General features: G+C 39.7%; 112 protein-coding genes, 2 pseudogenes, 1 riboswitch and 1 other annotated feature (1 of these 116 running past the window's edge). Of the genes and pseudogenes, 73 read left to right on the plus strand and 41 right to left on the minus strand.

Annotation, left to right across the window (positions count from 1 at the left end):
* Nucleotides 1–1896 carry the 3' portion of a heavy metal translocating P-type ATPase gene (locus tag MUN88_RS06170; protein ID WP_244724347.1) on the plus strand. 33 nt of this gene lie to the left of the window's left edge, so only the last 1896 of its 1929 coding nucleotides appear in the window; the start codon falls outside the window, past its left edge; its stop codon occupies nt 1894–1896.
* 430 nt (nt 1897–2326) lie between these two features.
* A complete protein-coding gene (locus MUN88_RS06175) occupies nt 2327–2923 on the plus strand; it encodes a tetratricopeptide repeat protein (RefSeq protein WP_244722243.1) in 597 nt (198 codons plus the stop codon).
* Between the two features lie 281 nt (nt 2924–3204).
* Here MUN88_RS06175 and MUN88_RS06180 read toward each other — a convergent pair whose 3' ends face one another.
* A complete protein-coding gene (locus MUN88_RS06180; protein ID WP_244722245.1) occupies nt 3205–3864 on the minus strand; it encodes a hypothetical protein in 660 nt (219 codons plus the stop codon).
* Between the two features lie 89 nt (nt 3865–3953).
* Nucleotides 3954–4754, minus strand: a complete 801-nt coding sequence (locus MUN88_RS06185; protein ID WP_244722248.1) for a DUF4915 domain-containing protein — start codon at nt 4752–4754, stop codon at nt 3954–3956.
* 381 nt (nt 4755–5135) lie between these two features.
* Here MUN88_RS06185 and MUN88_RS06190 point away from each other — a divergent pair, with 381 nt between their 5' ends.
* Nucleotides 5136–5672, plus strand: a complete 537-nt coding sequence (locus tag MUN88_RS06190; RefSeq protein ID WP_244722250.1) for a hypothetical protein — start codon at nt 5136–5138, stop codon at nt 5670–5672.
* 237 nt (nt 5673–5909) lie between these two features.
* Nucleotides 5910–7193, plus strand: coding sequence for an NCS2 family permease (locus tag MUN88_RS06195; RefSeq protein ID WP_244722252.1), 1284 nt, complete (start codon nt 5910–5912; stop codon nt 7191–7193).
* Nucleotides 7194–7672: 479 nt separating this feature from the next.
* Here the strand turns inward: MUN88_RS06195 and MUN88_RS06200 are convergent, their stop codons facing one another.
* The 4 genes from MUN88_RS06200 to MUN88_RS06215 all read right to left on the minus strand — a co-directional run bounded on the left by MUN88_RS06200 (nt 7673) and on the right by MUN88_RS06215 (nt 15396).
* The gene (locus tag MUN88_RS06200; RefSeq protein ID WP_244722253.1) at nt 7673–9157 is read right to left on the minus strand and encodes a PH domain-containing protein; all 1485 of its coding nucleotides are present in this window, start codon (nt 9155–9157) and stop codon (nt 7673–7675) included.
* The gene (locus MUN88_RS06205; protein WP_244722255.1) at nt 9154–9642 is read right to left on the minus strand and encodes a PH domain-containing protein; all 489 of its coding nucleotides are present in this window, start codon (nt 9640–9642) and stop codon (nt 9154–9156) included. Before MUN88_RS06205 ends, MUN88_RS06200 begins: the two co-directional genes overlap by 4 nt.
* 156 nt (nt 9643–9798) lie before the next feature.
* Complete coding sequence (locus tag MUN88_RS06210) at nt 9799–12981, minus strand: DEAD/DEAH box helicase (RefSeq protein WP_244722256.1); 3183 nt, start codon at nt 12979–12981, stop codon at nt 9799–9801.
* 837 nt (nt 12982–13818) lie between these two features.
* The gene (locus tag MUN88_RS06215) at nt 13819–15396 is read right to left on the minus strand and encodes a cation:proton antiporter (protein ID WP_244722257.1); all 1578 of its coding nucleotides are present in this window, start codon (nt 15394–15396) and stop codon (nt 13819–13821) included.
* A 175-nt stretch (nt 15397–15571) separates the two neighbouring features.
* On the opposite strand from MUN88_RS06215, the gene MUN88_RS06220 reads away from it, so the two are divergent.
* The 3 genes from MUN88_RS06220 (at nt 15572) to MUN88_RS06230 (ending at nt 18774) form a co-directional block, all read left to right on the plus strand.
* Nucleotides 15572–16363 (plus strand): MerR family transcriptional regulator, encoded by a 792-nt coding sequence (locus tag MUN88_RS06220; RefSeq protein ID WP_244722258.1) that lies wholly within the window; start codon nt 15572–15574, stop codon nt 16361–16363.
* 14 nt (nt 16364–16377) lie between these two features.
* Complete coding sequence (locus MUN88_RS06225; RefSeq protein ID WP_244722259.1) at nt 16378–18105, plus strand: ABC transporter ATP-binding protein; 1728 nt, start codon at nt 16378–16380, stop codon at nt 18103–18105.
* Nucleotides 18106–18246: 141 nt separating this feature from the next.
* Nucleotides 18247–18774 carry a YcxB family protein gene (locus MUN88_RS06230; protein WP_244722261.1) on the plus strand — a complete coding sequence of 176 codons (528 nt, stop codon included), beginning with the start codon at nt 18247–18249 and terminating at the stop codon, nt 18772–18774.
* Nucleotides 18775–18851: 77 nt separating this feature from the next.
* Here the strand turns inward: MUN88_RS06230 and MUN88_RS06235 are convergent, their stop codons facing one another.
* On the minus strand, nt 18852–19649 hold the full coding sequence (locus MUN88_RS06235; protein ID WP_244722263.1) for a LysM peptidoglycan-binding domain-containing protein: 798 nt from the start codon (nt 19647–19649) through the stop codon (nt 18852–18854).
* A gap of 336 nt (nt 19650–19985) precedes the next feature.
* Here MUN88_RS06235 and MUN88_RS06240 point away from each other — a divergent pair, with 336 nt between their 5' ends.
* Together MUN88_RS06240 and MUN88_RS06245 are read left to right on the plus strand one after the other, a co-directional pair.
* The gene (locus MUN88_RS06240) at nt 19986–20273 is read left to right on the plus strand and encodes a hypothetical protein (RefSeq protein ID WP_244722265.1); all 288 of its coding nucleotides are present in this window, start codon (nt 19986–19988) and stop codon (nt 20271–20273) included.
* On the plus strand, nt 20273–20713 hold the full coding sequence (locus MUN88_RS06245) for a spore coat protein (RefSeq protein ID WP_244722269.1): 441 nt from the start codon (nt 20273–20275) through the stop codon (nt 20711–20713). The genes MUN88_RS06240 and MUN88_RS06245 overlap by 1 nt, the downstream gene beginning before the upstream one ends.
* Before the next feature lie 463 nt (nt 20714–21176).
* Here the strand turns inward: MUN88_RS06245 and MUN88_RS06250 are convergent, their stop codons facing one another.
* The 5 genes from MUN88_RS06250 to MUN88_RS06270 all read right to left on the minus strand — a co-directional run bounded on the left by MUN88_RS06250 (nt 21177) and on the right by MUN88_RS06270 (nt 25940).
* A complete protein-coding gene (locus MUN88_RS06250; RefSeq protein WP_244722274.1) occupies nt 21177–21905 on the minus strand; it encodes an ABC transporter permease in 729 nt (242 codons plus the stop codon).
* Nucleotides 21905–22612, minus strand: a complete 708-nt coding sequence (locus MUN88_RS06255; protein ID WP_244722275.1) for an ABC transporter permease — start codon at nt 22610–22612, stop codon at nt 21905–21907. The genes MUN88_RS06250 and MUN88_RS06255 overlap by 1 nt, the downstream gene beginning before the upstream one ends.
* Nucleotides 22609–23520: an ABC transporter ATP-binding protein gene (locus MUN88_RS06260; protein WP_244722277.1), complete on the minus strand. Its 912-nt coding sequence runs from the start codon at nt 23518–23520 to the stop codon at nt 22609–22611. The genes MUN88_RS06255 and MUN88_RS06260 overlap by 4 nt, the downstream gene beginning before the upstream one ends.
* Nucleotides 23521–23910: 390 nt before the next feature.
* Nucleotides 23911–25275, minus strand: a complete 1365-nt coding sequence (locus tag MUN88_RS06265; RefSeq protein ID WP_244722279.1) for a sensor histidine kinase — start codon at nt 25273–25275, stop codon at nt 23911–23913.
* The gene (locus tag MUN88_RS06270; RefSeq protein WP_244722282.1) at nt 25272–25940 is read right to left on the minus strand and encodes a response regulator transcription factor; all 669 of its coding nucleotides are present in this window, start codon (nt 25938–25940) and stop codon (nt 25272–25274) included. Before MUN88_RS06270 ends, MUN88_RS06265 begins: the two co-directional genes overlap by 4 nt.
* 194 nt (nt 25941–26134) lie before the next feature.
* Here MUN88_RS06270 and MUN88_RS06275 point away from each other — a divergent pair, with 194 nt between their 5' ends.
* Both MUN88_RS06275 and MUN88_RS06280 read left to right on the plus strand, forming a co-directional pair.
* The gene (locus MUN88_RS06275) at nt 26135–26560 is read left to right on the plus strand and encodes a YqfO family protein (RefSeq protein ID WP_244722285.1); all 426 of its coding nucleotides are present in this window, start codon (nt 26135–26137) and stop codon (nt 26558–26560) included.
* A 28-nt stretch (nt 26561–26588) separates the two neighbouring features.
* Entirely contained in the window at nt 26589–27827 is a 1239-nt protein-coding gene (locus MUN88_RS06280) for an IS256 family transposase (RefSeq protein ID WP_244719327.1), read from the plus strand.
* Between the two features lie 54 nt (nt 27828–27881).
* On the opposite strand, the gene MUN88_RS06285 is transcribed toward MUN88_RS06280, so the two are convergent.
* Complete coding sequence (locus tag MUN88_RS06285) at nt 27882–28157, minus strand: AbrB/MazE/SpoVT family DNA-binding domain-containing protein (protein ID WP_244722287.1); 276 nt, start codon at nt 28155–28157, stop codon at nt 27882–27884.
* A gap of 196 nt (nt 28158–28353) precedes the next feature.
* Complete coding sequence (locus tag MUN88_RS06290; protein ID WP_244722289.1) at nt 28354–29232, minus strand: LysR family transcriptional regulator; 879 nt, start codon at nt 29230–29232, stop codon at nt 28354–28356.
* A gap of 117 nt (nt 29233–29349) precedes the next feature.
* Here MUN88_RS06290 and MUN88_RS06295 point away from each other — a divergent pair.
* Nucleotides 29350–29926: pseudogene (locus tag MUN88_RS06295) on the plus strand (NAD(P)H oxidoreductase).
* 1378 nt (nt 29927–31304) lie between these two features.
* On the opposite strand, the gene MUN88_RS06300 reads toward MUN88_RS06295, so the two are convergent.
* Nucleotides 31305–33062 (minus strand): methyl-accepting chemotaxis protein, encoded by a 1758-nt coding sequence (locus tag MUN88_RS06300; protein ID WP_244722291.1) that lies wholly within the window; start codon nt 33060–33062, stop codon nt 31305–31307.
* 253 nt (nt 33063–33315) lie between these two features.
* Between MUN88_RS06300 and MUN88_RS06305 the strand changes: the two genes are divergently transcribed.
* The 9 genes from MUN88_RS06305 (at nt 33316) to MUN88_RS06345 (ending at nt 42000) form a co-directional block, all read left to right on the plus strand.
* Complete coding sequence (locus MUN88_RS06305) at nt 33316–33741, plus strand: pyridoxamine 5'-phosphate oxidase family protein (RefSeq protein WP_244722293.1); 426 nt, start codon at nt 33316–33318, stop codon at nt 33739–33741.
* A 164-nt stretch (nt 33742–33905) separates the two neighbouring features.
* Nucleotides 33906–34607, plus strand: coding sequence for an alpha/beta hydrolase (locus tag MUN88_RS06310; protein ID WP_369809946.1), 702 nt, complete (start codon nt 33906–33908; stop codon nt 34605–34607).
* A gap of 24 nt (nt 34608–34631) precedes the next feature.
* Entirely contained in the window at nt 34632–35285 is a 654-nt protein-coding gene (locus MUN88_RS06315) for a hypothetical protein (RefSeq protein WP_244722294.1), read from the plus strand.
* A 78-nt stretch (nt 35286–35363) separates the two neighbouring features.
* Complete coding sequence (locus tag MUN88_RS06320; RefSeq protein ID WP_305852494.1) at nt 35364–36665, plus strand: globin-coupled sensor protein; 1302 nt, start codon at nt 35364–35366, stop codon at nt 36663–36665.
* Nucleotides 36666–37683: 1018 nt separating this feature from the next.
* Nucleotides 37684–38763: an iron-siderophore ABC transporter substrate-binding protein gene (locus tag MUN88_RS06325; protein ID WP_244722295.1), complete on the plus strand. Its 1080-nt coding sequence runs from the start codon at nt 37684–37686 to the stop codon at nt 38761–38763.
* A complete protein-coding gene (locus MUN88_RS06330) occupies nt 38756–39796 on the plus strand; it encodes a FecCD family ABC transporter permease (RefSeq protein ID WP_244722296.1) in 1041 nt (346 codons plus the stop codon). The genes MUN88_RS06325 and MUN88_RS06330 overlap by 8 nt, the downstream gene beginning before the upstream one ends.
* Nucleotides 39793–40824, plus strand: a complete 1032-nt coding sequence (locus MUN88_RS06335; RefSeq protein ID WP_244722305.1) for a FecCD family ABC transporter permease — start codon at nt 39793–39795, stop codon at nt 40822–40824. Before MUN88_RS06330 ends, MUN88_RS06335 begins: the two co-directional genes overlap by 4 nt.
* Nucleotides 40824–41627, plus strand: a complete 804-nt coding sequence (locus MUN88_RS06340; protein ID WP_244722312.1) for an ABC transporter ATP-binding protein — start codon at nt 40824–40826, stop codon at nt 41625–41627. The genes MUN88_RS06335 and MUN88_RS06340 overlap by 1 nt, the downstream gene beginning before the upstream one ends.
* Before the next feature lie 175 nt (nt 41628–41802).
* A complete protein-coding gene (locus tag MUN88_RS06345; protein ID WP_244722314.1) occupies nt 41803–42000 on the plus strand; it encodes a hypothetical protein in 198 nt (65 codons plus the stop codon).
* 390 nt (nt 42001–42390) lie between these two features.
* Here MUN88_RS06345 and MUN88_RS06350 read toward each other — a convergent pair whose 3' ends face one another.
* On the minus strand, nt 42391–42840 hold the full coding sequence (locus MUN88_RS06350) for a MarR family winged helix-turn-helix transcriptional regulator (RefSeq protein WP_244722316.1): 450 nt from the start codon (nt 42838–42840) through the stop codon (nt 42391–42393).
* 112 nt (nt 42841–42952) lie between these two features.
* Here MUN88_RS06350 and MUN88_RS06355 point away from each other — a divergent pair, with 112 nt between their 5' ends.
* Nucleotides 42953–43375 (plus strand): organic hydroperoxide resistance protein, encoded by a 423-nt coding sequence (locus MUN88_RS06355; protein WP_244722318.1) that lies wholly within the window; start codon nt 42953–42955, stop codon nt 43373–43375.
* A 102-nt stretch (nt 43376–43477) separates the two neighbouring features.
* Here the strand turns inward: MUN88_RS06355 and MUN88_RS06360 are convergent, their stop codons facing one another.
* Nucleotides 43478–43723: a hypothetical protein gene (locus MUN88_RS06360; protein ID WP_244722320.1), complete on the minus strand. Its 246-nt coding sequence runs from the start codon at nt 43721–43723 to the stop codon at nt 43478–43480.
* Nucleotides 43724–43825: 102 nt separating this feature from the next.
* Complete coding sequence (locus tag MUN88_RS06365; protein WP_244722322.1) at nt 43826–44323, minus strand: hypothetical protein; 498 nt, start codon at nt 44321–44323, stop codon at nt 43826–43828.
* A gap of 289 nt (nt 44324–44612) precedes the next feature.
* Between MUN88_RS06365 and MUN88_RS06370 the strand changes: the two genes are divergently transcribed.
* From MUN88_RS06370 to MUN88_RS06385, 4 genes and pseudogenes are all read left to right on the plus strand, one after another.
* Nucleotides 44613–45959, plus strand: coding sequence for a phenylacetate--CoA ligase family protein (locus MUN88_RS06370; RefSeq protein ID WP_244722324.1), 1347 nt, complete (start codon nt 44613–44615; stop codon nt 45957–45959).
* Between the two features lie 31 nt (nt 45960–45990).
* Nucleotides 45991–47223, plus strand: coding sequence for a phenylacetate--CoA ligase family protein (locus MUN88_RS06375; RefSeq protein ID WP_244722327.1), 1233 nt, complete (start codon nt 45991–45993; stop codon nt 47221–47223).
* Nucleotides 47220–48047 (plus strand): annotated as a pseudogene (locus tag MUN88_RS06380) (bifunctional 3-deoxy-7-phosphoheptulonate synthase/chorismate mutase); the annotation flags it as partial. The gene MUN88_RS06375 and the pseudogene MUN88_RS06380, both read left to right, overlap by 4 nt.
* 46 nt (nt 48048–48093) lie before the next feature.
* Nucleotides 48094–48648, plus strand: coding sequence for a 4-hydroxybenzoate synthetase (locus tag MUN88_RS06385; protein ID WP_244722329.1), 555 nt, complete (start codon nt 48094–48096; stop codon nt 48646–48648).
* 56 nt (nt 48649–48704) lie between these two features.
* Here MUN88_RS06385 and MUN88_RS06390 read toward each other — a convergent pair whose 3' ends face one another.
* Nucleotides 48705–48983, minus strand: a complete 279-nt coding sequence (locus MUN88_RS06390) for a hypothetical protein (RefSeq protein WP_244722331.1) — start codon at nt 48981–48983, stop codon at nt 48705–48707.
* Nucleotides 48984–49118, minus strand: coding sequence for a hypothetical protein (locus tag MUN88_RS21645; RefSeq protein ID WP_256463980.1), 135 nt, complete (start codon nt 49116–49118; stop codon nt 48984–48986).
* A 165-nt stretch (nt 49119–49283) separates the two neighbouring features.
* Here MUN88_RS21645 and MUN88_RS06395 point away from each other — a divergent pair, with 165 nt between their 5' ends.
* The 4 genes from MUN88_RS06395 (at nt 49284) to MUN88_RS06410 (ending at nt 52166) form a co-directional block, all read left to right on the plus strand.
* Complete coding sequence (locus MUN88_RS06395) at nt 49284–49535, plus strand: hypothetical protein (RefSeq protein WP_244722333.1); 252 nt, start codon at nt 49284–49286, stop codon at nt 49533–49535.
* Nucleotides 49536–49547: 12 nt separating this feature from the next.
* Nucleotides 49548–50327 (plus strand): CPBP family intramembrane glutamic endopeptidase, encoded by a 780-nt coding sequence (locus MUN88_RS06400; protein WP_244722335.1) that lies wholly within the window; start codon nt 49548–49550, stop codon nt 50325–50327.
* Between the two features lie 291 nt (nt 50328–50618).
* Nucleotides 50619–50780 (plus strand): hypothetical protein, encoded by a 162-nt coding sequence (locus tag MUN88_RS06405; RefSeq protein WP_244722343.1) that lies wholly within the window; start codon nt 50619–50621, stop codon nt 50778–50780.
* Between the two features lie 468 nt (nt 50781–51248).
* Nucleotides 51249–52166 carry a nuclease-related domain-containing protein gene (locus MUN88_RS06410; RefSeq protein ID WP_244722344.1) on the plus strand — a complete coding sequence of 306 codons (918 nt, stop codon included), beginning with the start codon at nt 51249–51251 and terminating at the stop codon, nt 52164–52166.
* A gap of 24 nt (nt 52167–52190) precedes the next feature.
* On the opposite strand, the gene MUN88_RS06415 is transcribed toward MUN88_RS06410, so the two are convergent.
* From MUN88_RS06415 to MUN88_RS06425, 3 genes are all read right to left on the minus strand, one after another.
* Nucleotides 52191–52949 (minus strand): YibE/F family protein, encoded by a 759-nt coding sequence (locus tag MUN88_RS06415; RefSeq protein WP_244722345.1) that lies wholly within the window; start codon nt 52947–52949, stop codon nt 52191–52193.
* Nucleotides 52946–54022 (minus strand): YibE/F family protein, encoded by a 1077-nt coding sequence (locus MUN88_RS06420; RefSeq protein ID WP_244722347.1) that lies wholly within the window; start codon nt 54020–54022, stop codon nt 52946–52948. Before MUN88_RS06420 ends, MUN88_RS06415 begins: the two co-directional genes overlap by 4 nt.
* A gap of 131 nt (nt 54023–54153) precedes the next feature.
* Nucleotides 54154–54342, minus strand: a complete 189-nt coding sequence (locus tag MUN88_RS06425; RefSeq protein WP_244724350.1) for a YjzC family protein — start codon at nt 54340–54342, stop codon at nt 54154–54156.
* Between the two features lie 143 nt (nt 54343–54485).
* A riboswitch (PreQ1 riboswitch) is annotated at nt 54486–54532 on the plus strand.
* Nucleotides 54533–54610: 78 nt separating this feature from the next.
* Here MUN88_RS06425 and MUN88_RS06430 point away from each other — a divergent pair.
* Nucleotides 54611–55153 (plus strand): VUT family protein, encoded by a 543-nt coding sequence (locus MUN88_RS06430; protein ID WP_244722349.1) that lies wholly within the window; start codon nt 54611–54613, stop codon nt 55151–55153.
* Between the two features lie 488 nt (nt 55154–55641).
* On the opposite strand, the gene MUN88_RS06435 is transcribed toward MUN88_RS06430, so the two are convergent.
* Genes MUN88_RS06435 through MUN88_RS06450 form a run of 4 tightly spaced genes read right to left on the minus strand, consistent with a single transcriptional unit; the run spans nt 55642 to nt 57860 of the window.
* On the minus strand, nt 55642–56559 hold the full coding sequence (locus MUN88_RS06435; protein ID WP_244722352.1) for an ABC transporter ATP-binding protein: 918 nt from the start codon (nt 56557–56559) through the stop codon (nt 55642–55644).
* A complete protein-coding gene (locus MUN88_RS06440; protein ID WP_244722355.1) occupies nt 56560–57258 on the minus strand; it encodes an ABC transporter permease in 699 nt (232 codons plus the stop codon). It lies immediately after the preceding gene.
* 16 nt (nt 57259–57274) lie between these two features.
* Nucleotides 57275–57559 (minus strand): hypothetical protein, encoded by a 285-nt coding sequence (locus MUN88_RS06445; RefSeq protein WP_244722358.1) that lies wholly within the window; start codon nt 57557–57559, stop codon nt 57275–57277.
* The gene (locus tag MUN88_RS06450) at nt 57552–57860 is read right to left on the minus strand and encodes a DUF2089 family protein (protein WP_244722361.1); all 309 of its coding nucleotides are present in this window, start codon (nt 57858–57860) and stop codon (nt 57552–57554) included. The genes MUN88_RS06445 and MUN88_RS06450 overlap by 8 nt, the downstream gene beginning before the upstream one ends.
* Nucleotides 57861–58082: 222 nt before the next feature.
* On the opposite strand from MUN88_RS06450, the gene MUN88_RS06455 reads away from it, so the two are divergent.
* The 25 genes from MUN88_RS06455 to MUN88_RS06575 all read left to right on the plus strand — a co-directional run bounded on the left by MUN88_RS06455 (nt 58083) and on the right by MUN88_RS06575 (nt 81591).
* Nucleotides 58083–60035 (plus strand): BglG family transcription antiterminator, encoded by a 1953-nt coding sequence (locus tag MUN88_RS06455; protein ID WP_244722364.1) that lies wholly within the window; start codon nt 58083–58085, stop codon nt 60033–60035.
* On the plus strand, nt 60032–60475 hold the full coding sequence (locus tag MUN88_RS06460; protein ID WP_244722366.1) for a PTS sugar transporter subunit IIA: 444 nt from the start codon (nt 60032–60034) through the stop codon (nt 60473–60475). The genes MUN88_RS06455 and MUN88_RS06460 overlap by 4 nt, the downstream gene beginning before the upstream one ends.
* A complete protein-coding gene (locus MUN88_RS06465) occupies nt 60472–61464 on the plus strand; it encodes a 6-phosphofructokinase (protein ID WP_244722369.1) in 993 nt (330 codons plus the stop codon). Before MUN88_RS06460 ends, MUN88_RS06465 begins: the two co-directional genes overlap by 4 nt.
* 13 nt (nt 61465–61477) lie before the next feature.
* Nucleotides 61478–61768, plus strand: a complete 291-nt coding sequence (locus tag MUN88_RS06470; protein ID WP_244722372.1) for a PTS sugar transporter subunit IIB — start codon at nt 61478–61480, stop codon at nt 61766–61768.
* 18 nt (nt 61769–61786) lie between these two features.
* Nucleotides 61787–63070 (plus strand): PTS sugar transporter subunit IIC, encoded by a 1284-nt coding sequence (locus MUN88_RS06475; protein WP_244722375.1) that lies wholly within the window; start codon nt 61787–61789, stop codon nt 63068–63070.
* Between the two features lie 12 nt (nt 63071–63082).
* A complete protein-coding gene (locus tag MUN88_RS06480; protein ID WP_244722378.1) occupies nt 63083–63469 on the plus strand; it encodes a tetratricopeptide repeat protein in 387 nt (128 codons plus the stop codon).
* 14 nt (nt 63470–63483) lie between these two features.
* Nucleotides 63484–64326 (plus strand): class II fructose-bisphosphate aldolase, encoded by an 843-nt coding sequence (locus MUN88_RS06485; RefSeq protein ID WP_244722381.1) that lies wholly within the window; start codon nt 63484–63486, stop codon nt 64324–64326.
* Nucleotides 64327–65029: 703 nt separating this feature from the next.
* A complete protein-coding gene (cpaB, locus tag MUN88_RS06490) occupies nt 65030–65698 on the plus strand; it encodes a Flp pilus assembly protein CpaB (RefSeq protein WP_244722384.1) in 669 nt (222 codons plus the stop codon).
* 38 nt (nt 65699–65736) lie between these two features.
* Nucleotides 65737–66891 carry a CpaE/TadZ family protein gene (locus tag MUN88_RS06495; RefSeq protein WP_244722387.1) on the plus strand — a complete coding sequence of 385 codons (1155 nt, stop codon included), beginning with the start codon at nt 65737–65739 and terminating at the stop codon, nt 66889–66891.
* Nucleotides 66892–66903: 12 nt separating this feature from the next.
* Nucleotides 66904–68250 (plus strand): TadA family conjugal transfer-associated ATPase, encoded by a 1347-nt coding sequence (locus MUN88_RS06500; RefSeq protein WP_244722390.1) that lies wholly within the window; start codon nt 66904–66906, stop codon nt 68248–68250.
* On the plus strand, nt 68247–69173 hold the full coding sequence (locus tag MUN88_RS06505; protein ID WP_244722393.1) for a type II secretion system F family protein: 927 nt from the start codon (nt 68247–68249) through the stop codon (nt 69171–69173). Before MUN88_RS06500 ends, MUN88_RS06505 begins: the two co-directional genes overlap by 4 nt.
* Before the next feature lie 4 nt (nt 69174–69177).
* On the plus strand, nt 69178–70110 hold the full coding sequence (locus MUN88_RS06510; protein WP_244722396.1) for a type II secretion system F family protein: 933 nt from the start codon (nt 69178–69180) through the stop codon (nt 70108–70110).
* Nucleotides 70111–70178: 68 nt separating this feature from the next.
* Nucleotides 70179–70382, plus strand: coding sequence for a hypothetical protein (locus MUN88_RS06515; RefSeq protein WP_244722398.1), 204 nt, complete (start codon nt 70179–70181; stop codon nt 70380–70382).
* A gap of 39 nt (nt 70383–70421) precedes the next feature.
* Entirely contained in the window at nt 70422–71864 is a 1443-nt protein-coding gene (locus MUN88_RS06520; RefSeq protein WP_244722401.1) for a VWA domain-containing protein, read from the plus strand.
* 45 nt (nt 71865–71909) lie between these two features.
* Entirely contained in the window at nt 71910–73358 is a 1449-nt protein-coding gene (locus MUN88_RS06525; RefSeq protein ID WP_244722411.1) for a vWA domain-containing protein, read from the plus strand.
* Nucleotides 73359–73414: 56 nt separating this feature from the next.
* Entirely contained in the window at nt 73415–75250 is a 1836-nt protein-coding gene (locus MUN88_RS06530) for a hypothetical protein (RefSeq protein ID WP_244722414.1), read from the plus strand.
* Nucleotides 75251–75322: 72 nt separating this feature from the next.
* Nucleotides 75323–75916: a hypothetical protein gene (locus MUN88_RS06535; RefSeq protein WP_244722417.1), complete on the plus strand. Its 594-nt coding sequence runs from the start codon at nt 75323–75325 to the stop codon at nt 75914–75916.
* Between the two features lie 143 nt (nt 75917–76059).
* Entirely contained in the window at nt 76060–76641 is a 582-nt protein-coding gene (locus tag MUN88_RS06540) for a hypothetical protein (RefSeq protein WP_244722420.1), read from the plus strand.
* A gap of 100 nt (nt 76642–76741) precedes the next feature.
* Complete coding sequence (locus MUN88_RS06545; RefSeq protein ID WP_244722423.1) at nt 76742–78430, plus strand: hypothetical protein; 1689 nt, start codon at nt 76742–76744, stop codon at nt 78428–78430.
* Between the two features lie 83 nt (nt 78431–78513).
* Entirely contained in the window at nt 78514–79092 is a 579-nt protein-coding gene (locus tag MUN88_RS06550; protein ID WP_244722426.1) for a hypothetical protein, read from the plus strand.
* A 21-nt stretch (nt 79093–79113) separates the two neighbouring features.
* Nucleotides 79114–79491 (plus strand): hypothetical protein, encoded by a 378-nt coding sequence (locus tag MUN88_RS06555; RefSeq protein ID WP_244722428.1) that lies wholly within the window; start codon nt 79114–79116, stop codon nt 79489–79491.
* Nucleotides 79484–80131 carry a hypothetical protein gene (locus MUN88_RS06560; RefSeq protein WP_244722431.1) on the plus strand — a complete coding sequence of 216 codons (648 nt, stop codon included), beginning with the start codon at nt 79484–79486 and terminating at the stop codon, nt 80129–80131. Before MUN88_RS06555 ends, MUN88_RS06560 begins: the two co-directional genes overlap by 8 nt.
* Before the next feature lie 14 nt (nt 80132–80145).
* Nucleotides 80146–80583 (plus strand): hypothetical protein, encoded by a 438-nt coding sequence (locus MUN88_RS06565; RefSeq protein ID WP_244722434.1) that lies wholly within the window; start codon nt 80146–80148, stop codon nt 80581–80583.
* The gene (locus MUN88_RS06570; RefSeq protein ID WP_244722437.1) at nt 80567–80953 is read left to right on the plus strand and encodes a pilus assembly protein; all 387 of its coding nucleotides are present in this window, start codon (nt 80567–80569) and stop codon (nt 80951–80953) included. Before MUN88_RS06565 ends, MUN88_RS06570 begins: the two co-directional genes overlap by 17 nt.
* A complete protein-coding gene (locus tag MUN88_RS06575; RefSeq protein WP_244722440.1) occupies nt 80950–81591 on the plus strand; it encodes a pilus assembly protein TadG-related protein in 642 nt (213 codons plus the stop codon). Before MUN88_RS06570 ends, MUN88_RS06575 begins: the two co-directional genes overlap by 4 nt.
* Before the next feature lie 120 nt (nt 81592–81711).
* Here the strand turns inward: MUN88_RS06575 and MUN88_RS06580 are convergent, their stop codons facing one another.
* Entirely contained in the window at nt 81712–82815 is a 1104-nt protein-coding gene (locus MUN88_RS06580) for a threonine synthase (protein WP_244722456.1), read from the minus strand.
* Between the two features lie 331 nt (nt 82816–83146).
* Between MUN88_RS06580 and bioB the strand changes: the two genes are divergently transcribed.
* Complete coding sequence (gene bioB / locus MUN88_RS06585) at nt 83147–84118, plus strand: biotin synthase BioB (RefSeq protein ID WP_244722459.1); 972 nt, start codon at nt 83147–83149, stop codon at nt 84116–84118.
* Between the two features lie 114 nt (nt 84119–84232).
* Here the strand turns inward: bioB and MUN88_RS06590 are convergent, their stop codons facing one another.
* Nucleotides 84233–84967, minus strand: a complete 735-nt coding sequence (locus tag MUN88_RS06590) for a polysaccharide deacetylase family protein (protein ID WP_244722462.1) — start codon at nt 84965–84967, stop codon at nt 84233–84235.
* A gap of 210 nt (nt 84968–85177) precedes the next feature.
* Nucleotides 85178–85927 carry a metallophosphoesterase family protein gene (locus tag MUN88_RS06595; protein WP_244722465.1) on the minus strand — a complete coding sequence of 250 codons (750 nt, stop codon included), beginning with the start codon at nt 85925–85927 and terminating at the stop codon, nt 85178–85180.
* 384 nt (nt 85928–86311) lie between these two features.
* Between MUN88_RS06595 and MUN88_RS06600 the strand changes: the two genes are divergently transcribed.
* Together MUN88_RS06600 and nagZ are read left to right on the plus strand one after the other, a co-directional pair.
* A complete protein-coding gene (locus MUN88_RS06600) occupies nt 86312–86716 on the plus strand; it encodes a carboxymuconolactone decarboxylase family protein (protein ID WP_244722468.1) in 405 nt (134 codons plus the stop codon).
* A 497-nt stretch (nt 86717–87213) separates the two neighbouring features.
* Nucleotides 87214–88923 carry a beta-N-acetylhexosaminidase gene (gene nagZ / locus MUN88_RS06605; RefSeq protein WP_244722471.1) on the plus strand — a complete coding sequence of 570 codons (1710 nt, stop codon included), beginning with the start codon at nt 87214–87216 and terminating at the stop codon, nt 88921–88923.
* A gap of 270 nt (nt 88924–89193) precedes the next feature.
* Here nagZ and MUN88_RS06610 read toward each other — a convergent pair whose 3' ends face one another.
* From MUN88_RS06610 to MUN88_RS06620, 3 genes are all read right to left on the minus strand, one after another.
* Nucleotides 89194–89565, minus strand: coding sequence for a hypothetical protein (locus MUN88_RS06610; RefSeq protein WP_244722474.1), 372 nt, complete (start codon nt 89563–89565; stop codon nt 89194–89196).
* A gap of 16 nt (nt 89566–89581) precedes the next feature.
* Nucleotides 89582–90097 carry an acyl-CoA thioesterase gene (locus MUN88_RS06615; protein ID WP_244724351.1) on the minus strand — a complete coding sequence of 172 codons (516 nt, stop codon included), beginning with the start codon at nt 90095–90097 and terminating at the stop codon, nt 89582–89584.
* Between the two features lie 314 nt (nt 90098–90411).
* Entirely contained in the window at nt 90412–91221 is an 810-nt protein-coding gene (locus tag MUN88_RS06620) for a LysR family transcriptional regulator (RefSeq protein WP_244722476.1), read from the minus strand.
* Nucleotides 91222–91544: 323 nt separating this feature from the next.
* Between MUN88_RS06620 and thpD the strand changes: the two genes are divergently transcribed.
* Complete coding sequence (gene thpD, locus MUN88_RS06625; protein ID WP_244722479.1) at nt 91545–92474, plus strand: ectoine hydroxylase; 930 nt, start codon at nt 91545–91547, stop codon at nt 92472–92474.
* A 159-nt stretch (nt 92475–92633) separates the two neighbouring features.
* On the opposite strand, the gene MUN88_RS21960 is transcribed toward thpD, so the two are convergent.
* Nucleotides 92634–92846, minus strand: a complete 213-nt coding sequence (locus MUN88_RS21960) for a DUF2651 family protein (protein WP_501993626.1) — start codon at nt 92844–92846, stop codon at nt 92634–92636.
* 486 nt (nt 92847–93332) lie between these two features.
* Between MUN88_RS21960 and MUN88_RS06630 the strand changes: the two genes are divergently transcribed.
* The 11 genes from MUN88_RS06630 (at nt 93333) to MUN88_RS06675 (ending at nt 105372) form a co-directional block, all read left to right on the plus strand.
* Nucleotides 93333–96713: a LamG-like jellyroll fold domain-containing protein gene (locus MUN88_RS06630; protein ID WP_244722482.1), complete on the plus strand. Its 3381-nt coding sequence runs from the start codon at nt 93333–93335 to the stop codon at nt 96711–96713.
* A 621-nt stretch (nt 96714–97334) separates the two neighbouring features.
* Entirely contained in the window at nt 97335–97397 is a 63-nt protein-coding gene (locus MUN88_RS21800; protein WP_369809979.1) for a hypothetical protein, read from the plus strand.
* Nucleotides 97398–98058: 661 nt separating this feature from the next.
* Entirely contained in the window at nt 98059–98538 is a 480-nt protein-coding gene (locus tag MUN88_RS06635; RefSeq protein ID WP_244722485.1) for a hypothetical protein, read from the plus strand.
* Nucleotides 98539–98552: 14 nt separating this feature from the next.
* Nucleotides 98553–98747 carry a hypothetical protein gene (locus MUN88_RS06640; protein ID WP_244722488.1) on the plus strand — a complete coding sequence of 65 codons (195 nt, stop codon included), beginning with the start codon at nt 98553–98555 and terminating at the stop codon, nt 98745–98747.
* A gap of 843 nt (nt 98748–99590) precedes the next feature.
* Nucleotides 99591–99827 carry a hypothetical protein gene (locus MUN88_RS06645; RefSeq protein ID WP_244722491.1) on the plus strand — a complete coding sequence of 79 codons (237 nt, stop codon included), beginning with the start codon at nt 99591–99593 and terminating at the stop codon, nt 99825–99827.
* Between the two features lie 100 nt (nt 99828–99927).
* Entirely contained in the window at nt 99928–100158 is a 231-nt protein-coding gene (locus tag MUN88_RS06650; protein WP_244722494.1) for a hypothetical protein, read from the plus strand.
* 222 nt (nt 100159–100380) lie between these two features.
* Nucleotides 100381–100643 (plus strand) — a binding site (T-box leader).
* Between the two features lie 183 nt (nt 100644–100826).
* A complete protein-coding gene (locus MUN88_RS06655; protein WP_244722497.1) occupies nt 100827–102488 on the plus strand; it encodes a 2-isopropylmalate synthase in 1662 nt (553 codons plus the stop codon).
* Between the two features lie 43 nt (nt 102489–102531).
* Nucleotides 102532–102888, plus strand: a complete 357-nt coding sequence (locus MUN88_RS06660) for a DUF488 domain-containing protein (protein ID WP_244722500.1) — start codon at nt 102532–102534, stop codon at nt 102886–102888.
* A gap of 92 nt (nt 102889–102980) precedes the next feature.
* Nucleotides 102981–103682, plus strand: coding sequence for an aspartate/glutamate racemase family protein (locus MUN88_RS06665; RefSeq protein ID WP_244722502.1), 702 nt, complete (start codon nt 102981–102983; stop codon nt 103680–103682).
* A gap of 745 nt (nt 103683–104427) precedes the next feature.
* A complete protein-coding gene (locus MUN88_RS06670; protein WP_244722504.1) occupies nt 104428–104844 on the plus strand; it encodes a helix-turn-helix transcriptional regulator in 417 nt (138 codons plus the stop codon).
* A gap of 39 nt (nt 104845–104883) precedes the next feature.
* Nucleotides 104884–105372 (plus strand): WYL domain-containing protein, encoded by a 489-nt coding sequence (locus MUN88_RS06675; RefSeq protein WP_244722506.1) that lies wholly within the window; start codon nt 104884–104886, stop codon nt 105370–105372.
* A gap of 682 nt (nt 105373–106054) precedes the next feature.
* On the opposite strand, the gene MUN88_RS06680 is transcribed toward MUN88_RS06675, so the two are convergent.
* The 6 genes from MUN88_RS06680 to MUN88_RS06700 all read right to left on the minus strand — a co-directional run bounded on the left by MUN88_RS06680 (nt 106055) and on the right by MUN88_RS06700 (nt 110436).
* On the minus strand, nt 106055–106456 hold the full coding sequence (locus MUN88_RS06680; protein ID WP_244722507.1) for a DUF5391 family protein: 402 nt from the start codon (nt 106454–106456) through the stop codon (nt 106055–106057).
* 152 nt (nt 106457–106608) lie between these two features.
* A complete protein-coding gene (locus tag MUN88_RS21805; protein WP_369809947.1) occupies nt 106609–106728 on the minus strand; it encodes a class III lanthipeptide in 120 nt (39 codons plus the stop codon).
* Nucleotides 106691–109312, minus strand: a complete 2622-nt coding sequence (lanKC, locus tag MUN88_RS06685) for a class III lanthionine synthetase LanKC (RefSeq protein WP_244722508.1) — start codon at nt 109310–109312, stop codon at nt 106691–106693. The genes MUN88_RS21805 and lanKC overlap by 38 nt, the downstream gene beginning before the upstream one ends.
* A gap of 37 nt (nt 109313–109349) precedes the next feature.
* Entirely contained in the window at nt 109350–109505 is a 156-nt protein-coding gene (locus tag MUN88_RS06690; RefSeq protein ID WP_244722509.1) for a hypothetical protein, read from the minus strand.
* A gap of 74 nt (nt 109506–109579) precedes the next feature.
* Entirely contained in the window at nt 109580–109729 is a 150-nt protein-coding gene (locus MUN88_RS06695) for a class III lanthipeptide (protein WP_244722510.1), read from the minus strand.
* A gap of 17 nt (nt 109730–109746) precedes the next feature.
* Nucleotides 109747–110436, minus strand: coding sequence for a trypsin-like serine peptidase (locus MUN88_RS06700; protein WP_244722511.1), 690 nt, complete (start codon nt 110434–110436; stop codon nt 109747–109749).
* A gap of 337 nt (nt 110437–110773) precedes the next feature.
* Between MUN88_RS06700 and MUN88_RS06705 the strand changes: the two genes are divergently transcribed.
* Both MUN88_RS06705 and MUN88_RS06710 read left to right on the plus strand, forming a co-directional pair.
* The gene (locus MUN88_RS06705; RefSeq protein WP_369809948.1) at nt 110774–112540 is read left to right on the plus strand and encodes an ABC transporter ATP-binding protein; all 1767 of its coding nucleotides are present in this window, start codon (nt 110774–110776) and stop codon (nt 112538–112540) included.
* A gap of 138 nt (nt 112541–112678) precedes the next feature.
* Nucleotides 112679–113131 (plus strand): hypothetical protein, encoded by a 453-nt coding sequence (locus tag MUN88_RS06710; RefSeq protein WP_244722512.1) that lies wholly within the window; start codon nt 112679–112681, stop codon nt 113129–113131.
* A gap of 719 nt (nt 113132–113850) precedes the next feature.
* Here the strand turns inward: MUN88_RS06710 and MUN88_RS06715 are convergent.
* A complete protein-coding gene (locus MUN88_RS06715) occupies nt 113851–114822 on the minus strand; it encodes an aromatic acid exporter family protein (RefSeq protein ID WP_244722513.1) in 972 nt (323 codons plus the stop codon).
* Nucleotides 114823–115343 lie beyond the last annotated feature (521 nt).

A 115343-nucleotide genomic window follows, 5' to 3' on the forward strand; every position in this document is an offset into this window, starting at 1 on the left:
TCCTTAATCGTAACCATACCTATATTGTTTTTGTCTCCAATGATTCAAGATTTTATTGGTCTGGACATTTCTTTTCCGTTTGATCAATATGTTTTATTTGGATTGGCAACCTTTGTCTTTTTTTATGGCGGATGGCCATTTTTGACAGGGGCACTAGATGAACTCAAGCAAAAAAATCCGGGCATGATGACGCTGATCGGTTTAGCAATTGTTGTCGCATATGTGTATAGTTCTCTTGTCGTCTTTGGCTGGTCAGGTAGAAATTTCTTTTGGGAACTGGCAACGCTAATTGATATTATGTTACTTGGGCACTGGATTGAAATGAAATCGGTGATGGGAGCTTCGAATGCTTTACAGGAATTAGTGAAACTAATGCCAAATGAAGCTCACCGATTAAAAGAAAATGGTGAAACAGAAGATGTTGCTTTAAATGAACTTTATTCAGACGATTTTGTCCTAGTAAAACCAGGAGAGAAAATCCCCGTTGATGGGATTATTACAGAGGGTAAATCGGCTATTGATGAATCCATGCTGACAGGTGAGTCTGTTCCAGTAGACAAGGAAACGGATGATGAAGTTATCGGAGGTTCCATTAATAAAGAAGGCAGTCTCACCATTCAAGTAAAAAAAACGGGTGCCGATACGTATTTATCTCAAGTTATAGAATTAGTAGAAGAAGCGCAGAATTCCAAATCGCGTGCCCAAGATTTTGCTAATCGGGCAGCTAAGTGGCTCTTTTATTTAGCACTGGGATCGGGTATAACTACCTTTATCGTGTGGATGGTATTAGGGTATTCGTTTGATGTTGCTTTAGAACGAATGGTAACGGTTATGGTTATAACCTGCCCTCACGCGTTAGGTCTTGCCGCTCCACTTGTGGTTGCCGTTTCTACTTCACTGTCTGCTAAAAAAGGACTTTTAATAAGAAATCGTACCCAGTTTGAAAATGCAAGGAACATTGATGCAGTTATTTTTGATAAGACTGGTACTTTAACCAAAGGAGCATTTGGTGTTACCAATATCATACCAAATGAACAAACGGAAATGGATGTATTGTATTGGGCGGCAAGTATTGAGCAAAATTCTGAACATCCTTTGGCTAGAGGTATTGTAGACAAAGCTCGCGAACAGGAGTTAACTCTTGGAAAAGTAGAGGACTTTAATTCCATTACAGGTAAAGGGTTAGTGGGAAATGTGGATGAAAAAGAAGTGAAAGTCATGAGTCCTGGTTATATGGATGCAGAAGGATATACGTATCCTGCAACATCCTTTAATGAGCTCTCAGAAGAGGGAAAAACAGTTGTCTTTGTTTTGCTCGATGATCAATTTATAGGAATGATTGCACTAGCCGACATGGTCCGTGAATCTGCAAAAGAAGCTATAGCAACCCTCAAAACAAATAATATTGACTCCGTCATGCTTACAGGAGATAACCAAAAAGTGGCGAATTGGGTAGCTAAACAGCTGGATATTACAGAAGTATTTGCTGAAGTATTACCTGACCATAAGTCAGATAAGGTAAAGGAAGTCCAGTCCAAAGGAAGAAAAGTCGCGATGACTGGCGATGGAATTAACGATGCCCCGGCTCTCGCTACCGCAGATGTTGGTATTGCTATCGGAAGTGGAACAGATGTAGCGGTAGAAACAGCTGATATAGTGCTTGTGAAAAGCAATCCGAAAGACATTGTTTCGATTGTAAGTCTATCTAAAAACACATATAAGAAAATGGTGCAAAACCTTTGGTGGGCTGCAGGTTATAATATCTTCGCTATTCCTTTGGCGGCTGGGGTTCTAGCTCCAATAGGTATTGTGTTAAGTCCAGCAGTTGGTGCAGTGTTAATGAGCTTAAGTACGGTGGTAGTGGCTATTAACGCTAAGTTATTAAAAGCTGATTAAAATATAGCAGGCAACGCTATTTTTTCTCATTTTTATAACGGTAGAGGTAAAGACCATACGTTTGTTTACCAACAAGCACGCCCTCAGAAAATCATACATGACGTACGCTGTGCCTTATAGTATTTGGTTAGGATAATCCCTCTGATTTTTTACATGGATTATCCTTTTGCTTTGACAGCTGTCGGATCGATAATTGGCATAAGCCGAGGCATCTTAGAAAAAACAACATATAATGATTATATATTTCATTGATGATAGGGATGCCTGGTGAAAATATCGAAACAAAATAGCCATTTATTTCTGAGTTCAACCATCCCTTATGTAGTAAGTACCTAGCATTCATGCCTCACGTTGCTAGAGGATCATGATAAAGGACAAACCACTATGCATGGCCATGGATTGAAGATCATCCGAAGGGAGAGTGTTACACATGTCTGAGAACTATCACAATCAAGATATCGTGTCAAATAAACCAGTAAATGAGGGCAATCATGAAGATGCTGATATAATCCAATCAATTCCACTGCAAGAGTTGCTACATCAAGGGTATACTGCATTTAACAACAATAATTATGGGAATGCACAACAATGGTTCGAAAAAGCAATTAAACAGGAGCCTCACAGTGCGGAAGCTCATGCATGGCTTGCTGCTGTTTACGGTCGTCAAATTGATGCAGCTTGGAGTTTAACAGACAAAATAGAGCTTTTTTCCAAATTAGAAAAAGAGATCACGCTTGCGCTTGAAATAGACGATACGTTGCCACTTGCGAGAAGAATGAATGGTTCTAAATTGTTGAATTCACCGGATATGCTAGGAGGAGACCCTGCTGAAGCGGTCAAGGAGTTCTGTTATTGCATTGAGCAAGGGATGGATGATATCGAAATATGGGTATCCTTGGCTAAATGTTATGTAAAAACAGCTGAACATGCTAAAGCAAAAGAAGCACTAAACAAAGCCTATGCTTTAGATCCAAAGAATGAAGAAGTCCTCCAATTGTGGCAAGATGCTAATAAAGAGGAGATATAGCAAAGAAACCATAGCCGGAGCAGCTATGGTTTTATTGTTGTTTAGGAAATCATAAAATGTTGGACTGTGGATGATTTGAAATCCTGCATCGAGCGACGTCCAGCTCCGAGCGCCAAAAACTAGGCGACTTCACGAATCGCCCTTATGCCCTTGGGCGAAAGTCATCATCGACATCACTTGCTCACCGTGATTCCTTTATCTCAGTTGATTCGTTCCAGTCGCTACGTTTTTTAACGGCGCTCTGCGCTTTTGTTCTTTATCGCATAATTTTGTACGGTCCTTCACATTTTGTTGTTCATTTCACTTTCCACAGCATCAATCACTCTTCTCTTCAAATTTGATAATAGGCGCTCATGTTCAACATCAGGTTTGTCTTCTAACTCTTCTAATTTTATCTCGAGAAGATGTAGAAGATTAGGATCATTGGATTTATTCTTAAGCGTTAGCCAGCATTTACGGGCATTGCCATTTTGACCGATGCGACTGTATAATTCACCTAATTCATAGATCAACTGAAAGTACCTTCTATTGTCAAGAAACCCTTCACCATCTATTTGTCGTTCTATTAGAAAAGTGTAATCTTCAATTGCCGATTGTGAACGTTGAAAATAATCTTCAGGTAATTGATATCCTGCCTTACCCCGTAATAACCGGATCATTCTATGTTGAGGTTCAGCGCTTACCGCCTTATCCAGAAGCTTTAACCCTGATTTTGACCATTTCAATTTATCTAACGGAATGGTCGCATCTCTAGCCACTAAAATCATGGTGCTTCCATGATATGCATCAAAAGGCGGATTGTCTGGGTAGTTAGATCGAACCTGTTCGAGCAGATGGTGTAAATCTTGAACGGCCTTTTTGTTACCAGCTACAGCCTTTTTGTGTAATGAGCTAATTTGCTCTTGTAAAAGTTTGATATTTCCTTCGTTTGTATTTACCAAATGTGTATCCCTCCCTTTTGTTTTTTTAAATACTCCCATTTCATTGGTGTCTGTAAAGCGTTACTGACTTCGTTGCAAGTTCCCTTCTTCTAAACAAAATGAGAATCAAGAATTTGGATTTGGTATACCTGATGTGCTGGCAATGGGATAAAACGCGATATTCTATAGTGAGAATCGTAGACATAGATGCCGCCATCCAGGCAGCAATTTGAGAATTGGTGAGGAATTCGCAAAACATGCCTCATCCTGCTTTGACCGATAAAGATGGTATTGTCTGTTATGGCAAGCCCGCGTGTAAAACCCGGTAATTGAATCGGTTTGTTCTTACCAGTGGAGACACGAAAAGACATAGAGTCACAATAAGCTAGTTCATTTTGATGCATGGAGATCGAATGCGGCATATATAAATCCTTAACCACGACATGTTCCTCAGGATCGACATGGAGTTGTTGGGTCGGATGAAAATCGGTCAAATCAATGGCTGCAACTGCACCGCTTTTGTGCATTGGATCCATATACCATTTGCCATAGGGAGAAAACATAGAAACATATAAAGTATGATCATCCAACCAAATGTCATTAATGTGATGGACGTCTTTGTCCTCTGCATTAAATCGGATCTCGCCTATTCGTGTCAAAGTTTTGGTATCATAGCACCCGATCGCATTTATCGCTGTCTCTACAACCAGCACAACTTGATCATTGAACTTCACGATATCGTGAAAGTCGAGTTTCGGATATTGTTTTTTTTCGACGACTTGAAACTTCTGATCGAAGGTAATGATTTCATTATCGTCGGATGCGATGAATAATCGATCATTAACGATCGTCATACCAGAGCAACTGCCGGTATATAGTTTCTCGAAAGCATTATTTTTAAAATCTAACAAAAATAGGCCACCTCTATCTGTATCACTTGATGGACAACTGATTAATAGACGTGTATGGATATGTTTAAAATCTGGATCATTCTCCAGTCCATATAACAAGGTGGACCCGCCCCTTCCTTAAAATAAAAGTTTTGTGTTAGTACAATATGTGTGATGCTAGGGAATCGCTTGGATGAAATGCCTCATTTTCATCAAATTATATGATTGTCTAAGTGAAGTGGAACAGTATTATCTATCATTATCTTTCATGTAAATAGGTAGCAATCTATTATTCGTTAACATCCACTTCAGTCCAAGCGAAAAATACTATTATTCATAAATATATGGAGAGCCATCGAATAAATAAGTGTAGTAAACGTATATAAGGAGGTTTCCTATTACATGGATGAGGAGCAAAAAACAAGTTCTAATTCACCAGCTGAAGAGGCAAAACTTATGACTGTTACCAATCAGACAAATGATGAGGAATGGAATCAATTTATACGACAAGAGTTAGAGAAGGTCAACAAAAAGGATGGAAAAGAAAAGTCATCTTCGTTGATAAGTAAGGAAGAAATACTTGGTGCGGTTATCGAGAGGATACCTATAGAAGATATGGTCAACTCATCAGTGAAAATGATAAAGGAAAAAGTAGAAACAGAAATAAAAAGAAGAAAGAAAAAGAAACAAACGTCAGAACAAACACAAAAGCAAAGCAAGGGTGAAAATAATCAATCAGCTGAAGAAATAACAAAAGAACAAGGTGAGGATAAATATAATCAATTAGCAGAAGAAACAATAAAAGTCCAAAATAATAATAAAAATAATCAGCTAGCCGAAAAAACGAAAAAGAGCCGAAATAGTAAGTATTTAGACAGGAAAAAACAGCGCCGAAAAGAATTATATAAATTTATTTACGATTACCATAAAATAAGGTAATCGACAAATTAAGAAGACGACCGATATAATTATATTTCATTAACGGTGGTGACTGTTTTAACACACGATATTAACAACAGCTCCTGGATGATCATGCCAAGAGCTGTCTATTTATTTAACAAAATATTACATTTTATTGAATGGCAGTTGACAAGTTCTCTGAATAGCATACAATATAAGTTGGCTCATTTTTTTAGAGCGGGTAGGGAGAGGGACAATTAAATAGAAGGTATTACATTGAGAAAAGATATTTTTCAATTAAAACAACATGGGACAAGTGTAAAACAAGAACTGTCTGCCGGATTAATCGGATTTTTCACGATTGCATACATCATTGCCGTGAACTCCCTGATTTTAGCGGAAGCAGGTGTTCCCCTCGAAGGAGCTGTGTTAGGGACAATCCTGATCTCCTTTGTCAGCTGTCTGATTATGGGATTGTGGGCCAATGCGCCGATCTTAATTGTTCCAGGCATGGGGATTAACGCGATGTTCGCGTACACCCTTGTCCAATCGATGGAGTTGACGTGGCAGCAGGCACTAGGTGTCACCACTGTGTCTGGTCTTATTTTCACCTTGGTTGCCTTTTCATCGTTAACTACTGTCATCAAAGATGCGATTCCTGAATCGTTAAAGCTGGCGATTAATATTGGAATCGGTCTGTTTCTGATGCTGATTGGCCTTGAAAATGGACACCTGGTAACCCGTGGCGATCAATCGATCATCGCACTAGGGGATTTCAGTGATCCCGCTGTCTTAGCGACGGTATTGACATTTATTATTGCGTTGATTTTGTTTATTCGCAATGTGAAGGGTAACTTTTTATGGACGATTCTAATCGGAACGGTGATTGCCTTTGTGCTAGGGGTATTACCATCCAAAACGAATGAGGCTGTCTCGTTACACGAATACAGCGAAGTATTTGGCGCCTTGTCATTTGCGAACGGGATGTCTTTTCCTTATTTAGTGGCAGTGTTTTCGATTACGATGGTAGTGTTGTTCGAGAATATAGGGTTAACATATAACCATCTCGCTGCAACGAATCGACCGGAAAAATTCAAAAAAGCTTTTCAAGCCAACGGTATCTCGGTGATGCTCTCTGGTATCTTTGGGTCCAGTCCAACCGTATCAACAGCAGAAACCACAGCCGCGATTACGGCGGGAGGACGCACAGGATTAACCACGATTACCACGGGCTTCTTGTTTTTAGCTGTTACTTTTTTTATTCCATATATCCAAATCATTCCTTCTAATGCAATCGCACCGGTGTTAATGATCATCGGAGGACTCATGGTCCAAGATATAAAGAAAATGGATTTGCTTGATCTAAGTGAGTCTTTCCCTGCGATATTTATTATCGTGATGATCCCATTCACGTACAGCATTGCAGATGGAATTGCAATTGGATTTATTCTTTATGTGATATTGAAATTGAGTACAGGCAATGCAAGGAAGGTATCGTTCACGCTATACGTGATTGCCAGTCTGTTTTTACTTCATTTCATTATTTATTATGCAGTTTGAGCCTTTGATTCTGGAAGGCTCTTTTTTTGTGTGTTTGGAAAAATTTAGCGATGAACTAGTGTGGGGTAGCGGAAGTATGCTTAATATGAGGTGTGGATTCTTATAATATAAATTATGTAAAGTAGAACTGTGTGACGATGTGGTTATTTTATATATTGTGTATGCGTAGCAAAGATCCGGAAATATGCCCCACGGGAGTATCCGCATATTTCCTACACATAAGGAAGTGTTACAACGTTATTGACAGTTAATGGCAGCAGTGCTAAGCATTATATTTTTGCAATTCCCAATGCTATTATTGATTGGCATTTATCGATAATAACTAAATGCTAAGTCTTACATTAGTTGTAGAACCCTTACATTAGCGCAGGCCAACCACGGATACTTCTGCCGGAGCGATATTCTTGCACTAGCAACATTTCAAATTTACCGCTATGCTAGTTAAATTATAGCCAGTTTTAGATCCTTGAATTTGGTGGTTAAGCCCTTTTATTCATTTGTGTATCGTGCGCTGCATACCATGCTGTTAATTTTTTGAGAAAATCCAGCGGTACATCATCAATGACTTCAACCCTGGGTGTACTGGAGCGGTTCATAGTGGATACAGAAGCTACGTTCCATATCTTTTGTAACAGGGTCTGGGAACAGCAGATTTCGATTACTTTTCTTTTTTTCGTTACAAACAATTGATTGGTGAAGCCGCCATGCCACCATTGTATTTGATCGTTGGCAATCGTGTATTGCGTATTTACATAATCCAATACACGACTGACCACTACCAGAATGAACAGAAGCAATGAGACGATCCACCAGGTGGACTGTATTTGCAAAAAGGCTGGTTTAAAATAGGCGAGACAAGCGGTAGCAATCAGCCATATCCAGCTAGGTCTAAATAGCTTACTATACAGAGAGGCAAGAGGTAATCGCTCCATTTCTTTCTCCAATGAATATTCAGGTAATAAAGTTTCCACTAAATGATAAGCTCGCTGCATAGATAAAAAGGGGTATAGAGAATTTACACTCACGGAATCTTCCGCTATTTTCCCAGCACTTATCAGACGTACTTCGACTAACCCGAAAATACGTTTCATCATACTTTGCTGAAACTCTAATCCTTGCACTTTGCTTTTTTCGATCGTAAAGTGACTTTCGTTCATCATGCCCTTTTTTATAAAAATGTGCGTGTCTGTTGCCGAGATTTTATACTTGCCGTACCGGGTGAAGGTTTTAATCAACCCTAATATAACAGCAATTAGAACCGCTGCAACAATGATAATAAACAACAGTAACTTATTTTCCACCAGTTGATAAAATAGCCCATTATACTGTTCCGGATTTGGTAACAGTTGCGCTGCATACTCATATAACTTTGTAATTATGGGGATGATAATGAGAAAGCTTAACGAAGTAAAACTAGCTCTCACTAACTCTCGTTTACTAGGTGTAAAGTAAATGACTCCCTTTTGTTCGGGTTCTTTGGCTGGAGTGGGCGTAGATTCTTTTTCTTCCACATCGTTAACAGTTGATTTTTTCGAATGGTTTTGCGCTAATTCCTTTAGAAAGGTAGCGTGCTGCTTCGAAACGAAATCGAATGTAATAGAATCATCGATGCCATCCATTGCCGTTTCAAAAGTGATCGAGGTATAGCCAAATAATTTATGAAATATTGTAGTATGACTGGTTACATTCTGAATTTTAGAAAAAGCAATCGTTGTTGTCTGTTTAACGAATACATTTTTCCTCAGGTGAAAACTATGGTCATCCCATTGGTAAGTCTCCGTAAACCAACTTGAAAAAATATAAATGATTCGCCAAATGATCACTGCGATCAGCGCATAACGACCATATTCAAACAGCCAGAATTCCGACTGCCCTTTGATCACAAATAAAAATAAAACCAATACAAAGGAGTTTCTTACTAATTGATAGATTCGAAATAGTATGGTTAAGGGATGATATCTCATTCCTCCACGTCCTTTAACTTCGCATATTCGGCAAGTCTCTCCCGTAATTCCAGTGCAACCTGTTCATCCAGAGCCGGAATGGAATGCGAGGATCCCATCGTTTCAACCTTGATTCCCCGTAATTGATAGGCTTTCATAATCGGTCCTTGACTGGTCGTAACGGACTGAACTTTTGTCATTGGTACTGTCACCCATTCCTTCTTCAAGACGCCATGACTTATTTGAAGGAATTCACGATCAAGCTGATAGCCCCAGCTTTGATAAAGAAACTTAGGCTCGATAAAAGACCAGAACGTGCCTATACAATGAATAACGAATGCACCGATGACCAGCCAATCCGCCCACTCTGGCCAATTAAAATAACCTTTCATCCAAAATAGTCCGATGAGAATAATGAATCCAATGACATTTCCAATTGATTCAGATATGAGACGAGCCTTAAAAAAAGCGGGTGATAATTTATTTTCTAAGGCTAAATGCTCCATTTTTATCATCTCCCATAATATCCATTTTCTTCTATATTATAACTGGGTGTAGGGAGTGTCAAGGGCAGAAGTAATAACGGATAAATCTCACCAGACAGGAAAAGATTTATCCGTTATAATCGTAAACTTTTATTCAATTATAAAACAAAAATTCACCTACACCATCAATATCTCCCGAATATCCTCATCCGTAAGACTGGTTGTTGCGTCTTGTTGTCCAGATTCAATAATCTCAGCAATTAAATCCCGCTTCTTCTCTTGCAGTTCATTGATTTTTTCTTCAATGGTCCCGCGGGCAATCAGCTTAATGACCTGTACATCCTTTGTCTGTCCGATTCGGTGGGCGCGATCGGCTGCTTGCTCCTCTACGGCAGGGTTCCACCAGATATCATACAGGATTACGGTATCAGCTCCTGTTAAATTGAGCCCGGTTCCACCTGCTTTTAACGAAATCAGAAAGAGGTCTCGTTCGCCTGCATTAAACAGATTACAAATCTCCACTCGTTCCTCTGCAGGAGTTTGTCCATCCAGATAAAAGAAAGGTCTTCCCTGATAGGCTAATTCCTTGGCGATCAGCTTCAGCATACTGGTAAACTGTGAAAAAATTAATACCCTTCTGCCAGAAAGTCTCGCTTCTTCTACAATCCGCAGTAACTGCTCAAATTTCGCGGAGCTTCCTTTATAACCATCCACAAACAAGGAGGGGTGACAGCAGATTTGCCGTAATCGAGTTAAGCCGGCAAGTATTTTGATGCGGTTCTTGCGAAGCGTATCCTTATCCAGGTGCTTGAACGTTTCTTCTCTTAGTTTTGCCAGGTAGGCTGCATAGAGCTGCTTCTGATCAGGAAGTAATTCGATCGCTTCTGTCATTTCCATTTTTTCTGGGAGCTCTTCTAGCACATCTTCTTTCAGCCTTCGAAGCAAAAAGGGCTGGATCCTGCGCGAAATCTTTTTCCTTGTCAGTTTACTGAATTCCTTGAGGCCAAGTAGAAGCTCTGGAAAAACAACATGGAAGATCGACCAAAGTTCTTCCAACGCATTCTCTACAGGTGTGCCAGTAAGAGCGAATCGGTGATCGGCTTGTATTTTTTTCACCGTTCTAGCGGTCTGAGTAAAAGGATTTTTAAATGCCTGTGCCTCATCAAAAAATGCCGTGTGAAAAGACTGCTTCTCATACCACTGTATGTCCTTCAGTAAAAGCGGATAGGAAGTAATCAGCACATCATGGTCCATGGCGCTTTTCTGTAAAGTGATTCGGTCTGCTTTTTTACCATCTACAATTACGGCTTGTAATCCGGGGCTGAATTTATTCAATTCGTTCAACCAATTGTATGTCAATGATGATGGGCAAACGACCAGAATTGGCTGATTCTGCTTCCGGATAGTTTGCAGTTCGGATACCATATAAGCAATGCTTTGCAAGGTTTTCCCTAATCCCATATCATCGGCCAAAATGCCACCGAATCCGTAGCTGGCGATTGTTTTCATCCAGCGGTAGCCATGCTTCTGGTAGTCTCGCAATATGGGAGACAGTTCTTCTGGCACAGCAAAATCCTCTTCAGCAGGCTGTTCGATTTTTTGTAAAAATTGCCGGAAAGATTCCTCTATCGTGAACGTATTGCTATCCGTCAAGCTATCCATTAGTCGGAGCCCCTGGAGAAAAGGGACTTGTAAGCCGCTCTCGAGATCTTCCTCCTGGACCGGCTCTGCCTCCAGAAAACGTTTGATTTCTTCAAACTCGCGGGTTTCCAATGAAAGAAGGGTGCCATTACGCAAACGGTAGTACTTCCGTTTTTCCTCTAGCGCTTGGAGCACCTCGCGAACCTGATTTTCATACAAGCCTTCCATTTCGAATTTGAATTCCAGCCAGTTGGTCCGTTCCTTCTTGAATGCGACCCTTATCTTCGGTCGGGTATTCTCTTTGAAAATCCGGTTGCGAACAGCTGTCGTTGCGTATAATTGAACGAGCGGTTCCAGTTTCGGAATAACATGCTGCAGGAACTCATACTCCAGCTCTTCATTATGTAAGAAATAGCCACCCTCTGTTTTTGCAAAAGAACTGTCTTCCATTAGCTGCAGTATGTCGCTCTCTTTCTTCCGATCCCTTATTAGTGTTGGATGCTGATCCATTTCGCGATCCTCCAAGGGATTAATCATGATTGATTCATAATGAAATTCCAATCCGGCAAGCAGGCGATTTTTCACTCGATCCAAGTAAAGCTTGGCAACTAATGGTGTTTTGTCGAATTGTTCTTTTAACTCGCTTGATAATTGGACCGTACCTAATTTTCTTAAACCGGGTACGATCTGCTCCATGAAATAATCAATTTGATCTTGAGGAATCGGAATTTGATTGGTTCCAGAAGCATCTAACAGCTGAACAAGATTCGAGAGTTGTTCGTTTTGCTCGACTGCCATTTGAATCAGTTTTCCTTCATACATAACTATTCGATAGGCATTCATGATGATTAAGCGCTGGAGACCGTAAATTTGTAACAAATAGTCTCCACCAGTCGCATCCTCAAAATCAAACCGGAGCGGCAGCCTTTGTTCAGACCAGTGAATCGCTTCATAGGTATTCCCGTCATATTCTAACTTCACCAACGGCGCTCTTGTCAGGGAAGCAATCAGCCGATCAAAAGAGGATGGAGGAATCAGCAATTGCTGAGACTTATTAGGACCTGGCAAAAAGGTTTGCTCATCCTCGTTTATTTGCAGAAGCTGTTGAAGCACCGCGTCTGTCTCGACTGGAAAACAATGAAGCTCCGGGTCATATGTAAAGGATTTGGATAACGGGATCGGAGTCCGTTCCTGCACCTTTTGCAGAAACTGTCTGATATCATCCACTTTAATCGGACCGATGTTGATTTCGATCCCGAGCATATATTGTCCCTTATCGATGAAAACAGGCTTACAAGTGAAAATTAAATGGAGTACTTGGCGATTCTCAAAGTGATACTGATGACCGCTCGATCGTACCGGGTTCGTATTGAAAATAGACTTCAGCCCTTCGGTGAGCGCTGAAGCATCTGTCTCCACTATCGGTGTTGTTCCATGTTGCTGATGCTCCATTATCGCTAACAAGACCGCTGCAATATGCTGACAATCATGCTTAAAAGAAGGCAAAGTGATACAGGTACAGGCTGTCAGAAACGTACCCTTTTCTTCTTTCTGAATCGTGACATGAAAATTCTCTGTCCCTTTCACAATTGCTTCGCAACGGTCTTCTGTATAGGTTTGAAACGTCACTTTGTCCGTCTTCCAAAAAGTCGATCCTTTCTTGAAGGAGATAGAGCCACACATTTCTTTGATGATTTTTTCTTTTAATTTTATCTGCATGTGCTGTATCCTCCATTCAACCAGTTATCATCATTATAGAGGATGTTCAACAAGTCACCAAATGATAAGTGGCGAACCTTTTCGTTATCTTTTAGTTTGGTATACGAGTGTTTCAGGATTATTTGTAGGGCCTTCCGGCTGAAGATGAGTCCGGTTCAAGTGTGAGGCCGTGATTCGAGTCAGCTTTTGGCTGAAGATGAGCCGAGTTTAAGCGTTAGGCCATGATTCGAGTTAGCTTTTGGCTGAAGATGAGCTGAGTTCAAGCGATAGGTCACGATTCAAGGCAGCTTTCGCCTAAAGATGAGTCCGGTTCAAGTGTTAGGTCACGATTCGAGTCAGCTTTCGCCTGAAGAAGAGCCGATTTCAAGCGATAGGTCACGATTCAAGGGAGCTCCCGCCTGAAGAAGTGCCAAGTTCAAGCGATAGTTCACGATTCGAGTCAGCTTTCGCCTGAAGAAGAGCCGATTTCAAGCGTTATATCACAATTCGAGTTAGCTCCCGCCTGAAGATGCACCGATTTCAAGCGATAGGTCACGATTCAAGGGAGCTCCCGCCTGAAGAAGTGCCAAGTTCAAGTGTTAGGTCACGATTCGAGTCAGCTTTCGCCTGAAGAAGAGCCGATTTCAAGCGTTATGTCACAATTCGAGTTAGCTCCCGCCTGAAGATGCACCGACTTCAAGCGTTTGAGCATAAATCAAGTTGCCATCCACCTGAAACTCCGCGCCCTTCATGCGTGTGGCCATCATTCAAACTACATTCCACCTGAAAACCCCTCCATGCAACGGCACAGTCCTCTACTCAAATCTCCGCCGCCGCGACATTCTTGCTATTTACAAATTAATGCTTATCTTCTAATTCTACAATTTTGTTCGTGATCAAGTCCCGCTCTTTTTCCGCGACTTCACTGGAAATGATCTCTTCCCGTAACAAATGGCCAATGGCTTCATGCTGGGCATAGAGCGAATGCTTTAATAAGGCGACTTCTTGTTTTTTCCGAAGTTCCGGGTGCTTCTCAAAAAGCTCGTCAATTTCCTCTTGCAAGGCGGTCCGTTGCTGCTCGTATTCCTCAATAATACTTTTCGCTACCATCTCCGTAACGAACAGGTTCTTTTTAACTTTAATGATTTCCTGAATACCTGTTTCAAGCTGGTGGGCACGTGCAATCAATGATTCATATTCCTGATAGCCTTTGTCTTTTTTGTTGACACCTAACCAGGAAATAAGCGGTTTGATTGAAAGTCCTTGTACGACAAGGGAGAATAATACGACACTAAAAGCGAGCAGTAAAATTTCTTCACGACCTTCAAAATCCCTCGGAAGACTAAGCACGAGCGCAATCGATAAAGAACCTTTCAAGCCACCCCAGTTGAGAATATGTTTCCAGGAAAGCGGGATGTTTCGGATAAAGAAAAGACTGCTGTAAACCGCAAGACTTCGAGCAACCAGCACGATCAAAATCGCGACGAAAATTAATCCCCAGTTTTCTGCAACGTTGATTCTGGTGATTTCTAGCCCGACCATTAAAAAGACGAGGGAATTGGCAAGCAATGTCGCCACATCCCAAAAGTTACTAATATTCAATTTGGTTGCTGGACTCATGCCAATTTTGGAACCATAATTTCCGAAGATCAGCGCAGCAACTACAACCGCAATAACCCCTGAAGCATGAACGCTTTCCGCGAGTAAGAAAGCACCGTAAAAGAGAATAATACTGAAGATGATCTCCAACGGATAATCATCAAAATATTTTGTCAGACGGGAAAATCCATAGCCTAATAGAGCCCCGATCATCAGACCTAATGCGACCACTTTAACAAATTCCCAAATGCCGTAACCTGCACCTAAAAGGCCAAGATCAAGATAGGAAATTAATGAAAAAGCGGATATATTAAATAAGACGACTGCCAACCCGTCATTAAATAAACTTTCCCCTTCAATAACAGTAGCCAGCCTCTTTTTCACTCCTACGCTTTTAAAAATGGACAAGACGCTGACCGGATCTGTCGCACTCATCAATGCCGCGAATACAAAGGCTGCAGGAATGGAAAATTGTAAAAACCACATTGATGAGAAACCGATGATAATAAATGATAAAAAGGTCCCGCCAAATGCCAAGGCGAGAATCGGCTTCTTATTATCGTTCAGATGGGAAATCGGCAGTTTTAACGCTGCTTCCCCTAATAAAGCAGGCAAGAACAACGTAATAATCACAAAATTAAAGACTTCCCCTTCGGTAATAAAATCCTTTAATGGTTCTAATACAGGAATGTTAATCAGCCCAATAATAGCTCCTACGATCACAAGCGCAATCGGGTAAGGCTGTTTAAATTTTTTGGCGATCGCTGTTATACCAGCGGCAATCATCACTAATATAAGTCCAAGTTGAAAAATATGATGTAGATCTAAATCGTGCATGTTTCGTTCCTCCCAAATATCCAGTTTCCTTTACAATACTATTCATCATTCCCAATTTAAAGAAAAACATTTCCTTTTGATACCAAAAATTAAATCGTTTTTTACCACATTTCCTTGCGCCTCACGTAACGTTAGGTGATATGATGATGATAACCATTGGAAAGGGGCAGGAGTGATGGAGACAGAATCCTTTACTGTTAGTGAATTTGCGGCATATACCGGCGTTTCGATTCGGACCTTGCATTATTATGAGGAAAAGGGGCTCATGAATCCCAGGCGTGATCGAACGACGGGTCACCGTACTTTTGATAAGAACGATGCCATTCGATTACATCACATTGTTACCATGAAATTTCTCGGTCTTCCATTAAAGGAAATCAAATCGTATATACAAGCAGATAATTTAGATATACGTTTTAAGGATACGTTACAGCTTCAAGAGGCTAAGCTAAAAGAGGAAAGAGAAAGGATCGACATCGCATTGGAAGCCATTCAACGAACTACCTATCTGATGGAGCAGGAGCAGGAAATTAACAGTCATCTGTTATTTAGTTTAATATCAGGGATGCAATCAGAGAAACAGCAGAAAGAAATGGCTAAGCCGATTATGAAGGATGACATATTGTCGAAGCTTTTTGATGCTACGATAACGGAGAAGATGGAATGGGAGCGGAAGCTGCTTCAATTTTTCAAAGAGGTGAAGTGTTTGTCTGGTAAGCCTGCTGACGATCCTGAAGTAGAGGCGATGCTCGAGTATTTTATTAACTACCTGCTGGAAAAGTTAGATCTGCAAAGCTATCAGGAATTAGAACAAATCTTTAAGATGGATCTTGGGCAAAAAGAGAATCAAGCGAAAATCGATCAATACCTAGACGAGATGGATAAACTGTTCTATATTCCATTAACGAAGAAAGAAGAAGCCTGGTTAGGAAATGTCATAGAACAATATAATAATAGAGAATCATAAGGAGATATTCATTTATGAAAAATCAATCGGTCAAAGCTTTTCTACAGCTAATGTTTTCATTAAAGTTACCAAAGTTTATTTTAATTCTCGGTTTAGCAGGCAGTGTGCTAACCACCCTGGTCGGTTTAACGATTCCCTTGCTGACAAGAGAATTAGTCGATGGCTTCTCGTTTGCCTCGATCAGTATCGGCTTTATTGCCATCATTGTCGGCATATTTATTTTACATGCATTGGTGGATGGCTTATCTGCCTATGCGCTCGCTTATGTAGGGCAGAAGGTAGTAGCTGGCTTGCGTGAAGTGATTTGGACGAAGCTGATTCGTTTACCTGTCCGGTATTTTGACCAGCAGCCGAGCGGCGAGTCCGTCAGTCGTGTTATAAATGATACCGGTATTGTCAAAAACCTTGTGTCACAGCATTTTCCACAGTTTATATCTGGCTTGATTTCGATTATAGGTGCGGTCATAATTTTGTTTATTATGGATTGGCGCATGACATTAATCATGTTAGTAGCCGTTCCGATAACCGTACTGGTAATGGTGCCTCTAGGTTCCAGTATGTCTAAGGTATCCCGAAAACTGCAGGATCAGACAGCAACTTTTCAAGGGAAAATCCAGCAGACTGTCAGTGAAATTAAACTGATGAAGTCTTCAACGGCGGAAGGGATAGAGCTGGAAAAAGGGAATAAAGGTATCCTTGCTTTACTGCAAACAGGCTTGAAGGAAGCGCGCATATTTGCCGTTGTTGGACCATTTATGTACATGATTGTCATGTTTGTTATTGTGGTGATCATAGCATATGGCGGAATTCGAGTAGAGGAAGGATCGATGTCAACTGGTTCATTGGTAGCATTCCTGCTTTATTTATTCCAAATTGTTTTTCCGATCACGACGTTCGCGATGTTCTTTACTGAACTTCAAAAAGCAAAAGGGGCGACAGGTCGCATTATCGAAATTCTCGAAGAAGATGTGGAAGAAAGTCAGCAGGGAGTGGATCGTTCTATTGAGGGTTTGCCTGTAACCTTTGAGAACGTCGATTTCTCTTATCAGGAAGGTGAACAAGTGATAAAAGGTGTTTCTTTTTCCGCTGCTTCGGGAGAAATGATTGCCTTTGCAGGGCCTAGTGGTGGAGGAAAAACAACCGTCTTCGGCTTAATTGAGCGTTACTATAACCCTACGAAAGGTCAGATAGTAGTTGGAGATCAGTCGATCGCTTCCTTATCGATGCGCTCCTGGCGTTCACAGCTCGGTTATGTATCTCAAGAGAGTTCGATGATGTCTGGGACGGTGCGTGAGAACTTAACCTATGGCTTGGAGAATGCAGATAAGGTAACCAATGAAGCGCTTTGGCAAGTTGCTAAAATGGCATATGCCGAGCAATTTATTAAAGGGCTCCCGAAAGGATTAGATACTGAGGTGGGCGAAAGAGGGACAAAGCTGTCAGGTGGACAACGCCAGAGAATTAATATCGCACGCGCCTTCTTGCGTAATCCGAAGCTGTTATTACTGGACGAGGCAACAGCAAGCTTGGACAGCCAATCAGAACAAGTGGTACAAAAAGCTCTGCATCGTCTGATGGAAGGGAGAACAACCTTCGTTATTGCCCATCGTTTATCCACCATTGTGCATGCTGATCAAATTATTTTTATTGAGAATGGTGAGATTACCGGGAAAGGAACACATCAGGAGCTGTTGGCGAATCACGCTTTGTATCGATCGTTTGCGGAGCAGCAGTTGACATAAGGAACAGTGATTTACTTTACGAATGCATGGGAACTGTATTTTTGGAAGTTTTTATCATGAATTTGTATATGTCACTTATAAGCTTTTACAATTACTAGTGCAGGATTATTTTTAATAGATACTTTAAAGGGGATAAAAAAAGTGGAGGCAAAGGATGAGATTACGGTTGCTGGAACGTTAACGTATGAAGATTTCAAAAGACATAATAGTTATCATAGGAGAAAATTTCTGTTCATTTATTTTGCTTTGGTCTTTTTATTTTTTGTTTTTTACTGGGCTAGTGCTATTTCAGGTAGTTGGATAATGGTGTACCCGATTGCTATGATCTTATCGCTCGTAACATTAGGTGTAATAATGCTGATGGCTATTCCTTTATTGAATAGGAAGGTTCGTAAAGAGTTCAAAACGGACCAGTTAATTCAGATAGAAAGCAGTTATGTCATAAATAATGAAGGAATACACCAGAAAGTAAGAAGATCCAATACTTTATATGAGTGGAGTGATATATATGTAGTAAAAGAAAATTATGATATGTTTCGATTGTATATTTCTAAAAACAAGGCAATCATCTTACCCAATAGTTTCTTTACTTCAATGGATGAAATAGACATGTTAAGAACGCTAATTAAAGAAAATCTAGACTCAAAAAAAGTTAAAATAAAATCGTGAAATCAACTAAAACTAAAGCTTACTATTTAATAACCAAAAGACAGGTAACTCCACCTGTCTTTTATATATGCTAATTCTTAAAGCCCAATCCGTATCTGCACTAAATCTTGCATACTTCCATCCCGTGGACTACGAGTATAAACCCACAACTCTCCAGCTTCGGCAGTCGGTTGCAGATCAAAGGCAATGGCAGTGGAGAATGTTCCGTATGCTGGTGCACCTGCTGACGTTTGTATGGCTGTCTCCCTTTTTACCAGTTGGCCATTTTGATCGACTATTTGATAGAGAATGGTTCCTTCAAATGCACGCGCAATACCTTCAAGCATCTGTCCTTCCTGAACAACGGTTCCTGGGAGCGGTTGAAATACAGCGATGTTATTGGAAGTAGGGAGAGGGATGATTAGCTGGTAGCCAGGATAAATCACGTCAGGTGAGATGCCCGGACGTTGACGATTGGCTTCAAGCAGTGTGGATAATGAAACACCAAAGCGATAAGCAATTGTATTTAACGTATCCCCGTGTTCTATGACATAAATAAGAGCGGGAACTTGAAGAACCTGATTAGGATAAATAAGATCTGGATTCTCGACCTGATGATTGATTCCTTGGATTAAGTCAACACTTGTTGCATACCGCCTGCTAATTTGATTTAATGTTTCTCCATTGCTAACAATGTGATTCACCTGTCTGTTGCCAGGTGTTGAGGTAACTAATAATTGACCGGGGTAAATCAGATAAGGATCTGTCACTGGTGGGTAGATCGCATTTGCTTCCACGAGTAAAGGAACAGTTCCACCTATACTGGTGGCGATGGAATATAACGTATCCCCTTGTTGAACTGTATAAATAAATGACGTCCCATTAACAATCGGCATTACTATCACTCCTCCGTTCACTTTTTTAACCATAATCATCGTATTCGCCTAATGAGGGAGTGGTGATTAATACGCTTATCATAGCTCTATTATCATATAGCTCAGCACGTTCGCTATTAACCCCCTAATCTATTCCAGGCTACAAATACACTAGATAGCAAGCTTTCTTACCCGTGTTTAGTTATTTGCTCTTTATCTAAGGAACAGCTGTCATCCAATAGAGACAAATATATCAAGACATCTACCTTTTTTTAAATAGATTGGGAGCAAGTCCAATCCGAATGCTTATTTTTTAATATAGTAAGTAGTGAAAGGTAGTGGAAAGGGGGAAAAAGCTTGGAAAGTATGAATAAAGAGCTGAATCAGTTATCAAAAAGCATAGCAGGATTTACTGTAAGAAATGTGTTTCAGAAGCACAATATAACAAATGATGAGTCTGTTATAAATAAACTTTCAGACGAGCAAAGAGACGAATTAAAAAATATCGCCAAAAACTTAGACTCACTTGTTAATGATTTTGTTTCTAATAATAAACAAGAATCAGTGAAAAAAGGTGCGGAGTCTGTAGAAAGCCCTATCCGTGAATTGATGAAAAAAATCAATAAAAAGGAGAGTGGTAGATAATGAGTAAAAAAAGAAAGCGAGAAAGAGTAATCAATGAATTTTATGGTTGTGGGGGTTCCAATAATTCCGCTGCCATCGAGAACACTGCTGAACAAAACTTCCAAAATCTCCAAGGTTCATTTGAGGTAATTGAAGTTAGAGATTCATGTGATGTGAATATCACCTCTACTGATACGCAAGTAGCTGTATCTATTCAAGCCGCCTTACAAGTTGCAATTGCCCTTGTGGTAAACATTACAATCGCTGATAATGATCGTGCGGAACTAGTTACACAAGAATTATTGCAACAAGCAGAAATTAATCAAGTCAATCAGCAAAAAATCTTAATTGAAGGCTCTAAGAACGTTGAAATTAGCACGCTGGATACAGATGTAGCTATTTCCCTACAAGTACTGTTGCAAATTCTATTGGCCCTTCTGATTCAACTAGATATCTTTTAGAATACGGAAGCTAATTTTAAAGACATTCCTTCAGATTTGGCCAACTCTGTGGCAGGGTTGGCTTTTTAATTGTTTAGGAAATTATAAAATGTTGGACTGTGGATGATTTGAAATCCTGCATCGAGCGACGTCCAGCTCCGAGCGCCAAAAACTAGGCGACTTCACGAATCGCCCTACGATAAAGAAGACTTGCCGATTGGTGATAACCAGAGGCCTAGTCGCCCTTATGCCCTTGGGCGAAAGTCATCATCGACATCACTTGCTCACCGTGATTCCTTTATCTCAGTTGATTCGTTCCAGTCGCTACGTTTTTTAACGGCGCTCTGCGCTTTTGTTCCTTACATAAGGAATCTGATACGCGCAAGCAATTATATGCTCGCCAATTGACTACCAGCTATCATTTTTACCAGATAAATCCTCAGAATGAGCCGAGGATTTATCCGTGATGAATAGACTAAATATTTTATACAGCTTTTCGATTAAAATAAACATAGCCTCCAATGAAAAATAACAAAAAGCTTCCACCGACAACCGTTAATAATTGATCCCATGGAACAAAAAATATATCCTTCGTACTGCCACCTACATACATCATCGAAAATGGCTGTGCCCATGGATAGAACGGGCCGAATCGTTCTGAATTAACCGCCAGAATTGCTGGCAGTGTAAATACAACATTGACGGCAAAAGGTGCAGCGAAGCTCTTGAACCAGATTGACATCCATAATTGTAAGGCGACAAGAGGTAACGTTGCCACCCATCCGCCAAGAATACTTTTCCATAAAATATCCAGTGGAAAGGGATCGGTAAAGCCTTGGATCACTCCAACTGCATACAACGAGCCAAGATACAGCAGCTGTATGATCATAACGAGCAGCATAAGCAGAAGATATTTTGCCACGAACACTCTTCCTCTTGTTACCGGTAAGGCTAATAGTTGCTTCCAGCCTCCAGCCTGGTGCTCGTAACGGCAAATAACGCTGGCTAGTACCCCTAAAATTAATGGTAAAAATAATAAGGCATACGTCAGGTTCATCATCATGAAAGTCAGATGCCATTCATTTGGCACCCCTGCTATCTCCATATTTGCTGTTAATCCAATAAGCAATCCTACAAGCGGACCAACTAACAATATCGATAATATGTTTGATTTTCGCAGTTTAAACCATTCCGTCTGTAACAGTGGAAGCATTATTTCACGTCCCTTCTGGCAAAGTCAAGCATGCCAATCAGATATAATAAACACCCTACACCAATGCCAAGTCCTACATTAATAAGGGGCTGATCCCACTGATTTGTTAAGGAAGGCCATTTCCATATCATCCAGTCTGGCAGTGTGAAGGAGGAATAGGCAAAAATCACTCCTAAAATACCGGTTGTGATCGGAATCCCCTGATTTTGACTCACCGTTGCTATCCAAAGCTGTAACGCCAATACAGGTAAAACAGCAAAAAATGGATAGATACTATGTTTCCATATATCAACAAAAGGAATATCGCCTAAATCTAAAAACATCCCATAGGAAAGTGTGAATGCCATTAATAGTATAGATGATACGAATAACAAGCTTGATAATACAGTGAATTTTGCTAAATAGACGCTTAGCTTCGAAATGGGGAGAGCAATCAGCTGCTTCCAGGCATTTGTCTCATTTTCAATGCTTGTCATAAACGATGTCAGGATGGCAACCCCTAATACGAGCGCAAGCGGTATAAATACCGAAGTATTCATCAGAAAGTATTGCCAATCGTCTTCACTTTGCTGTAATAAATAATCTTTTCGCACACCGTAATTCACCATTTGCAGTGCTATGACACCAAATGGACCTAAAAAAGTTAAAAACCAAAAGCCTTTCCGTTTGATTTTCAAAAACTCTACGCTTAATAATTTTTTTATCATCCCGCTTGCTCCTCCCTTGTCATTTGCAGGAAGATCTCTTCGAGTGATCGTTTTTCTTCCTCTACTCGATAAATCGAGATATCCTTATGAACGAGAAAGCGTATCGCCTCCGCAACGTGTTCATCGGAGTATTCCGATAAGAAAATAAGATCATCTTGATAGTCTGCTTTGATGCCTTTCGCAAGTAAATAGCGGCAAGCGTCCTTACTATTACTAACCTTGATGGAGATTTTTTGTTTGGCAAGCTTGCGCATTACCTCGATTGAATCCTGAAAAATCATCTTACCTTTTGTTACGATTCCAACAGTTGTTGCCATTTGGTCTATTTCGGATAATAAGTGACTGGAAATTAACACGGTCATCCCATGCTCAGCAGGTAATTGTTTAATTAATTGACGGATTTCAATAATCCCGGATGGATCAAGCCCATTCGTCGGTTCGTCCAAGATTAGCAGCTCTGGATTATTAAGTAGGGCAGCAGCTATTCCTAAGCGTTGCTTCATTCCTAGTGAAAATCCTTTTACCTTTTTATTAGCCACATCGGATAAACGAACAATCGCTAACACTTCTTTGATTCTCGATTTAGGTGCACCTAGAATTTTTCGCCAGGATTCTAAGTTCTCATATGCCGTTAAATGTGGATAATAGGACGGATTTTCTACTAATGATCCTACTCGTGATAAGATACTGATGCGTTCTTTTCTCAGGTCCTTTTGAAAAATTTGAACCGATCCGGATGTTGGTTTCATCAACCCAAGGAGCATACGGATGGTCGTCGTTTTTCCTGCTCCATTTGGTCCTAGAAACCCATAAATTTCACCCTTTGGTATTTTCATATCCAAGCCTTCCACCGCTTTTTCTTTACCAAATTTCTTTGTTAAATTAGTTGTGTTTACTATATATTCCATTATCCTCACCTCCCTATCTATCTTATATAAGGAAGGTTAAAAGCAAGTTAGGCGGAAGTTTAAATTTTGTTTAAAAAAAAGCGCTGGATAAATAATTTTAGGTAAAATATAAGCCGAACGTAACATGGAGTGTCAGAGAACATTCTGTTACGTTCGGCTTTCTTATGCTGTATGTATAAACTGCGAAGTAACAGGATGTGTGCTCCTAAACCTTGAGACCATTTTGAAATGTTCTTAGTGTTATGATACCGCTCCGGCCAACCACTCCGCGTCCTGTGGGGCACGGCTGAAGCTAACTTTGTAAAGAAGAACGCTTCACAAAGTGGATCTTCAGCACCTGCACGTCCCACGTGAGTCTCCGCATTGAGTGTAGCTTTGTTATACCTCAGCTTATTTGTAACGCTTGATTTTAATGGTTGTTCCTTGTTCATTTGAATCAATGTCCCATTCCAGATCCATGCCTTTCACCATCTTATCTACGATGGATAAACCGATGCCGGCACCTTGCTGCTCGGAGTCTTCTATCATCCCTTTTCCGTGGTCTGAAATAACGATGGCATCATAATTATCCGCTGATTCCAAGCGAATGGCTACGTATTTTCCATGTTTGGCATGTCGTAACACATTCTGAAAGAGATTATCATAGATTCGGTTTAACCAAATCGGATCTACCAGCCATCTGTTATTCTCAAAATCCTGGATGTCAGCCTCTATGTCAAAGTCTTCCTTTTCAAAAACGGGATACCAGGAAGCGATGCACTCCCGTGTAAACCGAACAATGTCTATTTCTTGCAGGTCGAGCTTATACTTACTCGCCATTAACAAAGTATAGGACATTAAATTTTCTATTAACCGATCTATATTGGCTACCGAAGATTTCAGTGTTTTCAACGACTCGACAGCATCCTTTGGTAAGTCTTTCTTTGCTAGCTTGAACGTTTGTGCATTTATTTTGGTTAATGGAGTTCTCAGATCGTGAGATAAATTAGCAATTAACTCCTGGCGCAATCGTTCCTCTTCTTGTTCACGTTCTCTGCTGTCTCGTAGTTCGTCCACCATTTGATTAAAGGTTTGTTCCAGCTGGCCAATTTCATCCTTCTTTTTTACATCAATTTGTATCGGGAGACCATCGACATCTCGTATTTCCATTGCTTCTTGTAATTGTAATAATCTTTTTCTAATGCCTCTGAAGAAAAGAAAGGAGATACAGATAAATAAAAGGATTAATAAAGCTATGCCTGCAAGTAAATAGACACCATATCGATCATTAGCTAGTTGTGCAGGGGGTTGTAAAACGGCCCTATTGATCTCAAAAACGATAAAACCGTTGGACTGATCATTGCCAATGAATGCAATGACGGTGAACGGATCGTCATCATATCTTTCTTTAATAAATTTTGCTGTATAAGAGGAGTTCCATTGATTTGGCAGATCTTCACTTACGTCCAATTGCTCACGGAGTTTTCCTTGTCCATCTACCCAGAACATGGCAGCATCAGGGTATTGATCTTTCCATTTAGCAAAATGTGCGGCGATATTATTGCTGGAAATATCATTTAAATGGCTCGCTTCCTGATGCCAAGCCTCCTCTAATTTTTCCAAATCTGTTTCTTCCTCTGTATAGGGGGAATCCATCGTATTCGATACACCTGTGATAAAAAGCGCAATAAATAGATAGCCGATTTGTACGAGCGAGATGGCCAGAATAATAATCATCATATACTTAGCTAGTAAAGATCGGAAAAATGTTTTCATCGTTTCACCCGATAGCCAATGCCACGTATTGTTTCAATAATGGTTGGATGAGCAGGATTTACTTCTAATTTTTCACGCAGATAGCGTATATGGACCATTAATGTTTTATCACCTTCTAGATATGGCTCACCCCAAACGCCTTCATAGAGCTGTTCTTTTGTAAGAATTTGATTAAGGTGGCGAATGAAAAAGTGAAACAAATGGAATTGTTTGCCCGTCAATTTTATTTCTTTATCATTATTCTGATTCATAATCATCATCGATTTTGTATCAATGTGTAAGTGTCCAATGTATAAGGTATCCTCATTCTTTTGAAATCTTCTGAGCAAAACTTCCACACGTGCAGATAATTCCTCCGGATGGAAAGGTTTCGTTAAATAATCATCAGCAAAACTGAGTCCTTCTATTTTATCCTCTACTGCAGAACGCGCCGAAAGCATCAAAATTGGTAAGTCCTGTGCTTTCTGTTTAATCCGCTTGCCAATCGAAAAGCCGTCTAATCCAGGTAGCATAATATCTAAAATAGCAATATCACTATCTTCTATGTATGATTCCAGCTGATCGCCTGACTCCAGCCAAGTCACATCATAGCCTCTTTCCGTCAAGTCCTCCGTTACCCAGCTGCCTATCTCTTTTTCATCTTCTATGTATAAAATTCGAACCAATTTTAGCCCTCCTTTTAGCAGGTTTTCATTCCATTATTTTACACGTTTTGTTTGTAAGATACTATATTCTCTATGAAAAATTTAAAAAAGAATGGTAGGTATTGCAGAAAGATATCGATCAAGTTTTCAAAGAAAGTAATAATGGGCATAATGAAGGTAGTGGATAGCTAACATATATAATACGGAGGTCTGTCATGAAGTTAGTAGAAGTTTATCGCGTCAAAACATATGTCGTACCAGCATATGTTGATCGAGTGGTGGAGGGCATTCTGTCTGTCAATGAGTTGACAGTCGGAAATTACAGAAATGTTATGTGGCAGTCGAGAGATGGTATGGAGCAGTTTGTTCCATCAGAGGGGTCTGTTCCTGCTAAAGGAGCAGCGGGGGAGAAAACGACGCTTACTTCCATTCGTATTGAATTTTCTATTCCAAGAGACGAAGCATTGTTGAGGAAGGTCATCGAAGAGGGGATTTACCCGAATCACCCGTGGGATGAACCGGTAGTGCAAGCCTCTGAGGAAAAAGAGGCTAGAAAACATCAGTGGGAGTGTAATATAAACTGTGTAAGTAAGAAATGCGTACGGTTTCTTACTCACACAGTTTTTTGTTTGTTAGAATAATAAGTATAAAGCTAAAGGGGGGTTTTACATGGGGAAACCGAAAAGAGATCCTAACTCCGTAGAATTAGCTAACAAGATCATTGAACAGTATCAACCTGAAACAGTAGAAGATATGCAACATGCACTAAAAGACATATTTGGACCTATGTTTGAGACGATGTTAAAAGGTGAAATGGACCATCACTTAGGATATTCCTCCAATGAAAAAGGGCAAAAAAGCACGGTAAACAGACGGAATGGATATGGAAAGAAAACCATCAAAACATCCACTGGAGAAGTAGAATTAGAAGTGCCAAGAGATCGAGACGGCTCATTCGAACCACAAGTCATTCCCAAACGTCAGCGAGATGTCTCCGCCATTGAAAACAAAGTCATTGCCATGTACGCCCGTGGTATGTCTCAGAGGGATATATCCTCTACTATTGAAGATATTTATGGATTTTCTGTGTCTCATGAAATGGTATCTAACATGACGGACCATGTACTGACAGAATTAGAAGAATGGCAAACAAGACCCTTACAGCCTTGTTATCCTTTTGTCTTTGTGGACTGCCTTTACGCGACTGTTCGTAATGATTATGAAACGAAGAAATACGCAGTCTATACCATGCTTGGATACACCATCGAAGGCAAGAAAGAGATACTAGGTTTATGGCTTAATGAAACGGAAAGTAAGCATAAATGGATGCAAATCTTTGATGAGATTAAATCGAGAGGAGTAGAAGATATTTTCTTTCTCTCTATCGATGGCGTAACTGGTCTAGAAGAAGGTGCTCGTGTCATATTCCCATCCGTAACGGTCCAACGATGTATCGTTCACCTTATTCGAAATTCCCTTAAATATGTACCAAGTAAGGATTACAAACCCTTCACAGCTGCTTTACGAAAAGTATATGCCGCATCCAGCCTAAAAGCTTGTCGCAGCGCCTTTGAAAACTTTCAACAACAATGGTCTTCTTACCCTGGAGCCATTGATGTCTGGAAGCGCCATTTCTCTCATGTAGAACAGCTTTTTGATTACGGTAGTGCGATTCGTAAAATCATGTATACAACAAATGCCGTAGAAAGTGTTCACTCAAGCTATCGTAAAGTTACCCAAAAAGGAGCATTCCCAGACGAGAATGCCCTATTAAAAGTACTATATTTACGAACGAAAGAATTAGAAGATAAATGGAAAGGTGGCCATATTCAGCAATGGGCCATGGTGATGAACCAGTTGTTAATTCATGACCATCTAAAGGATCGTGTATTAAAGTATTTAGAATAACTTACACACTTTTCTTGACAAGCCCACTCCTGTTACATGTGTACATGCTATACACTACTTATTCACTTGTTGTAATTCTTCAACGATCTGTTTGGCACCTTCTGGACTAAGCGTGACTTTCCCATCAAAGAGAGTGAAATTATCATCCGTGACCTCACCTGTAACCATACATGCTGATGCCGATGAATACTTTCGCAAGATAATTCTTTCCTGATCCACAAAGATCTCAATCGGATCCTTTTCTTGAATGTTCAATGATTTTCTTAATTCTTTTGGCAGTACGACTCTTCCCAATTCATCAATCTTTCTCACAATTCCAGTGCTTTTCATTTTATTACCTCCCTAGATTTTTTCTGTCTCTTTTCTATTAAACTGTTATCACTGTTGGTATATAGTTGTTATCTACTTCTAACTATCTATTGTAAAGAAAAACACCGTCAAAAATCCAGTGAAAATGTTTAATAAAGGTAAACTTAGATGTTTATTACCAATCGTGATTACTTAAATGACTACTTTCGAATTAATATCAAGGAGATACTGTGTCAAAAGATCCATTATCATTAACTTCTTGCAAAAACACTTTTAAATTTGGTGAAATCCATTTATCTTTATGCATCACAGCGTAAAGACTTAATGATTGAGCGTTTACATTTAGCCGCTTTTCTTCTACTAAACCATTTTCTATTTCATCTTTGATCACAAAATGAGGCAGCATCGATTGCCCCATTCCGCATAAGATGCATTTTTTAATTGCCTCGATACTAGGTAATTCAATCACAGGCATAGCGTTATTCCCGATCCCATGTAGATATTCATCTATTGCTGGACGCCAGCTGCAAGCTAATTCTGTAACTAGCATCCTGTTAGCATGAGGATTATTTCCTCTATTTGTACTTTGTACCAATGATAGTTTTTCGTCTCTTATTTTAGCTATATTCAAATCATCTCTATTCCAATTGGATAATTCCACTAAAATAGCAACATCTATGTCACCATTCTTTAATTGCGTGAACAAGTTATCATAATCTATAGACTTTAAGATTAATTCTACTTTCGGATATTGTTCCATAAGCTCCATCATGATAGCTGGCAGCCAATGAATCATAACCGATTCACTTGCACCAATGATTAGTTGACCTGATGGCTCATTGGATGCATGGATCACCTCTTTAGACTGTGCATACAATTTAATGATTTCCAATGCGTAAGGGAAAAAACTCCTTCCAGCTTGTGTTAATGATATACTTCGACCTAACCGATCAAATAAAGGGTGTCCTAACTCTTCTTCTAATTCCCTGATATGACCGGTAACAGATGATTGCGCATAACCTAACGCATCTGCTGCTTTTTTAAAGCCACCTTTTTCCACGATTGTTCTAAACGTTATCAGATGCCGCAGTTCCATTTCGAACCTCCTTATTATCATTTTTATCGAACTAATATATCTAAAATATCAATTTTACTGAACGGTATATGTATTATAAACTAAAGGTACGCTACAACAAAAGGAAGGAGCTTCAATATGAAAGTATTAACCATCGTTACTCATCCCAGGGAAGATTCGCTAACCTTCAAGGTAGCTTATCAGTTTATCGAAGGCCTGCGTAATGCAGGTCATGAAACAGAGATCGTTGATTTGTACCGCAGCGATTTCAATCCCATTCTATACGAAGCAGATGAACCGGTGTGGTCCGCTAATCAACAGGCCTTTACTCCTGAAGTGGAGAAAGAGATGGAAAGACTGAAAAATTATGATGCGCTTGCCTTCATTTTTCCGCTTTGGTGGTGGAGTATGCCAGCGATGTTAAAGGGATATATTGATCGTGTATGGAACTATGGATTCGCCTATGGACCCAATAAACTTCATCATCAGCATGTGTTATGGTTCAGTTTGGCAGGGGCACCGATAGAGCGTTTTACGAAAAGGAAATACGATCAAATGATGGAACATTACTTTAATGTCGCGTTAGCTGATTACTGCGGCATTCCTAGTTCGAGGTTTGAACTTCTTTATGAAACAATTGATGTTAAGCCAGGATATGTAAGAGAGTTGGTTGGAACAGGCTTATGAATTAGGGATAACCTATGCCAAAAACTAAACAAAAACTCGCTTATCGCTCCCAGGTACTGAAAAATACCTTCTGTGATAAAATTTTATGTTTTCATAGGATGTTAGAAAAACCGGGCATAACCAGCCCGGTCTTAACTAACAAAATAATATACAACTACCTGTAATATGGATTATGTTAAGTGGCACATATCGGTCATTTTGAAATGATTCATATGCCGGGACACCTTTACCAGCCACTTTTTGCCCTGTAGGAGTCTATGTGCCGGGCTGCGTTATGGTACAGACTTTTTAAGGAAACAAAAACAGTCGGGAAACACCAGTATTTGTCTTCTTTCTTTTTGAGCACTACAAATTTTGTTGCGCTGCATCCCACTTTTGGTTCCTTTCTCGCTAAACGATACAAATCTCTGATGACTGCTACCCACTTTTGGTCCCTTTCTCGCTAAACGATACAAATCTCTGGTGACTGCTACCCACTTTTGGTCCCTTTCTCGCTAAACGATACAAATCTCTGATGACTGCTACCCACTTTTGGTCCCTTTCTCGCTAAACGATACAAATCTCTGATGACTGCTACCCACTTTTGGTCCCTTTCTCGCCAAACGATACAAATCTCTGATGACTGCTACCCACCTTTGGTTCCTTTCTCGCTAAACGATACAAATCTCTGGTGTCTGCTACCCACTTTTGGTCCCTTTCTCGCTAAACGATACAGGGCGTTTTTGATCGAATGCTCCCCTCTTTCGACCATTAACCGCATCTCACATACAGCCATGAAATAATTTACACATTTTACCACAATCCGTACTATAGTCTGTTTTATTCCAAATAATTCCACAATAAAAATATGCCTTCTTGACGTAGATGCCTAACATACTCTATCAATAGCTTCGTTTCTTCTTTTCTATAAAAAAGTAGACACTTCACTCCAACAACTATTGACGTACGCCCACTGGAAACGAAGCAATTTTTAGGAGCTTTAGGGGAGTGCTACAGCATTTGTAACAGCTAAAAGTAAGGATTTTAAGCAATGTTACAGTGAATGATGAAATCGGTGGAGACTGCCCAAAATGCTACCTCTTGCGTCAGTTGTAGAACCAATACTAGGACGTAGACCAACCACGGATACTCCCGCGGGACATGCAGGACGCGGAGTGGTTGGCCGGATCGGTCTCCCAGCATATGAAACATTTCAAAGTTACCACTGTGTTAGTTGACATAATCCATATTATAAGCACCCATCAATCATGTTTAGCATGTTTACTTCTATGACTTTACTTTTATATTTTCTTATACTTGGTACATTCTAAATTTTCACTGCGTCGTGCATCTTCATTGCTAAAATTTTATGCTTTCCTACCGTACAAAAAAAGCTCGTACCCTTATGATAGGAACGAGCTTTCTCCTTATTTCTTTAATTGAAAACGGTGAACGATATTTTTTAATTCTGTCGATAAGCCGTCCAGTTTTCTTGCTTGATTTGACACTTCTTCCATTGAACTGCTTGATTGCTCTGCTGAAGCTGAGGTTTCTTCAATACCAGCCGCGGACTCTTCAGCAGTAGATGCTATTTCTTGAATTGACTCATTCATTTCCTCGGTTCGATTCGAAACATCCGCTAAATTATTTGATATATTTTCCATACGATCTGCCATATCTTTTACAGAATCATTAATTTCAGTAAAAGTGTCTTGTGTCATAAGAATTTGGGAGGTCCCTTTTTCTACTTCCTGGTACCCTTCTTCAAGTGAATCGGAAACCCCGGTTGATTCCGATTGAATTCTCGATACAATGCCAGTGATATCTGACACAGATTCCGAAACTTGCTCCGCTAACTTGCGAACTTCATCTGCTACCACGGCGAACCCTTTTCCTTGCTCTCCAGCTCTTGCTGCCTCAATTGCAGCGTTTAATGCTAATAAATTGGTTTGTTCCGCAATATCATGAATCACTGCTACTAACCTGCCAATTTCTTGTGATTGTGCATCTAAACTTCTTACTTTTTCTACGGCACCTTTTACAATGTCATCTATTTTCTTCATCTGATTAGCAGATGATTGCATTAAGCCGCTTCCTGATTCAGCTTGATCTAATACTTCCCTAGATGCATTGCCAACATTCAGTCCTTCTTGGTTCGTTTCTACTACAATATCTTTGAAGCTTTCCATCATTTCTGACAACGTACTTACATGATCTGCCTGCACTTCCGCACCTGATGCTAATTCCTGCATAGTGGTTGTTACCTGCTCAGAACCTTCTTTTACCTCATTGGAAGAGTTAGTTAATGCATTGCTTTGATCGCTTAATGAAACAGAAGCTTGCGATATATTTGTAATCATACTGTGTATATTGTCCTGCATATGATTCATCTCTGTCGCTAATGTCTTTAATTCATCCTTTGTTTTTACGTGAACCGGATCGTTAGATAAATTTCCGTCTGACAATTCACGCATCCGTTTGGTAACCAATGTTAAAGGTTTGGTAATACTGTTGGAGAAAAGCCAAGTTAGGATAATGCCAATAATAATAAATAATACCGTAACAAAAATGATTTGATAGAGTAATGTATTCGCTGGTGCATTAAAATCCATTAAATAAGTACTCGAACTTACAACCCATCCCCAATTTTCGTCATAAGCGGAATAAACTACTTTCTCCTCCAGCTGGTTTTCATCATTCGGCAGTGGCCATTCATAATACGTATACCCACCACCATTTAACGCCTTTTCCGTATATTCCTGTGTAAAGAAATTACCGGTCGAATCCTGTGACTCCCAAAAATTTTGCCCTTCCAAACTTGGATGGGCAAGCATAGTGGCCTCTTCATCCGTTATAAATATATAGCCATTTTCTCCCAGGTCAATATCCGTGTTAATCGGTCTGGTTCCATCCCCCTGCATTTCACCTAAAATAGATTCTTTCACTTGTTCCTGTGCCTCTTCAAGCTCTAAATTTCCTTGTTCGACTTCTTTATTTAGCGATTCTATCATCTCCAACGTTAACACAACACTATTCTTTAAGTTGGTTTCACCAAGCTCATTTAATGCTTGCTGGCTTTGATTGAAGGTTAGATACCCTAATATCACCAATGGCAGAATCAATAACAATAATGAGGTTGTCATCAATTTTTTTCTAACGGTTTGCTTTTTTAGTAGTTTTAACATAATTTCCCCTTCCAAATATAAATTATTGCCTTTAATATATATTTCGACATATTTTTTATATATTGAATAGGAAGTTAGTGGAAATACAGCGGCTCTTTTTCCTTGGTATTATTGTTCTATTATTTTAGCGAAGATTTCAATATATTAATTAAATTTAAATGTTAAAGGCTGATACTCTATAAGCAAAATGAATAATTATAGTATTGTTTTTTCTTCTGCTTTTAAGGGAATACTCCTTAAAGAGGTGATAGGTATGAGTAAAGAAAAAGCAATAAAAACAATCAAGGATGTCCTGAATGTTTCGAAAGTGGGGGTTCTTTCCACATCATATAACAACTTGCCAAACAGTCGTTATATGATGTTCTATAATGATGAAGAGGTATTATATACCAAGACAAGTAAAGATTCTTTCAAAGTGGATGAAATCGAAAGCAATCCACATGTGCATATTCTGTTAGGATACGAAGAAACGAAAAATCATCGTTTTGTGGAATACACAGGAAAAGCAGAGATCGTGGAAGACCAGGAAACGATCGACTGGCTCTGGGAAAAGCAGGATAAGAGTTTTTTTAAATCGAAAGATGATCCGGAGCTAATCGTACTGAAGATGACACCAAGTGAAATCAGATTATTAAATGACGATGAGCTGGATACGCCCAAGACCGTATACTTTAAGTAAACAACTCCGTATAAGTAACGCGATATCATACCGAAAGTGCCAATGATATCGCGTTTTTCTTTTCTTTTGCTTCTTTTAGTCATAATATAATAGTAGATAAACTCATACAATGAAAATGAAGAGAGAGATTTTATATAAAAAAATGGTTAAAAATAATTCTAATTTTGCTAGCCTTATTAGTTATTGCAGGTATGTCCGTTTTTTATTATTGGTCCCAGCAAACCTATTCACCTTCTGAAACACTTGATGAACTCGTGGACACCGCTTCCTTGCAATATGATGGAGATTGGCTGGTTTTTGAACCCATCTCTCAGGAAGCAAGTAAAGGGATCATTATATACCCTGGTGCAAAGGTAGAACCGGAAGCATACAGTTACTATGGTGAAACACTATCGAATAAGGGCTATTTCGTTGCCATACCTAAAGTACGACTAAATTTCCCGATCCTAGAAACAAATAAAGCTACAGATGTCGTTGAGCAATACCCCGCTATTGATGATTGGTTTATAGGCGGCCATTCATTGGGTGGTGTTGCAGCGGCGAAGTTTGCAGATGAAAATCCGGATATCATTACTGGTATCTTTTTTCTCGGATCGTATCCTGCAAATAGTACTGATTTCTCGGATACATCAGTACCCATGTTATCTATTTATGCAGAAAACGATGGCTTAACCACCTTAGAACAAATCAATGAAACAAGGGATTTATTATCGAAAGAAACAAAAATGGTTGAGATAGAAGGTGGTAATCATGCTCAATTTGGCATTTATGGCCCCCAAAAAGGGGATGAACAAGCCTCTATTACAGTATCCAAGCAGCAAGATATCATCTCCGAAGTACTATTAAATTGGTTAGATGACCAATAATACTTTCTAGCAAGGAGAGATAATATGGATAGTTACGTCTATCTTTTATATACCGTTATATATGCCGCCTTATTCATCTACGGTTTGCTATATACACCCACTGCCCGTATTTGGTCATGGTGCTCTTTTTTATTCCTGGTTATGGTTGGTCTTGTGTTCGATAATGCCGTCATAGCGCTTGGGAAATTTATTGGAGAAGGACCTATATTAGAAAACTTAAACCTCCTGCGCTATTGGAGTCATGCATTGTTTACGCCAACACTGGTGCTATACTGTTTTGGCATTTTGCAAATAAAGGGAAGGCTCAGGACAATTTTGTTTGTTGCCTTCCTTGCTGTTACGATCTGTTTAATACTGTTTGAGATTCGATTTGAAGTGCTCCATCTATCCTTACAGCCGCAATGGGAGTATGGGGTATTACGTTATGCACCAATAGAGGACTCCAATGGTCCACCCCTTATGATTTTAATCGTTACAATGGTTCTATTGATTACCGGTTTGGTCATATGGATGCGCCGACATTGGCCATGGATGTTTGCTGGTGTATTGCTCATGGCCATGGGGAGCATAGTAAAGATCCCCATCAATAGTTCGGCCATTACTAATGGTTTTGAGTTAATACTTATTATCACTCTATTTCTAACGAAGACGACACTAGAGAATAAATCCAAATATTAGAAAAATTTACATGACTATTTAGAAATACTCCTTTTTTCCGATAATCATATATAGAAGATTATGTAATTGAAGGAGTTTATGATGAGTATTTTTACCAAAAAACAAAAAACAACCACATTATTAGAAACAGCAGAAAAAGAAAGACCGCACGTAAAAATAGACATTCAAAGGGATAATCATTTGCTCGAACAAATGGAGATTATTGACCTGACGCTAGAAGATCTAGCAGTAGCAAGAACACTTCAACCACTGATCCAGGAGCATATCGAGGAAATCTATAATCCTATTTATTATCATGCTTCGGAAGGAATTCGAAAAGTAGTGGATATGACAACAATCGGCATTGACTTAGATGGCTGTTATAACTATGTGATCAGCTTTTTCGATGGTATTATTAATGACGCATTTGCTGAGAAACGATATAAAATTAGCAGCTATTATTTAAAGGTTGGTGTGGAAGTCAGATGGTATACATGTACGAACCAAATCATGACCAATCATATCTATGATATTTTAAAAGAGGTATATAAAGAAGATGTAGAAAGTTTATCTCTCGCAACGAAAGTAGTAAGCAAAATTCTCAATCTGGAATTACAGCTATGTCTCTCTGCTTTGCAAGAACTGCAGCAAGAAGCAGCTGCTGATAAAGAAAACCAGGCAAAGCAAGGTGTTAAGCACTCGATAGGCTCTATTACAGAAGAATTAGCCGGCATGTCGGAAGAAGTCGGCGCGTCAGTAGAAGATGCCGTTGACCGATCCGGAAGTATCCAGCAAGACTTAAATAAAGGTCTTGCATCGTCAAATGCCACACAAGAGACCTCTGAAAAAGGTAGAAAGCAACTTGATCAGGTCATGGAAGAAACAAATTCCTTAACTTCTAGTGTCAACGAGATCAAAACTAAATTCAGTTCCTTAGAAGCGAACTCCAGAGAGATTGGTGACATTGTGGCAGTCATTACGGAGATTGCTGAACAAACCAACCTCCTTGCGCTAAATGCAGCGATTGAAGCAGCAAGAGCAGGCGAACACGGTAAGGGTTTTTCTGTAGTAGCTTCTGAGGTACGAAAGCTCGCTGAACAAACGAAAGCATCGTCCAGCAATATTACCACTATGATCCATTCGACGACAGACCATATTGAAGATTTGGTAGGACGTATCAATGCGATTAACGCTAAATCGCTGACTGTAAATGAATATGTACAAGAAACGATCCAGAATTTCGAAGATATTCTGGCATCGAGCTTAACCAATAAAGAACAGAACGAACGTAACAACCAGGAAATGCTGAACTTCATTCAAATTCTCCAGGAAATTGGTGAGGTTGGCTCGAAGGTTGCGGAATTAGCGGATGAATTGAATCAGACGATGCAGGGTTACTAAAGCAGTAGAGAGACCGGGACGGAAACGAACAATCCAGATATACATGGTACTGTTTTATTGTTGATGAGACCTACAGGGATTCTGAGTTTTAATGGTGTGCATGTAAAAGATTGAATTGGCTCAAGAAGGCTATTTCGATCAATACGCGCTTGATTTGAGGGGCTTTTGGCCGATTGGGGCACTCTATCGCTTAAAGCATACGTAGTGTTGTAGTTCTCAACTGATGTTCACAGCATAAGAAAAAAGCCGAAGCTAGCACGAATCTTGTTTGCTGAGATTACGTGTTAGCTTCGGCTTTTAATTGGGCTAAAAATCTTTTACTGCAGCCTCTATTGGGTTACCATAGCTTGATGTTTAATTCCCCTGCTGGATAAATTGATTAAAATCTGCAATAGACGGTTCCATTCATCTAGATCCATGTTGACAACATCTAAGTCTTTTTGCAGATTTGTTAATCCAACGTTATTAAAAAGCACATTTATTTTTCCATATGTTTTAACGGTATATTCCAATGTTTCTTTAATAGAGGCACCGGGTAAAATCGTGGATGCACGGCCGCTGTTTTCTTCGATCTTTTTCGCATCTGCCTCGGCGCCCTCCAGTAATAATTTCCGATGACAACACTCGCTCCGTTTTTGTCATAAAACACGCACTAAAAAGACCGATTCCAGATGCCCCACCGGTTACTAATGCTACCTTACCTTCTAGTCTACTCATTCTATAAAACTTCCTTTTTCTCAATCATTTTCTTTCGTTTACCGTTAAATGGATTAACAGGAAATTATTAATGTTAGATTTTGATCAAAAAATCGAAATAGGCTCTATTTACTATTTTTAGGGCTGTTTTGGCAATATTTATCATTGACAAATGTAAAGCGCTCGCATACCACTAATAATGATAATCATTATCAAATAATTCAAAATTACTATCAAGGAGGAAATGCATAGTATTTATTTCGTTGTGACGTTCGTACTATCTTCCTCATAAAACTAAACTACATAAAAGGTTGGGATGTAAATGAAAAGAAAACTCGCACTAAGTTCTTTATTACTTTTTACGTTGATGATGTTCTTGCTAATTGGCTGTTCATCTGATAATGAGGAGACTGCTAATTCTGATGACAATACAGCAAATGCAGATGAAACGGAAACAGAATCTAATGATACCGAAGAAGCAGCTTCTGAATACCCTATCGTAATCGAGCATGCTTTTGGTGAAACAGTTATTGAAGAAAAGCCTGAACGTGTCGCTACTATTCAATGGGCGAACCACGATGTAGCACTTGCACTTGGAGTAGTACCTGTAGGTTTCTCAGCAGCTAACTATGGTGTTCAGGACGATAGTGGCCTTTTACCTTGGACAAAGGAGAAACTGGATGAATTAGGTGCAGAAGATCCTAATGTATTCCAAGATACAGATGGACTTGATTTTGAAGCGATTGCCGATACTAACCCGGATGTAATCCTTGCTGCTTACTCAGGTATTACACAAGAAGACTACTATATTCTAAGTGAAATCGCTCCTGTAGTTGCCTATGAGTCTGGTCCGTGGGTAACAACTTGGCGTGAACAAGTGCTGTTAAATGCAAAAGGTCTGGGCATGGAAGAAGAAGGAGAGCAACTTATCGCTGATACCGAACAATTAATCCAGGAAAAAGCAAGCGAATATCCTAAAACCGACGGTAAGAAAGTGGTCTGGGTGAACTTCTCAGCGGATGACATGTCACAGCTGCATCTTTATACACCAACAGATCCACGTGGTGGTTTCCTAATTGAGTTAGGAATGGAGTATCCTGAAAGTGTCACAAATCAGATTGAAGATGAATCTAGCTATTCGTTAAAATTAAGCGCAGAAAATGCGGATGTGCTAAACGATGCCGATATTATTATTGGATATGGTGGCGAAGACTTATATGAAGCAATAAAAGCTGACCCGCTACTTGGCAAAATTCTAGCAATTGAACGCGGCTCTGTTGTATTTATTGGTAACGGTACTCCTTTAGCAGCGTCTGGAAACCCGAATCCACTTTCCATCGAGTACACGATTGACCAATATCTTGAATTAATTGGAGAAGCTATCAGCAAAATCGATGAATAATTTAGTAGAAACAAAAGGGAAAGAGCTGAATCGATATATTCCGAAACACTTCACAAAGGTTCTCGTTTTATGCTTTGTTTTGCTCGGTTTCTGCATCTTATTATCACTGGCTTTTGGCTCGCGATTGGTGGGAATTAATGAACTGATGGATGGATTGTTTCGTCCAGAAGTAGACACCTATGATGCCAATGTGGTGCGCCAACGCATTACGCGTACTATTTTCAGTTTGTTCTGCGGTGCAGCGCTTGGTGTTTCTGGAGCGCTGATGCAGGCAGTCACTCGTAATCCGATTGCAGACCCGAGTATACTTGGTATAAACACAGGTGCGTCTTTGTTCGTTGTGTGCGGTATTGCCTTTTTTAACATCTCTACGGCAAATCAATATATTTGGTTTGCTTTAGCTGGTGCAGTCATTACGGCAATTTTTGTATTCGGAATTGGTTCGATGGGGCGTGGCGGTGCTACGCCTCTTAAACTTGTTTTAGCAGGTGCTGCTACAAGTGCCGCCCTCTCCTCACTCGTCGTTGCGATTATGATTCCGCGCTCTTATGTCATGGATCAATTCCGGTTCTGGCAAGTCGGAAGTGTTGGTTCGTCGAGTTGGAGCAACATTTCCACCTTCATTCCTTTTCTCGTCATTGGCATTACCATAGGGATAGTATCTGCTGCCGCTCTTAACGCATTGGCACTGGGGGATGAGGTTGCAACTGGATTGGGTGTCAGAACGGGAGTGCTTAGACTAGTCGCTGCATTTGCCGGGGTAGTCTTATGTGGGGCAACAACGGCACTGGCAGGACCGATTGGATTCATCGGACTGTTATCGACACATGTCATCCGATTGATACTCGGCAGTGATCAACGTTATATTATACCATTGTCTGCTTTCACAGGGGCGATTATTTTAACTATATCAGATGTATGTGGCAGGCTGCTAGGCAGTCCGGGAGAACTTGAAGTCGGCGTAGTGACTGCCTTTATCGGCGCGCCCATACTGATAATATTAGCTATGAAAGCGAAAGTGCGTGCAATATGAAGAATGAATCTATTACATTTATTATGACAGGCATACGTCAAAGACGACGACGCTGGATACTGGTTACCAGTTTCCTGGTGGTACTTGCATGTGCACTTGCATGTGCCATGCTTTTACTTGGAAATACAATTTATCCGATTCAGGATGTGATCCGCGTCTTATCAGGTGAGGACATTCAGGGTGCTTCTTTTGCGGTTAATACGATACGTCTGCCACGAATGCTGGCAGGGCTTTTCGCTGGTTTTGCCTTCGGGATTGCCGGGAACACCTTCCAAACGATGTTACGTAATCCTCTGGCAAATCCGAATGTCATCGGAATCACTGCCGGTTCGAGTGCGGCAGCGGTTTTTTGTATCGTTGTCTTGCATACAAGCAATGCGGTCGTATCGATTGCATCGGTTGTGGCTGGGCTGATTACCGTACTGATTATTTATATGTTATCTAAGGAAAAATCCTTTTCGATTGGTAGGTTAATCTTAGTCGGAATAGGGATTCAGGCCATGCTTAACGCCTTCATTTCTTATGTTTTATTAATCGGTGATCAACAGGATATTCCTGCTGCACTCCGATGGCTGAATGGCAGTTTAAATGGATCGCAAATGGATGAGCTTCCGCCACTTATGTTAACCGTCTTGATTTTTTCACCGATCATTATTCTGCTCGGAAAACATCTAAGCATGCTGGAGCTTGGGGAACAAACAGCTGCTTCTCTTGGCGTCCATACCGACAAGACAAGGATTGCGCTGATTCTGAGTTCTGTCTGTATGATTGCTTTGGCCACATCGATCACGGGGCCGATCGCTTTTGTTGCTTTCCTTTCCGGACCAATTGCCAAAAGACTGGTTGGTGTAGGCTTCTCTAATATAATTCCAGCGGGGCTTGTTGGGGTGAATCTGGTGCTGGCGTCAGATCTGATTGGCCAATTTGCATTTGAAGTCAGGTATCCTGTAGGAATCATAACCGGGTTACTCGGAGCTCCCTACCTGATCTACTTGCTAATCCGAATGAATCGAAAGGGAGATTTATAATGAAACAAACACATACTTTCAAGGCAGACCAAATCGTTGCCGGCTATGACAAAAAAGCGATCATTCATGATATCAGCCTTGAAATCCCCAGCAATAAAATTAGTGTGATTATCGGAGCAAATGGCTGTGATAAGTCTACCTTGCTGAAAACACTGGCACGACTTATTAAGCCGATATCTGGTGACATTACCCTTGATGACAAGCAACTTAACAAAATTCCAACCAAACAGCTGGCGCGTGTCTTAGGACTATTACCACAATCCCCAATTGTTCCGGAGGGCATATCTGTTGCCGATTTGGTCGGACGAGGAAGGTTCCCTCACCAATCTTTAATGACTGGATGGACAAAAAAAGACTATGAAGCTGTAGCAGAAGCGATGGATCTGATGGATATCACCCGCTTTGCCAATCATAATATTGACGAGCTTTCTGGTGGTCAACGTCAGCGAGTCTGGATTGCCATGGCACTGGCACAGCAAACCGATATCTTGTTTCTTGATGAACCGACGACCTTCCTGGATATTACCTATCAAGTCGACATTCTTGATCTATTAACCGATCTTAATCGAAAACTCGGAACCACGATCGTCATGGTCCTTCATGATATCAATTTATCGGCACGCTATGCGGATCATATTTATGCGCTTCATGAAGGAAAGCTGGTAGCAGAGGGATCGCCTTCCGAGGTGATCACACATACTATGATTAAAGATATTTTCGGACTGCATTGTACGGTAATCGATGACCCTGTATCAGGCTCTCCGTCTGTCGTACCAATTGGGCGATATCATGTGAATAACTAAACCGTTCGGGTCTCACTAACGTTCGTATGTATACAACTTATTCAAGTGAGTAATCAAGATAAAAGCTCATTCAACACTCACAAACAACAAATAAAGGTTTGTAATTTTTATCCAAACTTGTTACTATTATAATAACTTCATATACAGCGCTTAGAGTATATAAAGGAGCGTAATAATGAGCATTAAAGCTAGTGTAAAAGGACAAATTCCTTATTGGATCGTTTTTTCTGTTATTATCATTTCAGATTTACTATTTAAAGTGAATTGGATAAATGCCTATTATGTTTTCATCTTTGCCTTGGGTTATTGTACATTAATGTTGTTTGATGATTATAGAAAAGCCACTAAAAAGAATAACAGTACCAGAGATTAGTATATTTTAAAGACCGGAATTAAATTATATACAACTACCTATAATATGGATTATGTCAACTGCTTCGTGTTTATTTTGAAATGATTCGTTTGTTGGAATACCGCTCCAGCCAACCACTTCGCGTCCTGCGGGGCATATTTCCGGAGCTTTGCTAAGCAGATAAACTATATCAAAACGACCATTTTGCAATACAGCCTTTGTTAACATAATCCATATTATATGAACTCAACTTCATCTTCTTTATCGTAGGGCGATGCAGGAAGTTTCCTAGTTTCTGGGCGCCCGCGTGGACTTGGCTGTTCATGTTAGAAAACAGGACGAAAACTTAAAATTTTATGCAATCATACCGTACTAAAAAAGCAGGCCATCTCGTATCCTGCTTTTTCTGCATCACAACCCTTTTTCATTCAACTCATGCAAGGACTCCAACATCTTCATTAACGTTTGCTTCAATTGCTCAATCTCAGCTGGGTCTCCGTCGACATTTTCTAATAAGCGAGCAGGTATGCAGACTGCCTTGGCTTTTGCCTCGTGCCCTTTATCTGTTAATGTGACCACTACCTTCCGCTCATCTGTGGCAGATCGTTTACGGGCGAGTAACTGACTCTCCTCCATCCGCTTCAGCATCGGAGTAAGGGTGCCTGAATCTAAATAAAGCCGCTTCCCTAATTCTTTTACGGAAATACCATCTGTTTCCCACAGCACTAATAGAACCAAATATTGTGGATACGTGATTTGCAGTTCCTCTAGTAATGGCCGGTATCGCTTCGTCATTTCTCGTGTTGTAGCATATAGCGAAAAGCATAATTGATCTTCTAATTTTATAATCTGATCTGTCATCGTTCATCACTCCTATCGTCATTATAGCAAAAATTATTTCTTTTGACTCCTTTATTTTAATTGTGTACAATTTAATCGCGCACAATTAAAATAGTAATAGGAGGTTGTTTAAATGGGAAACGCACTTTATACGGCAAAATCAACTGCTGAAGGTGGACGTCAAGGGAAGGTTACTTCTTCAGATGGAACATTAGATCTTTCTCTTTCTATGCCAAAGGGACTTGGAGGAACTGAGGCAGAAGGCACTACCAATCCAGAGCAATTATTCTCTGCTGGTTATGCTGCTTGCTTTGACAGCGCCTTACAAATGGTCGCAATGCAACAGAAGAAAAAAATTACGTCTAAAGTAACTGCTGAAGTGAGCATTGGTAAGGACGCTGGAGGTTTTGGTTTATCTGCTAAGCTTCATGCAGAAATTGAAGGAGTGTCTCAAGAAGAGGCATCAGACTTAGTAGAGGCTGCTCACAAGGTTTGCCCATATTCTAGAGCAACTAATGGCAATATGGACGTGGAAATCAGCGCGAAAGCTGTTTAAATTTACACTTAAAAAAGATATGATCCCTCTCAAGGATCATATCTTTTTTACTGATGTGTGCCTGTCATTGCCGAACGGAATCGGCTTTGACAGGCACTTTTTCTACTTTTTCTTTTCTAACTGCTCGATTCCTTTCGTTAACAATTCTCTTCCAGCTTCGATGGCACCTTTTTTAAGAGTTGCGGACGTTTCTATTAAGAACTCTTTTGGCGATTGACTGTTAACCTGTACCACTTTCCTGATTTCTTGACTAAAATGATTGGTGCCAGTGTTTAAAGCGGATTCAACAAGGGGAGTGACCTGATCTCTAAATTCCTTCACCACACCATTTATCACATCTTTTGACATATGTGTCACCTCCCTTCAGGTCATAGCTACAATGATGGAATGTCCTTTCCAAAGTTTGTTGGACCATACCGGATTGTTAAGCGATTCCCTCTATAGCCTCTCTTACTTTGTTACCAATTCTGTTAATCGCTTTAGTACACGTTTGGCTTGATCGGACTGTTCGATTTGATGAAAAGCGTCGTGTAATTCGTTATACATATCTTGCACCTGTTGTTCAGATAAGTAGTTCGGGTTCTTCTTGTAATGATCGAGTAAATAGGCATAGTCCTCGATTGCGATAGAAGAGCATTGAAAGAAAGAGTCTGGTAAATGCAAACAAACATTAGATCGTAGTAATCGAATTTCCTTATGATCTGGATTCATTGAAACAGCCTGATTCAATGAATCCAACCCTTCCTGTGCGTTATCTGCTTTTTCAATAGGTTTTGTCGCATCTCGTCCCAATAGTGCCAGTGTGCTGCCATAATAGGCTTCAATCAGTGCGTCGCTAGCCCCATTTCCGCGAAGCGACGAAAAAATTTCATAGGCACGTTTTACAGCTTTTTTATCACCATCTACGCCTTTCAATAAATACGTTCTTCCCTCTTCTAACTTTGTCATGGAGATTCTCCTTTCAAGCTGTTTATAAGTCTATTAAATATAGTCAAATATATTGCTTTCCTTGTTCCACTATCCTCGGATGCTACTTACAATATGAGCGTTAATAGAAATCGCATGGATTAAACACCTTATTTTCAAAAAAATACATCTTTGTCCGAGTCAAATTCTGCTTTTTTGCATTTCATAAAACATAAAGGAAGGAGGATAGCTGATAACTAGGTATGATTGTCTAATAGAGAAAGAGCCTAGCAGTGATAGATCCACTAGAAAAATGGAATGGAGGGTAATAATGAAGAAGTTTCAAACCCATAAGATGACTGTTTCCGTTGATGAGCATTCATCTCATCTTGAACAATTTAAAGCTTTTTATCAGCAATTAGATAATGAAGGAAAAACAATTGAAAAACTTCCTCGTGAATTAATTGACGACTACCAGCTTAAAGCTGTTAATGCCACACTCGCCCATGTGTGGGAAAATAATGCCTATTACCGTTCGATGATGGAAGATAAAGATTTCACAACCCCGGAATTGGAGAACCTTGATCAATTAGCATCCGTACCCATGCTGCAAAAAGACGTGATCAGAGGCGATAAAGAAAAAATTTTGAGTGTTGATCCAAAAGAAATCGGTCAAGTTCACCTCACCAGTGGAACGTCAGGAAAGCCGATTTATACGGCGTATACGTTGGCAGATCAATATGTATACGATTTAATGCCGAAGTATTTGGAGCTGTTTAAAGAAAAAGCCGATGATGTTGCTGCCGTTGCCTTACCTTACGAGTTCGCACTTCCTGGTCTTGGTTTTCAACGGTTATTCCAGTTCGCCTTCGGTACAGCGATATTATCCCTTGGAAAAGGAGGTTACATGGCGCCCGTAGATAAATCGCTGGAATTAATGAAGGAATATCAGGCAACAGTGCTTGCCACTACTCCTTCCTATGCTGCACTCCTAGCAGAAGAGAGCGAAAAGTACGGTATTAAAATTGGGGAAGATATCCCGATGAAGAAAATTTGGCTGACAGGTGAAGGATGCTCGGCAACCTTCCGCGAACGATTAGAAAAATGGTGGGGATGTGAAGTTTCCTTTTTCTACGGTTCGACGGAATGTGGTGTTATCGGGGTAGAATGCAGTCAGCACAATGGTTATCACATCATGGAAGGCCACGTAAAGGTCGAAATCATTGATCCAGATACCGGGGGTGTCATGCCATACGGTCGTACCGGCGAAATTGTTGTCACCACACTATTACGTGAAGGTATGCCGATGGTACGCTATCGAACCGGAGATCTTGGTGTCTTGCAAAAGTCACGATGCAGCTGTGGCTTGGTGATGGATGTACTCCAATTGCGCGGAAGAATGGAGCACATGCTTCACATTGATGGAGAAGCTTATTCACCATTTATGATCGAGCATTTTCTAATGGAATTGCCAGAGGTAGGGTTATGGTATCATTTCCTGTTGGATCAGGGATCGTTAACGATCGAAGCGGAGAAATTCCGTACGGATCTGAGTGAAGCAGAATTGGCAGCCAAAATTAAACAGCATATGGCGGATCGTATTGGTATTGCGTGTGATGTTGTGATCAGGGATGACATTCCACGAACATTCGGAAAAGCACAACGAGTTTTCACGTAACGATGAAGCAGAAGAGAGAGGAGGTGCCATCATGAGTGACATGGACAGAGAAAAGTCGGAAAAGTTTGCAAAGATGTATACACGCATACAACAGTCTCCATTATATAGAAAAAAGTTATCCACTTACGCCAGCCAAGGGATAGGAATCGAGCAGCTTTCCACACTGCCATTAACAACGAAACAGGATCTGCGGGATGCCGGGATTTTTGGTCACCTTGCTGTCGATAACAAAGAAGTAGCTCAATACCATGAGTCAACCGGAACAACAGGGAAACCCGCTGCCTCCTGGTTTACCCAGGAAGATTTAATAACAGGAGGAAGACAGCTGAAGGATTGTGGCGTTCAATTGACGTCAGAAGATCTTATACTAATCCGTTTTCCTTATGCATTAGCTTTACCAGCATTTTTAATGCAGCAGGCAGCATGGCAGACTGGCGCAGGTGTTGTCCCTGCTAGTGGACGTACGGTCGTCACACCTTATCCACGCGTCATCAGTCTGATCAGGAAGCTTTCTGTCACCGTTTTAGCTGGATTACCACGGGAGATGGAGCTGTTAGCGGAGGCAGCGCGATTAGAAGGTGCAGATCCAAGTATAGACTTACCATCCTTGCGTGCCATCTGTGTGGCAGGCGAATTGATGAGCGAGAAGCGCAGGCAGCATATCGAAAAACTGTGGGGTGTGCCTGTATTTAATATGTACGGCTCAACAGAAACAGCTAATATTGCGACAATGTGTGAGCATGGCATCATGCATATTGTCGAAGAAGATTTCCTTGTAGAAGTATTATCAGAAGAAGGCACAGAGCCCGTTCCACAAGGAGAAAAAGGTTTTGCGGCCATCACCACGCTAACACATCAGGCCTCACCGCTTTTACGTTATTTTAACGAAGATATCATTACGGTGGAACCTGTCAGCTGTCCCTGTGGTAGAACCGGGGCGAAGCTGACGCACTATGGCCGAAGCCGGGAACGAATCGATTGTCGTGAGCACGTGTTAGAGGCAAGTGACCTGCAGGAAGCAATCTATTCGCTGTCACCTGTTCCAACAGGATGGAAAGTAATAGAACAGGAAGGTGCATTACACGTATTACTTGATTCACACCAGGCAGATCAATGGACAGAGAACGATGTGCAGTCTCAGCTCTCTTCGCATCTGCAGGTACCGGTCACCGTGGAGATCACGCGCCTGCTCGATCGAGCCAGCCTGATCGATAATACACCATCGACAAAACCGGTCTATATTCAAAAAAGAAAGGATGGTTAGCTTTGAGTGACAAACAAAAGAAATCAGCATTGCTCGTGAGCCGTGACCATAAGAGTGAAGATACCGTGATTAAGGTGAAACAGACCGAAATTGGAGGCAAAAGCCATACGCTGATTGCGGGGCCATGCTCGATTGAATCCAAAGAGCAGCTCGAAAAGGTAGCATCCACATTAAAACAAGCGGGCGTATCGGTCATGCGTGGCGGAGCATTCAAACCAAGATCTTCTCCTTACAGTTTTCAAGGATTAGGAGAAGATGGTCTAAAATTAATGAAAGAGGTAGCGGACGATCATGAATTAGTAACGATTAGCGAAATCATGACACCGAGCCAAATCGAGATTGCAGCGCCTTATATTGATATCTTCCAAATTGGCGCACGTAATATGCAAAACTTCGATTTATTAAAAGCGATCGGGGAATCCGGTAAGCCAGTCTTACTAAAGCGCGGACTCTCTGCAACAATTAAAGAATTTATTTATGCAGCTGAATATCTGTTGCATCATGGCAATGACCAGGTCATGTTAATCGAACGTGGCATTCGCACGTTTGAAACAGCAACGCGTAATACGCTGGATATATCAGCTGTCCCGATTTTGAAACAAGAGACGCATCTTCCGGTGTTCGTGGATGTCAGTCACGCCACGGGCAGAAAGGATATTCTCTTACCATGTGCGAAAGCAGCTCTGGCAGCTGGTGCAGATGGGGTGATGGTCGAAATTCATCCAGACCCTGCACATGCACTTTCTGATAAGGAACAACAATTGAACATGGAGGAGTTTCAAGCATTTTGGGATGACCTTACCGACTCAGGATTGTACCAATAGTTCGCCACATTGAGCCTGGCAAAATTGGATTAATGGAGGTGAGAGTATGATAGATTCCCCATTTGATCAGGAAGCACGCCAATTATTACAGGCCTTATTACTCGATTTACTGTTAGTAACAGACGGGCGTACTACCGATTTATTGGAAGTACTTCTAAACGAGAAGGTAGTCGTCGAGGTGATCCGGCAGGAAAAGGTGGAAAGAACGTATTATATAAGGGAATCGGTATTGATGGGGGAGAAAAGTGGTTTTATCGTCTCACACAACATTGCGCTGGTTCATGCGGAGCATGTGCCTGCTGATTTATTTGAGAGTATGGCCAATCGACAGGAAGGCATCGGTAAAGCGATGAATTCCCTCGGTTTGCGATCCTTTCGTAAGGTAGAAGATGGAGGGTTTCTCAATAAAGCGGATGCACGAGATGTTTTCCAGAAGCCGGTTTCACTCCGTTTCAAGGACACCGAGGATAAGGTACCATACAAAAGGTACAACATGTATTTTGGTAGTGAACCAGGCATCGAAATGATTGAATATTATCATCCGAATTTGATTGAGCATCGTTTAGAGCAAGAAATAAATAAAGAGAAATTAAATGACTAAGCAATGACTGGCTCAAAGTATACCTTCGAGTCAGTCAGAGGCTGGTTTTTTACATATTATGATTTATTCTTATGCTTCGAGTCTTCGATCAGCGCGATTCCGAATTGTATCATTTGCTCTGCTGCATGGAGTACACCAAGCATGATGGCGCCGAATAATTTTTTTGCCATGGATTCAACCGGTTGTTCCCGATCTTTTGCAATAGCCAGAACTTCTTTTTCCGCAACTGTTGCACCATTTTTGACCGCTCGTATATACTCTTCTGCAAAAATCCTGGCACCATGATGGAATTTCTTCAACATTTTCGAAAACGCCGGATTTTTCTTTCTAGTCAATTAATTCTCCCCCTCCCAGAATGCCAATAATGCCACGCCAACCCCGGCAGTAAGCACAAACAATAGTACACCGCACAACGTCATACCAAGAATAAATAAGATCCGTTCGGGAATATCCATGTGATTGTGTTTCATCTATTATTCACTCCTACTTTTGTAGACTAATTCAGTATATGACGAGCGTTCCGAGATTCTATAGGTCATAGACTTGCATTCTATAAAATCCACTACAGTCTACACGGATAATGAGCGATGACATATATATAGGAATAAAATGAATTTTGTAAGGAGGTTCGAGTCATGGACGACACAATCAGGAAAGTAGATTCAAATCAGATGGCATCTTCTCTTGGAACCTTTGTTGAGAGGATGCCGGTTGAAGATAGGATTAGTTCAACAGTGGAAATATTGAAGAGAAGAGCGGATATTGCTGACTATCGGAAAGAACAAAAGAAAAACGATCAACGAAAAAGCGTAAGGAAAGAACCTAACATATATAAGACGATGAAAAAAGAACGGCGAAAAGCGTTATACCAGAATATTTACCGATAGGGATGAATACAGATGGCAGATACCTTATGGCGAAAACTGATCGCGTTACTAATATTTTCGACCTTTTTCCTCGTTCTTGTTGTGGATTATGGATGGCTGATCGGTTTGTGGGCGTTAGCTGCAGGTGCGTGCTTTTTTGATAAAGTGATGAGGGGATTTGCCATAATGGTGGTAAGCTTCGGACTGGCATTTTATCTGTATCACGCTATACATGTTCACTTGCTTGCTGACATCTCCATCGCTGAAGTGCGAATTCTGCTGCAACGATTATCTTTAATTGTTGTCATACTGGTTATGGTTGTGGTAACTCGTCCATTGATGAATTTTTGGAAGAGACCACAATGGCAAGCGTCGGTGCGTGTTCCTTTAATCTGGGCAGGATTCCGTGATACGAGTGTACGCAGCTATCTCTTTATTGCCTTGCTGATAAGTGGGCTTGCTTTTTTGCTGCCTTTTATTCTGCAGCAAAACGGTTCTTTTTCCTGGGAAATAGTAGGATTTATGCTGATCTTCTCTGTCATGAATGCGGTGTTGGAAGAAATCATCTGGAGGGGGTTCCTGCTGAGTCACTTCGTGGTGAGCTTCGGTACACGTTGGGCAGTGCTGCTGACAAGCATCGGATTCGGACTGCAACATGCCTTGCTCGGTATGTCCTGGCTGAGCTGCTTAGCCTTCAGCATAGGTGGCTTCTTCTTCGGCGCCATCACCATTAACGCCAAAAGCATCCTGCCAGCAGTAATCTGGCATGGGTTTTTTAATGTTTTGATGGTGTTGGGTGGGGGGATTTTGTAGGGAGAGCTTGTTTAGGTGGAAGAGGGGTTATGGAGTGGAGCAGAGCAAACACTTGAAGAAGGAGCAAGTTCAGGAGGAAGAGGATGTTAGAAGAAAGCAAACTCCCGAAGAAGGTGGAAGTTCAGGAGGAAGAGGATGTTAGAAGAGAGCAAACACTTGAAGAAGGTGGAAGTTCAGGAGGAAGAGGATGTTAGAAGAAAGCAAACACTTGAAGAAGGTGGAAGTTCAGGAGGAAGAGGATGTTAGAAGAAAGCAAACTCCCGAAGAAGGTGGAAGTTCAGGAGGAAGAGGATGTTAGAAGAGAGCAAACACTTGAAGAAGGTGGAAGTTCAGGAGGAAGAGGATGTTAGAAGAGAAAAACACTTGAAGAAGGAGCAAGTTCAGGAGGAAGAGGATGTTAGAAGAAAGCAAACACTTGAAGAAGGTGGAAGTTCAGGAGGAAGAGGATGTTAGAAGAAAGCAAACACTTGAAGAAGGTGGAAGTTCAGGAGGAAGAGGATGTTAGAAGAGAGCAAACACTTGAAGAAGGTGGAAGTTCAGGAGGAAGAGGATGTTAGAAGAGAGCAAACACTTGAAGAAGGTGGAAGTTCAGGAGGAAGAGGATGTTAGAAGAAAGCAAACTCCCGAAGAAGGTGGAAGTTCAGGAGGAAGAAGATCCTAGAAAAAAACATACGCCCGAAGATGATCCAAGTTCAATCATAAGAAAAACCAGTAGCAGAACAAACCACTAAACACACGGTCATCAGAGCTAAAGAGAGTAGCTTCACTCGATGTCCCATCTCTGTAGCAGTCAGTTCATACCAAACGAAGCAGTTTTTTAATTCTGTATCTTCCATTTCTAATTAATCGTAGCATATATCCCTATGCTTCCATTGGAAAATATAGTATGTTATTATATGTGAAAAAGAATTGGAGGAATAAATGATGATTGTCAAGGAGCGGCAAAAGCCCAATGAATTAGTAATGTTAGAACTGCTTTCAAGGCGCAAGAGGTTGAGTTCAGAGGAGTTCAAACGGTCCCAAAATTTATCGCGTGGGTTTGAAGGTGAATTACAATTTGATTCGATTATCAGAAATTATGGAAATAACTTAACGGTGATAAATGATCTGCGTCTGAAAAATAATAATAACAACTTTCAAATTGACTCCACTGTAATAACAAACGATACTATTTACCTTTTCGAAATAAAAAATTTCCTTGGCCAATATTATTTTGATAATGATATCCTCTTTAAACTTCCTAACATTGAGATGGAAAATCCAATTTACCAGCGCGATCGTGCAACCTCATTGTTTCGTAGATATCTTCACTTAAAAGGTTTTGAAATACCCATCAAGTCATATATTGTCTTTATTCACCCCGAATGCATCGTTTACCAAACACCTCTTTCACAAAAAATTTTATTCCATGCAAACATTCGAACATTAATTTCTCGGTTAAATGAAAATTCGCATAGCAGTAAAAAAGGACAAAGTGTAGTTAATACACTTCTAACTTCACATTCGCAAGAGTTGCCTGTAAGTACTACATATACCTTTGACGAATTAGAAAAAGGTATACCATGTTGCCAATGCGGTTCGATGTCCACATACGTAAAGGGTCGAACCATCATTTGTAACGAGTGCCGTGTACATGAAAAAGCAGATGAATCGATAATCAGAAATATTGAAGCGTTCCATCTTTTATTCCCAAACGAAAAATTAACAACAAAAAGGATTGCAGAATGGTGCGGGAAAGATATTTCTGAAGATAGATGTAAACGCCAGTTACTGAAGCATTTCGTCAAGCAAGGAGTGACGAGCAACACGTATTTCACCAACAAAAAAGAAGTAAAATAAACATTTTACTCCTCTAAAAAAACGTTATTCCGTTCCTCTCACCAAATAATAAGCCGTAACCGATGCGGCAATCGGAATTACCAGTGCAACCCCCATTCCAGCGGTCAAAATGGTGATCATTTCACCACTGAATACTTTGGAATTTACAATCTCTCCCATTGAATAGGACAAGTCCTTGAACCAGATAATCAGTCCCATATAGCCGCCGAAAAAGGCAAAAAACAGTGTGTTACTACTGGTACCGAGGATATCCCGCCCAATACGCATGCCTGACATGAATAGATCTTTTCTTGATATATCAGGGTTTTGTTCGCGAATTTCTTGCATCGGTGACGTGATCGAAATCGCCGCATCGACAATGGCCCCGATCGTACTCATAATGATCACGGAAGTAGCCACTTTGATAAAATCAATGCCGATATAGACCGAGAACGTCACCAGGCTGTCGGATTCCTCTTCACTGAAGCCTTGAATCATCGACTTTTCGGTGATGATGAAGATAAAGAACAACAGTGCCAATGTCGTCAAGATTGTCGCCAGGAAAGCCATCTTTGTTTTGCTGTTGATTTCATTGATATAGAAAAGACTGACAGCGCTGATGATGCCACAAGCCACCAGTGTGAGCACAATTGGATTGGCATTTGGGTCGTTCATCATCAGGACCGTTCCAATAACGACAACAAAATTGATCAGAATCGCGATAAATGATTTGATTCCCTTTTTTCCACCGACAACGGCCATCAGTATAAAAAGAATTGCTGCTAATAAAACTAATGCATTCATTGTCTCGCCTGCTTTCTTTTAATAAAGAAAATAGAGATGTAGAGTGTGATCGGAATGGTTATCACAATCCCAATTCCTCCCGCCAATGCCCTTGCTAATTCAAGCGAAAGATTCATCGATAGCGTAAATCCAAGTGGCATGGCATTCATGAAATATAATAATAATGCTGGGATGGTGCCACTTACGTAAGCAAAAAACAAGATATTCGTCATCGTACCCATAATATCTTTTCCAATCTCCAGCCCTGATTGCCTTAACGTACTTATTTTAATCTTATTGTTTTTATCAAATAATTCGAACATAGATGACGCCATCGTGATCGCGACATCCATCACAGCACCAAGCGATCCGATCAGTAATCCGCCCATGAAAATGAGATGAGGATTTCTGGTCAAAAAGGACATTTCTTCATAGCGAAGTCCCTGCTCGTCAGTGACCAGAAGCGCCAAATAGGCAATCAGTAACGATGCGAACGTGGCAATCAGCGTCGCGATAATCGCGGTCAGTGTTTTCTCGTTCCAGCCACTCGCCATAATTAACGACAATATCGTAAAAAGAATGATGCTGATGCCACAAATGATCAGTAAGCTGTTATCAGAATTTCGTATGTAAATGTCCAATGCTACAGACAATATCACAGCATTAACAGCAAGACTGACAACAGACCAGGCCCCTTGCTTGCGCCCAACCCATAGCAAAACAAGCACAAATAACCATGCTACAAAAAGCAAGTATTTGTCCCGTTTAATCGTTCCCACACTTTCTCCGTCATTAGCAAGAAAGAATTCGGTTCCCTCTTTCAAGCGAAAATGGATTGACTGTGATCCCGAATATTGATTTTCAATTTCCATGGTCTCGCCCTTGTCCGCCCCATTCAAAATGCGGGCAGTAATTTGCTGCGTCACCATATAATCTTCGTTATCGTTCTGGTCTTTTACTTCTGATTTATCGGATTCGGTAACATCCGTTACTTGGACGATCGTGCGGTCATAGAGCTCGTGATTGTTGTTGACGAAGATAATCGAAGCAACAAAACTGACGAGCACGAGCAAATAGATTAGATATTTTTTCATATGTTTCACTCCAGAAATTCATTGCGGTATCTGTTGTAAAGTATAGAAGAGGAAAAGGCGATTGTCTATTAAAGGGCTGTGAAGAAAAACGCGCAACTGTCACATAAAAGAGTTGCGCGCTTGCGTTAGAGCTATTCTTGTGGAACTCGAACCCACCAGGCACTTTCATCCTCGGCAGGTGCAGGAGGAAATGTTTCTCCTTCTGCTAATTCGATCGTTGTATCGTTAAAGTAATCCTCACTTTGATAGTCACTTGTTAGTTTTTCGACCTTGTAAATGCCTGCTTCTGGTGCTTTTTCTCCTGTTTTAAAACGTTGCACGTCAGTCAATGGTAGTCCTCCTGTAGTTAAGATTATATTTTCTATATTCTCTCAAATGGTAAAATTAAAACATACGATTTAAAAAAAATGCAATTGACAACGGAGAGCTTCTCCATTATGATAAGAAAGAAATAAATACCTGTGCGGAAGAGGTTCATAGCTGATACCCTCTATAAAAAACTATGGATCAACCATGTCCATTGGATGTGGTTTTTTTTCGTTGCTATGACACCTCTTCCGTGAACAACTATAGAAGAGGTGTCATCTTATGTTAAGAGTATTTTTATATTTAATTTCCATTGTCACTGCCAATGTTGTCACAGCGGCTTTTATGCCATTACAAATAGGGATTTTCCTTATTCCGATGGGGACGCTTTTTATTGGGGCAACCTTCATTTTTCGTGATTTGGTACAAAATAAATATGGACGTGGCAAAACCTATGCCTTCATTCTGACAGCACTGATTTTATCAGCATTCGTTTCCTTTTTACTCGGGGATACCTTGATGATCGTGGCAGCATCCGCACTTTCCTTCATCCTGTCCGAGTCCGCTGATACCGAAATTTATACCCGTTTAAAACTGCCAATCGCGTGGCGTGTTTTTTATAGTGGATTAGCAGGAGGATTTCTCGACTCTGTTGTTTTTGTGATTGTCGGCTTAAGCCCGATTGGAGCAGGCATGTTACCGTGGGAAGCCGTGCCTGCCGCGATAATAGGGCAGATTATAGCAAAAACCATTATCCAGCTGCTTGGTGCATTGGTGTTGAATCAGGTTTATCTGGTGAAACAAAAACGAGTAGCGGTGGAATAAGAAGAAGGAAGCTATTTTCTTGGGAGGATAGCTTCTTTTTTATTGGTTGGGGAGGAGGATTGCGATTCAAACGGACAAAATCCTGGAGGAGAAGCGTTCAAATGACCGATAGAAGCGCCCAATCGGACAAAAAGCAGTCAGAGAGGTGATCGAATGTCCGATAGAAGTGCCCAATCGGACAAAAAGCAGTCGGAGAGGGGATGGAATGTCCAATAGAAGTGCCCAATCGGACAAAAAGCAGTCAGAGAGGTGATCGAATGTCCGATAGAAGTGCCCAATCGGACAAAAAGCAGTCGAAGAGAGGATCTAATGTCCGATAGAAGCGGACATTCGGACAAAAAACAGTCGGAGAAGCGATCGAATGTCCAATAGAAGCGCCCAATTGGACAAAAAGTAGTCGAAGAGAGGATCTAATGTCCGGTAGCCCCTAATCTCCCAACACAAAAGAACTGTGGCAAAATCATCTGCCACAGCCCACTCGCACTAATCTACTTACTATTAATAAATACTTCCTCAAGTGACTGTTGTTCCATGCTGATTTCATATAATTGAAAGCCTGATTGCATCAATTGCTGCGATAACCGTGGCAGGTCATCCTCACTGCTAATATTGACGATGGTGTAAGGCTTTTTCGCTGCAACAAACGCCACATTGAAATCCCACGCTGCCGATAGCTCTGTTATTTTCTCAGGTGTTAAGGCAGGCGTTGTCCGTATTGCGACACTGATTTCATTCACCGCGTTCACTTTCAACTCTGCAGGCGTGCCAAGCTTTGTTATCTTTCCGTTACTGATGATGCCAACACGGTCACTGATTTTATCAATCTCATCCAAATTATGAGAGGTGAGCAGAATCGTTTTTCCTTGTTGCTGTAAATCGGTAATCAGCTTACGAATGTTAATCGCTGATTCGGGGTCTAACCCTGAGGTTGGTTCATCAAGAATAATGAAGCTTGGATTCCCTAAAATAGCCTGGGCAATACTAATTTTCTTTTTCATCCCAAATGAATAGGATTTTATTTTTTTCTTTTCGGCGCCTTCTAATCCGACATCCTTCATTAGAGCTGCGTATTCCTGCTTGCTTCGGCTATCTCCAGCCAGTTTTCCCATATAACTTAAAAACTGGATTCCACGCATTTGATCATATAAATTCGAAATATCCGGCATAACGCCAATCTTCGTTTTCACCTGATCGAGATCTCTGTCAGAAGCACCTAACATCTCGAAGGAACCACCGCTTTTATTAATGATTCCGGTTAGAGTATTGATGAAAGTGGATTTACCAGCCCCGTTATGACCGATGAAGCCGAATACTTCCCTTTCATAAATCGTTAAATCTATGCCACTCAGCACTTCTGTTGAGCCGAAACGCTTGGTCAGATTGGTTACATTGATCACTTCATTCATTTACAGATCCCTCCGTCTCATAATGAGAATACTCACAAATAGAAAGACAATGCCGAACAGCAGTGGCACAGGCAAAAGGGCTGAGCCGTTCTCTACATAATAATAAGGTAACAGATACTTGAACGGTATCATGTACCATTTTTCGACTGTAAGACTGACCAGCCCCATAATTGGAAGGAAAAGTCCTAACAGAATTCCCAGAAACATCGTCAGCTTAGTCTTAGGAATGATGGTGGAAATAAACAAAACAAAGCTAATAACATAGAACAAAAAAAGTAAAGTGGTGAGGTAATCCAGAAAGCTCCATTCACCTGATATGGCTGTCAGGATTGCATAGGAAATAAATATCGTCACGACCCAAAACAGCAAGATACCGAAAAATTTCCCGATCACGATTTGCCATCGGGGAATTTTGTTGACGAGTAAACGAATCGTCCTCATTTCGATTTCTTTGTTGATGACATCATGAGAAATTGCAAATGCAAACAAGAAACCAAACATTAATACAATAAAGGAAATTGCCAGTGTGTAAACGGAACCCTGTGTCTCCCCAATAGCAAGTATTTCTTCTACTATTACTGGATTGTTTTCCAAAAAAACAGCAGATTGATAGGAAATAAACGTCAAAAACAAGATAATGAGAATCGATCGAATGCTCTTAAAGGAATCTGTGAATTCCCGCCATAGAATATGTACCATGTAATAATTTCCTCCTCTAATTCAAATCATGCATTTTCATTTTTGCTAATTCTTTTTCCGTTTTCTCTTCTAAATACTTGCGCCCACTCTTCCATTCGGCGTACAGGATCAGCCATCCTATCGGCACAATAATGATGCAGGTCACGATGCTTTCCATGTCATTGATTGTAAACCGCCAGATTATCCACCCTAAAAACAATACGGGAGCAATGATGCCTAAATACGGATTATCCCTTGTGGCAACATAATATTGCAACGCCAGTAGTGCTACAATAATGAATACATGATAGATATCATTCAACTTTATCCCCCCTTTCCATTGTTTTGTATTTATCAATGATCAATTTGGCATCTTCCACACTGATTCGATCATCGATGGATAAGGTTTTGATGAAAGAAATGAATGCTTCCTTTTCTTCTGCGTCATTTGCTTTTATTTTTTCAATTAACCGATTCAATTTAATTCTGACGGTTGGATAAGATACATCATATATGTTCGATATCTCTTTCAGGGAGCCTGAATTGACTACAAAATTTTTAATAAATTCCAAATCTTCTTTTTCCAATGCTAACAGCCAATTTGGAAATTCTTTCGCATCCATATATTACCTCCTTTGCTTTGTCTTGTTATAATTTAACATATTATTTAAGAAAGTTAAAGTATTTCTTAACAAAATTAAATAAAACAACAAATGATTGGTTAAATGTTCATTTACACATAGCTTATAATGGGAATAAGAAAGGTTTCCGCTAAAGAGGAAAAAGTATAACTTAATAAAATGTAAGCACTTACTTATACTAAAAGCAGAAAGGAGCAAATGAAAATGAAGCTACTAAGTAAAAGAGAGGTAGAAATTCTTCATTTGTTACGCAGCAGTAAGGGGGTGCAGACGGGTAAGAGTCTTTCCCTGCTGTTAGAGGTTACCACACGAACTATCAGAAATGACATTAAAAAAATGAATGCAATCTTATCGAAGCATGGTGCAGAGATTGTGTCACACAAAGGAAAAGGATATGAGCTGGAGATAAGCGAGGAGGAAGCTTTTCAAAAGTTATATGCCAATCACATCACAATCATTCAAAACCAAGCAACGGTAAACATGCACAGATCAGAAGGGAATGATGTGGAGGAACAAATGATTAGAAACATCTTAATGAATTGTCTGACAGATACAAGTATTTATCAGGAAGAATTAGCTGAAGAGTTGTTTATCAGTCTTTCTGCATTAAAAAGTTATCTTTCATCAGTCAAAGAGAAAATCTCCCGATATGGATTAGAGCTTGTTACGGATAGATTTAATGGAATAAAAGTTACAGGTAATGAGGATAAAATAAGGTTTTGCATTTCTCAATATCTGTTCAATCATCAAAGCATCGGCGTTTATAATGATCTATTTCCCGATAATGAAATAAAGCGATTAAAAGATATTATCTTACAAGTATTGTTGAAAAATCAATTGAAATTAACGGATGTTGCGCTCGAAAACTTAATTATTCATATCGAAATAACGATAAGGCGGTACCTAAACAATAGGCTATTAGATTATCAGATGAAGATCACAGAAAATTTAAAAGCTACCAAAGAATACAAGGTTGCCCATGACATTATACAAGAAATAAGGGTGACATTAGGCATCAATATCGAGCCGGAAATCTTCTATATTACACAACATCTTCTTGCAAGCAGCAGGTTCTATAGCAAAGACATTGATGATCAAGAATATAGAAGAATGGAAGGCATGTTAGCAGCGGTGCTAGAGGAAATTAAAAAGAAAACATCCATTCAATTTAGTGGGGATCAAAAGCTGGTAGAAGGGTTAGTTATCCATCTAAGTACTTCTTTAAAAAGAATTGAGTATCAAATGAATATCCGAAATGAAGTGCTGAACAGTATCAAGAATAACTATCCGCTTGCATTTCAGCTTGCCGCTATAGCAAGCAATAAAATCAGTGAACTGACCAATTTAATAATAGATGAAAATGAAATAGGGTTTCTAGCTATTCATTTTGGGGTGGCTTTGGAGAAAAAAGGTTTAAACAATCAAGAGGTCAAAAAAATCATGATCGTTTGTGGTTCTGGCGTTGCTACTGCTTCCTTAATTAGAGAAAAATTACTAAATAACTACGGAAATCAAGTAAGTGTGGTGGAAACGATCAGTCTATCAGAATTTGAGCCATACTTATTGGATTGTGTAGATATAGTCGTCTCCACTGTTCCAATTGACATAGAATCGGATAAAATCTTTACCGTTAGTCCTATTCTAAGTTATACCGATCTATCTATGATTAAACGCAAAGTAATGGAAGATAAGCTCGAATCAGATGTTACGGAGTTTAGTAATATATTCAAAAAAGATCTATTTGTTAAAAATTTAGAGCTGCAAACGAAAGAAGATGTCTTGGACTATATTACAGATCTTATGTACACAAAAGAATACATCGATGAATCTACCAAACAATCCGTATATGAAAGGGAAAGAATGGCATCGACAGAACTGAGTAATCTGCTTGCAATTCCACACCCATTAGAAAATAATATGTCCGAAACAAGCATTGCTGTCTGTATTTTAAATAAACCAATTGTTTGGGATCGAGAAAAAGTACAGGTCATCATCGTATTAAGCGTACCGAAGGAAAAACAAAAGACATGGGAAGTCATCTTTAAGCAGCTATACCATTTCTTAATAGAAGAATTTGGCATCACTAAATTAATATCTAACTATAATTACGAGGATTTTATTAGAAATTTAAGCAAATACAAGGAGAAAAGCTTATGACAGAAACTTATTTCACCGAGGATAATGTTCAATTTAATGTGGAGGTAAAGGATTGGAAGGATGCGATATACAAAAGTGTTGCATTGTTAAGAAAGAATGGCTTTGTAACGGAGCATTATGCAGCAGAAGTCATTAATAATGTAAAAGAATTCGGACCATATATTGTCATATCTCCCGGTATTGCCATCCCTCATACCAGACCAGAAAACGGAGCATTAAAGGTGGGGATGAGTTTAATAACGTTGAAAACGCCAGTATATTTTAAGGACACGGCAGCGCCTGTCAAAATCATGATTAGCTTCTCAGCAACAGACAATGAGCAGCATTTAGAGATTATTAAAATAATTGTCAAGATCGTAGAAAATGGCTTGATCGATACAATATCCACGATGAATTCACTAGCCGACTTAAATGATTTGATAGGAGATGGTGTCTCATGAAAAAAGTCGCCCTTATTACAAGTGGTGGGGATGGGGCTGGTATCAATGCAACAATTGAGATGATGGCAAACCATCCACACATCGATTTATATGGCTTTTCCGGTGGATATAATGGTATTTCCACCAATGAACCTATTCATTTAACACCACAGTATGTAGAGAATAAATCACTTGCTGGTATTCATTATGTGCAAACGGGTAGAAGCGATCTTCCCTATACGCAAGAGGGAAGAGACAAACTGCACCGAAAATTGAAGTCAGAAGGTTTTGAATGTTTGATCGTATGTGGTGGCAATGGTTCACAAAGAGCAGCACAACTACTTCATAAAGAAGGGACGAATACGATCTTTATACCAATGACGGTAGATAATGACGTAATTGGTAGCGATTACAGCATTGGCTTTGACACGGCGCTAAATAAATTAATGGATCTTTTATATGGACTGCATGATACAGCTGCTAACATGCCAGGAAGGATATTTATGGTCGAAGTGTTAGGTGGTAATTCAGGCAACCTTGCCTTGGAAAGTACCGTCGCAGGTGCAGGTGATCTAGCAATCGTACCAGAATATGTAACCCAAAAGCGTGCAATCACCAAAGTGGTAAAGGAAAAATTAAAACAAAAGCAATCGTTAGTCATTGTATGTTCAGAATCTGCCTATGAAGATAAAAACTATCAATCTGGCAATCAAGGGGTATCTTTTGAAATTGCAGCAGCTATCGAGGAAGGGACGGGAATCAGAGTGAGAAAATCAATTGCAGGTTTTTATATTAGAGCAGGCCGACCAACATTTAAGGATGCATCGATTGCCGCAAAAATCGGAGCAAAAGTGGCACAATGTGTGAGCGATAACCAATTTGGTGTAATGGTCGGTGTAGGCAATGACCGAATTCAAGCATTTCCCTTTCAGCAATTAAGAAAACAATTTAATAGTCTGCATCCCCAAACACTGGAAATAGCTAAACAATATAACAAAGTAATCTATTAAAGGAGGTGAGCACATGTTACAAATATTAGTCGTATGTGGAGCAGGATTAGGCAGCAGTTTTGCTTGCCAGATGAGTGTGGAGAGTGTCCTGCAGGATATTGGAGTGAAGGCATCAGTGGACCATTCCGATATTTCATCTGCTGCCGGGACAAGAGCTGACATTATTATTTCAGGTAAAAATTTCGAATCACAATTTCAAAGATACGATCTACCGATGGACCTGATTTTCTTAGATCGTCTAGTAGACAAAAAGGAAATTGAGGAAAAACTAGTTCCCGTTTTAAAGGCAAAAGGAGCGTTATAAATAAAGGGGGTTATCATAATGGCAGTCATTGATTTCATTATCAACAGTATCTTAACACAAGCTTCCATCACCATCGCATTAATTGCATTTGCTGGACTTTTATTACAGCGTAAGCCTTTTGGTGAAGTGATGTCAGGCAGTTTCAAAACCATGCTAGGCTTTCTGGTTTTATCTGCGGGATCCTCGATCATTGTTGGCTCGTTACTATATTTTGGTGATATCTTCTCTGAAGGCTTTGGAATGGAAGGAATTGTTCCATCTATTGAAGCCATAAATGGGCAAGCAATGAATGATTTAGGCTTAGCAAATCAAATTGCATTAACTTTCCTGGCCATATTTATTTTTAACATTCTATTAGCTAGATTAACAAGATGGAAATACATTTTTCTAACAGGTCAGGCGTTATTGTGGATGGCTACGATGACCACGGTATTTGGAAGTGCAGCAGGCTTTAGTGGAATAGGATTAATTCTTGCCGGAGGTTTAGTAGGTGGTATCTTTGCCGTAGCGATGCCCGCTATTGCCCAACCGATTGTGAAGAAAATTACGGGAACAGATGATATTGCGCTTGGTCACTTTTGTACGATTGGCTATATGTTCGCAGCAGGCATTGCCAAAATTACCGGGAAAAATTCAGACTCTACTGAAAATATTAAATTTCCAAAAGGGTTAGGATTCCTATCTGATACGTATCTTTCTGTAGCGATTGTGATGGTCCCGTTATACGTTGTTACCTCCATCTTTGCCGGAGCTGAATTCGGAACAGAGTTATCTGGGGACGTCAATTATATCGTGTATGCCTTCTTACAAGCGGTTCAATTTGTTGTCGGTGTTTACGTATTACTTTCTGGTGTTCGCTTATTATTAGCTGAAATTGTACCAGCATTTAGAGGGATCGCATTAAAAGTCGTACCAGATGCAAAGCCGGCATTAGATTGTCCCGTATTGTTCCCATATGCCCCAAATGCAGTAACTGCAGGGTTCATTACGACAACGATAGGTACGGTCATCGCGATGTTTGTGCTTCCATGGTTCGGGTTGGCTATGATCTTACCTGGCATGCTGACCAATTTCTTTGCTGGTGGAACAGCAGGAATCTTTATGAATGCCGTCGGAGGAAAAAGAGGCGTATTAATCGGTGGTATTGCGCATGGATTCTTTATTACGTTACTGCCAGCACTACTCGTACCTCATTTTAATAGTTTGGGGTTTGTCAATACAACGGCAACCGATGTGGATACCGTAACAGCTGGTCTATTATTTGAATGGTTGATTCATCCGATCATGAATTTATTTGCATAAAGGAGGGACACGATGCCATTTTTTAAAAGGAAAAAGAAAGAAAACGATGCAAAGTCAGAAATGCAGCAGGAAGTGAAAAAGGAGCATCTCTCAGAACAAATAGAAGAATATTTATCGAAGCTGGAGAATGCCGAAAGGGAAGACGAGATTCCTATTTTAAATATGTTAGGCAGTTTATATTTTGAAATGGAAGATTACGATCATGCAATTACGTATTATGAGAAAAGTATTGATCAAAATAAAGCCTTAGGAAAAGCTTTTACCGATTTAGTGAAACTTTACAACATTAAACGAAAAGAAGCTTCTAAAGCTGGAGATAGGGAAACTGTTCAAGTATATTTGCAAAAATCTGATGATCTGATGAAGCTTACAAAAGATACCATAAGGGGAAACATGTAGAGAGGGGAATAACTATGTTAAAAAGTTTGGATCAATTATTTGAAAAATACGAAGGTAAACGAGCAATAGGCTCCTTTAATGTTCATTGTCTGGAAATGCTGCCAGCCATGTTAGAAGGTGCAAAGGAACTAAATGCACCGATTATTATTCAGACATCACCTGGAACTGCTGAATATATTGGATTTGATTTATTAGTATCAAGTATGGAGACTTTATCCGACAGGTTGGAGGTAGATGTCTGCCTGCACATGGATCATTGTAAGTCTATCGAGGTTCTAAAAAAAGCGATCGATGCAGGATATACATCGGTGATGTATGATGGTTCCAGTTTAGACCTTGAGGAGAATATTAACAACACAAAAATAATAACCGATTATGCCAGATCTAAAAATGTTTCAGTCGAAGGTGAAGTGGGAACCATAGGTGGGGCAGAAGATGGTTTGGTGGTAGCAGAAGAAGACGCTATCTATACCCACCCTGAGGATGCGTATCAATTCGTAAGAGAGACCGGTGTGGATGCCATCGCGGTGGCGATAGGAACAACGCATGGTCAGTATAAATCAAAGGCAAAATTAAATTTTGAATTACTAGCAGAGCTTTCCACTAATATGAAAGATGTTGGGTTAGTACTTCATGGAGGAACAGGTGTATCGGATGAAGACATGAGAAAATGTGTGTCTCAAGGAATGAAAAAAGTAAATGTTGGAACAGAATTGAACAAATCTTATATTGAAGAAGTTAATAAAACATTCTCTCAGGCAACGCCATTGACTTCTTTGCGAAAACTTCTATTACCTGCCAATAATAGAATAAAAGATATTGTGATGGAGAAATCAAAACTGTTCCAACTGATGTAAAGGTTAGTATACCATGAAATTCAAATTATTTACAGTAGGAAAAGCAACCTATTTACAATAAGTAGGTTGCTTTTTTCTGATTCGAAAGTAATAAAACCGTTCTATTATATTAGTAAAATCCAACCATTTTTATGCAAATCCTCCATTTTTACTGGATTAATTTTCAATATTTTCTTTATAATGAGTAGTTGAATGAGCTTTACAGGGAGGAATTAAATGAACACAGCCCAGATGATGAATATCAATACATTAGAGGAGTTGTTTTAATATTTTTCTAAGAAATCAAATGTTTCAGAAGAAGCTGTAAACGGTCATCCTTTTTTGTGACATAAGTGCTAATACGAATAAGACTTTTGATTTGCACGAAATGATGCACAATTATGTCTTACTATTTGCTTCTGCGGGCATGAAGAAAAAAGGTAGGGCGTCTATTGGAAAGACAGAAAGATCACAGTTATTTCAAGTCTCACCGTAACATCCATAATTACACACATACACTCTCGATTGCTTCCATTACTTCAATTCATAACCAGCTTAGAGGAAGAGAAAAAAATGAATAAAAACAGGATGAACGCGTTATATCCCACTAAGTATTTTGTAGTACGCAACATACATCTTAAGGAAATGTTTTACAAGGAAAGTAATGGGTATAACATAATAAGCCGAAAAACCTAAACTCTTTGTAGGATAAGGAGAAACACGCATGATAGATTCAAAGAAAAGAGCCGGAATATTTTTTATTTTAGCATTTATTTTAGCATTGATTGCAGGATACCTAGTTTACGAGAAAGTGAAAGAATTAAATGCAGAATTAGGAGGAATGACTGAGATATACGTTGCAAAAGGAGAGATTCCTTCACGTACGCTGTTACGGGAGAATCAATTAACGGTAATGGAGATTCCGAACAAATTTGTTACAGAGTCACACATAACAGATGTATCGGAAATTGAAAATCGTGTCTCCGTTGTTCCCTTAAGTGAAGGGGACGTTATTACGTCCAATATGATAAAACCGGTTTCCAACTTAAAAGATGAGGATCATCGATTAGTATCCATTCATCGACAGGAAAATATTCAGTTTGATCAAGTGATTGAGGCGTTGGACCGTGTTGATATCATCGTTTCATCCGAGGAAGAAACAACTACTTTTCTTACAGATGTACCGGTAGTCTATGCACAAGGAACGAATGAAAATTTTTCAGGTATTGCCGTAGAACTATCGAAAGAAGAGGCGGAAAGATTAATTCATGAACAAAATTATGCCGAATACATTCGTATATTGAAGGCTAATGTTGGAAAAGGTGACGCAATGATGACAGAAGAAGAAGCTGCCAGTGAGAAATCAGAAGAGGCTTCAGAAGAGGAAGAATAAAAAATCTTCGATATGGGAGAAGGTAGTCAAGGAGAGAAATGATGAGTGAACCATTTGATATTTTAATAGTTAGTGAAGAAGACTCGATTACGACGCAAGTACTAAATGCCATTGATCGAGATGAGAATAACGTAACCGTAATCGGATCGAATGACGTATCGCGTGAAATTAATCGTCAAACAAGAGACTTTGTGATTTTTATCCAGGCCAATACCGATTATGTGGTGGAACAGGTTCAGTATGTGAAATCGATACACTCCCCTACATATATCATATTTCTCGCAACGGATTCTGATATCGGTTTACTACGTAATATTATGCGAGCAGGTGCAGAGGAATTCTTTATCCTGCCTGATGAGCTGAGTTTATTCTTTAGTCGTTTCCCTACTATGCAAAAAAATTATAAATTACGTATGGAAACGGATAAAGATAATGCAGTCGTATTTGGACGGGGAAGAGGTCAAATACATGCATTTTACAGTGGGAAAGGTGGTACGGGTAAAACCGTTATCTCTTCTACATATGCTCAGACGATCAAATTGGAATCAGCAGCAGAAGTGATATTAATTGATTTAAATGTTCAATTCGGTGGGATCGAAACGATCATGTCACTGGAGACGAATCGTTCCCTCATTGATCTGCAGCCTGTTATAAATGAACTAAATGAAAGTCACATTCGTAACGTCTCGCAAACAGAGCAGCATTCGAAATTGGAAGTATTAATAAGTCCGACCGATGCTGGTGTCGCGGAAACGATAGATGGTGAGTTTATTAGCCGTTTACTACGTGCCTGCAGACGTTCGTTTGACTTTTGTATCATTGATTTACCATCGTTTGTCAATGAGAACACCGTAACAGCTATTGAAGAAGCAGACAAAATTTATTATGTCTTACAACCCGATACCCCTTCTTTGAAAGTATTAAAACATTTTGAAGAAATAAGTGAACGATTAGGTATTGATTTGAAAACCAGTATGCAAATCATCCTTAATAACATGTCGAAGGAAATGGAATTAAAAGAAAAAGATGTGAAGGATTTAGTGCGATATCCCATTGCAGCCACGGTAAGAAGGGATTATAAGAAGCTGCAGACCTTTATTAATAAGGGAGATCCCATAAGAAAGGCCCAAAAGGAAAAGCTGATTCCTTTTTCAAAAGATATACGCAAATTTGCGAAGTCGGTATTGAGTTAGGAGGTGGTGCAGGTGGCTTCATTATTTGACCGGCGCGTTAATCAGGCATCAAAGGCAAATGCAGTAAGTAACGAACATAATCAGTATATCGAAGGGTTAGTAGAGCATTACAAAAGTCGGTTGTTGCGTGATACAAATCTGGAAGCATTGACCAGCTTGAGTCAAGGTGAGATGAGACTAAAGATCGAGCAATTAGTCTCACAGTTTATGTCAGAAGAAAAAGTAATCATCCCAAGACAGGAGAAAGATTTATTAATCAGTCGAATCCTGGATGAATCGGTTGGTTTTGGACCATTAGAGCCACTCATTTCTGATGAATCGATTACAGAAATATTGATTAATGGCCATGATGAAGTGTATATCGAGCGCTTTGGGAAGCTGGAGCTTAGCAGTATTTCTTTTCGTGATGATGATCATGTAAGACATGTGGTCGACCGAATTGTGGCACCTATTGGCCGGAGAATTGATGAGAGTTCGCCAATGGTTGATGCCAGATTGCCAGATGGAAGCCGTGTGAATGCGGTAATCCCGCCTGTCAGTCTCAATGGTACGCTTGTATCGATCCGTAAGTTCCGCAAAGACCCATTTCAAATGGATGATATGCTGCAATTCCAGACGTTAGATGAAAAAATGGCAACCTTTTTACAGGCTGTGACCAAATCGAAATTAAATACTTTAATATCCGGAGGTACAGGTTCCGGTAAAACCACATTACTGAATGTGTTAGCTGCAGACATCCCTCATGGTGAACGAGTCATCACGATTGAAGATTCAGCAGAGCTTCGGTTAGACCGTCCCAATGTGATTGGCATGGAAGCAAGATCGGAAAACGTAGAAGGACAAGGTGAAATAACGATTCGACAGCTTGTCCGAAATGCGTTGCGGATGCGTCCTGATAGAATCATAGTTGGTGAGGTTCGTAGTGGGGAAGCATTTGATATGCTGCAAGCGATGAATACAGGTCACGAAGGCTCGATTACAACGGTACACGCTAACTCCACGGATGATGCATTAAGACGTGTGGAAGCGATGGTTGTCATGGCAGGCCTGGAACTGCCAGCAAGAATTATACGTGAATATATCGTAGGGGCCCTTGATATCATTATTCAAGTGACACGTCTTACAGATGGTACAAGAAAAATTGTAGCTATTTCAGAAGTAGTGCAAGATGATGATGGTGAACATCAGATCAAGGAAATATTTAAATTTAAGCGGACGAATATGACAGACAAAGGCGATGTCGAAGGGTATTATACGCCAACCGGCTATGTGCCTAGATGTTTAAACAGATTGAACACCTTTGGTCATCATATCTCTGACTCCCTCTTTATACCAGCAGAAGAGGAGGTGCATTTATGATTGCGACGATTATGACGATCTTGGCGACACTTTGCTTTATCCTCTTTCTGGCCTACTGGTTAGATTACCGTAGAGCTAAGCGTAATTGGCGTAAGAGTACAGAAGACTTCTATAAACCGGATCAGGAACGAAAAAGCTTTATTGTTTTAATAGGCGATCGCTATGACCACTCTGAAACGGCACAACCGATGTTTGAAAAGCTAAAGCAAGCCAACATTCCGTTCACTCCTTCAGAATTTATTGCAGCACAGTTTGTAGCATTCATGGGTATTATTTTATTGCTGGTCAATATGTTTAATCTGAAATTATTGATAAGTGCGTTTCTTGCATTGCTTTTACTTGAAGGTGGGAAGCGGATTATGTTTGCTGTTCGTAAGAATAAGATGCATGAAAGGTTAGTCGATCAGCTTCCTGAAATATGCAGGATTTTAGCGAATTCTACTCGGTCAGGTATGACTTTAAATCAAGGGATTCAGATGGTTGCACAGGAAATCGCTGCACCTGCCAAGACAGAGTTTAAACAATTAGCACACGAATTATCATTAGGGATTCCTTTTGACATAGCCATTAAGAAGATGGAATCACGTATTGATAACAAGGAGTTCAAACTATTTGTTGCCACCGTGTTAATTCAAAAGAAGGCCGGTGGGAATATTTCATCTATTCTGGATGAAATGAGCCAGACATTAGAAGATCGCAAACTATTAAAGCAGGAAATCAAGACGATGACAGCGGAGCAGCGTTATGTAGCGATTCTGGTTCCGATTATACCGATATTCCTTGTTTTAATGATGAATAATATTATTGATGGTTTTTTGGATCCTTTATTCACAGGGATCGGGTTACTGTTACTGTTGTTTTTTATTCTTGGAACCGGCCTGACGTTCTGGTTAGTGCGTAAGGTTACCAATATAAGGGTGTGAGCAAATGGATGGATTAATTGTATTATTTTTATTACTCACTCTCTTTTTCACAGGATTAGCTCTTCGATATACCTATGTATATGTTGTGTACAAGAGCGAATTGAAGAAACAAGCGAAAGAGGATCATTATATAGAGGATATCTTCGAGAAGAAGCAAACACGTAAAGAAAAGGTGTTATCGAAAGTATTCCACTATGCAGATGATTTTTCAACAATCGGTCAACGAATCAATTTTTATAGTGAAGATCACGATGTAGAGAAATGGTTAACAGAGGCAGGTCATCCTTACCGTCTGACAACGGCGAGGTTACAGGGGCTGAAAATATTCTTTATGATCGTCGGTTTGATTATTGGCGGTATTTCCATGATACTCAGACTTCCTTTCAGTGAGCTTACTGTCATTATCTATCCGATTGTTGGCTATCTGGCTGTTGTTTTTTGGATCAAATCCAAAGCAAAAAAGCGTCAGGAAGAATTGACTTATCAATTGCCGGATTTCCTCGATACGATGAGTGTGACGTTAAAAGCAGGTGTCAGCTTAGATCAGGCATTACGAGATATCGTCCCTTATTTTGAAGGTCCTGTTCAAGAAGAGTTTGGTCGCTTTATCCAGGAAATCCAGGTTGGGGTACCAAGATCTTCTGCGTATGAAATGCTGCTGAAGAGAAATACGAGTAAAGAATTTCAGCTTTTGATTAAGGCCCTTATTCAAGGGGAAAAACTGGGGATTCCCATTTCAAAAACGTTCCACCAGCAATCATTAGAAATGCGCAAAATTAAGAAAGAACTAATTAAAGAACAAGCAGCAAAGGCATCTCCAAAGGTTACCTTGATCACGACTTTCGTAGTATTGCCCTCTGCATTAGTGTTAATTGGTGGCTTGATGGTAATGAATATGTTCAGTCAGAACAGTAATATATTTGAATTGTTTCAATAGAGATTAAAACAGTGGCTAAACAGCCGTTTTAATAAAATAATTTAAAAAATAAAAGGAGAGATTTCAATATGAAAAAGTTAACAGAATTTTATGTGAAGGCTACTCAGCAGTTGAATAACGAGAGAGGTGCACAGTCATTAGAATGGTTAGGTATAGCGGCGTTGTTGATTTTGGTGTTGGGGATTGTTTCTTCGGCGATAAGTGATCAGAGTGATGGGATTGGTAAAATTATATCGGATATTATTACTAAAATTTCTAATATGGTAGGGTAAGTAAGTTAATACAAGCACGGCTAACAAGGGGGGTTCTGGTTGAGGAAATTATTAGTCATGGGTTTACTGCTTTGTACTCTTTTAGTAGCATGTTCAGAGCAACCAAATAACGAGAATGAATCAGATGAATCGATGGAGGCAGGAACTGTTATAACACCAAGTGATGAAGGAGACCATCAGGAATCGGAGAAAACAGAAAATACAGAAGAGGAAAAAAGCCAACCAACAAATGACGAGAATGCTACGCAACAGTTTGAAACAGATCCATTGCCCAAAACGGTAGAAGAACTAACAGCTATAGAGCAAGGGAAATTTGCGAGAGAAATATTTACTAGAAAAGATGGGGCAGAACGTGAAGGTGCTGAATTACTTAATTTCCTTGGAGATGACTTGCCTGAATTAAGTGATAACCCCAGCGAAGCAGAGCTCCATTATTTTTATCGAGAAACTTTAAAATTGGTTCAGGATGATTATGTAGGTGAAGAAGAAATCTTGAAAGAATTAAAGTTTCAGTTATTAGGCTCTCCTGAAATAGAGGATCCTAGATACCAATTTAAGGAACAATTAAACATAGCAATTCTATTAGATGCATCTGGTAGTATGGCGCAACAAATAGATGGTAAATCCAAAATGGCTGCTGCAAAAGAGTCAATTACTACCTTTATGGAAGAATTACCAGAAGAAACCAATGTTGCACTAAGGGTCTATGGTCATAAAGGTACAGGGGCAGACAGTGATAAAGAATTATCCTGTAGCAGTTCTGAGATAATTTACGGATATAGTCCCTATGAAGAAGCAGCGTTTTCTGATGCTTTGAATTCCGTTCAACCAGCAGGCTGGACTCCGAATGGATTAGCTTTATCAAAAGCACAAGAAGATTTGGCTGAATTTAAAGGGGAGGAAAACACAAATATTGTTTACTTGGTGAGTGATGGTATAGAAACGTGTGAAACAGAGCCTGTGAAGGTAGCTAAACAATTTTATGATTCCAATATTCAGCCTATCATCAATGTGATTGGTTTTGATGTAGATAGTGAGGGACAGAATCATCTAAAAGAGATTGCAAATGCCGCAGAAGGACTTTATCAAACGGTGCAAGATGAAAATGAACTGGCAAATGAGTTTGATAAAATCAGAGAGATGGCAGAAGCTTGGGAAAAATGGAAGGTACAAGGGGAACAAGCAATTGATTTGAAAGAATCGCAAAATAATGTCGATATTTTTGTTTATACAACTACTAACCTAGAACGTCTTTCTGAAGAAGATGCATCTATAGACTATATTATTGAAGCATTAGAATCAACCGGGAAAATCAGCAAGGAAACATACTTACAATTAGATGCGTTAAATTCTGAATACCATAATGATATGAATGCTGAAGTTGAAAAGCTTGAGGATAAGCTTGATGATTGGAACGAAAACTCTTATAAAGAAGCCTTACAAAAGCTAGAAGACAAATACCAAGAAAACCAAACAAATTAAATTCATCAATATTTTAAATCATTGAAGTACTGGCGAGGGGATGGCATGGGAAGAAGACAATACACTTGGCGTTGTATAGCGTTATTTGGCTGGATTCTGTTTCTTCTTCTTTTATTAGCAGCATGTTCTGGAGAAACAAAAGAAGAAGAATCTCTGGAAGCGGGAAAGGTGATCACACCTAGTGAGGAAGAAGAGCCACCAGAAGAACAACCAGAACCGACAGATGAAAAAGAGGAAAGCGTAAGCGAAACAAACTATTCTGAAGAGTTCGACACGGATCCGTTACCAACAACAGTGGAAGAATTAGCAGCATTGGAAAAAGGGAAATATGCACGGAAAATATTTAATAATAAAGATGGTGCAGAACGAGAGGGATCTGAATTATTAGACCACCTCGGTGAAGATATGCCGGAAATTAGTAATAATCCTAGTGAAGCAGAGCTTGATTATTTTTTTAGAGAAACCTTGAAACTGGTGCAAGATGATTATTCTGGAGAAGAGGAAATCCTTAAAGCGTTAAAGTTTCAATTATTAGGAAGTCCTGAAGTAGAGGATCCTAGATATCAATTCAAGGAACATTTGAACATCGCAGTATTACTTGACGCATCAGGCAGTATGGCACAAGAAATCAATGGCAAAACCAAAATGGAAGCAGCTAAAGAAACCATTACAGCCTTTTTAGAAGAATTACCGGAAGAAACCAATGTTGCCCTTCGTGTCTATGGTCAGGAAGGAACAAGTGCTGATTCAGATAAAGAACTATCCTGCAGTAGCTCAGAGATCATTTATGGATACAGTCCCTATGAGGAAGCAACATTCTCAGAGGCTTTGAATTCCGTTCAACCAGCAGGCTGGACACCTAATGGATTAGCTTTATCCAAAGCCCAAGAAGATTTAGCTGAATTTAAAGGGGAGGAAAATACAAATATTGTATATCTTGTGAGTGACGGTATTGAGACATGTGATACAAAACCAGTGGAGGTAGCGAAACAATTTTATGACTCCAATATACAGCCCATTATCAATGTGATTGGTTTTGATGTCGATAGTGAAGGTCAGAATCATTTGAAAGAAATTGCGAATGCGGCTGAAGGTCTTTATCAAACAGTGCAGGATGAAGATGAATTAGCGAATGAATTAAATAAAATTAATGAGATGGCAGAAGCGTGGAATGAGTGGAAAGAAAAAGGAGAGCAGGCATTTGATTTAAAAGAAACGCAAAATAGTATAGATATTTTTGTTTATACAACACAAAATCTAGCTAAATTATCTGAGGAGAAAGAATCAGTAGAATATATTTTAGAAGCATTGCTTGCAACTGATAAAGTTTCAGACGATATATTCTATCAACTTAAAGAAATAAATTCTAACTATCATACAGAAATGAGAACTCTAGTTGAGCAGCAAAAGGATAGATTAGAAGAATGGAACGAAAACTCTTATAAAGAAGCCTTACAAATGCTAGAAGACAAATACCAAGAAAACAAAGAGTAATAAAAGAAGATTTAACACCATGTCCGTTTTCATCTAATATATGGAGAGGATAAGTAATGAAAAGAATCAAATGGAATCGGCGGATCTCTATTGCGTTAATCGGTATTATTCTTTTCTGGAATATACTACCTGTAGCGGCTGTGGCGGCGAATTTCATTACTCCTGGTCAGGCAATCACTCCGGGAGAGTCGATAACTCCTGGAGACCCGATTACAGGTGGCGAGTTTATTGCTCCCGGGGAGGTATACGACTACGGAGAAGCCTATAATGATGGAACTGCTGCCGAATCTGGTGACAGTTTAAATTCAGGTGAACCTATTATCGAAGGGGATCCCGTAACAAATGGTCAATTTATCGCTCCAAATGCACCTCCATCTTTTTCGATCATAATTACTGGGGATGCAATTCATCCAGGGGAGAATATTCAAAGTGGTAATCAAATCGATGCAGGCAATGCAGGATCCGCTGGTAATGCAGTGGAAGGTGGATCAGCCGGCAACAGTGGAAATAATCCTTCCAATGGTTCTACTATTAATGGTGGCAATACAAATGCCAACGGATCTCCAATAGAATCTGGTCAGTCCGGTTCAAATGGATCTAATGTAGTCGGCGGTCAAGCAATTAATGACGGAGATGGTGCCAATGCAGGTAATGTCGATGCCAATGGTAATCCCGTAGTTGGTGGAAATAGTAACGCTAACGGAAATGCGGCAAATGGTAACAATTCAAATGCCAGTGGAAATACAATTAATGGTGGCGATGGTGCCAACACAGGCAACGTCGATGCTAATGGAAACCCCGTAAATGGTGGAAGTAATAATACCAATGGAAATGCAGCAGAAGGTAACAACCCCAATGCTAGCGGTAACGGTTTTAACAATGGATACGGATTCGGTAACAACCTTTTTGGTGGTAATACCTTGCTTGGCGAAGGATCAGCTAATGGCGGTGCAAGTTTTGGCAATGGTTCTCCGGGAGGAGGTAATGGATCCTCAGGAAATGATTTACAACCTGGGGAGAGTGGTCAGGGAAATTCTTCCGGTGAAAATACTAATACGATTGATAGAGTTATTGGTGCTGTGAATGAATTTAAAAAATATGGATTAGGTTTAGGAGATAAATTAGCTCAATCTGCGGCAGCAGCATATGCAGGTTTTGATTTTGATAATGTTAAAAATGTTGACTTTTGGCACACTGGGGAAAGAAGACTTAAAAATCCAATTGGTAACTGGTTCTATGAACGATACAAACAATATGATCTTGATGGCAAAAAAGTTACATTAACCTCGGGAGTGTTTGATAAACAAAATTATAATGCTTTTATGCAATCAAAAGGATTGGGTGGAAGCGGAAATGTATTTCAAAATGCATGGAAATCAACTAAATCTGCTTTATCTAGTTCTTGGGACGCTTCTTCGAAAAGTTTCTGGAAGCCATCCACATTAGGAAAATTGAGTGGTCCTATTGGTCTAGGGCTAACCTTTACTAGTTCCATTTCCAAGCACTCTGATGGTTATGAAGACTTAAGTGGTTTAAAATCTACTGCTTTTGCTGCTGATTTAACTACGGATGTTGCGGTTGGAGCAGCTACAACGGCAGTTGGAAGCTTTGCTGGTAGTATGGCAGTTGGTGCTACTATTGGTACTGCTACTGTCCCTGTAGTGGGTACAGTTGCAGGTGCAGTTTTAGGTCTAACAATCGGATATTTAATTAACAACACAACATGGGGGAAAAAAGGTAAAAGAGTTATTTCAAGAGGGATTAAAAAGGTTTATGATGCAGGGGTAAAAGGCTGGAAGGCGGTTAGTGATGGAGTTATAAAAGGTGGAAAGGCAACGATCAATGGTATAAAATCAGGGATTTCAAAAATAGGAAATCTATTTAGTGGATAAATTCTATTGTATCTTTATCTGAAACGCCTGTGATGCAGTATTTTAAAATCTTAACAAAGGTTTGATAGTTATATGACAAAAGAAGTAACTTCTAAAGATAATCGAATTATCGCAACGACATTGTTGTTAATATTTATAGGATTCTTAACTGGATCTATGCCTACGATAAATATGGAATTAGTAATATCAAACATTTTATTAGCTATCATATCTTGTTGTTTGTTTTACGTTATTTGGAAAAAAACAAAACATGATAGTAAGCGGTATTTCTCCTTATTTTCATATGTTATGTTTAATTGTATTGCTATTCAATTATCCACCCCATTTTTGAGGTTGAATTTTTTAACCATATCATTTTGGGTTGGAATTATCATCTTGTTGTTAATGGTGACCTTACCTTACATCTTTTCTCGAGAAATCGTGTTTGGTATAAAAAATGCGAATAAATCTAAATTGGGAAAAATTTATTTAATATTCTCAATTTTGATGATTGCCCTAGGAACAGTGTTATATTCAGATTCAATCTATTCCGATGACATTAATGCAACAGGAGCGAGTATATACTCATTCTTAGCTGCCCTTCTTTTTTTATTCAGTGCTCCTATTATGCTAATAAAACCGAAAGAAGTAAAACAAATTTCTAATAGAGATAAATATCAAAATTGAAGTGTAAAAAATACTAAATTGGAGCTTGGGTTTGGATTGTATCACCTATAGAGTGTTTGGCGGCGAATTTTAATATTCCATATATGTTCAGTTAATTAAAAAAGTTAAATTGTCAAATTTCTTAATGAAGGCTTGATTGATACATGACAAAAGAAGTAACCTCTAAAGAAAATCGAATTATTGGAACAACTATAATGTTATTTATTATTGGCTTTTTCACAGGATCAATGCCTGAAATTAGTATTTTGTTAATAATATTCAATTGTTCATTGGCTATCTTATCTGGTTTAGTTTTTCTTAATATATGGAAGAAAACTAAACATGATAGTAAGCGATATTTCTCCTTATTTTCATATGTAATGTTCAATTGTATAGCTATATATTTCGCTATTCCATTTCTGAGACTAAATTTTTTAACCATCTCTTTCTGGTTAGGAATTATTATGTTGTTGTTAATGGTGACATTACCTTATATCTATTCAAGGGAAATTTTATTTGGTGTAAAAAAACCAAATAGATCTAAATTAGGGAAGATATATTTAATTTTTTCCATTTTAGTAGTTGTTTTTGGCTCTTCATTGTTTCGGGATTCTATGTATTCCGATGGTAATCCAATGGGGGTTAGTATATATACATTTATGGCAGCTTGTATTCTTTTATTTCTCGCTCCTATTATGCTAATTAATCCAAATGAAGAGAAAGAGAGAAAAAGAGTCAGGAATTAAAATGTAATTAACATGATTTTGACAGAAGTACGTATCAAATAACAATCAACGATACACGCCCTACACACCAAGATCAAAGCGTGTATAGAGAGGAGATGGCATGAAAAAAAGAAAATACAATCGGCGGATATCCATTGTATTGATTGCTGTTATCTTGTTTTGGAATGTACTGCCTGTAGTTGGAGTGGCTGCGAATTTTATCACTCCTGGCCAGGCTATTACGCCAGGTGAGTCGATCACTCCTGGAGACCCGATCTCTGGTGGTGAGTTTATTGCACCAGGAGAGGTCTATGATTATGGGGAAGCTTATAATGATGGAACTCCAGCGGAAGCAGGTGACGGATTAAGTTCCGGTGAACCTATTATCGAAGGGGATTCTTCTTCAAATGGACAATTTATTGCTCCGAATGCGCCACCCTCTTTTTCCATAATTGTTGCGGGGGATGCTATTCAACCTGGCGAGAGTATCCAAAGTGGTAACCAGAATGGTGCGGGTAATGCGGGATCTAATGGCAATGCAGTGGAAGGTGGCTCGGGCAGCGACAGTGGAGAAGCTGGATCCAATGGGTCTGGTATCAATGGCGGCGACGGAAATTCCACTGGTTCTGCAATAGAATCGGGTCAATCCGGTTCAAACGGATCTAATACAGAAGGCGGCCAAGCAATTAATGGTGGCGATGGTACCAGCTCTGGCAGTGGTGATGCCAATGGCAATGCAGTCGATGGTAACAATTCAAACTCCAACGGAAATGGTATTATTGGTGGAAATGGTAATGGATCCGGAGACGCCCTGAACGGTGGCAATGCTGCTAATGGTAATGCCGTTGATGGCAACAGCTCATCTGGTGGCGATGCAGTTTCAGGAAATGGTACACAGGGTGGTAATGGAACGAATGGTAATGCAACAGAGGACGGTGAACCGCCGTCTGTGTTAAATTTATTATTTGGATCTACAAAAGACAGTGACAGTATCATTGATACGGTTTCCAATGTTGCAGGTGACGTGAAGAAATACGTGCTTAGTTTTGGCGATAGTGTGGCACAGGGATTGATTGCAACGGGTGCCGGATTCAAATTTAAAGAATTGGCAGATGGAAAGTATGCTGTCTATGGAAAAAATAGTTTGAACAGTTCGATCGGAAATTGGTTCTATGAACGGTATAAATCCTATAATTTTAATGGAAGCAATGCGGAGTTTGGGCCGAACGCTCGTCGAGTAGGTGAGGCCAGATACAATGCATTTATGCAATCGAAAAATTTAAGAGGAACTGGTGGATTATTAGGAACAGTAGGCAGTGCCACCAAATCTTCTCTAAATAGTTCATGGAACGCATTTTCCAAAAGCTTTTATAAACCTTCTAATATGTTGAAATTAGGAGGACCAGTCGGAGTCGCACTAACGTCTGTTAGCTCGGTTTCTAAATTCTCTGATGGTTTTACTGATTTTAGCGGATTGGCATCTACAGATTTTGCCGCCTCGTTAACAACTGATGTGGGAATCGGTGTAGCCTCTACTGCGATAGGTAGTGTAGCTTCTAGTGCTGCAGCAGGTGCTTTGGCAGGTTCTGTTGTTCCTGGACTGGGTACAGTAATTGGTGCAGGTGTAGGTTTGTTTGCCGGATTTGCTACAACTTATCTGATCAACGGTACAGCAACCGGCAGGAAAATCAAATCAGCCGTTACAAATACCATTAAGAAAGGGTATGACGGAATCGTGAAAGGTGCCAATGCGATCAAAGATGGCATTTCCTCTGGTATTTCAAAATTAGGGAGTCTTTTTGGAGGATAAATTGATCCTCCTCTCCTCTTGTTCTTTGAATAAATTAGGGATGTCTTGATATTCCCAAAAAAATGATGAAGGGGAGATACTTTATGAATAAAGAAGTAACATTTAAAGAAAGTCGAATCATCGGGACAACTATTTTATTATTAGGGATCGGGTTCTTAGCAAGTGTGATTCCTGAAGGTAACATCCCGCTATTGTTGTTCAATATAGTATTAGCATTCATTTCTAGTGCACTATTTTATTATTTCTGGAAAACGACTAAACATCAAAGTAAACGGTATTTTTCATTGCTATCATTTGTCATGGTAAATGTATTAGCGATTTATTTATCTATCCCGCTATTAAGAATGTACTTTTTAACAGTGACTTTTTGGATTGGGATTGTCATGTTACTTATTATGGTAACCTTACCTTACTTCTATTCCAGAGAGATTGCCCTTGGTGTCCAGAAGCCTGCTAAATCAAAGTTAGGAAAAATTTATTCCGTTTACACAGTATTAGTAATCGGGTTTGGTGCGACTGCATTTATGGGTTCTTTAGCTACTTCAAATCCGGATGCGATTGTTTTAGCTGTTTTAGCATTTCTTTTAGCCATCTTGTTTTTCTTCGTAGCTCCCGTTTTGTTAATTAAACCAGCCGAAATGGATGAAATAACGAATGGCTGACAGATAATAATGGAGGTTCATATGTTTAGTTTTAGAGGTTTTATTCAAACAATTGGTGTAAGTCTTCTTATTATCATTGCTTATACCTTTATAATAGGTTTCTTTAATGTCTTGTCAGTTGAGTGGGTCATCTTTACGACATTCATTGTTTCGTATGGAAGTGTTGGTATTTTGGCTCCATTATGGAATAAACAAACACCGTATTCTGCTGCATTTCTGTCGGCTATCGTGATGTCTGTGATTAATATAATGTTTTCGATGATCGTTTTGCAGATTCCGGTACTGATTGAACCAAATACGATAAACGAGAATTTATTTTCCAGTACGGTCTTCTCATTAATGACTGCATTTTTGTTTTTGCAAATAAATAAAAGAATTGGGCGAGAAAAAGATGATTAAAAATAGTTTTGAAATTTACAACAGACACCTTTTGAAGATCATGACGATTAGCCTGGTGATCGTGATACCCATATCTTTATTCCTGTATTTTGCAACGTTCTATGTCTATGACTCTTTAGAAACAAATCAATATCCCAACTTATATATGCTGTTTTTCATCATAATGAATTTTGTCTGCATTATACCGATGTATCGTAAATTAGCACAAAGTGATGTCGAGGACGAAGAAGAACCAACCATTTGGGAGTTAATGAAAGAGTTTATCAAACACTTTGGAATGGTCCTTGTTATTAGTCTGCCACTCTATGTTATTGCATTATTTGGAGCGCCTTTGGCATTTATCCCGACAGCTATATGTGGTGCAATTATGCTGGTATTTCCTTTTTGTGTGCATAATGTCGACTTAAAAAAAGTCATGGCAAAAACAGGCGGCATATTGAAAAGAGAAAATATATTTATCTTGTTCGATCTAATCGTAGTGGTATCATCACAAATTTTAATTTACAGTGTGCTCATGCAAGCCTTTGTCAATTTTGACAATAATTTTTATGTATACAGCATTACTAGGGCGATTGTGAATGCTGCTATATTTCCCTTTTTGATTTTTTACCTGACACAACGTTATATAATTGATGAATAAAGGACGGAGAACAGATGACAGAAGTATTAAAAAAGAAGAAGTTATGGATAGTGGTATTGCTCTCTATTGTCACGTTGGGCATTTATGTTGGTTATTGGTTTCTATCTGCAAAGTCTTCGTTTCAATTGATAAATAAGAAAAACTATATACCGTTTAAATGGTGGATCGTCGCAACAATTTATTTGTCCCTTTCGCTAATTATCAGTGTTATTGGTGAGTTTGTATTAACCATTTACGGGTTGTATATGCTTGATTCGATGGATCTGATTCTTACTTACTTCTATCTTGCTTTACTATATTACTCTATTTATCGAGTGAAAGAATTGCTCGAAGAATACGATGATGAAATAGAATTGAATAAATATTTGTTGTTTTTCTTTCATATCTGGTACATCCAATACAAAATGAACCAGGCGGTAAACAGGGGGTTGGCAAATGAAAAAACAGCTTAAAAATGAAAAAGGTGCGCTAAGCATTGAATTTTTAGGTATTTTGCCATTCTTCTTTATGTTCTTCCTCTTATTATGGCAGGTAGTCGCTTCCGGATATGCCTTACATACAGTGAAAATGGCTTCCAATGCAGGCGCGAAAACCTATGCAGCAACGACGGATATTGATGAAGCAAAAGATACCATTACAGAAGCGATCGGAAGTTCCTCGGTTATCGATTATCAGAGTATGAATGTGGTGCCGCTTAATAACGGTAAGTTTGAACTGAATCTGGAGGTAAGTCATTCATTAATTTTTGTTCCGGATGAGTGGAAACCGAGTACTTCGATTACTTTAGATGAGAAAGTAGTGAGTCAGGTGTTAGTAGAATGAGAGAGCAATTTACTAATGAACGAGGCAATGCAGCATTATACTTGGTATGGTTGTTAAGTATCATTGCAATTATATTTTTAATTGTCATTAATATATCGAATGTTTTTGTCACCGGCGCCCAGTCTTCCAATGCAGCAGAACAAGCCGCCATTGCAGGTACATCCGTCGTCGTTAATGAGACCAAAGAAGCGATAAGGCAATATGACAATGATCCTTTGTCAATTACAGAAAGACTACACCATGACATGAAGACAATGACAGAAGTAATTGAAGATAAGCAACATGATTATCAGGCAGGCGGCGATTCGGCAGATCAAGCTTATATTAAAGCCCTGAATCAAGTGTTACCAAGCGAACTTCAAGCACACCCATTATTAAAGTCAACGATTCAGGATCATTTTAGTAGCATAGGTTTAACGAATAAAATTAATGCGGCAGCTAGATCTATTATCGAAGAAAATCACGGGAATGGAGCAGATACGATCGTGAGTTTTTCCTATGACTGGCAAATCGAGGTGAAATCCACTGTCGATTTTAATAGTATATCAGATAATAAGTATATCCCTGAGTTTACAGAAAAAATGGATGGAGAAGGCTTTGGACCAGCGCTTGAATATTTGAGCTCTATTGATTATTAATGTGTATTTTGAACGAAAGCAGCTCGCATAGAAGGGTGCAAAACGGACAAAAAGGAGTCGGGGAATCGCTCAAGTGTCCGATAGATAGAACTTTCGTCAGCACCAGCAGAGCATCCTCGCTCACACTGACTTAATCCCCGCTCCACACAACGGTATAATAACCTTTTCCCCAGGTGCTTTCATATACTTCAAGTGGCCAGCATAGTTTACAGCTGAGGTCATTTCCACATAATAGCCTTTCGCGCTAAGTTGAGCACGCGCGCTGAGAATCTCTTCTTCGTCAATCTCCATAAACGTACCATTGGTATGGCGGACGGCTTCTAAAATTTGTTGCGAACGTGCTGGTGCCGCAATCGCTATTCCTTCTGCTAAAGTACCGCTATTCGTAACAGGCTGTGCCGATTCCTTCCCGGTTCGGTAAGCATGCACAAGAGGCGCACAGTTCTTGGCTTGAATGGCAACGATTTTCGGAATGTTAGTAATTAATCCATTTTCAACTAATTCTTTAAAGCCATAATACACACCCAGAAGAAGCGTCCCATTGCCAACTGGCACAATGACAGTATCTGGCGCAGCCTTTAATTGTTCATATATTTCATAGGCATATGTTTTCGTTCCTTCATAAAAATAAGGATTGTACACATGACTTGCGTAAAAAACGTGTTCCTCGTTCACTGCTTTTTGTGCTGCAGCTGCAATGTCCTCTCGTGTTCCTCGAATCTCTTTTATCGTTGCGCCATGTGCTTTTATTTGTGCAATCTTTTTTGGTGACGTTTGATCACTTAAATAGATATCACAGGCAATATGACAACGTGCTGCATAAGCCGCAATCGCGGTTCCTGCATTACCACTGCTATCCGCAATCACTTTCGATACGCCTAATTCTTTTGCCTTTGTCATTAAAACAGCGGCTCCCCGGTCTTTAAAGGATAACGTCGGCATCATATAATCCACTTTTACATACGTAGTTGGCTCGGCAGGATCCAGCACGATCAGAGCGGATTGACCTTCTCCCATTGTCACCGATTCCCATGTTTTAGAACCTTTAGCAAAAGGCATCGCCTCCACATAACGCCATATGGAGTTTGGATAGTTATTCCATGCTGTAACATCGATTGTTGGTGTATCTTTTACTATATTCAATACCCCGTCACATTCACATCTCCATCTCGTTGGTGTCATATCATATGTTTTGCCACAACTGTTACAAATAAATTGATTCATCCTCCCACCCCTTTGACGCATTTTTAAGAATACTACTTAAAGTTTAGCATAACTCCTAACTAGGAAAAATTAGATAGACTTATGTCTCATCCAAAATTGCCAATGTGCCCAGGATACATTTTGCTTTACAATTCCGAATGTTGGACATGACCGCTAAATAACATCAGCCAAAAGATATTTCAAATTTAATAGTGTATGTGGTATTCTATTATTGTTAACCTATAAAAACACTAGTTAACAATAAGGTATGAAGTTCGATTAAGCTATCGTGTAAGCAAATGTAAATAAGGTTTGCTCACTTGCAGCGTAAGTTTAGGAAGGAGAAACGAATATGGATTACAGTAAATTGGCAACAGACGTGTTAAATGGTTATGAACTGACAGATGAAGAAGCACTAAGCATATTGGAGTCGCCGGATGAGAGTCTTTTGCTGCTGTTGAACGGTGCCTATCAGATTCGTAAACACTACTATGGCAACAAGGTAAAGCTGAACATGATCATCAATACCAAATCAGGCAACTGCTCGGAAAATTGTGGCTACTGTGCCCAGTCACGGGATTCGAGTGCCCCTATTGACACGTACCGGATGCTGGACAAGAAAGCCATTGTTGCTGGTGCGGAGAAAGCACAGCAGATGCGTTCTGGTACATATTGTATCGTAGCCAGCGGCAGAGGTCCGACAAATCGAGAACTAGATCACGTGATCGAAGCAGTAAAGGAAATCCGATCAACATATGACGTCAAGATTTGTGCATGCCTTGGCATTTTGAAGGATGGACAGGCGGAGCGGCTGAAGGAGGCAGGTGTGCACCGTTATAATCACAATATCAATACGTCTGAAAATCATCATGATACGATTACCACAAGTCATTCCTATCTGGACCGCGTACGAACGGTAAACGAAGCCAAGAGGGCTGGGATTTCACCGTGCTCAGGTGTTATTGTGGGCATGAAGGAAACGAGACAGGATGTGGTACAAATGGCAAAAGCGTTAAAAGAATTAGATGCGGACTCCATTCCGGTCAATTTTCTGCATGCCATCGATGGAACCATGCTGGAAGGCACCGATGAGCTCAACCCGTTATATTGCCTGAAGGTGCTCGCGATGTTCCGCTACGTTAACCCGACAAAAGAAATACGCATCTCAGGCGGTCGTGAAGTAAATCTGAAGAGTCTGCAGCCGCTTGGACTGTATCCTGCCAATTCGATCTTCATCGGCGATTATTTAACAACGCTAGGTCAGGAGGATACAGAAGATCATCAAATGCTGCGTGATCTCGGTTTTGAAGCGGATGTGATGTAAATGTTACATGGAAGGACCTGTAGATTATGTCATAGGGCTGAAAAGATATTCCATCACGTAGAAGGTATAATGGAAAAAGCCCCGAAACTTTGGGGCTTTCGCATGTGAATCTTTTTACTTATGTTGACTAAGCTCCCACAAATCCGGGATTGTAACAAATTGATACCCGTGTTTTTTCAGCGTGGGAATAAGTTTACTTACTGAATCAACCGTGCCACTTAAATCTTGTGTCCAATGGCCCGCACTATGCATTAAGATGATTGCTCCGGGATGAACATGATTAATGACTTGATTCGTTATCGCACTTTCTCCTGGGCTCCTCCAATCCTCCGTATCAAGTGACCAGCCAATGCCTTTGTACCCGAGGTTTCCAAGCGTTAATACCTGTTTTTCGTTTAATGCGCCATATGGAGCTCTAAACCATGACGTTTCTTGACCGGTCGCATGTAATATTTGTGTGCTGGTTTTACGAATTTCCCATTGCATTTTCTGTATATCTGATTCCGCTAAGTTAGGGTGCCAGAAGGTATGATTTCCAATAGCATGTCCTTCCGATACAATCCGTTTGGCTATCTCTACATGTTTTTCTACCCGCGTTCCCACTAAGAAAAAAGTAGCTTTCACTTGGTTTTTCTTTAAAATATCCAAAATTTCTGGTGTGTATCGCTGGTCTGGGCCGTCATCGAATGTGAGAGCAATGATCTTCTCATCTACTTCACCTTCATACAACATGAGATTAGGGAATTTAGCTTGTAACGGATACTTGGTTGATTGGGCATGAGAGGTTATAGGGAAATTACATGTTAGAAGTAGTGAAATTCCTAAGAAGAGAAAAACTCGAGGCAACATGGACAGCACTCCTTCCTTTTTTCATCCTTATATATTTCATCTATTTCCAATAAAATATGCAGAGTTTCCTATGCTTAGCGCTTTGCACAAGATCAAAGGCATTCATCATGAAATATCCTGTCTGCTCTGCATTGCTCAATAGCACATGGCTATAGTAGAGGTCATTGAGCAAAAATAACATGCCCTCCTATTTTGCCAACATGTTTTGCCTCATTTAAGCCACTTTACATGCTGTTCCCCATAAAAATTTTTCAATATATACGCACTCGCAGGCACGCGTAAGGTCTGAAAGGCTAGTAAAAAATCTTTGTTGTCATAGGCTACTTCCTTGAAGGAAATGTCCAATTGCCCTTCATTCCCGATCTGTATTTTTGCATAGGGCGCAAAGGGTTGGTGGTTGCAGCCTAAAGCACCAGGATTCAGGTAGAGCTTTTTATTGGATTTGAAGTGATGAATAATATGATGGTGTCCGAAACAAATCACATCAGCCTTTGAGTGCTGATAGAGCATATCAAGCTTCTCGGCGGAAGGATGCCAATCAATCGGAGAGAATTGGTCCTTCTCCTGTAAGTGATAATGCAGGAATAAAAAACGCTTTCCGTTAATGGTTTGCGTTCTGGTCATCGGCATATGTACTAAAGCGGGAACGAATGCTTTGTCTAAGCGCTCGGCAATCCAATAATGATGTTTTCTTTCCTCCCCTGTACTGAGCGGCTCCTTGCCATCGAGGATTCGTAATACAGACTCTTCATGATTGCCTCTGATAAAAGAAATATCTGTACGTGACAGTAACAAATCCAATACCTCATTGGTTTGATGACCAATCCCGATTAAATCACCGAGACAATAAATATGTGCGACTTGTTTATCCTGATCAATATCATCCAAAACAGCTCGTAACGCTGCAGCATTACCGTGGATATCGGTGATTATTGCTATTTTGCTTGTTAAGAAAATCACATCCTCATGTTAAAAGTCATCAAGCACAAACATCGAAATGCAGATAAACATAACGATCAGAGAAATTATGCTGATCAAATTTGCTGTATTTTAGTATACTGGTTTCATCTCTTCAAAATACCAGAATCATGATGATAAACGAGACTAGCATTAATATGCCGCTAATACCTAAAAATAAATAATAATCGACGCTTGTGGTGTGTAAAAACTCAAAATACCAGAACAGCAAAAACAAAAAAACAGAAAATAACGTTAGGATAAAGGTTAAAGTTATGAAGTGTATTAAAGCTTAAGTATCCATCTATAAGTTGAAATCATGCATGTTTATCAACCTTCTGTGTTATAGTACTCAAGTATAATACATACAACAGGAGGTTTTTTCACATGGAAAAAAGCAAGTACCAGCAAGGCATGGATAAATTAATGGAATACACACTAGAAGGTAATGATGAGGTGTCCACGCACCTGAAAATTTCAGAGGATTTGGCTGATATCGCACCGGATGTCGGAAAATATATCATCGAGTTTGCATACGGTGACATCTATTCCCGTGATGGACTGGAGAACAAACAACGTGCGCTTGTGACGCTCGCATCCCTTGTTACACAAGGAACCGAGCCACAAATCGAACTACATATTAACACAGGACTTTCAGCAGGACTAACGAAAAAGGAAATTGTCGAGAGCATTATTCAGCTGATTCCATACACAGGTTTTCCTCGTGTCTTAAATGCCCTAACTATTGCGAAAAAGGTGTTCGCGGTAAGAGAGGAAGAAAGTGCTGAATAAGCTGAACCGTGTCTGGAAAAAGATGTATCATATGGCTGGTGCATCTTTTTTTGATGTGAAAAGAAGTAGATGATTGTAGATGATGTAAAGCGGAACTGTATAACATTGTGGTAATTTGTGTGATAAGCACAAATATGCTCCGTGTCCTGCTAGGCTGATAAATGAATTAACTTCCTTGCTGCTTTCGCCGAAGAATCCTTGGAGTAAGGGCAGAGTGATCATTAAGATAGGTTCTTATGGACAGTTCAATATGTTAATTCAAATTTTTGTCCGTAAGAATCAGTCTTATGACCATTTTAAAAGGAAAATTGAAAAAAGTGTTCATAAGAATCATCTTTTGGACCATTATAGGTAGCTATTCGCTTTACAACAACGTTTACAACACGAATACATACGGTGTGTTGAGACGGAATGCCGATACTACTCTATAGGCCTCCTCATAATCATTACTCTTTTTGAATAAAATCATCTAAGACAGTAAGCAAAGGATGATGTACATGCCTCGAGCCAGAAGAAAAAAATCAAAAAATAAAGGAATCGTTTACCTTTTATTAATCATAATGGTCGCTGTGGTTGCGCTCTTTATTCTCTTCACACAACAGCCAACAAAGGACGATCAAAAGCAGGAAGACACGACTGAATCCGAAACGGAAAAACCAGCAGAAAATACTGATCAAATCGCTAACACGATCGAACAAATCCATTCTGCAGCTGCAAAAGGAACCGTTCCTGATATCCCTTTTGTTGCAGGAGAAACAAGCTATCAGCAAGTGCAGGACGAATGGGGAGATCCTGATCAATCATCGCAAGTAAATGGTGCAATCTATGCAGTGTTTGCAGACAAAACAATTGGCTATCAGCAGGAGATGGTCTTTGACATTCGCTCTGCGGCAGGGTCCATCCAAACCATTACGTATCAAGCGATTACCAAAACATTAGGAGAACCGACCGATACGCGTTATTTTCAGGATGATACCCATAATCAAGTTATCTTAGTCTCCCACACAGAATCCGGATACGAGCTGAAATGGATTTTACCTCAACCATCTGAATCAAACGAAAATCCGACCGTTGATCATATATCCGTTTATACAGAGCCATCAGCACCCAGTAATGAGAAAGCGAGTATTTCGAGTGTAGTTGCGGAGATGAGCCTGCGTGAAAAAATAGGACAAATGATTCTCGCGGGTGTTTCTGGAACAACACTTGATGCAGATACCCAGAACCTGATCACAGAACATCAAATCGGCGGCTTTATTTTTTACGCGAACAATTTAAAAACACCAAAGCAAACGGTGCAGTTGTTCAATCAGATAAAAAGGAAAAATGAAGGCAATCGACTTCCGCTATTTCTAAGTGTCGATCAGGAGGGCGGGGAGGTTGAGCGATTGCCAGGAGATTTAATCTCTTTTCCTACTAATCAGGAGATTGGCGAGAGAAATAATGCACAGTTTTCCTATCAAGTCGGTGTTCTGTTAGGGCAGGAGTTAAACGCATTCGGATTCAATCTCGATTTCGCCCCGGTCATGGACGTCAACAGTAACCCGGACAATCCGATTATCGGCAACAGATCGTTCGGTGATAATCCAGAAGTCGTCAGTAAGCTCGGGGTGGAGACGATGAAAGGGATTCTGTCGCAGGATATTATCTCTGTGATCAAACATTTCCCGGGACATGGTGATACCTCTGTCGATTCCCATTTGCAGCTTCCAACCGTTAATAAAGAGGTGGCCGAATTAGAACAATTGGAGTTAGTGCCTTTTGAACGGGCAATTGCGAACGGGGCAGACGTAGTGATGGTGGCACACATTTTATTACCTGCGATCGATCCGGAATATCCTTCATCGATGTCACGAGCGGTAATCACAGACATTTTGCGGGGAAAATTGGAATTCGACGGTGTAATCATGACAGATGATATGACGATGAAGGCGATCACCAACAATTATTCGATTGGATCCGCAGCGGTTCAATCAGTGAAAGCGGGCAATGATATTCTGTTGATCGCACACGGCTATAACAATGTCGCAGAAGCCATTGAGCAGGTAACGAAAGCTGTTCAACAAGGTGAAATATCCGAGCAAAGAATAAATGAAAGTGTAACAAGAGTGATCCAATTAAAAAGAAAATATGAGCTGACGAATGAAAACGTGGATGCAGTAGATATCGATAAGTTGAATCAATCGATCAAAAACGTGGTAAATTAAACCACAAGGATGAATTAGCGCACGAAAAAGTGAGGGATTAGCCGATAGCTGTTGTCTATCGGACAATATGTGTTTGAAGAGGAGAGGAGATGTCCGATAGCCCCCTCTGTCACCAAAAATAATCGAGAAAAGGTGATACACCCAAGAAGAGCAAAGCGTGTCAGAAATCTCGCTCTCTTCCTCCATATCCACCTTTTACGCAAACAAACATGACGAAGAGCAACACTATCTAAAAGCATTTCTCTCCGCCCGGCTTTTACCATCATTATATTAATTCACTAAAACAGGTCCAACCAGGAATTCTGGTTTATTCCCGAGTGCGAGCTTGCATATGTTGTCATAACTGATTTGTTTATGATTCCATAGCAGCTGGCGTACTTCGGAAAAATCGACGTCTTTTTTCAGCTTTTCCATTTCGCGTTCGTAAATGGAAAGGACGTAACTGGTTTGTGCTTGTGGCAAGAAACGGTGTGCGTCTTCTCCCATGATTAAGCATCCCATATATTGAAAGCCATATTGCAGCTGTCTCGTTAATTTGATGGCATTGATAAACTTCGTAAACTGATTTGGATAATCACCTTGCAGCTTGGCTAAATCGGTCTTGACTACATGCAGATCCTGAAAACTTGATGTAACAATCATTTATTTATTCCTCCTATTAGTCCCAAGGTTTTTCCAGCGACATCTTCTGAATTAAAGCAATGTTCTGCTCGCGTTTGGCGTTTCGAATCTGGACGCGTTCACTGCTTGTCTCGTGCAAATATTGTTCTTCCGGTGTGACTGGTATGACGGGAGGAACGCTTGTCGGCTTGCGATTAGTATCTAATGCAACAAAAGTGAAAAAAGCTGTTGCAGCAAAGCGGCGTTCACCTGTTTCTAAATTCTCCGCGATGACCTTACAGAAGATTTCCATCGAGCTTTTTCCTGTGTTGGTCACAAACGATTCGATACAAACCGAATCAGATTGCAGAATCGGTTCGATGAAGTTGACCGTATCGGTGGATGCCGTCACACATTCCTTCACTCTGGAATGTCTTCTCGCCGACAACGTGGCACATGCATCCATTTTCTTCATTAAAACGCCACCGAAAAGGGAATTATAATTATTTAAATCATTTATGAGAACTTGATCTGTTTGCACAACTCGAGTATCTTTCATTTTCATTGCTTCCACCATCATTCATCTCCTGCTTTTTATGTTAGACAAGATAGTCTATACGAGCGTCCAGAAACCAGGGGGTCCCTTTGGATCGTCGCATAACTCTTCAACGGACGCTCTGTACCTTTTTTGCTTCGACTAAATTATAACGCCAGCTTTCAGCATAAGTACAATGCCAATCTTTCATGGTGTATATAACAAAAATGTATGGAAGCGAACACAAAAAAATCTGCTATCGATGCGGACGATCGATAGCAGATTTACACTAATTTATCTTTGGCGTAAGAGATAAATGTTTTATTCGTTTGCGATACATAGGTGTCTTTTTTTCAGATGAACGCTAAATTCCATTCCACGACAGGCTGTGAGATCGAGAGGCTTTGGACATTGCCAGACAATTCTTTGCTAGTGCTTTCCGGCAATAAGGTAATGCCAAGTTCAGAAGCGACCATTTCTTCAATGAAATCCAATTGCGATGTTTCGGACGTGATTTTTGGCTGGAATCCTACTTGATTGCATGCATCGAGTATAATATTGCGTAATTCAAAATCCTGATTAAACATGATGAAGGCATCGTCTTTCAATTCATCCAAGTGTATATGCTCGCGGTCTGCCAGAGGATGGGAAGGATGCACAACCGCGGACAAAGGTTCGGCGACAAAGGATACACAATCGATCGCATGATTTTTCTGACTCAGTACGATGACGCCGCAATCTAATTGTCCGTTCATGACCTTGTTTTCGATAATTTTTGAGCCATTCTCTTCCAGTTGAAAAGTAATCGCAGGATATTCGAGATGAAAAGCACCGATTAATTTCGAGAAGAAAAAAGAATGAATGAAAGTCGGAAGTCCGATTCGGATATGCCCGGTATGAACGGTGTGGAGAGAATGGAGATCCTCCTCTAATTTGTCCATTTTCTCTACAATGGAAACCGCGTGGTTATGTAATAATTCTCCGGCATCGGTTAACAGAATCTTCTTCCTTGTTCGAATAAACAGGGAGTTCTGCAATTCTGCTTCCAGTGATTTAATAGCACGACTGAGAGCTGGCTGTGTGATGTACAGGTTCTCGGCAGCCTGTGTGAAGCTTCTCGTCTTCGCTATTTCTAAAAAATATGTAAGATGTTTAATATCCATTGGATAACCTCCCTTTCAGATGGCGATTTGTTATAACCATCATAGTCATTTTAGATAGCTTGTACAAGTAAACTTTTTGAAAAAATCATACAACGTTCCACGTGAATCATCAAATGATGAGGTGTTTTGACAAAAATATGGCAATATAACATGATAAAAGACGCAAGAAACGGCAAGATACCGAAAGCAGTATGTATTTGAGATGGATCAGAGCTCAGTTTCGCACATCCGTTCACACCGATTGTTATCCGAATTGTGTAAACCCGTACATAGAAATTATACTGTATGTGAAAAATCTAATAGCGGAAAAGGAGTGTCGAAAGATGAAAGATTTCTATCATTCCAGAATTAAAGGCATGCCTTCTATTGTGGAGAGAAAGGAACCCATCATTCACGGCTCAACAGCGGAGGACGGTCCTTTAGCGCAAAAGGAATTGGATTTTTATGAGAAAAATGGTTATTTATTTAAGCAAAACTTCTTCTCAGAGGAAGAGGTAAAGGCCTTGCAGAAGGAGTTACAGCGCAACATGCATGACAACCAAACCTCTGATGAGCCATATGTCGTTCGCGAATCGGAAGGCGATGAGATTCGTTCCGTCTTTGATGTCCATCACAATGATGCATTCTTTGAGGATTTATCGTCACATGAACGGATCGTCAACATTGCCCAGCAATTACTCGGAAGTCAGGTTTACATAAACCAGTCGCGGATTAATTTTAAACCTGGCTTTAAAGGAAAGGGATTTTATTGGCATTCCGATTTTGAAACATGGCACATGGAAGATGGCATGCCTAACATGCGTGCGGTTAGCTGCAGTATTATTCTAACCGATAACTATTCCTATAATGGCCCGTTATTATTAATCCCTGGTTCCCACAACTATTTCGTCCAATGTGTTGGGGAAACACCGGAAGATCATTTCAAGCAGTCGTTAAAAATGCAAAGTCTTGGTGTACCAGATCATGATAGTATTAACTGGTTATTAGAAAAAGGCGGCAGAATCGACAGCGCGACAGGACCAGCCGGCTCAGTATTGTTCTTCGAATCGAATACGATGCATGGTTCGAACGGCAATATTTCGCCGTTACCGCGTAGTAATGTCTTCTTCGTTTTTAACAGTATCGAAAATAAGTTAGTTGAACCATTCGCGAATGTGCCGGCAAGACCGGATTTTGTCGCGAATCGAACGAATATAAAACCGATTGAACCGAAAGCATTTGATCTTGGGAAGAAGAGCGCTTCGGTGTATTGATGGAGATAATCCCGCTAGCTGGTCTAGCGGGATTAATTTTACGTTAGGAAAGTATAAAATTCTAGCGAAGAAGCAGTTCGACGTAGTAAAAATGTAAAGTGTACCAAGTATAAGAAAAACTCAGCACTCGCTATAAGAGGAGGCGAATGCTGAGTTTTTTTAATGCTTCCGCATTCCTACGATAATCCAGCAAATCCCCAATGACCATGCTGTGAAAATGAAATTCCACGATGTTAAATGAACCCCTGAATCTGGATAATAGTAAAGACTATACCATATCTCATATAAAACATTTAATAGTAATGTTACCGCTGGTCCGAGTAATAGCTTATTCGTAAATACAGTGACCAAGACCCCTGCGCCGATGACCACAGCGGCACAATGATGAGCTGCATAACAAAAGGATCGATACGATGTCGCCCCTTCCAATTATTAACACAGATATGTAGTTATCGTACAAGCGTGTACCTTAAGAGAGTACCCCCCCATTTCTATTATTTTTTAGTTTCGCAAGGTAAACAATAAAGGTAATCAAAATGATGATAATTCTGTTACTTATTAATCATTTTATTTTTTTAATAGATAATATGTTGAGTAAATTATATATTTATAGTAATCTTATTCTAGAAAGCTTTGTAAGCGATTTACTAACTTGTCGCAGTAAAAAGGGGGGCTTGTATGTAGAGTGAACAAAAAGCATAACAAACAGGCTTATCTTTAGAAGAGTGAGCTATACTCTTCTACATAAGCATGCTGTTCAGCTGCACATTTCCGTATACATCAAGACATACTTCCGATAGAACAAGAAAAATGAACACGCTCTCATAAAGAAGGATGAGCGAAAGGAGAAGGAATGGAATGATTACAAGTTGGAAAAAAGTATCTATTATTGGTCTTTTATTAATCTTAACACTCCCGATAACCGTACTTGGAGACGAGCAAGAGGGACCAATCAATTTTGACCGTGCTTCTGTACATGATCCATCTATTATTAAAGCGAAGGATGGCACGTATTACGTGTTCGGTTCCCACATCGCCGTTGCGGAATCCAATGATTTAAGCAACTGGAATTCGATCGTGGATCAGGAATACCAAACGCCTGAAAATAACCCAATCTATGGCAACTTATCTGAAAATCTCGCAGAATCATTCGAATGGGCAGGGGAAGATGATGCCGATAGTACAGGCGGTTATGCTGTCTGGGCACCAGATATTTTCTGGAACAAAGACTATGTTTGGGAAGATGGTTCCACAGGTGCTTATATGCTGTATTACAGTGTTTCTTCCACTTATATCCGCTCAGCTATTGGTATCGCGGTATCTAAGAATGTGGAAGGTCCATTTGAATACACGGACACGATTATGTACTCCGGGTTTACCAATAAAGAAAGCTATGATGCGAATAGTGATGTGAATAAACATTGGGAAAATACGAATATTTCTGAACTGATCGAGGATGGTACGATCAAGGAGGCCAATCCGGACTGGTTTACCGAAGAAGGCAACTTCAACAACGCGCTTTATACGAATGCGATCGATGCCAATATTCTCTATGATGAGAATGGGGACCTGTATATGACATACGGCTCCTGGTCAGGCGGTACGTATATTTTAGAATTGGATAAAGAAACAGGTACACCGATCTATCCAGGCGAAGATGGCACAACGGAAGACGGCAGAATGATTGATCGCTACTTTGGTACGAAAATTGCTGGTGGCTACGGACGATCTGGTGAGGGAACGTATGCCGTTTACGATGAAGAAACCGGTTATTATTACCTTTACATTACGTATGGTGGACTAGCTTCTGATGGCGGCTATCAAATGCGCCAGTTCCGGTCAGAAAGTATTGATGGTCCGTATGTAGATGCTGCTGGAAACGAAGCTGTTTTTCCTGAAAGCTTCGATAATGGTGTAGGTAATTTCCCAGGGAATGATGATCATAAAAATATTGGGAATAAGATGATGGGGAACTTCCTGTTTAAACGAGACTATGGTGAAGAAGGTACAGGAATTGGTACCGGATATATGGCGCCTGGTCACAACTCGTATTTAATTGATGAAGAGCTTGGAAAAGAATTCATTGTGACACATACACGTTTTCCACAGGAAGGGGAAATGCATCAGGTTCGTGTGCACCAAACGTTTAAAAATAGTGATGAATGGCCAGTGCCAACGCCGTATCACTATGCAGGAGAAGAAATCGAAGCAGTTTCCGAAGCAGACGTTACCGGGGACTACAAATATATCAACCATGGCAAAGAAATTACCGGTGAGCTAACCGAATCGACATGGGTGCAATTAAATGAAGACCATACACTTTCTGGTGCTGTTACAGGAACATGGGAGCTGTATGATGATTACCGTGTGGCGATCACTGTCGACGATAAAACATACGATGGTGTGTTCATCCGCCAATATGATCCGACATCCGAGGAATGGGTCATGACGTTTAGCGCGATGTCTGATGAAGGTGTGGTGATCTGGGGGAGTCATACCGAAAGTAAAGACGATCAAGAAGTAGTAGATGGCGTGAAACAGGAATTAAGCGAAAGTCTTCCCGAACGCGCTATTTCTGACCTGAACCTACCAACAATGGCAACGCAGGGAACGGAAATCACATGGGAGTCCTCTCATCCAGAATTGATCTCAACGGAAGGTGTTGTCCATCGACCGTCATCTGATTCGGAGGATGCCAATGTAGAATTGACAGCGACGATTTCGTTAGGAGAGGTGACGGAAACATTCACGGTAACAGTAACCGTTCCGGCAAGAGAAGAAGGTGGATTGTCCGCCTATTATGACTTCAGTGATGGTTTCTCAGATCGTTCAGGTAATCAGGAGGATGCAACTGTCACAGGGGATCGGATCAATAACACTGGCGGAGAGATTACCTTTGCAGAAGGTATCGCCGGTCAGGCAGCGAAATTTGATGGTACATCAGGATTAAAGCTGGCGAATGGGTTAATTGCCAGTGATCAGTATTCGATCTCACTATGGATGAAGCCAGAGGAAATCACGGAATTCACGACCGCCTTTTTCGGTGCAAGAACGGAAAATAACTGGATAAGCGTTGTGCCGAATGCACAGAGTGTTACCAAGGTATGGGCTCATAATGGGGATGACTGGTATGATGCAGCATCCGATTCGATTATTCCTGCAGGAGAGTGGTCACATTTCGCTTTTACCGTTGATGAAGGCAAAGCAACCGTCTATATCAATGGCGAAGAAAAGTTCTCGGATGGAAATTTTCCTGATGTCTTTACAACAGAAAATGCCCAATTCAGTTTAGGTGTCAACTTCTGGGATACACCATTTAAAGGGTTGATGGATGAGGTTCGTGTCTATGATGGTTTAGTCCTTCCGGCAGAAGAAGTACAGGCATTATATGACAATCCTGGAGCAGAAGAAGAGGATGATTCAGAAGACAAGGAAGACGAAGATAAAGATGAAGATGAAGAAGACGTGCAGGAAGATAAGGAAACGGTAATCGGGAATCTGGATGATTTAGCAAAAGATCAGAATACCTACCAAGCGGAAGTCGACAAGAAGAAGACGATTATCAAAAAAGAAGTAGTGGATCAGCTGAAGGATACCGATTATATTGTCTTACAAATGGAGAACGTCCATGTGAAAATCCCGGTATCTATCTTAAAAGGTAAAGATGATATTGCATTCGAATTAGGTGAGGTATCAGATACGCTTCAAGCGAAATATGATAATGCTGTCAGTGACTTCTATGACTTCACGCTAACATCTAATGGCGAAGCGATCAGTCTGGATTCACCAGTAACGCTAACATTCAACGTCGATAAAGAAAAAATCTCAAATTGGGAATCTCTCAAAGTAGCGTATATTGACGAGAATGGCGAACAAAAAGAGGAAATCGTGCCAACCAGCGTGAATAAAGAAACCGCTGAGGTAGTGGCAGATGTCGAGCACTTCAGTATTTATGGCGTATTGCAAGTAGCGGATGAAGGTACAAATGGTGGAGGTTCCACAGACGACGGAGCTGAAAGTGGAACAGATGATCCAGGGTCTGACGGAGACGAAACAGATGGTAATGGTGCCACAGAAAATGGTGGTGACGCAGGCGATGACGGTCAATCCACCGGAGGAGAAACACTGCCAGAGACGGCGACCAACCAATACAATTTGCTGGTAATGGGTGTCCTGTTCATTGTAGCAGGTGCTGGTGTGTTTTTCATAGTAAGAAAGAGAAAACATATGGCAAATTAATGCAGCATAAGCCCCTTCTTGGATGAGGGGGCTTTTTTCATTAGTCGTCTAAAAGTTAGCAGATGAGAGAATAAAACATCCCATTTCGTGACAAACTAATAGTAGTAAGTAAATTCGCTTAGGGAATCGTACAATTTGAATGATATACAACAAAAGAAGAGACTCATACTCCCACTTATTTTCTACTAAGGACTAATCATTATATTTGAAATGAATGAGCTTCTACAAGTTGGATCATTGTGAAAGGGCTAACAACCACGTATGGACTAATAGATGAAATCTCCTATTCTTGTAACAGGGATACAACCACCACCACGTGCGAAAGGATTACTTACAAAAATAGATAGTAATATGGAGACGAGAGGATAAAGAAGGAAGTTAGCCTATCCAAACTGATTGCAGGGGAACAATTGGGAACTATCATTCCTGTGTAACTGCATGTTTAAAAAAATCCAACTACTTATGAAGCAGGTAAAATACTTTTTATGACGCCAAAAGACGAAAATGGAATAGCAACGGTTACTTAGGGATACGTTAGCTGATCGACTGGATAGGCCAGCACTGTTAAAACGTTCAAAGGAAGGAGAGCTGGCAAATATGATGACAACGTATGAGGCTCTAATGTTAACGATATCTTTTGGAGCTTTAATTGTGGCGATTTTGTCTTTTACGCATCGAAAGTAGTCGCAGCCTATTCCTTCAGTAACTGTTAAGAAAGAGAGAACACATATGGTGGCAAATTGATTCTGATTATGAAACCAATTTGCCGGCCATGTGTGTTTTTTGTCATAAAGAGAGAAGCAGGCTTTGTACCATGAACATGCTGTAGCAATGATGACAAATAATAGTTTGAATAGAAAATAAACACAAGTCACTCGACCACAAAAGGGAAATGCGAGAGGCGTAGTGAACGAAAGCGGGCCCTATTCGGTCACAAGCGAGGGAAAAGGGAGACGTAGTGAACGAAAATGGGCCCTATTCGACCACAAGCAAGGAAAAAAGGGGACGTAATGAACGAAAGCGAGCACTATTCGATCAAAAGTAAAAAATTCGAGAAGCGTAATAAACGAAAGAAAGGCTGTTTCCTACAAAGCGTCTTTTATTAAATTTCGCTATTAATACCCATCACAGATAATCGATAAAATTTAGCTAACTTATGATTTGATTTATTGGTCAGGCGAATGCCGAGTTATTCTACTAATTGTTTGGAAGCGCAGTGGATTGTGGGTGGACTCTTCATCCAATTAATGGTAATCTGTTTTGGTAGTATCATTTATAGTATCTGAAACCGACAATGTGGCAATACTTACTATTCTTTAAAGGTATAGATAAGGAGACTAGAAAAATGAAAAAGTACTTTTTTCTATTGTTATTTTCATTACTTGTATTATTATCAGCCTGTACACAACAAGGTGAAGCAGAGCCTGTTAATGATTCGGGTGTTATTAATGATGGAAAAGTGTTAGGCTATGCGTACACCATAACACTAGAACAAGGTGAATTTACTTGGAAGATTGGTAATAAAAAGAATACGACTACTATTATAGAAGGCGCGGAGAATGAACAGAATTTAGCCAATTTTAAGAAAGCGGTTGATGATAGCTACGTAGAATTGGTCGATTTCATTATCACGATAGCCTATTTATTGATTGTTGCGGTGACCACACTTATCTTATATAAGAAGAAAAGTAATATGCTGAAAGGTGGCGGTGTTATTATCGCTCTCATCACCATTTTTTCACTGTGCCATGCGGTGGTTACTGCAGTCGATATAAGCCATGCCTTCCAAGAAGCAGAATACTTTTATTTGCTGTTAACGAATTAATAATGGGGGATAACATGGGGAAGACAGAATGGGATATGCAAGAAGTGAAGTATTTGAAGAAGATTAATTTGGTTCAAACGAATGTTATCTTGCTGGTTTGTTTCGTTCTGTATAGTAGTTTTGTGGCATATGCAGGGGACACACTCGTTATTTTTACAACAGTTTGTGCGTTTTGCTGGATATTAACAGTTCTTGATGTAACACCTTAAAAACCGGGAAGGCGATCGGTACAAAGGTTAGTAAGCGAGTAGCGGATTTTGATAAAGCATATAAAGGAGAAAAATGCTGGAAGCAACTAAGAATAACTAGAAGCATCGTTATCGGCAGTGTGAGTCTAACTTTATCGGTGGCTTTATTGTTCGGTGGTTCTAACGAGAAAAATGTCGGGTTTATACTTATATTCAGTTATGTTGTAGGATGGGCTGTTCATAATATTGGGGAGATTATGCGGATTCGTGATTTTTGAACAAGTCGGAGCAGATGCGATTTTACTGTCCCGTTTCCCCAGATATACTCTGGCACAGGGGGAAACGAACTTCTCCCAATGTCATATTCGAACACAAGAGAGAGGCGCAATGAATTAAATTCTTTGCTAGTATTCTATTTATAATAGGATCACTTATAGCATGATAAATGAATGGATTTGACGCTCTTGGTAAAAGTAAAATCATAATTATACTTGATACTAAAAGCTAAGAGTCTGTCATTATCGCGTTACTAATCGTTATTTTATTATATAATGCGGGGGTCACTCTATTCGATTTAAGTCGTGCTTTACAAGATACAGTATTATGGATTCTTAACTTATTCATAAAAAGGGAGGATAAAATGTCTGTGTCAGGCTGGGATATACGAGAGGTTAAGCGTTTGAAAAAAATAAAATTAGTCCAAACTAACCTGTTCCTGCTGTTTTGGTTCGCATTCTATATAAGTATTGTAGAAATGGGAGGGAATTCTTATTTCCTTTTTGGATTTTTATGTGTATGTAGCTGGGTCTTAACAGCAATGGTGTTATATACCTTAAAACGGGAAAGACAATCGGAACCAAGGTGGTGAAGCGTGTAGCGGCCTTTGACAGAGATTTTCGCGGCGAGGAGCGCTGGAAGCGACGAACAATGATAGAGGCAGTCATAGTAGGGGTAATGAGTGCTGGCTTTACCGTTTGCTTGTTTGTTCTGGATCTGGATTTCGGCGATTTAGAATTAGACTATCCTATCGATATTTTGCCCTTGATTGGGGGCTGGGTTGGCCATAATATTGGTGAGATATTTCGATTGCTTGATTTGTGAAAAATGAGTAAGTGTGGGAACTATTTAATGAAAATTTTATTATGATTGGTGGTAGGGAATAGGAATTGTAGCTATTGTTCAAAAAAGGGGAGGATAAAAAATGAATCGTACCCTTGTCGGAATCTCATTACTATTCATTGCTGCCTTTATATATGCGAGTAAGTTAATCAGCACCGCAATATTGGTTGCAAGCTACGACATCATAAACTCAGCAAATTGGGCAGCTATGCTGGATATGGCTCCAGCAGCAATTGACATCGTTATCTGGATTTCTCTTATATTGGGCTCTTTATTAATTATCTTAGAAGAGTGTCTCAAACTAAAAAATTAAGAAAGCATCTTTACAAGAAGATGCTTTCTTAGATTACATACGATTCTATAACAATAGCTCCTGTTCTTATTACTGTCACCTTCCAGAGGTCCAATGCAATTATATTCATTGCGAACAACACATTGTATACCAATTCAACCAAGAGACAAAAATCAATTCAAAAAGTTACCTTCATCACTAGCCGATTTTTAATTAGCTTGCTATAATGAGAATAATAAAAATGGAAATGCGTGGATAAGGAATAGTACGTGCTAACTTGTTCTCAGAAAGTTGCTGGCTGATGAGAAGCAATAACAGGGAAGCAGGGAACTCGCCTTAGAGCAGACTTAGTGAAATCTGAATTCATGTAGAAATTAGCTAAGGACGGAACCTAGCCGTTACACGGGAAGGATATAAGACAAATCTGTCTGTATCGGATAAGTGCATGATAATAATATCATGAAATCGGGGTGGTACCGCGTAAGCATCAGTCTTTCGTCTCCATAGCAATTGCTGGAGAAGAAGGGCTTTTTTTATACCCTGGAAAAGCATGAAATTTTAGCAATGAAGAAGTTCGACGTCGTAAAAATGCAGCCTGTACCAAGTATAAGAAAAACTTCGGCACTCGCTAAAAAGACGAGGCAAATACCGAGTTTTTCTAATATTCAAATTTAAGGGAGGAATATACAATGTTTGATCATCAAAAATACGAAAAGCAATACTTTTTGCCACCAACTGTTTCTTATGACTGGGTGAAGAAAGAAACGATAGAGAAAGCTCCGACATGGTGCAGTGTGGACCTGCGGGATGGAAATCAGGCGTTGCCGATACCGATGAATTTAGAAGAAAAGCTGGAAATGTTTCAATTTTTAGTAGATATCGGTTTTAAAGAAATAGAAGTTGCATTTCCAGCTGCCTCTGATACAGAATTTAATCTGTTGCGGACACTGATTGAACATAATATGATTCCTGATGATGTCACGATTATGGTGATCACGCAGGCAAGAGAGCACATTATCCGCAGAACGTTTGAAGCGGTTCAAGGTGCGTCCAAAGCCATTGTCCATTTATACAATTCGACTTCAGAAGCACAGCGGAGACAGGTCTTCAGGAAAACCAAGGATGAGATCAAGCAAATTGCTGTAGACGGAGCCATTTTAGTAAAAAAACTGGCAGAGGAAACAGAAGGCAATTTTTATTTCCAATACAGTCCGGAAAGTTTTCCAGGAACAGAAGTGGATTATGCGTTAGATATATGTAATAGTGTGTTAGATATTTGGAAGCCAACACCTGAGCATCAAGCCATTATCAATATTCCGACAACAGTAGAGAATGCGATGCCTCATATTTTTGCAAGTCAAATTGAATATATTCATAAAAACCTATCTTATCGTGATGGTGTCAGGTTATCCATTCATCCACATAATGACCGCGGCTGTGGGGTGAGTGATGCGGAGTTTGGTGTTCTTGCTGGTGCAGAAAGAGTAGAAGGAACCTTGTTCGGCATAGGAGAACGTACTGGAAATGTCGATCTTGTTACTTTGGCAATGAATATGTATTCCCAAGGATATGACCCCAAATTGAATTTTAATAACTTAGAAGCGATTCGTAAAAAATATGAAGGACTGACAAGAACGGCAGTATATGAAAGACAGCCATATTCCGGCGATCTTGTTTTTACAGCATTTTCTGGATCACATCAAGATGCTATCTCCAAATGCATGAAATACCGGAAGGAAAACCAGATAGAAAAATGGGATGTGCCGTATATTCCAGTGGATCCCATGGATTTGGGGCGAAATTATCAAACCGATGTCATTCGGATAAACAGCCAGTCCGGCAAAGGCGGGATCGGGTATATCCTCGAAACAAATTACGGCATTAAGCTTCCGTATAAAATGAATGAAGAAATGGGATATGCCACGAAAAAAGTATCAGATCAGACAAATAGAGAGTTGGTTTCCGAGGAAATCTACCAAGTCTTTAAAGAGCAGTATATTGATTATTGCCCACATTTCCAACTGATTGATTACCGCTTTGAAAAAGGAGAGAAACGGGAAGTTACCTTGACATTACAACAAACCAATCAGAGCATGGAATTACAAGGAGAAGGTACTGGAAGCTTAGATGCAGTCAGCAATGCACTTAAGATAGCTTTTCATCTTGATTATGAACTGGAAGTGTATGAGCAGCATTCCTTAGGAAAAGATTCTCTGGCAGAAGCCTGCGCACAGATCGGGATCTCACATAAAGGGCAAATGTATTGGGGTGCTGGAATTGATGAGGATATTATGAGGGCTTCGGTGCAGGCATTAGTGGTCGCAGTTAATAGACTGTTAGCTGCTAACTAGATGAAATAAAGGTACTATTATACCTGGTGGGAGTGAGCATTCCATGCAAATAAAAAGAATCTACGAACAACCAGCCGAAACCGATAATATTCGCATACTAGTCGACCGCGTCTGGCCAAGAGGCGTCTCAAAAAAGAATGCGAAGCTGGACTTATGGCTGAAAGAAATTGGCCCATCGCCCAGTCTCCGTAAATGGTTCGGTCATGATCCAGATAAGTTTGCTGCATTTCGAACAGAATATCTGCAGGAATTAAGAGATGACGATGAGAAGAGAAAAGCGTTGGCGAAGTTAAAGGACTGTTACGAGGAGCATAACGGAGAGATCACGCTCCTTTTTGCAACGAAAGAGCTGCAGTATAACCATGTGGTAATCTTAAAGGAGCAGCTTGAAACAGCATAATAAGCAGTATGCATTCACAAGGAATCCATTCTGTGTAATAATATGTATATAAATTACATTTTTTACAAAATACGGTGTGGAGGGGATTTTTTGTGAAAAAGGCAGGTATTGTTGGCGGGCTTGGCCCAGAATCAACCGTGGACTACTATCCAACATTTATCGCAAAATATCAAGACAAGTTGAACAGCAAACAGGTGCTGCCAGAGCTGTTCATCAACAGTATTAATATGTATAACGTTTTTGCTTGTATCAGCGAAAACAGATTGAATGACTTGATCGAATATGTTGGGGACGCGGTACAAAAACTGGAAGCAATCGGCGCAGATTTTATCGTGATCTCAGCCAATACCTCGCATATTGTCTTTGAGGAAGTCAGGCAGCAAACAAAGGTACCAATGATCAGCATCGTGGAGGCAACTTATGAAAAGGCCACAGAACAAGGATTAAAAAAAGTAGGGCTGCTCGGTACTAAATTCACGATGGAGCATGACTTCTTTAAAAAGCCATTCCTGGATAATGGGAAAGAAATCGTCGTTCCAAGTGAACAAGATCAGCTGTTCATACATGAAAAAATTGTCGAAGAGTTAGAGAATGGCATCGTCAACCCGGAGACGAAGCAATCTTTTCTGGCAATTATCCGTACGATGATGGAGGAGGAACATATCGACAGTCTTATTCTAGGGTGTACGGAACTTCCGATGATTCTTGAAGAAGGCGACGTTGATGTTGCGCTGTTAAATACGACAGAGATTCATATTGATAAAATGTTGCAACAGGTTTTCTTATCAGAATGAAAAGTATATAATCACTCTCATTAGCGAGATAAGAAAAGGAGCCAAAAGTAGAGAGCGGTGCCACGGGATTTGTATCGTTTAATGATAAAGGAGCCAAAAGTGAGAAGCAGCGCAACAAGATTTGTATCGTTTAGTGAGAAAGGAGCCAAAAGTGGGGAGCAGCGCAACAAGATTTGTATCGTTTAGCGAGAAAGGAACCAAAAGTGGGGAGAAGTAGCGAGAGATTTGTATCGTTTAGTGAGAAAGGGGCCAAAAGTGGGAAGCGGCGCAACAAGATTTGTTGTGTTTAAAAAGGAAGAAGACAAATGATGGTGTTTCCCGGCTTTCCATTTTGTCTGAGACAAGATACAAGGTAGCTGATACATAAGTGCGAAGTATGATGATGGAAGTGGGGAAAGTCAGTGATGAATATTCGGGTTATTAAAAAAGTTATTTCTCAAGAAGTCGATGAAGTTCCATATCAGCCATAATACAAACAGGAAAAGGATTATTTTCCCAACTGTAGAGAGACTACTATATAGGAATAAAAGGCCGATGAATGGAAGATTCATAAACCCGTAGTAGTTCTTCCACCAGATTATAAAATGGTGCACGGAATCACTCCCTTCATGCTTATTTATCCATTATAATGGTAAAAATTGAATAATACAACAAAAGCACCAAACGACAAAGACAAAAGTCCTAACCAAATGTTACAATCACTTAAAACCTATGCTAATATACTAACAAAAAAGGAAGATATTTGATGAGTAAAGTAAGTAATTGCCTGCAAATGATTCAAATTCTGATGGCACGGCCAAAGATGAAAATTGATGATTTGGCAACAGAGCTAGATGTGAAACCGAGAATGATACGTCATTACCGTGATGAATTAGAAAAGGCAGGTATTTACATAGAGAGTGAACGTGGAGTGAATGGAGGATATTCTTTGGACAAAAGATCGATACTACCCATTCGAAACTTTAACTCTACCGAAGTGCAGGAGCTGCAAATTGCAATCAAAGCATATATATCCAGACAGCCAGAAGAGGACGGAACATTAAGCAATGCGTTAGAAAAAATCAGGGCAGGCCAGCGTGATCAGTCATTAAGCAGCAAGCATTTTTATTTTGCCAATGACTACCTCATCAATACCGAGGTCGGAAATGAATCAGAGCATTAAAAGAAATTATATCAAGCGTTCTAGAATCGCCAGAAGGTGATGATTACATATGAAGCAGCATCGACGAACAAAGTCACAGAGCGTATGATTAATCCCTATGCTTTTGTTGTATATGATGAGAATATCTACTGTGTGGCGTACTGTGAACACAAATTAGATATGCAAACGTTCAAGATTATTCGTATTCATCAGGTCGAAGCCATGGAGAATACGTATGACATACCGGAAGATTTCGATATTCGTGAGCAGTTTCCACAGCTAGGATTCATCCGTGAGCCTCTGGAAGTGGAGCTGGTGATTGAAACACCTTTCTCCAACCAGGTCAAAGAATCGATTTACAGTGAGAATCAAGTGATCGAGGAGCTGCCAAATAATGCTATACGATTCAAGGCGACATTGAATGGTTCCCACTCGATCAAGAGATGGATATTAGGCATGGGACCGAAAGCAACCGTCTTTGGGCCTGATGACTTAAGAAAAGAAATCGAATCGGAAGTAGAGCAGATGTTACAGCAATATAAAAGCTAGCTGCATGTAATATATAATCTGGGGAAAAACCAGGTGTCGGCCCTGTGTGAAAGGGGTAGACCTAATCACCATAGCTGTTTCGAAGTCTACATCATGATGGACGGTGAGGTATCATTTGAGCGCAGCTAACCTTTTTCCCACGTTGATCCACGACCGATAAGTTACATGTAATCGAGCATCGACTCCACCCCCTTCTTGTTGGTCCGTCGTGGCACAATAAACTTAATATTGTGTAATATAAATTGTATAACCCTTGCTTATTTTCCGAGATCACTCCTGGATAAATCGTTCTCGTTCTGCAACGAATTTACCATTATAAATAACACAAGTAATATATGGTATTGTCGCAATTGTATATTTATTTTTGTATTCATTCTTTGATTACCATAAGTTGCGATAAGATAGCATTATTGTAACTTATATCGGTATGAAAAAATGATAACTAATGGGTATTAGATCAAATTTTTACGCATCCTTTTATTCTAAACTATTGATTTCTATATATTGCATTGAATGCGTAAAATTTTATGTTTGCTAATCGATGCATATAAAAAAGATCGGGAATAGAAAACCCCGACCTTTTTCGATGAATTTGTGACGATGTGATAATCAGATAAAATTTGTTGCCATATGTAAATAAATGATTTAATCAAGCAAGAACCTTTCAATTAATGATTAGATATTAAGCAATGCCCGTTTTTTTTCGAAAAGCCACAAAATACCAAATAACATTTACGGTCGATGTTGCAATACAGAAAACTAAAACGACCGCTGACATCGGAGTGAAGTGATCTGTTACGACACCATGTATAACATTAACTGGTATCAAAGACATATTAATTAGCAATCCAAATCCGCAAAGTACAGCCAAAACGTATTTCATACCCTCTATTCCTATCATATATATTCCTAATGGTATAATGTAAACAATTAGAATCATACTGACAGAAAGCCATAACCCCGGTGAATTAAACGTATTAGCGTTCGGACCTGAATCAGCAAGTGGAGAAACCGAACTTGCAATCAGCATCGAACAAAAAAGAATTGCTGATAGCGCAGTAGTAATTACAATACTATTTTTCATTTTACCACCTCAACTAAAAGTCTCTTATATTTGTATTTTACTCAACTTTTTATAAAAGATACATATTTATTGATTCGTCTGAATAGGATCTTATAAACTAAATGACAAAAGAGCCCACTAAATATCATGGGCTCTCGTCTAATAAGTAAATACTAACAAATTGCAATGCTGATCGTGCTAACCACTTTACAGTTGATGCTAAGGGAAGATCCAGCTCTTAACTCAACAGTTCTCTTAGATTCCATTTGTTGCAGAGAAAGTACTTGTTTCATGTGATTCACCCCCTTTCAAAGAAACTGGGAATAACTTATTAATCTCAGGAATTGGCATCCATGAGAAATATCTACTTGATTTAATTGCATTTAATACAAGGAGCATACCTGATGAACCTGAAAATACATCACCAGAAATTCTATAGTTATAGTCTCCTGGTAAATAGTATTTTCCATCACTTTCTAGCAAAAATAGATTAATAGTTTCGATCGCTTTTTCGACATGAGTATCACCCATAATGTTTAATTCAGAGTCAATTGCATTTGCAAACTCAATGAGTCCTGTTAATCCCCTAAATAATCCAGGACTATAAAAACATTTGGATTTTGTCAAATGCCCAATCCCTCGTAGTTCTTTTTCCCAAAGCTTTGTTTCCTGTAACTGTCGGAGAACAATCATTGCTAAACCAATTCCCGCACTGCCACCATAAAGATATGGCACAAACCGCGAATTATCTTTCACTTGGTACAATCCGGAGTCTTCCAAAACGCATTGGTCCATATCTTTGGCAATAGAACGGTTAGACAAATTGAACCAGTGGTTATCACCTGTCACTCGATACAATGCGCTAAAAAACAAGGAGACGCCAGACCATCCATCCAAGAGCCCAATCGGAATAGCATCCATATCACTCGGCCTTACTGGTACATCTTGTTCAAGTAGTAATTCAAGTTGATCGGCAATAGATAATGCTTTGTCTAATAAATAATCCAACTCAGGTAGAGTTGAGGCTGATAACAACCCTAACCCAATACCAGATAATCCTGACATGAGAGATATATCATTCATATCCAATTGTTCTGGAATCGAATCATATATTTTCTTAGCTTTATCTATTCTTCCAGTTTCATATAGAACTCCAGCAATGCCTGCCTTTCCTGTGAACAGACCATAATCCAGATCTTTGAAGTAGGTTTCGCTACTATATGTTTCCACCCATTCTTCAGCTTTTGGGGGTAATTGACCGGTGCGTGATAACGCCATCACTGCACCAAAACCACCTGTTAGAACATTTAATAGTCCATTTGGTGACTCAAATTGACGGATATCTCCTGGTAACAGTCTTTGACCATCTCTTAAATCAGCCACGATTCCTTTCCTCAGATTTTCTATAATCTGTGGTAAGTCCTCTTTTTTCAAGAATTGGGATGGAGCAGATAGGACACTCTCAATAGGCGTCGCCTCTAACTCCTCACATTTGCTTTCAATACCCTTTATAATATCTAAAGCCTCTTGCCCAAATGTTCTGATAATCCATTCATCATGCTTATTTAGAACATCCTCAGCCATATCATAAACTGGTCCAATCGGAACAAAAACTTGCCTAGCTATACGGGATAATGCAAACCAATCAGCTTGTTTTCGATTTAGATCAATTGAACCGGTATATCCCGGCGTCATTAATCCAGGATGTTTATCGTCACTAATATCACTAGCAGACTCAAAATCAATAAGTTTCACCTCATCGGATGCAGTGACCATAACATTAGCTGGTTGAAGATCTCCCATACCAACACCACGTGAATGAATCTCCTCTAAAGCTTGAATAATTTGCTTTAAAATATTAATTAATCTTGGACTATAATCAGAGTAGTCTTCATTGTTTGAAAATGGATAATATGCTGCTAACCAAGTGTTTAAAGGCGTACCGGATATATATTCTTCTACAAGAAATGTATGCTCCCACGCTTGGAACAAATCACGATATTGAACGACGTGATTCAAGCCTTTCAGTCTTTTCAATATAGATGCTTCGTGATTAAGACGTTCAACCGCATCTTTACTTTGACCGTCAAGCCCTGCACCAGGTCTACCTTCTTTGAGTACGAATTGCTCACCGGTTTCTTTTAAATAGGCTAAATATACACCGCCACCATTACTAAAATGGAGAGCAGAGTCCATTTCATAGTTATTTAATTCTGAGGGAGTAACCATCTTTGATTCTTGAATTTCCGTCATTTCTTGAATGAAGTCAGGCTCTTTTACAAAATGCGGAACAACATAATACGCCTCACGTGAATCAGGGACATACTCTCCGGTGGGTGTTTTGATTGCTGGAATTTTAGCAGCACCCTCGGAAACATACATTTCTCCAAAAGCCCCATAGCGAAAATACACATTCCCGTCAAACCACCGCTTATCACTTAGAATGTAAGGCCCGTTAGGCTTACCGCTTAATAGTTCATGTAATTGCTTCATCAAATATTCAAAATTCTTATTATTTAAGGGATAAACAGTAATGAATTTACCAGAACTACCTCGATCCCCATATTTTGAGTTTTTGAACACTAATTCCCTAATATTCGAAACATGTTTAAATGGAATAGATTCTTTAAATAAAAATGAAGAAACGATGTCTAGTGTGCTTTGAGCCTCTTTGGCAGTTGAACTTATATGGATCTTCCAACCTTGTATAGGAAGTGTAGAATTGGGTTTAACATAATAAACCCAGTGATCGTCCGATTGTGTTCTCCACCCTTCAGGTATAGTAGATACACACAGTGTTGAATCTTCTGCTCTTATCTTAGGTGGTTCATAATATCGTTCTCCAGGTAGCACATACCTTAAATAACGCATGTCCATGACATTCACCTCAAATAGCTTAAATCAAAAATGTTTGTTAACAAGCCAAAGCACTAATCGTACTTGCTATCGTATTACCAAAGCATGCAAAAACGCTGGCAGTAGATGCGATTGTTGTAAAGTGTGGATCATTTTCACTAGCCTTCAACGTTTGAAGATGAAGGATGTCCGACATTTCTTGGTTATATGACAACTTTTAACCCCCCCTGTCAATGCTAAAATAAATTACAATCACCTAGTAGAATGTAAATGATGATAACGTTCGTTTTAATTCCAATCATCTGGTAGACAGGCAAAAAGACTGATTGTACTTTCTTCTTTACAGATCACGCTTAAGTTTGATGTTAAGGCGTTCCGCTGCGTGTTTTTCATTTTTTGTAAATTTAACACATTATGCATATCCTCTTTTTGTGACATTAAAAGATACCTCCTTTCTATGGGTTATATCTATGTGTTAAGACGCTAGAGTCAGGCTCTTCGCAACCAGAAGCTACTTTAAAAACTGACTCAATAGTCTTTCCCCAATAAGGACCCCAAAGAACATTTTTTACTGATTTAAAACTTAGACTTGTAACGGAATTTTGTACAAACTGCCCCTGGTATTTCGTTACCCAGGCGCCTCCTGACATTCCGCTCTTGTACTTACTGTTCACCCCTTGTAAGGTTGAATTCATATAAGTATCTTCTTGTGCCTTTCCATGGCTTATGAATGGTTTCTGAGAAGGGATTATTTTATTTTCAAAACCTGTAACAAAATAAGTTAATTCTGGTGGTAGGTTGAACGCAGCTGAGATGGCGTGTGTGTGATATTCATGAATAGTAGAAGATGATTCAAAAGTTAAAAAACCTGTATCATAATCAAGAGCTCCTTGTGTAGCCCATAATTTAGGTATTACGGCCATTCTCGGTTTGATCTTAGTTTTCAAACCATCGATATAAGGATAAAATGATACGTCTTTATAAAAACTTTGGTCGTCCCAATCGTATAAACAATGAGCTGCGGTCACGACGATCGGGATGCTAGTTGTTCGAATAATACTCGCACTGCCAAAAGACTTTTTTTTCTTAAACCAAAATTCTATCTTTCCTAAGCAATGCAATATTTTTTTTTGTTCTGATGACAAGTTCGAAAGTTTTATTTATAACCACACCTCTTTACTAAAAATTACCTGTAATTTTTTTACACTTTCATTCTCTGATAATACTATGAAGTTGTCAAGGATAAATTTGAAAATATCTGTGATGAGAAAGAAAAGAGGAGAGTTAAAATGAAAAAAAAGAGAGGATATAAACACTTGACTACTTTCTGCGCTATGTTCGCTTTGTGTAAAATCGCACCCTTTTTTACTAAATTTCCCTGGTAATTGATTGACAATCACATTGTCTAATAATATCATGAAGTTGTCAAGATGAAATTTCAAAACATTTTGAATTAAAAAATTGCTAAGAAAGGATTAACTGATGATGAAGCAAAAAAGAAATATAACGGGTATAAAAAGTTTCAAAATTATGATCCAGCCTTTCCTACCATCAAAATGGTTAATAGCATTAGCTTTAACTCTAGTCCTGTTGCAGACCTGTTTATCTTTAATAATACCCTTGATGGCAAAAGGATTTATCGATGGATTAAGCAGCTACACTAGTATTGATATCCAGACAGTTATTTTATTGAGCGGTGTATTTTTAACACAACTTATTTCTTCTTCTTGCTCCATTTATGTAATGAACTACATAGGGCAATACGTAGTACTATCTCTTCGCAGACATACTTGGGATAAAATCTTACGATTACCCATATCTTATTTTGATCAACACTCTTCAGGTAGTGTGATGAGCAGAATTACTAACGACACACTAATCATCAAAGACTTTATTTCCTCGCAGTTAATCCCCTTTATTTCAGGCTTAGTGTCCATCCTTGGATCGATCGCGCTACTTTTATTTATAGATTGGAAAATGACTTGTCTAATGCTCCTAATAGTACCAACAGTAATACTAGTTATGATCCCCTTAGGAAAAAGCATGTACAAAATCTCTAAAGGGTTACAAGATGAAACTGCATCATTTCAAGGAGACCTTGGACGCGTCTTAACTAATATTCGATTGGTTAAATCTTTTTTAGCAGAAAATCAAGAAAGAGCTACTGGTTTAAAGCGCATGCAAAAACTGTTTCACTTCGGGCTAAAAGAGGGAAAAATAATGGCTATTATTCAACCTGTTACAATGAGTTTAATGCTTCTCGTTCTTGTGGTTTTATTCGGTTATGGTAGTTTTAGAGTTTCAGAAGGAACGTTATCAGCAGGTTCACTGGTGGCCATTATTTTTTACATGTTCCAAATCGCAACACCTTTTTCTCAATTAACGAGTTTCTTTGCGGAATTTCAAAAAGCTTTAGGGGCATGTGAGCGAATTAATTATATTCGTTCAACAGAGCCGGAAATTAACACCTTACAATTAGCTGAATCAGTCGAAACTCGCAACACTCTTACTTTTCGAAATGTTTTCTTTTCTTACTTAGAGGATGAACCGATATTACATTCTATAAATTTTCAAGCAGAAATTGGAAAAGTTACAGCTTTCATTGGACCAAGTGGGGCCGGAAAAACTACTATCTTTTCTCTGATCGAACGTTTTTATCAACCAAACGAAGGAACCATTACTTATAAGGGAAATCCTATTCATAGCATTCCACTTTCTGAATGGCGTCATAAAATAGCATATGTTTCTCAAGACGCCCCCATTATGTCGGGATCAATTAGATCCAACTTAACTTATGGTTTAGATAACTGCTCAGAAGACGTAATAGCAAGAGCTGTTACCGATGCGAATCTAGAATCATTTATTTATTCTTTACCAAAACGATTTGACACAGAAGTTGGAGAGCACGGTATCCGTCTGTCAGGAGGGCAAAAACAAAGATTAGCCATCGCAAGAGCTATGATTCGCGATCCTGAGATATTACTATTAGACGAAGCTACAGCCCACCTTGATAGTAATTCCGAAAAATTAGTTCAAGAAGCGTTATATCGATTAATGGACGGAAGAACTACCATAATTATTGCTCACAGATTGTCTACCGTAATTCATGCGGATCAATTAGTTGTTATCGAAAATGGGACTGTAACTGGTAAAGGTGTCCATCAAAAACTCATTGAGGACCACCCTTTTTATCAAAAACTTTATGAACAACAAATGCCAAACGAACGTGCTTCCTACACAATTAGCTAACATTCATTTGATCAAAAACCACTATTTTATATAGCATATTGCATATATGTGGTTTTAAGAGAATATAGGTGTATGAGTTGTTTTACAAATAAAGGTATTAGTTTTAACAAAAAAATACAATATAAGGAGTGCATTAATTTGAAAAAAACTTTGTTATCTTTTTTACTAGTGATGGTGAGTGTATCATTTACTCTGGTAGGATGTAACTCAGGAAATGACAACACCAATAGCGAATGGAAAAATGAATTCAAAAAGGCGCAAAAAATTGACGTAGTCTCACCAGACAGTTTTGATGTTATCATGTCCATTTCAGAGGATGCAGAAATTGAAAATTTTATTGAATCGCTTAAAATTGATAATTGGGATTTAGCAGATATTCCATCTGACGCAAATAAAGGAATAATATTTAAAATGTATCAAGAAGTTGGTGCAGCTGGAGATGGGGGGTTAGAAGAGGTTGCTACTATGACCACATTCAAAGACACGCCCCATATAGAATTTAGTTTTAAAGGTTTCTCATTTGGTTTTAAAGTGCCTGAAGAAGTTGTCGATTATTTAAACAGTTATTCTGAATCTGGAGAGAATTCTTAAAAGCGTCATGCTTTAAAGAACCATCTAAGTCTTTGGTGGGCAAATGAATTGTGAGAAATATGTTGATTTTTAGACTGTAATATAGTATAAAGGGGCGCCATACATAGGCGTTCCTTTATTAAATTTTTTTGGAAACACCTGTCTGTTTCAGGGGTTCCGGAAAGCTCTTTGCGTGGGATCAAAAAAAGCCTCACTTCATGGTAAGATAAAGTTGGTTTCCCGACCACTAAATCTCACCTAAGAAGGAGGCGTGTCCAATGAAGGACAAGAATAGTTTAGCACACAATGTGGAATTGAAAGTATCATAGTTTTCGCTCCAATTTGCAGAAGGCAAATTATTTATGGAAAGAATACCTTTTCGCTATAGATGATGTGCTATCAACTACATCGAATATCTAAAAAAAAGAAATTTAGTAACATAACAAATACCATATGACTTGTTTGAATCCATTCCTGGCATTTTACCGTATCGATACCAATTTCTCAACCGATTTAGTCAACACATTATGTAATGCCTTCGATAAGGGTAATTGCATGCTTTTTACTTCCTGCTGTGCTCCCCCTTAATAGAGCCACTCAGCCCATGCTCCATTGCCAACTAAATAACGGCAGGTTTTGGGGTAGGTGCCAGACCCCATAAAAAGACAAATGGTAACGATTTGTACAGTCAGAGGACAAATTAGTGATTTTGTCTTTTTAGGGGGTCTGACTCCAATGTGCTATAATCGCTTATTCCTCTCCGGATCTGGTTTAAATTTCTTCTTAATCGTCAAATAATTCTCCATCTCATACAATAAATGAAATAATGCCGATCGCACTTCGAACTCTCTTCTGGAATGCGGCAACTCCATTTCCCGAAATTCTGCCGTCAATTCCTCTAACCTTTTCAAATAATAGATGGCGGTATTGCCTGGATGAACGGCATTACTGAGTTCTTCCATAAACGCAGCTATTTTTTGACTTTGAACGACGGTGTAATCAAGCGTTGATATCAGCGGTAGCATGCGTTCCATAATTTCAAGCAGACTTTCTCTCATTTTAAAATATTGATAAAAGTAATCATCATGGCGAAATAAATGGTTATCGGTCGCTTTTAATGCATTTGCAAGTCCCTCATCAATTTTCCTGGAAGCGATGATGAGTTCCTCCCCGCTCCAATCTGTGATATTCTCCCTTAAATAGCGCGCATATTCAGACCAGACTTTTTGAAAACATTGCTCGATTTCTCCTTGAATGTTTCGCATTTGTTTTTCATTGCTTGGCATATATGTATTCATTAGCAATGCCGCTCCAACCCCAATCAATAACAGCAGGATTTCATTGAGCAGAATACCGACTGTAACATGTTCCAGTGTGTATAGATGGAGCATGAATACGGTGCTTGTCACAATGCCTTTCTTTGCATTGACATACACGACGATCGGAATGAACAGAAGCAGTAAAGCACAGAGCACGATAACGTTATACCCGATCAATTCAAACAGGACGGTCGCTAATGCCAATCCAATGACACACGCAACGATTCTCTGCCAGGAAGCTTTTAGAGAGTCTTTTCTTGTCACTGATATACAAAGTATCGCAGTAATTCCTGCAGATACGTAAAAATCAAGCTGCAGCTGTTCTGCTATGAATATGGCAAGTGCAGCACCTAGCGCCGTTTTTATGGTGCGATAACCAATGATGTTCAACATATATTCTTTCCTCTTTTCATGTAATCCAGTAAAAACTTACTTCTATTATAATCCAAATGGTAAAAGTTAAAAACCGTCTAAAATATAATGTCCGGGTGTGACCGTCATTTAAAATGATACAGTTTCTGCTAAAATAACGGACACACTATTCTGGAAAATTAATTTTTCCTATTTTATAGAGACACAGAGGCAGACCCCACAAAAAGACAAATGGTAATGATTTGTACAGTAAGAGAGAACAGTGTAAGTGAAGTTGCTTTTTCTTGGTCCAAATGAAATGGATAGAACTGTTCTCATACAGAGGACAAATTAGTACTTTTGTCTTTTTAGGGGGTCTGCCCCCAATGTGTTGATTGCAGGCACTACCGTTTCACCATTATCTCTTTTTTCACCCTGTTCCATGACCTCACCATAAACCGGGCACTGTTTGTGTTCCAGTCCAGGATGGTATCTTCATAAGACGTAATTCGTACCCAGGCATTACATGGAGTACTTGTACAATTCCATACTAATCCCATTGC

The sequence above is a fragment of the Gracilibacillus caseinilyticus genome, assembly GCF_022919115.1.
GTDB classification, from domain to species: domain Bacteria; phylum Bacillota; class Bacilli; order Bacillales; family Amphibacillaceae; genus Gracilibacillus; species Gracilibacillus caseinilyticus.

What these genes read in the sequence shown, in the direction of transcription:
- MUN88_RS06175 (WP_244722243.1), top strand. Translation starts at nt 2,327, where the DNA reads ATGTCTGAGAACTATCACAATCAAGATATCGTGTCAAATAAACCAGTA.
- MUN88_RS06190 (WP_244722250.1), top strand. Translation starts at nt 5,136, where the DNA reads ATGGATGAGGAGCAAAAAACAAGTTCTAATTCACCAGCTGAAGAGGCA.
- MUN88_RS06200 (WP_244722253.1), bottom strand. Translation starts at nt 9,157, where the DNA reads ATGAGATATCATCCCTTAACCATACTATTTCGAATCTATCAATTAGTA.
- MUN88_RS06205 (WP_244722255.1), bottom strand. Translation starts at nt 9,642, where the DNA reads ATGGAGCATTTAGCCTTAGAAAATAAATTATCACCCGCTTTTTTTAAG.
- MUN88_RS06210 (WP_244722256.1), bottom strand. Translation starts at nt 12,981, where the DNA reads ATGCAGATAAAATTAAAAGAAAAAATCATCAAAGAAATGTGTGGCTCT.
- MUN88_RS06215 (WP_244722257.1), bottom strand. Translation starts at nt 15,396, where the DNA reads ATGCACGATTTAGATCTACATCATATTTTTCAACTTGGACTTATATTA.
- MUN88_RS06220 (WP_244722258.1), top strand. Translation starts at nt 15,572, where the DNA reads ATGGAGACAGAATCCTTTACTGTTAGTGAATTTGCGGCATATACCGGC.
- MUN88_RS06225 (WP_244722259.1), top strand. Translation starts at nt 16,378, where the DNA reads ATGAAAAATCAATCGGTCAAAGCTTTTCTACAGCTAATGTTTTCATTA.
- MUN88_RS06235 (WP_244722263.1), bottom strand. Translation starts at nt 19,649, where the DNA reads ATGCCGATTGTTAATGGGACGTCATTTATTTATACAGTTCAACAAGGG.
- MUN88_RS06245 (WP_244722269.1), top strand. Translation starts at nt 20,273, where the DNA reads ATGAGTAAAAAAAGAAAGCGAGAAAGAGTAATCAATGAATTTTATGGT.
- MUN88_RS06250 (WP_244722274.1), bottom strand. Translation starts at nt 21,905, where the DNA reads ATGCTTCCACTGTTACAGACGGAATGGTTTAAACTGCGAAAATCAAAC.
- MUN88_RS06255 (WP_244722275.1), bottom strand. Translation starts at nt 22,612, where the DNA reads ATGATAAAAAAATTATTAAGCGTAGAGTTTTTGAAAATCAAACGGAAA.
- MUN88_RS06260 (WP_244722277.1), bottom strand. Translation starts at nt 23,520, where the DNA reads ATGGAATATATAGTAAACACAACTAATTTAACAAAGAAATTTGGTAAA.
- MUN88_RS06265 (WP_244722279.1), bottom strand. Translation starts at nt 25,275, where the DNA reads ATGAAAACATTTTTCCGATCTTTACTAGCTAAGTATATGATGATTATT.
- MUN88_RS06275 (WP_244722285.1), top strand. Translation starts at nt 26,135, where the DNA reads ATGAAGTTAGTAGAAGTTTATCGCGTCAAAACATATGTCGTACCAGCA.
- MUN88_RS06280 (WP_244719327.1), top strand. Translation starts at nt 26,589, where the DNA reads ATGGGGAAACCGAAAAGAGATCCTAACTCCGTAGAATTAGCTAACAAG.
- MUN88_RS06285 (WP_244722287.1), bottom strand. Translation starts at nt 28,157, where the DNA reads ATGAAAAGCACTGGAATTGTGAGAAAGATTGATGAATTGGGAAGAGTC.
- MUN88_RS06290 (WP_244722289.1), bottom strand. Translation starts at nt 29,232, where the DNA reads ATGGAACTGCGGCATCTGATAACGTTTAGAACAATCGTGGAAAAAGGT.
- MUN88_RS06300 (WP_244722291.1), bottom strand. Translation starts at nt 33,062, where the DNA reads ATGTTAAAACTACTAAAAAAGCAAACCGTTAGAAAAAAATTGATGACA.
- MUN88_RS06305 (WP_244722293.1), top strand. Translation starts at nt 33,316, where the DNA reads ATGAGTAAAGAAAAAGCAATAAAAACAATCAAGGATGTCCTGAATGTT.
- MUN88_RS06315 (WP_244722294.1), top strand. Translation starts at nt 34,632, where the DNA reads ATGGATAGTTACGTCTATCTTTTATATACCGTTATATATGCCGCCTTA.
- MUN88_RS06320 (WP_305852494.1), top strand. Translation starts at nt 35,364, where the DNA reads ATGATGAGTATTTTTACCAAAAAACAAAAAACAACCACATTATTAGAA.
- MUN88_RS06325 (WP_244722295.1), top strand. Translation starts at nt 37,684, where the DNA reads ATGAAAAGAAAACTCGCACTAAGTTCTTTATTACTTTTTACGTTGATG.
- MUN88_RS06330 (WP_244722296.1), top strand. Translation starts at nt 38,756, where the DNA reads ATGAATAATTTAGTAGAAACAAAAGGGAAAGAGCTGAATCGATATATT.
- MUN88_RS06335 (WP_244722305.1), top strand. Translation starts at nt 39,793, where the DNA reads ATGAAGAATGAATCTATTACATTTATTATGACAGGCATACGTCAAAGA.
- MUN88_RS06340 (WP_244722312.1), top strand. Translation starts at nt 40,824, where the DNA reads ATGAAACAAACACATACTTTCAAGGCAGACCAAATCGTTGCCGGCTAT.
- MUN88_RS06345 (WP_244722314.1), top strand. Translation starts at nt 41,803, where the DNA reads ATGAGCATTAAAGCTAGTGTAAAAGGACAAATTCCTTATTGGATCGTT.
- MUN88_RS06350 (WP_244722316.1), bottom strand. Translation starts at nt 42,840, where the DNA reads ATGACAGATCAGATTATAAAATTAGAAGATCAATTATGCTTTTCGCTA.
- MUN88_RS06355 (WP_244722318.1), top strand. Translation starts at nt 42,953, where the DNA reads ATGGGAAACGCACTTTATACGGCAAAATCAACTGCTGAAGGTGGACGT.
- MUN88_RS06360 (WP_244722320.1), bottom strand. Translation starts at nt 43,723, where the DNA reads ATGTCAAAAGATGTGATAAATGGTGTGGTGAAGGAATTTAGAGATCAG.
- MUN88_RS06365 (WP_244722322.1), bottom strand. Translation starts at nt 44,323, where the DNA reads ATGACAAAGTTAGAAGAGGGAAGAACGTATTTATTGAAAGGCGTAGAT.
- MUN88_RS06370 (WP_244722324.1), top strand. Translation starts at nt 44,613, where the DNA reads ATGAAGAAGTTTCAAACCCATAAGATGACTGTTTCCGTTGATGAGCAT.
- MUN88_RS06375 (WP_244722327.1), top strand. Translation starts at nt 45,991, where the DNA reads ATGAGTGACATGGACAGAGAAAAGTCGGAAAAGTTTGCAAAGATGTAT.
- MUN88_RS06385 (WP_244722329.1), top strand. Translation starts at nt 48,094, where the DNA reads ATGATAGATTCCCCATTTGATCAGGAAGCACGCCAATTATTACAGGCC.
- MUN88_RS21645 (WP_256463980.1), bottom strand. Translation starts at nt 49,118, where the DNA reads ATGAAACACAATCACATGGATATTCCCGAACGGATCTTATTTATTCTT.
- MUN88_RS06395 (WP_244722333.1), top strand. Translation starts at nt 49,284, where the DNA reads ATGGACGACACAATCAGGAAAGTAGATTCAAATCAGATGGCATCTTCT.
- MUN88_RS06400 (WP_244722335.1), top strand. Translation starts at nt 49,548, where the DNA reads ATGGCAGATACCTTATGGCGAAAACTGATCGCGTTACTAATATTTTCG.
- MUN88_RS06405 (WP_244722343.1), top strand. Translation starts at nt 50,619, where the DNA reads ATGTTAGAAGAGAGCAAACACTTGAAGAAGGTGGAAGTTCAGGAGGAA.
- MUN88_RS06410 (WP_244722344.1), top strand. Translation starts at nt 51,249, where the DNA reads ATGATGATTGTCAAGGAGCGGCAAAAGCCCAATGAATTAGTAATGTTA.
- MUN88_RS06415 (WP_244722345.1), bottom strand. Translation starts at nt 52,949, where the DNA reads ATGAATGCATTAGTTTTATTAGCAGCAATTCTTTTTATACTGATGGCC.
- MUN88_RS06420 (WP_244722347.1), bottom strand. Translation starts at nt 54,022, where the DNA reads ATGAAAAAATATCTAATCTATTTGCTCGTGCTCGTCAGTTTTGTTGCT.
- MUN88_RS06430 (WP_244722349.1), top strand. Translation starts at nt 54,611, where the DNA reads ATGTTAAGAGTATTTTTATATTTAATTTCCATTGTCACTGCCAATGTT.
- MUN88_RS06435 (WP_244722352.1), bottom strand. Translation starts at nt 56,559, where the DNA reads ATGAATGAAGTGATCAATGTAACCAATCTGACCAAGCGTTTCGGCTCA.
- MUN88_RS06440 (WP_244722355.1), bottom strand. Translation starts at nt 57,258, where the DNA reads ATGGTACATATTCTATGGCGGGAATTCACAGATTCCTTTAAGAGCATT.
- MUN88_RS06450 (WP_244722361.1), bottom strand. Translation starts at nt 57,860, where the DNA reads ATGGATGCGAAAGAATTTCCAAATTGGCTGTTAGCATTGGAAAAAGAA.
- MUN88_RS06455 (WP_244722364.1), top strand. Translation starts at nt 58,083, where the DNA reads ATGAAGCTACTAAGTAAAAGAGAGGTAGAAATTCTTCATTTGTTACGC.
- MUN88_RS06460 (WP_244722366.1), top strand. Translation starts at nt 60,032, where the DNA reads ATGACAGAAACTTATTTCACCGAGGATAATGTTCAATTTAATGTGGAG.
- MUN88_RS06465 (WP_244722369.1), top strand. Translation starts at nt 60,472, where the DNA reads ATGAAAAAAGTCGCCCTTATTACAAGTGGTGGGGATGGGGCTGGTATC.
- MUN88_RS06470 (WP_244722372.1), top strand. Translation starts at nt 61,478, where the DNA reads ATGTTACAAATATTAGTCGTATGTGGAGCAGGATTAGGCAGCAGTTTT.
- MUN88_RS06475 (WP_244722375.1), top strand. Translation starts at nt 61,787, where the DNA reads ATGGCAGTCATTGATTTCATTATCAACAGTATCTTAACACAAGCTTCC.
- MUN88_RS06480 (WP_244722378.1), top strand. Translation starts at nt 63,083, where the DNA reads ATGCCATTTTTTAAAAGGAAAAAGAAAGAAAACGATGCAAAGTCAGAA.
- MUN88_RS06485 (WP_244722381.1), top strand. Translation starts at nt 63,484, where the DNA reads ATGTTAAAAAGTTTGGATCAATTATTTGAAAAATACGAAGGTAAACGA.
- cpaB (WP_244722384.1), top strand. Translation starts at nt 65,030, where the DNA reads ATGATAGATTCAAAGAAAAGAGCCGGAATATTTTTTATTTTAGCATTT.
- MUN88_RS06495 (WP_244722387.1), top strand. Translation starts at nt 65,737, where the DNA reads ATGATGAGTGAACCATTTGATATTTTAATAGTTAGTGAAGAAGACTCG.
- MUN88_RS06505 (WP_244722393.1), top strand. Translation starts at nt 68,247, where the DNA reads ATGATTGCGACGATTATGACGATCTTGGCGACACTTTGCTTTATCCTC.
- MUN88_RS06510 (WP_244722396.1), top strand. Translation starts at nt 69,178, where the DNA reads ATGGATGGATTAATTGTATTATTTTTATTACTCACTCTCTTTTTCACA.
- MUN88_RS06515 (WP_244722398.1), top strand. Translation starts at nt 70,179, where the DNA reads ATGAAAAAGTTAACAGAATTTTATGTGAAGGCTACTCAGCAGTTGAAT.
- MUN88_RS06525 (WP_244722411.1), top strand. Translation starts at nt 71,910, where the DNA reads ATGGGAAGAAGACAATACACTTGGCGTTGTATAGCGTTATTTGGCTGG.
- MUN88_RS06530 (WP_244722414.1), top strand. Translation starts at nt 73,415, where the DNA reads ATGAAAAGAATCAAATGGAATCGGCGGATCTCTATTGCGTTAATCGGT.
- MUN88_RS06535 (WP_244722417.1), top strand. Translation starts at nt 75,323, where the DNA reads ATGACAAAAGAAGTAACTTCTAAAGATAATCGAATTATCGCAACGACA.
- MUN88_RS06540 (WP_244722420.1), top strand. Translation starts at nt 76,060, where the DNA reads ATGACAAAAGAAGTAACCTCTAAAGAAAATCGAATTATTGGAACAACT.
- MUN88_RS06545 (WP_244722423.1), top strand. Translation starts at nt 76,742, where the DNA reads ATGAAAAAAAGAAAATACAATCGGCGGATATCCATTGTATTGATTGCT.
- MUN88_RS06550 (WP_244722426.1), top strand. Translation starts at nt 78,514, where the DNA reads ATGAATAAAGAAGTAACATTTAAAGAAAGTCGAATCATCGGGACAACT.
- MUN88_RS06555 (WP_244722428.1), top strand. Translation starts at nt 79,114, where the DNA reads ATGTTTAGTTTTAGAGGTTTTATTCAAACAATTGGTGTAAGTCTTCTT.
- MUN88_RS06560 (WP_244722431.1), top strand. Translation starts at nt 79,484, where the DNA reads ATGATTAAAAATAGTTTTGAAATTTACAACAGACACCTTTTGAAGATC.
- MUN88_RS06565 (WP_244722434.1), top strand. Translation starts at nt 80,146, where the DNA reads ATGACAGAAGTATTAAAAAAGAAGAAGTTATGGATAGTGGTATTGCTC.
- MUN88_RS06570 (WP_244722437.1), top strand. Translation starts at nt 80,567, where the DNA reads ATGAAAAAACAGCTTAAAAATGAAAAAGGTGCGCTAAGCATTGAATTT.
- MUN88_RS06575 (WP_244722440.1), top strand. Translation starts at nt 80,950, where the DNA reads ATGAGAGAGCAATTTACTAATGAACGAGGCAATGCAGCATTATACTTG.
- MUN88_RS06580 (WP_244722456.1), bottom strand. Translation starts at nt 82,815, where the DNA reads ATGAATCAATTTATTTGTAACAGTTGTGGCAAAACATATGATATGACA.
- bioB (WP_244722459.1), top strand. Translation starts at nt 83,147, where the DNA reads ATGGATTACAGTAAATTGGCAACAGACGTGTTAAATGGTTATGAACTG.
- MUN88_RS06590 (WP_244722462.1), bottom strand. Translation starts at nt 84,967, where the DNA reads ATGTTGCCTCGAGTTTTTCTCTTCTTAGGAATTTCACTACTTCTAACA.
- MUN88_RS06600 (WP_244722468.1), top strand. Translation starts at nt 86,312, where the DNA reads ATGGAAAAAAGCAAGTACCAGCAAGGCATGGATAAATTAATGGAATAC.
- nagZ (WP_244722471.1), top strand. Translation starts at nt 87,214, where the DNA reads ATGCCTCGAGCCAGAAGAAAAAAATCAAAAAATAAAGGAATCGTTTAC.
- MUN88_RS06610 (WP_244722474.1), bottom strand. Translation starts at nt 89,565, where the DNA reads ATGATTGTTACATCAAGTTTTCAGGATCTGCATGTAGTCAAGACCGAT.
- MUN88_RS06620 (WP_244722476.1), bottom strand. Translation starts at nt 91,221, where the DNA reads ATGGATATTAAACATCTTACATATTTTTTAGAAATAGCGAAGACGAGA.
- thpD (WP_244722479.1), top strand. Translation starts at nt 91,545, where the DNA reads ATGAAAGATTTCTATCATTCCAGAATTAAAGGCATGCCTTCTATTGTG.
- MUN88_RS06630 (WP_244722482.1), top strand. Translation starts at nt 93,333, where the DNA reads ATGATTACAAGTTGGAAAAAAGTATCTATTATTGGTCTTTTATTAATC.
- MUN88_RS06635 (WP_244722485.1), top strand. Translation starts at nt 98,059, where the DNA reads ATGAAAAAGTACTTTTTTCTATTGTTATTTTCATTACTTGTATTATTA.
- MUN88_RS06640 (WP_244722488.1), top strand. Translation starts at nt 98,553, where the DNA reads ATGGGGAAGACAGAATGGGATATGCAAGAAGTGAAGTATTTGAAGAAG.
- MUN88_RS06650 (WP_244722494.1), top strand. Translation starts at nt 99,928, where the DNA reads ATGAATCGTACCCTTGTCGGAATCTCATTACTATTCATTGCTGCCTTT.
- MUN88_RS06655 (WP_244722497.1), top strand. Translation starts at nt 100,827, where the DNA reads ATGTTTGATCATCAAAAATACGAAAAGCAATACTTTTTGCCACCAACT.
- MUN88_RS06660 (WP_244722500.1), top strand. Translation starts at nt 102,532, where the DNA reads ATGCAAATAAAAAGAATCTACGAACAACCAGCCGAAACCGATAATATT.
- MUN88_RS06670 (WP_244722504.1), top strand. Translation starts at nt 104,428, where the DNA reads ATGAGTAAAGTAAGTAATTGCCTGCAAATGATTCAAATTCTGATGGCA.
- MUN88_RS06675 (WP_244722506.1), top strand. Translation starts at nt 104,884, where the DNA reads ATGATTACATATGAAGCAGCATCGACGAACAAAGTCACAGAGCGTATG.
- MUN88_RS06680 (WP_244722507.1), bottom strand. Translation starts at nt 106,456, where the DNA reads ATGAAAAATAGTATTGTAATTACTACTGCGCTATCAGCAATTCTTTTT.
- MUN88_RS21805 (WP_369809947.1), bottom strand. Translation starts at nt 106,728, where the DNA reads ATGAAACAAGTACTTTCTCTGCAACAAATGGAATCTAAGAGAACTGTT.
- lanKC (WP_244722508.1), bottom strand. Translation starts at nt 109,312, where the DNA reads ATGGACATGCGTTATTTAAGGTATGTGCTACCTGGAGAACGATATTAT.
- MUN88_RS06695 (WP_244722510.1), bottom strand. Translation starts at nt 109,729, where the DNA reads ATGTCACAAAAAGAGGATATGCATAATGTGTTAAATTTACAAAAAATG.
- MUN88_RS06705 (WP_369809948.1), top strand. Translation starts at nt 110,774, where the DNA reads ATGATGAAGCAAAAAAGAAATATAACGGGTATAAAAAGTTTCAAAATT.
- MUN88_RS06715 (WP_244722513.1), bottom strand. Translation starts at nt 114,822, where the DNA reads ATGTTGAACATCATTGGTTATCGCACCATAAAAACGGCGCTAGGTGCT.